At 65.1% G+C, this 110,687-nt stretch carries 108 protein-coding genes, 1 tRNA gene and 1 pseudogene (2 of these 110 running past the window's edge); 41 read left to right on the forward strand and 69 right to left on the reverse strand.

Translation table 11 applies throughout. The features are described from left to right. On the forward strand, positions 1–607 hold the 3' end of the coding sequence (locus LN047_RS16165) for a four-carbon acid sugar kinase family protein (protein ID WP_373979572.1). Its footprint begins 773 nt before the window's first position; the window shows 607 of its 1,380 coding nt (coding positions 774–1,380); the start codon falls outside the window, past its left edge; it ends in the stop codon at positions 605–607. A gap of 30 nt (positions 608–637) precedes the next feature. Here LN047_RS16165 and LN047_RS16170 read toward each other — a convergent pair whose 3' ends face one another. Both LN047_RS16170 and LN047_RS16175 read right to left on the reverse strand, forming a co-directional pair. Beyond that, positions 638–3,019, reverse strand: a complete 2,382-nt coding sequence (locus LN047_RS16170; protein ID WP_373979573.1) for a DNA internalization-related competence protein ComEC/Rec2 — start codon at positions 3,017–3,019, stop codon at positions 638–640. 217 nt (positions 3,020–3,236) lie between these two features. Continuing rightward, positions 3,237–4,022 carry an SDR family NAD(P)-dependent oxidoreductase gene (locus LN047_RS16175; RefSeq protein ID WP_373979575.1) on the reverse strand — a complete coding sequence of 262 codons (786 nt, stop codon included), beginning with the start codon at positions 4,020–4,022 and terminating at the stop codon, positions 3,237–3,239. A gap of 227 nt (positions 4,023–4,249) precedes the next feature. On the opposite strand from LN047_RS16175, the gene LN047_RS16180 reads away from it, so the two are divergent. Further along, positions 4,250–5,209 carry a GlxA family transcriptional regulator gene (locus LN047_RS16180; protein WP_373979576.1) on the forward strand — a complete coding sequence of 320 codons (960 nt, stop codon included), beginning with the start codon at positions 4,250–4,252 and terminating at the stop codon, positions 5,207–5,209. Between the two features lie 49 nt (positions 5,210–5,258). Here LN047_RS16180 and LN047_RS16185 read toward each other — a convergent pair whose 3' ends face one another. Further along, positions 5,259–5,789, reverse strand: coding sequence for a carboxymuconolactone decarboxylase family protein (locus tag LN047_RS16185; protein WP_373979577.1), 531 nt, complete (start codon positions 5,787–5,789; stop codon positions 5,259–5,261). A gap of 128 nt (positions 5,790–5,917) precedes the next feature. On the opposite strand from LN047_RS16185, the gene LN047_RS16190 reads away from it, so the two are divergent. From LN047_RS16190 to LN047_RS16210, 5 genes are all read left to right on the forward strand, one after another. Beyond that, positions 5,918–6,862: a cupin domain-containing protein gene (locus LN047_RS16190; RefSeq protein ID WP_373979578.1), complete on the forward strand. Its 945-nt coding sequence runs from the start codon at positions 5,918–5,920 to the stop codon at positions 6,860–6,862. Positions 6,863–6,934: 72 nt separating this feature from the next. Next, positions 6,935–7,858 (forward strand): LysR substrate-binding domain-containing protein, encoded by a 924-nt coding sequence (locus LN047_RS16195; protein WP_373979579.1) that lies wholly within the window; start codon positions 6,935–6,937, stop codon positions 7,856–7,858. A 119-nt stretch (positions 7,859–7,977) separates the two neighbouring features. Further along, on the forward strand, positions 7,978–8,973 hold the full coding sequence (locus LN047_RS16200) for a Bug family tripartite tricarboxylate transporter substrate binding protein (protein WP_373979580.1): 996 nt from the start codon (positions 7,978–7,980) through the stop codon (positions 8,971–8,973). Positions 8,974–9,019: 46 nt separating this feature from the next. Beyond that, complete coding sequence (locus tag LN047_RS16205) at positions 9,020–10,309, forward strand: M28 family peptidase (RefSeq protein ID WP_373979581.1); 1,290 nt, start codon at positions 9,020–9,022, stop codon at positions 10,307–10,309. A 119-nt stretch (positions 10,310–10,428) separates the two neighbouring features. Continuing rightward, entirely contained in the window at positions 10,429–10,878 is a 450-nt protein-coding gene (locus LN047_RS16210) for a PA2169 family four-helix-bundle protein (RefSeq protein WP_142054773.1), read from the forward strand. An 84-nt stretch (positions 10,879–10,962) separates the two neighbouring features. On the opposite strand, the gene LN047_RS16215 is transcribed toward LN047_RS16210, so the two are convergent. Further along, entirely contained in the window at positions 10,963–11,598 is a 636-nt protein-coding gene (locus LN047_RS16215; RefSeq protein ID WP_373979582.1) for a glycoside hydrolase family 19 protein, read from the reverse strand. A gap of 238 nt (positions 11,599–11,836) precedes the next feature. Between LN047_RS16215 and thiM the strand changes: the two genes are divergently transcribed. Beyond that, positions 11,837–12,652, forward strand: a complete 816-nt coding sequence (gene thiM / locus LN047_RS16220; protein ID WP_338615593.1) for a hydroxyethylthiazole kinase — start codon at positions 11,837–11,839, stop codon at positions 12,650–12,652. Between the two features lie 74 nt (positions 12,653–12,726). After that, complete coding sequence (locus LN047_RS16225) at positions 12,727–14,844, forward strand: 5'-nucleotidase C-terminal domain-containing protein (RefSeq protein ID WP_373979584.1); 2,118 nt, start codon at positions 12,727–12,729, stop codon at positions 14,842–14,844. Positions 14,845–14,857: 13 nt separating this feature from the next. On the opposite strand, the gene LN047_RS16230 is transcribed toward LN047_RS16225, so the two are convergent. The 5 genes from LN047_RS16230 to LN047_RS16250 form a co-directional block, all read right to left on the reverse strand. Further along, positions 14,858–15,616 carry an ABC transporter ATP-binding protein gene (locus LN047_RS16230; protein WP_373979585.1) on the reverse strand — a complete coding sequence of 253 codons (759 nt, stop codon included), beginning with the start codon at positions 15,614–15,616 and terminating at the stop codon, positions 14,858–14,860. Next, positions 15,613–16,497 (reverse strand): iron chelate uptake ABC transporter family permease subunit, encoded by an 885-nt coding sequence (locus LN047_RS16235; RefSeq protein ID WP_373982140.1) that lies wholly within the window; start codon positions 16,495–16,497, stop codon positions 15,613–15,615. Before LN047_RS16235 ends, LN047_RS16230 begins: the two co-directional genes overlap by 4 nt. A gap of 91 nt (positions 16,498–16,588) precedes the next feature. Then, positions 16,589–17,581 (reverse strand): ABC transporter permease, encoded by a 993-nt coding sequence (locus LN047_RS16240; protein WP_280019660.1) that lies wholly within the window; start codon positions 17,579–17,581, stop codon positions 16,589–16,591. Between the two features lie 28 nt (positions 17,582–17,609). Continuing rightward, positions 17,610–18,560: a siderophore ABC transporter substrate-binding protein gene (locus tag LN047_RS16245; protein ID WP_373979586.1), complete on the reverse strand. Its 951-nt coding sequence runs from the start codon at positions 18,558–18,560 to the stop codon at positions 17,610–17,612. Between the two features lie 43 nt (positions 18,561–18,603). Continuing rightward, positions 18,604–20,625 carry a ligand-gated channel protein gene (locus LN047_RS16250; RefSeq protein ID WP_373979587.1) on the reverse strand — a complete coding sequence of 674 codons (2,022 nt, stop codon included), beginning with the start codon at positions 20,623–20,625 and terminating at the stop codon, positions 18,604–18,606. Positions 20,626–20,836: 211 nt separating this feature from the next. On the opposite strand from LN047_RS16250, the gene LN047_RS16255 reads away from it, so the two are divergent. Together LN047_RS16255 and LN047_RS16260 are read left to right on the forward strand one after the other, a co-directional pair. After that, complete coding sequence (locus LN047_RS16255) at positions 20,837–21,550, forward strand: response regulator (protein WP_373979588.1); 714 nt, start codon at positions 20,837–20,839, stop codon at positions 21,548–21,550. Continuing rightward, a complete protein-coding gene (locus LN047_RS16260; protein ID WP_373979589.1) occupies positions 21,550–22,953 on the forward strand; it encodes an ATP-binding protein in 1,404 nt (467 codons plus the stop codon). Before LN047_RS16255 ends, LN047_RS16260 begins: the two co-directional genes overlap by 1 nt. A gap of 37 nt (positions 22,954–22,990) precedes the next feature. On the opposite strand, the gene LN047_RS16265 is transcribed toward LN047_RS16260, so the two are convergent. The 3 genes from LN047_RS16265 to LN047_RS16275 form a co-directional block, all read right to left on the reverse strand. Continuing rightward, the gene (locus LN047_RS16265) at positions 22,991–23,809 is read right to left on the reverse strand and encodes a TatD family hydrolase (protein WP_373979590.1); all 819 of its coding nucleotides are present in this window, start codon (positions 23,807–23,809) and stop codon (positions 22,991–22,993) included. 80 nt (positions 23,810–23,889) lie between these two features. Beyond that, positions 23,890–24,603 carry an ABC transporter ATP-binding protein gene (locus LN047_RS16270; RefSeq protein WP_056318936.1) on the reverse strand — a complete coding sequence of 238 codons (714 nt, stop codon included), beginning with the start codon at positions 24,601–24,603 and terminating at the stop codon, positions 23,890–23,892. Continuing rightward, on the reverse strand, positions 24,596–25,876 hold the full coding sequence (locus LN047_RS16275; RefSeq protein WP_056318935.1) for a lipoprotein-releasing ABC transporter permease subunit: 1,281 nt from the start codon (positions 25,874–25,876) through the stop codon (positions 24,596–24,598). The genes LN047_RS16270 and LN047_RS16275 overlap by 8 nt, the downstream gene beginning before the upstream one ends. A gap of 130 nt (positions 25,877–26,006) precedes the next feature. Between LN047_RS16275 and LN047_RS16280 the strand changes: the two genes are divergently transcribed. Together LN047_RS16280 and recJ are read left to right on the forward strand one after the other, a co-directional pair. Then, positions 26,007–26,957 carry a hypothetical protein gene (locus LN047_RS16280; protein ID WP_373982141.1) on the forward strand — a complete coding sequence of 317 codons (951 nt, stop codon included), beginning with the start codon at positions 26,007–26,009 and terminating at the stop codon, positions 26,955–26,957. Further along, entirely contained in the window at positions 26,939–28,639 is a 1,701-nt protein-coding gene (gene recJ / locus LN047_RS16285) for a single-stranded-DNA-specific exonuclease RecJ (protein ID WP_373979591.1), read from the forward strand. Before LN047_RS16280 ends, recJ begins: the two co-directional genes overlap by 19 nt. A 171-nt stretch (positions 28,640–28,810) precedes the next feature. Here recJ and LN047_RS16290 read toward each other — a convergent pair whose 3' ends face one another. Beyond that, positions 28,811–30,121, reverse strand: a complete 1,311-nt coding sequence (locus LN047_RS16290; protein ID WP_373979593.1) for an MFS transporter — start codon at positions 30,119–30,121, stop codon at positions 28,811–28,813. Positions 30,122–30,376: 255 nt separating this feature from the next. Here LN047_RS16290 and prfB point away from each other — a divergent pair. The 4 genes from prfB (at position 30,377) to LN047_RS16310 (ending at position 34,150) form a co-directional block, all read left to right on the forward strand. Continuing rightward, a protein-coding gene (gene prfB / locus LN047_RS16295; protein WP_108696343.1) for a peptide chain release factor 2 occupies positions 30,377–31,481 on the forward strand; the annotation gives its coding sequence in 2 pieces (ribosomal slippage) (positions 30,377–30,457 and positions 30,459–31,481; 1,104 coding nt in all). Positions 31,482–31,524: 43 nt separating this feature from the next. Next, entirely contained in the window at positions 31,525–32,280 is a 756-nt protein-coding gene (locus tag LN047_RS16300) for an SDR family oxidoreductase (RefSeq protein WP_128828489.1), read from the forward strand. Between the two features lie 10 nt (positions 32,281–32,290). Continuing rightward, complete coding sequence (lysS, locus tag LN047_RS16305) at positions 32,291–33,814, forward strand: lysine--tRNA ligase (protein ID WP_056318923.1); 1,524 nt, start codon at positions 32,291–32,293, stop codon at positions 33,812–33,814. A 15-nt stretch (positions 33,815–33,829) separates the two neighbouring features. Further along, the gene (locus LN047_RS16310) at positions 33,830–34,150 is read left to right on the forward strand and encodes a preprotein translocase subunit TatB (protein ID WP_175155759.1); all 321 of its coding nucleotides are present in this window, start codon (positions 33,830–33,832) and stop codon (positions 34,148–34,150) included. On the opposite strand, the gene LN047_RS16315 is transcribed toward LN047_RS16310, so the two are convergent. The 8 genes from LN047_RS16315 to LN047_RS16350 are packed head-to-tail and all read right to left on the reverse strand — an operon-like array spanning position 34,134 to position 42,633. After that, entirely contained in the window at positions 34,134–34,784 is a 651-nt protein-coding gene (locus LN047_RS16315) for a TetR/AcrR family transcriptional regulator (RefSeq protein ID WP_152384749.1), read from the reverse strand. The genes LN047_RS16310 and LN047_RS16315 overlap by 17 nt on opposite strands. A 5-nt stretch (positions 34,785–34,789) precedes the next feature. Beyond that, positions 34,790–35,944 carry an acetyl-CoA C-acyltransferase gene (locus LN047_RS16320; RefSeq protein ID WP_373979594.1) on the reverse strand — a complete coding sequence of 385 codons (1,155 nt, stop codon included), beginning with the start codon at positions 35,942–35,944 and terminating at the stop codon, positions 34,790–34,792. Next, a complete protein-coding gene (locus tag LN047_RS16325) occupies positions 35,941–37,785 on the reverse strand; it encodes a long-chain fatty acid--CoA ligase (RefSeq protein ID WP_373979596.1) in 1,845 nt (614 codons plus the stop codon). Before LN047_RS16325 ends, LN047_RS16320 begins: the two co-directional genes overlap by 4 nt. Further along, entirely contained in the window at positions 37,782–38,603 is an 822-nt protein-coding gene (locus tag LN047_RS16330) for an ABC transporter ATP-binding protein (RefSeq protein ID WP_056318911.1), read from the reverse strand. Before LN047_RS16330 ends, LN047_RS16325 begins: the two co-directional genes overlap by 4 nt. Positions 38,604–38,655: 52 nt before the next feature. Next, positions 38,656–39,837: an ABC transporter substrate-binding protein gene (locus tag LN047_RS16335; RefSeq protein ID WP_056318909.1), complete on the reverse strand. Its 1,182-nt coding sequence runs from the start codon at positions 39,835–39,837 to the stop codon at positions 38,656–38,658. Between the two features lie 52 nt (positions 39,838–39,889). Beyond that, positions 39,890–40,927: a branched-chain amino acid ABC transporter permease gene (locus LN047_RS16340; RefSeq protein WP_142054751.1), complete on the reverse strand. Its 1,038-nt coding sequence runs from the start codon at positions 40,925–40,927 to the stop codon at positions 39,890–39,892. A 3-nt stretch (positions 40,928–40,930) separates the two neighbouring features. Beyond that, positions 40,931–41,809 (reverse strand): branched-chain amino acid ABC transporter permease, encoded by an 879-nt coding sequence (locus LN047_RS16345; RefSeq protein WP_373979597.1) that lies wholly within the window; start codon positions 41,807–41,809, stop codon positions 40,931–40,933. Beyond that, complete coding sequence (locus LN047_RS16350; protein ID WP_056318900.1) at positions 41,809–42,633, reverse strand: ABC transporter ATP-binding protein; 825 nt, start codon at positions 42,631–42,633, stop codon at positions 41,809–41,811. Before LN047_RS16350 ends, LN047_RS16345 begins: the two co-directional genes overlap by 1 nt. 253 nt (positions 42,634–42,886) lie before the next feature. Here LN047_RS16350 and LN047_RS16355 point away from each other — a divergent pair, with 253 nt between their 5' ends. Continuing rightward, entirely contained in the window at positions 42,887–43,690 is an 804-nt protein-coding gene (locus LN047_RS16355) for an enoyl-CoA hydratase-related protein (protein WP_313695837.1), read from the forward strand. Positions 43,691–43,692: 2 nt separating this feature from the next. Here LN047_RS16355 and LN047_RS16360 read toward each other — a convergent pair whose 3' ends face one another. The 3 genes from LN047_RS16360 to LN047_RS16370 are packed head-to-tail and all read right to left on the reverse strand — an operon-like array spanning position 43,693 to position 46,681. Further along, the gene (locus tag LN047_RS16360; RefSeq protein WP_373979598.1) at positions 43,693–44,478 is read right to left on the reverse strand and encodes an enoyl-CoA hydratase/isomerase family protein; all 786 of its coding nucleotides are present in this window, start codon (positions 44,476–44,478) and stop codon (positions 43,693–43,695) included. Next, entirely contained in the window at positions 44,475–45,686 is a 1,212-nt protein-coding gene (locus tag LN047_RS16365) for a CaiB/BaiF CoA-transferase family protein (RefSeq protein WP_180098820.1), read from the reverse strand. The genes LN047_RS16360 and LN047_RS16365 overlap by 4 nt, the downstream gene beginning before the upstream one ends. A 20-nt stretch (positions 45,687–45,706) precedes the next feature. Further along, entirely contained in the window at positions 45,707–46,681 is a 975-nt protein-coding gene (locus tag LN047_RS16370) for a Bug family tripartite tricarboxylate transporter substrate binding protein (RefSeq protein WP_373979600.1), read from the reverse strand. A gap of 125 nt (positions 46,682–46,806) precedes the next feature. Here LN047_RS16370 and LN047_RS16375 point away from each other — a divergent pair, with 125 nt between their 5' ends. Continuing rightward, a complete protein-coding gene (locus tag LN047_RS16375) occupies positions 46,807–47,748 on the forward strand; it encodes a LysR family transcriptional regulator (protein ID WP_373979601.1) in 942 nt (313 codons plus the stop codon). 3 nt (positions 47,749–47,751) lie between these two features. Here the strand turns inward: LN047_RS16375 and LN047_RS16380 are convergent, their stop codons facing one another. The 11 genes from LN047_RS16380 to uvrB all read right to left on the reverse strand — a co-directional run bounded on the left by LN047_RS16380 (position 47,752) and on the right by uvrB (position 57,336). Further along, a complete protein-coding gene (locus tag LN047_RS16380; protein WP_056318885.1) occupies positions 47,752–48,636 on the reverse strand; it encodes a methylglyoxal synthase in 885 nt (294 codons plus the stop codon). A gap of 166 nt (positions 48,637–48,802) precedes the next feature. Continuing rightward, entirely contained in the window at positions 48,803–48,997 is a 195-nt protein-coding gene (gene iscX, locus LN047_RS16385) for a Fe-S cluster assembly protein IscX (RefSeq protein ID WP_175234282.1), read from the reverse strand. Beyond that, on the reverse strand, positions 48,997–49,338 hold the full coding sequence (gene fdx / locus LN047_RS16390) for an ISC system 2Fe-2S type ferredoxin (protein WP_175234281.1): 342 nt from the start codon (positions 49,336–49,338) through the stop codon (positions 48,997–48,999). Before fdx ends, iscX begins: the two co-directional genes overlap by 1 nt. Before the next feature lie 9 nt (positions 49,339–49,347). Further along, a complete protein-coding gene (gene hscA, locus LN047_RS16395) occupies positions 49,348–51,210 on the reverse strand; it encodes a Fe-S protein assembly chaperone HscA (protein ID WP_280022907.1) in 1,863 nt (620 codons plus the stop codon). 71 nt (positions 51,211–51,281) lie between these two features. Beyond that, on the reverse strand, positions 51,282–51,794 hold the full coding sequence (gene hscB / locus LN047_RS16400; RefSeq protein ID WP_373979604.1) for a Fe-S protein assembly co-chaperone HscB: 513 nt from the start codon (positions 51,792–51,794) through the stop codon (positions 51,282–51,284). Positions 51,795–51,797: 3 nt separating this feature from the next. Beyond that, on the reverse strand, positions 51,798–52,121 hold the full coding sequence (gene iscA, locus LN047_RS16405; RefSeq protein WP_056318874.1) for an iron-sulfur cluster assembly protein IscA: 324 nt from the start codon (positions 52,119–52,121) through the stop codon (positions 51,798–51,800). A 2-nt stretch (positions 52,122–52,123) separates the two neighbouring features. Next, entirely contained in the window at positions 52,124–52,528 is a 405-nt protein-coding gene (iscU, locus tag LN047_RS16410) for a Fe-S cluster assembly scaffold IscU (protein ID WP_056318871.1), read from the reverse strand. Positions 52,529–52,561: 33 nt separating this feature from the next. Continuing rightward, entirely contained in the window at positions 52,562–53,773 is a 1,212-nt protein-coding gene (locus LN047_RS16415; RefSeq protein WP_180098478.1) for an IscS subfamily cysteine desulfurase, read from the reverse strand. Between the two features lie 21 nt (positions 53,774–53,794). Continuing rightward, positions 53,795–54,334 carry a Fe-S cluster assembly transcriptional regulator IscR gene (gene iscR, locus LN047_RS16420; RefSeq protein ID WP_056318865.1) on the reverse strand — a complete coding sequence of 180 codons (540 nt, stop codon included), beginning with the start codon at positions 54,332–54,334 and terminating at the stop codon, positions 53,795–53,797. A 192-nt stretch (positions 54,335–54,526) separates the two neighbouring features. Continuing rightward, the gene (locus tag LN047_RS16425; protein ID WP_006386176.1) at positions 54,527–55,018 is read right to left on the reverse strand and encodes a low molecular weight protein-tyrosine-phosphatase; all 492 of its coding nucleotides are present in this window, start codon (positions 55,016–55,018) and stop codon (positions 54,527–54,529) included. A 251-nt stretch (positions 55,019–55,269) separates the two neighbouring features. After that, positions 55,270–57,336, reverse strand: a complete 2,067-nt coding sequence (gene uvrB / locus LN047_RS16430) for an excinuclease ABC subunit UvrB (RefSeq protein WP_373979608.1) — start codon at positions 57,334–57,336, stop codon at positions 55,270–55,272. Between the two features lie 75 nt (positions 57,337–57,411). Between uvrB and LN047_RS16435 the strand changes: the two genes are divergently transcribed. Next, the gene (locus LN047_RS16435) at positions 57,412–58,611 is read left to right on the forward strand and encodes an amino acid aminotransferase (RefSeq protein WP_056318860.1); all 1,200 of its coding nucleotides are present in this window, start codon (positions 57,412–57,414) and stop codon (positions 58,609–58,611) included. Between the two features lie 146 nt (positions 58,612–58,757). Next, entirely contained in the window at positions 58,758–59,408 is a 651-nt protein-coding gene (gene lexA, locus LN047_RS16440; RefSeq protein ID WP_062840730.1) for a transcriptional repressor LexA, read from the forward strand. Between the two features lie 179 nt (positions 59,409–59,587). On the opposite strand, the gene lon is transcribed toward lexA, so the two are convergent. The 5 genes from lon to LN047_RS16465 form a co-directional block, all read right to left on the reverse strand. After that, positions 59,588–62,038, reverse strand: a complete 2,451-nt coding sequence (gene lon, locus LN047_RS16445) for an endopeptidase La (protein WP_056318855.1) — start codon at positions 62,036–62,038, stop codon at positions 59,588–59,590. Positions 62,039–62,296: 258 nt separating this feature from the next. After that, positions 62,297–63,595 (reverse strand): ATP-dependent Clp protease ATP-binding subunit ClpX, encoded by a 1,299-nt coding sequence (gene clpX / locus LN047_RS16450; RefSeq protein WP_056318854.1) that lies wholly within the window; start codon positions 63,593–63,595, stop codon positions 62,297–62,299. Between the two features lie 102 nt (positions 63,596–63,697). Next, positions 63,698–64,351 (reverse strand): ATP-dependent Clp endopeptidase proteolytic subunit ClpP, encoded by a 654-nt coding sequence (gene clpP / locus LN047_RS16455; RefSeq protein WP_056318852.1) that lies wholly within the window; start codon positions 64,349–64,351, stop codon positions 63,698–63,700. A 4-nt stretch (positions 64,352–64,355) separates the two neighbouring features. Continuing rightward, positions 64,356–65,666: a trigger factor gene (gene tig, locus LN047_RS16460; RefSeq protein WP_056318847.1), complete on the reverse strand. Its 1,311-nt coding sequence runs from the start codon at positions 65,664–65,666 to the stop codon at positions 64,356–64,358. 164 nt (positions 65,667–65,830) lie between these two features. After that, the gene (locus LN047_RS16465; protein ID WP_056318844.1) at positions 65,831–66,586 is read right to left on the reverse strand and encodes a M48 family metallopeptidase; all 756 of its coding nucleotides are present in this window, start codon (positions 66,584–66,586) and stop codon (positions 65,831–65,833) included. A 259-nt stretch (positions 66,587–66,845) separates the two neighbouring features. Between LN047_RS16465 and LN047_RS16470 the strand changes: the two genes are divergently transcribed. After that, positions 66,846–67,391: a TIGR00645 family protein gene (locus tag LN047_RS16470; RefSeq protein WP_062840725.1), complete on the forward strand. Its 546-nt coding sequence runs from the start codon at positions 66,846–66,848 to the stop codon at positions 67,389–67,391. Between the two features lie 93 nt (positions 67,392–67,484). Here LN047_RS16470 and LN047_RS16475 read toward each other — a convergent pair whose 3' ends face one another. From LN047_RS16475 to LN047_RS16495, 5 genes are all read right to left on the reverse strand, one after another. Continuing rightward, a complete protein-coding gene (locus tag LN047_RS16475; protein ID WP_042794090.1) occupies positions 67,485–67,691 on the reverse strand; it encodes a cold-shock protein in 207 nt (68 codons plus the stop codon). A gap of 321 nt (positions 67,692–68,012) precedes the next feature. Beyond that, positions 68,013–68,576, reverse strand: a complete 564-nt coding sequence (locus LN047_RS16480; protein ID WP_056324481.1) for a DUF924 family protein — start codon at positions 68,574–68,576, stop codon at positions 68,013–68,015. Positions 68,577–68,713: 137 nt separating this feature from the next. After that, positions 68,714–68,917, reverse strand: coding sequence for a cold-shock protein (locus LN047_RS16485; protein ID WP_006220190.1), 204 nt, complete (start codon positions 68,915–68,917; stop codon positions 68,714–68,716). Positions 68,918–69,288: 371 nt separating this feature from the next. Then, the gene (locus LN047_RS16490) at positions 69,289–69,609 is read right to left on the reverse strand and encodes a hypothetical protein (protein WP_373979610.1); all 321 of its coding nucleotides are present in this window, start codon (positions 69,607–69,609) and stop codon (positions 69,289–69,291) included. A gap of 92 nt (positions 69,610–69,701) precedes the next feature. Beyond that, on the reverse strand, positions 69,702–70,100 hold the full coding sequence (locus LN047_RS16495) for a hypothetical protein (protein ID WP_128828502.1): 399 nt from the start codon (positions 70,098–70,100) through the stop codon (positions 69,702–69,704). 123 nt (positions 70,101–70,223) lie between these two features. Between LN047_RS16495 and LN047_RS16500 the strand changes: the two genes are divergently transcribed. Continuing rightward, positions 70,224–70,529 carry a DUF2513 domain-containing protein gene (locus tag LN047_RS16500; protein WP_128828503.1) on the forward strand — a complete coding sequence of 102 codons (306 nt, stop codon included), beginning with the start codon at positions 70,224–70,226 and terminating at the stop codon, positions 70,527–70,529. Positions 70,530–70,569: 40 nt separating this feature from the next. Here the strand turns inward: LN047_RS16500 and LN047_RS16505 are convergent, their stop codons facing one another. The 3 genes from LN047_RS16505 to LN047_RS16515 all read right to left on the reverse strand — a co-directional run bounded on the left by LN047_RS16505 (position 70,570) and on the right by LN047_RS16515 (position 72,538). Continuing rightward, on the reverse strand, positions 70,570–70,863 hold the full coding sequence (locus LN047_RS16505) for a hypothetical protein (protein ID WP_373979612.1): 294 nt from the start codon (positions 70,861–70,863) through the stop codon (positions 70,570–70,572). Between the two features lie 93 nt (positions 70,864–70,956). Continuing rightward, the gene (locus LN047_RS16510) at positions 70,957–71,355 is read right to left on the reverse strand and encodes a RidA family protein (RefSeq protein WP_373979613.1); all 399 of its coding nucleotides are present in this window, start codon (positions 71,353–71,355) and stop codon (positions 70,957–70,959) included. Positions 71,356–71,380: 25 nt separating this feature from the next. Then, complete coding sequence (locus tag LN047_RS16515) at positions 71,381–72,538, reverse strand: DSD1 family PLP-dependent enzyme (RefSeq protein ID WP_373979614.1); 1,158 nt, start codon at positions 72,536–72,538, stop codon at positions 71,381–71,383. A gap of 119 nt (positions 72,539–72,657) precedes the next feature. Here LN047_RS16515 and LN047_RS16520 point away from each other — a divergent pair, with 119 nt between their 5' ends. Beyond that, complete coding sequence (locus LN047_RS16520) at positions 72,658–73,572, forward strand: LysR family transcriptional regulator (RefSeq protein WP_217617529.1); 915 nt, start codon at positions 72,658–72,660, stop codon at positions 73,570–73,572. Between the two features lie 13 nt (positions 73,573–73,585). Here the strand turns inward: LN047_RS16520 and LN047_RS16525 are convergent. Further along, positions 73,586–73,984: pseudogene (locus LN047_RS16525) on the reverse strand (RidA family protein). Between the two features lie 166 nt (positions 73,985–74,150). Between LN047_RS16525 and LN047_RS16530 the strand changes: the two are divergent. After that, complete coding sequence (locus LN047_RS16530) at positions 74,151–74,459, forward strand: hypothetical protein (protein ID WP_062840797.1); 309 nt, start codon at positions 74,151–74,153, stop codon at positions 74,457–74,459. Between the two features lie 25 nt (positions 74,460–74,484). On the opposite strand, the gene LN047_RS16535 is transcribed toward LN047_RS16530, so the two are convergent. Next, positions 74,485–74,742, reverse strand: a complete 258-nt coding sequence (locus LN047_RS16535) for a hypothetical protein (RefSeq protein WP_373979616.1) — start codon at positions 74,740–74,742, stop codon at positions 74,485–74,487. 100 nt (positions 74,743–74,842) lie between these two features. Then, a complete protein-coding gene (locus LN047_RS16540) occupies positions 74,843–76,492 on the reverse strand; it encodes an intermembrane transport protein PqiB (RefSeq protein ID WP_373979617.1) in 1,650 nt (549 codons plus the stop codon). Between the two features lie 161 nt (positions 76,493–76,653). Here LN047_RS16540 and LN047_RS16545 point away from each other — a divergent pair, with 161 nt between their 5' ends. Continuing rightward, positions 76,654–77,139, forward strand: coding sequence for a GNAT family N-acetyltransferase (locus tag LN047_RS16545; RefSeq protein ID WP_056324451.1), 486 nt, complete (start codon positions 76,654–76,656; stop codon positions 77,137–77,139). A gap of 38 nt (positions 77,140–77,177) precedes the next feature. Here LN047_RS16545 and LN047_RS16550 read toward each other — a convergent pair whose 3' ends face one another. The 3 genes from LN047_RS16550 to aqpZ all read right to left on the reverse strand — a co-directional run bounded on the left by LN047_RS16550 (position 77,178) and on the right by aqpZ (position 79,259). Continuing rightward, positions 77,178–77,486: a hypothetical protein gene (locus LN047_RS16550; RefSeq protein ID WP_056324448.1), complete on the reverse strand. Its 309-nt coding sequence runs from the start codon at positions 77,484–77,486 to the stop codon at positions 77,178–77,180. 68 nt (positions 77,487–77,554) lie between these two features. After that, on the reverse strand, positions 77,555–78,412 hold the full coding sequence (kdsA, locus tag LN047_RS16555) for a 3-deoxy-8-phosphooctulonate synthase (protein WP_128828510.1): 858 nt from the start codon (positions 78,410–78,412) through the stop codon (positions 77,555–77,557). A gap of 133 nt (positions 78,413–78,545) precedes the next feature. After that, positions 78,546–79,259, reverse strand: coding sequence for an aquaporin Z (aqpZ, locus tag LN047_RS16560; protein WP_373979619.1), 714 nt, complete (start codon positions 79,257–79,259; stop codon positions 78,546–78,548). A 203-nt stretch (positions 79,260–79,462) separates the two neighbouring features. Here aqpZ and LN047_RS16565 point away from each other — a divergent pair, with 203 nt between their 5' ends. Next, positions 79,463–80,002, forward strand: coding sequence for a hypothetical protein (locus LN047_RS16565; RefSeq protein WP_373979620.1), 540 nt, complete (start codon positions 79,463–79,465; stop codon positions 80,000–80,002). Positions 80,003–80,039: 37 nt separating this feature from the next. Here LN047_RS16565 and LN047_RS16570 read toward each other — a convergent pair whose 3' ends face one another. Then, positions 80,040–81,260 carry a diguanylate phosphodiesterase gene (locus tag LN047_RS16570; RefSeq protein WP_373979621.1) on the reverse strand — a complete coding sequence of 407 codons (1,221 nt, stop codon included), beginning with the start codon at positions 81,258–81,260 and terminating at the stop codon, positions 80,040–80,042. A 286-nt stretch (positions 81,261–81,546) separates the two neighbouring features. Further along, positions 81,547–81,633 (reverse strand) — tRNA-Leu (locus tag LN047_RS16575). Positions 81,634–81,680: 47 nt separating this feature from the next. Between LN047_RS16575 and dapC the strand changes: the two genes are divergently transcribed. The 5 genes from dapC (at position 81,681) to LN047_RS16600 (ending at position 87,794) form a co-directional block, all read left to right on the forward strand. After that, complete coding sequence (dapC, locus tag LN047_RS16580; RefSeq protein WP_373979623.1) at positions 81,681–82,877, forward strand: succinyldiaminopimelate transaminase; 1,197 nt, start codon at positions 81,681–81,683, stop codon at positions 82,875–82,877. A 24-nt stretch (positions 82,878–82,901) separates the two neighbouring features. Beyond that, on the forward strand, positions 82,902–83,723 hold the full coding sequence (gene dapD / locus LN047_RS16585) for a 2,3,4,5-tetrahydropyridine-2,6-dicarboxylate N-succinyltransferase (RefSeq protein WP_062840712.1): 822 nt from the start codon (positions 82,902–82,904) through the stop codon (positions 83,721–83,723). Further along, the gene (dapE, locus tag LN047_RS16590; protein WP_373979624.1) at positions 83,723–84,862 is read left to right on the forward strand and encodes a succinyl-diaminopimelate desuccinylase; all 1,140 of its coding nucleotides are present in this window, start codon (positions 83,723–83,725) and stop codon (positions 84,860–84,862) included. The genes dapD and dapE overlap by 1 nt, the downstream gene beginning before the upstream one ends. A 95-nt stretch (positions 84,863–84,957) precedes the next feature. Further along, the gene (gene prmB, locus LN047_RS16595) at positions 84,958–85,863 is read left to right on the forward strand and encodes a 50S ribosomal protein L3 N(5)-glutamine methyltransferase (protein WP_373979625.1); all 906 of its coding nucleotides are present in this window, start codon (positions 84,958–84,960) and stop codon (positions 85,861–85,863) included. Further along, positions 85,860–87,794 (forward strand): ABC-F family ATP-binding cassette domain-containing protein, encoded by a 1,935-nt coding sequence (locus LN047_RS16600; RefSeq protein WP_373979626.1) that lies wholly within the window; start codon positions 85,860–85,862, stop codon positions 87,792–87,794. The genes prmB and LN047_RS16600 overlap by 4 nt, the downstream gene beginning before the upstream one ends. A gap of 140 nt (positions 87,795–87,934) precedes the next feature. On the opposite strand, the gene LN047_RS16605 is transcribed toward LN047_RS16600, so the two are convergent. Genes LN047_RS16605 through LN047_RS16615 form a run of 3 tightly spaced genes read right to left on the reverse strand, consistent with a single transcriptional unit; the run spans position 87,935 to position 91,673 of the window. Further along, on the reverse strand, positions 87,935–88,240 hold the full coding sequence (locus LN047_RS16605; protein ID WP_056324424.1) for a chorismate mutase: 306 nt from the start codon (positions 88,238–88,240) through the stop codon (positions 87,935–87,937). A gap of 5 nt (positions 88,241–88,245) precedes the next feature. Continuing rightward, positions 88,246–90,540: a UvrD-helicase domain-containing protein gene (locus LN047_RS16610; RefSeq protein ID WP_056324422.1), complete on the reverse strand. Its 2,295-nt coding sequence runs from the start codon at positions 90,538–90,540 to the stop codon at positions 88,246–88,248. Continuing rightward, positions 90,537–91,673, reverse strand: coding sequence for a fatty acid desaturase (locus LN047_RS16615; protein WP_373982142.1), 1,137 nt, complete (start codon positions 91,671–91,673; stop codon positions 90,537–90,539). The genes LN047_RS16610 and LN047_RS16615 overlap by 4 nt, the downstream gene beginning before the upstream one ends. On the opposite strand from LN047_RS16615, the gene LN047_RS16620 reads away from it, so the two are divergent. Together LN047_RS16620 and LN047_RS16625 are read left to right on the forward strand one after the other, a co-directional pair. Further along, positions 91,593–91,769, forward strand: a complete 177-nt coding sequence (locus LN047_RS16620) for a hypothetical protein (RefSeq protein WP_369818562.1) — start codon at positions 91,593–91,595, stop codon at positions 91,767–91,769. The genes LN047_RS16615 and LN047_RS16620 overlap by 81 nt on opposite strands. A gap of 328 nt (positions 91,770–92,097) precedes the next feature. Next, positions 92,098–92,493, forward strand: a complete 396-nt coding sequence (locus LN047_RS16625) for a hypothetical protein (RefSeq protein ID WP_373979627.1) — start codon at positions 92,098–92,100, stop codon at positions 92,491–92,493. On the opposite strand, the gene LN047_RS16630 is transcribed toward LN047_RS16625, so the two are convergent. Further along, the gene (locus LN047_RS16630; RefSeq protein ID WP_373982143.1) at positions 92,477–93,838 is read right to left on the reverse strand and encodes an RsmB/NOP family class I SAM-dependent RNA methyltransferase; all 1,362 of its coding nucleotides are present in this window, start codon (positions 93,836–93,838) and stop codon (positions 92,477–92,479) included. The two genes, LN047_RS16625 and LN047_RS16630, sit on opposite strands and share 17 nt — an antisense overlap. 787 nt (positions 93,839–94,625) lie before the next feature. Continuing rightward, positions 94,626–95,282, reverse strand: a complete 657-nt coding sequence (gene purN, locus LN047_RS16635; RefSeq protein WP_172802195.1) for a phosphoribosylglycinamide formyltransferase — start codon at positions 95,280–95,282, stop codon at positions 94,626–94,628. A 157-nt stretch (positions 95,283–95,439) separates the two neighbouring features. Between purN and LN047_RS16640 the strand changes: the two genes are divergently transcribed. From LN047_RS16640 to coaBC, 4 genes are all read left to right on the forward strand, one after another. Beyond that, positions 95,440–96,405: a bifunctional riboflavin kinase/FAD synthetase gene (locus LN047_RS16640; RefSeq protein ID WP_062840706.1), complete on the forward strand. Its 966-nt coding sequence runs from the start codon at positions 95,440–95,442 to the stop codon at positions 96,403–96,405. Further along, entirely contained in the window at positions 96,395–99,262 is a 2,868-nt protein-coding gene (gene ileS, locus LN047_RS16645) for an isoleucine--tRNA ligase (RefSeq protein ID WP_373979628.1), read from the forward strand. Before LN047_RS16640 ends, ileS begins: the two co-directional genes overlap by 11 nt. 2 nt (positions 99,263–99,264) lie before the next feature. Next, a complete protein-coding gene (lspA, locus tag LN047_RS16650; protein WP_062840705.1) occupies positions 99,265–99,795 on the forward strand; it encodes a signal peptidase II in 531 nt (176 codons plus the stop codon). Between the two features lie 156 nt (positions 99,796–99,951). Then, the gene (gene coaBC, locus LN047_RS16655) at positions 99,952–101,148 is read left to right on the forward strand and encodes a bifunctional phosphopantothenoylcysteine decarboxylase/phosphopantothenate--cysteine ligase CoaBC (RefSeq protein ID WP_056324402.1); all 1,197 of its coding nucleotides are present in this window, start codon (positions 99,952–99,954) and stop codon (positions 101,146–101,148) included. A gap of 167 nt (positions 101,149–101,315) precedes the next feature. On the opposite strand, the gene LN047_RS16660 is transcribed toward coaBC, so the two are convergent. The 6 genes from LN047_RS16660 to LN047_RS16685 all read right to left on the reverse strand — a co-directional run bounded on the left by LN047_RS16660 (position 101,316) and on the right by LN047_RS16685 (position 106,762). Next, positions 101,316–102,305, reverse strand: coding sequence for a tripartite tricarboxylate transporter substrate binding protein (locus LN047_RS16660; protein ID WP_062840704.1), 990 nt, complete (start codon positions 102,303–102,305; stop codon positions 101,316–101,318). Positions 102,306–102,419: 114 nt separating this feature from the next. Then, complete coding sequence (locus tag LN047_RS16665) at positions 102,420–103,109, reverse strand: AroM family protein (RefSeq protein ID WP_373979629.1); 690 nt, start codon at positions 103,107–103,109, stop codon at positions 102,420–102,422. Further along, entirely contained in the window at positions 103,106–104,035 is a 930-nt protein-coding gene (locus LN047_RS16670; protein ID WP_373979631.1) for a DUF1177 domain-containing protein, read from the reverse strand. Before LN047_RS16670 ends, LN047_RS16665 begins: the two co-directional genes overlap by 4 nt. Beyond that, on the reverse strand, positions 104,032–104,736 hold the full coding sequence (gene pepE, locus LN047_RS16675; protein ID WP_373979632.1) for a dipeptidase PepE: 705 nt from the start codon (positions 104,734–104,736) through the stop codon (positions 104,032–104,034). Before pepE ends, LN047_RS16670 begins: the two co-directional genes overlap by 4 nt. A 72-nt stretch (positions 104,737–104,808) precedes the next feature. Further along, the gene (locus LN047_RS16680; protein ID WP_063955475.1) at positions 104,809–105,576 is read right to left on the reverse strand and encodes an IclR family transcriptional regulator; all 768 of its coding nucleotides are present in this window, start codon (positions 105,574–105,576) and stop codon (positions 104,809–104,811) included. 145 nt (positions 105,577–105,721) lie between these two features. Beyond that, positions 105,722–106,762, reverse strand: coding sequence for a metal-dependent hydrolase (locus LN047_RS16685; protein WP_373979633.1), 1,041 nt, complete (start codon positions 106,760–106,762; stop codon positions 105,722–105,724). A gap of 107 nt (positions 106,763–106,869) precedes the next feature. Here LN047_RS16685 and LN047_RS16690 point away from each other — a divergent pair, with 107 nt between their 5' ends. The 3 genes from LN047_RS16690 to LN047_RS16700 all read left to right on the forward strand — a co-directional run bounded on the left by LN047_RS16690 (position 106,870) and on the right by LN047_RS16700 (position 108,817). Continuing rightward, positions 106,870–107,508, forward strand: a complete 639-nt coding sequence (locus tag LN047_RS16690; protein WP_128828525.1) for a DedA family protein — start codon at positions 106,870–106,872, stop codon at positions 107,506–107,508. Between the two features lie 13 nt (positions 107,509–107,521). Beyond that, complete coding sequence (locus LN047_RS16695; protein ID WP_223576055.1) at positions 107,522–108,073, forward strand: hypothetical protein; 552 nt, start codon at positions 107,522–107,524, stop codon at positions 108,071–108,073. Between the two features lie 117 nt (positions 108,074–108,190). Beyond that, complete coding sequence (locus LN047_RS16700) at positions 108,191–108,817, forward strand: dUTPase (protein ID WP_200952210.1); 627 nt, start codon at positions 108,191–108,193, stop codon at positions 108,815–108,817. A 69-nt stretch (positions 108,818–108,886) separates the two neighbouring features. Here the strand turns inward: LN047_RS16700 and LN047_RS16705 are convergent, their stop codons facing one another. Both LN047_RS16705 and ehuA read right to left on the reverse strand, forming a co-directional pair. Then, entirely contained in the window at positions 108,887–109,999 is a 1,113-nt protein-coding gene (locus LN047_RS16705; RefSeq protein ID WP_063955467.1) for an NADH:flavin oxidoreductase/NADH oxidase, read from the reverse strand. Between the two features lie 95 nt (positions 110,000–110,094). Next, on the reverse strand, positions 110,095–110,687 hold the 3' portion of the coding sequence (ehuA, locus tag LN047_RS16710) for an ectoine/hydroxyectoine ABC transporter ATP-binding protein EhuA (RefSeq protein WP_056324344.1). The gene runs 178 nt beyond the window's last position; only the last 593 of its 771 coding nucleotides appear in the window; its start codon lies off the right edge, out of view — the gene reads right to left on this strand; it ends in the stop codon at positions 110,095–110,097.

The following is a 110,687-nucleotide window of genomic DNA, read 5'->3' on the forward strand; positions in this document are numbered from 1 at the left end:
CGTCGGCCCCAGCAGCGTGCAACAAGCGCTGGCCCGCGCTCGGCCCGCGGGACTTTCGGGGGCCGCACCTGCGACGCCACTGAGCCCTGCCAATGGCCCGGTGCTGGTCGTCGCGGGCAGCCTGTCGCCCGTCACTGCCCGGCAGATCGCCGCGTGCGAAACCTATACGCGCCAAGCGCTGCAAGTCGAACGGCTGCTGGCGGATGACGACTACGCCGCGCAACAGGTCGCATTGGCCGCCGCCACACTGGCCCAGGGCCGCAACGTGCTGGTGCATACCGACAAACCTGCTGGCGCCGTCAACGCAGACCAGACCGCCGCCACCGCCCGCGCCACGGCGCGCCTGGTCGCGGACATCGTGCGCGCCAGCGCCCAGGCCGGTCACCGGCTGAACCGCATTGGGATTGCCGGTGGCGACACGTCCAGCCAGGCAACGCTTGCCTTGGGACTGTGGGGATTGGCGTTTCGCTGCGTGCTGGCGCCCGGCGTGACCGTCAGCGTTGCGCGCAGCGACGATCCGGTGACGGATGGCGCTGAGCTGATGCTCAAGGGCGGGCAGATGGGTGGGGATCGGCTGTTTGACGAGTTGGCGGCCGGCAAGGTCTGACCCCCGGCCCACGCGTTCTGACGTGGGGGGCTAACGACCATGCCAATACCGTCTCGCACGCTCGCGCTGTCCCCACACTTCCAACACATCCGGCAGCGACGCCGCCATCACGGCGCCGTCCCGGTCGCTACGCCAGAAGCTGGCGCCCGCCCGGCTCCAACGCAGCTCCACCGCCCGTGCCGGGTGGCGGAACCGGTTCAGGTGCCCAGCCTGCGCAATGGCATGGACGGCCTGCGTCGCGTTCACCAGGTCATGCCCCGACGACGATCCTGACCCGTGATGCGGCGCCAGCACCACATCGGCACTGGCAAGCCCCTGCGCCACCATGTCCCGCTCCTGCGCCACGCCTACGTCCCCTGTCAGCAACAGAGAATGGCTTTCCCCCTCCACGCGCAGCACGCAACTGTCGGCATTGCGGTCCTCCACCTTCGCGCTGCGTTCTGACGGCCCCGGATGCAGGAAGGTGAACACCACCCCGTCCGCTTCCCACCCCAGTCCACGTTCGCACCGCGCCATCGTATCGGGCAACACCGGTTCGGCATTGCCTACGTCGGGCCACAACCTTGCGTCGCGCCGTAGATAAGCGGGCAAATCGAAGGATGTATAACTTCGCCCCACCGGCACCGCCCCCAGCACCGCGCGCGTGCCGCCCACATGATCCATGTCGGCATGCGACAGCACCAGCACATCCAGCCGCCCGATCCCCCGCGCTTGCAGAAATGGCGCGACGACCCGTTCGCCCGCATCGCTGCCGCCGTAGCTGCGCGGGCCCGCGTCAAACAGCAACGACTGAGTCGCCGTTTCCACCAGGATGGCGCTGCCCTGCCCCACGTCCATCGCGCTCATGCGCCAATGGCCCGGCTCAGGCTTGTCGGGCCGCCAGAACAGCAACGGCAGCATGCAGAACCACCCAAGGTGCCGACCAGGCCAACCCTTCGCCTGCAGCGCCCAGATCATGCCCGCCACCGCCAGCAGCAGCCATGGCCAGCCGGCCGCGGCAACCGGCACGCTCGACCAGCTTGCATTGCCGACCCACGCAACCGGCGTCATGGTCAGGTCGAACGCGGCCAGCCCGGCTTGCCCGGCCAACGCCGCCAGCGCCTCGGCGCCGGGCACGGACGACAGCGCCGCGCACAGCAACGCCAGCGGCGTCACGATGAACGTCACCGACGGAATGGCGACGGCATTGGCAAACGGCGACCCCAGCGACACCTGATGCACCAGAAAGGCCAAGAGCGGCATCAGTCCTACCGTGACCATCAGCTGCACGTGCGCGGCCTGCCGCAGCCGGGCCGCGCATCGCGCGCGCCAACTGGCGTCCACATCGATCGGCGCGGCCACGATGCGCAACAGCACCGCCACCGCGCCGAACGACAACCAGAAGCCCGCAGACATCGGGGCCCACGGGTCCAGCGCCACCACCGCCGCCGCCGCGCAGGCCAGGACCCGATCGCCCGACAAAGGCAGCCGCGACAACGCCGCCCCCAACACCACCAGCAGCATGAAAAACGTGCGGCGTGCGGGTACGCCCCAGCCCGCCAGCAGGCAATACAGCAACGCAACCACCGCCGCGACCGTCCCGCCGGCCACGCGCGCAGGCATCCGCTCGGCAAGGCCCACACCCCGCCACCGCACACGCCGCCAAAGCGACGACGCCAGCAAGCCCGAGATACCGGCAATCGATGTCACGTGCATGCCGCTGATCGACACCAGATGCGTGATGCCGCTGCGGTTGAAGATCCGCCAGTCGTCGCGCGCCACGCCAGCCTGATCCCCAATCGCCAACGCAATCAGCACCGGCGCGTAGCGATGCTCGCCCAACGCCGCGCGCATGCCCTCGCGCACGAGATGCCGGGCACGTTCGATGGCAATGCCGGGCGTGGCCCACGGCCGATCGTCCAGCAGGACGGGCTGCCCGCGCACGGTTCCCGTGGCGCGAATGCCGTTGGCAAACATGCGCCCCTCCACATCCGGCCCCGCGGGATTAAGCAATCCGTGCGGCCGCCGCAGCACCAGCGCCATCCGCCACACTTGCCCGGGCAGCACCTGCGGCACGGCTTGGTTGGACCCCGCGCCAGCCTGCCAGGTGACCTGGACGTGCGAGGGAATGCCGGGACGAGCGGGCGGCATCACCTCAGCCAGGAAGCGCTGACGCTTCGCGTCGCCATCGGGCAATGCGGCCACGCGCAGCACCAGCCGCGACACCTGATCCTGATGCGCGTCGGCAAGCCCATCGTCCAACCGTTGCTGCGCTTGCAGCGTCGCATTGATCAGGCCGGCCGAAAGCCCTAGCCCGAGGGCCGCAAGTACACGGCAGGAACGGTTGCCCGCGCGCGCCCATGCGGCGCATGAAGCGGCGCCCCCCGCGGCCACGAGCCATAGCACGAAAGTATCGGGCAGGGACGGCAGCATCTGCACCAGTGCCGAGCCCGCGACAAACGCAATACAGATCGAGCGGCCCGTAATGGTCTTCTCCCAGAAACCGAAGAGAGTAGGTCACGGCGAGACCGGGATGGGCGGCTAGTGAACGAATCGATCCCCCTCGGCCAGCCGCCACCATCTGGCGGTCAGTCCGTGCGCCAGACGAAGAAATGGGAGCGCGCGCACCGGGTTCTGCAGCGAGGCGGAATCACTTGACCAAGTAACGTGCGCCCGGCGACGAGTGGCCAAAGCGGTTGGAAAGTTGCTTGCGAGCGGCTTCGAAGTTGTCCCAATCCGCGCCGTCTTGCAGTGGGGGAATGGTCACGACCTCCCCGATATCAAGGCCGGCCAGAGCGGCGTCGACCATGTCCTCCGTGCGCATGACGATCTCGCCCGGAAGGTTGCTGTGCGGCAGTCCTGCCACGTCCCAGAATTCAGTCGCGGTGGCGCCTGGCAATACGGCCTGAATGCGCAAGCCCTTGGCTGCCAATTCATGATGCAGGGATTGTGTAAGCGCCAGGACATACGCCTTGGTGCCGCCGTACACGCCGTTCAGGATTTCCGGGCCGATGGCTGCGATGGAAGCGATGTTGATGATGGTGCCGCCACCTTGCTTGATGAAGACGGGCGCGGCGGCATAGGTCAGGCGAGTAAGGGCTGTGACGTTGAGGTCGATCATCTTGACCATCTCGCCAATATCGCTCTGCGCAAGCGGCGTCACCGCGCCGAAGCCGGCGTTGTTGAGCAGCAGGTCGATGCCGCCATTGGCCAGAATGGTTTCGACTCGCGCCACTCCCTCGTTGCTGCCCAGATCAGCGTTGACGGTTTGCACGTTGCGCCCGGTGGCGGTCGAGATCCGTTCTGCGACCGCGCTCAGGCGATCCTGGTTGCGGGCCACCAGGATCAGGTCGAAGCCCCGACGAGCCAGTCGATCGGCATAGACGGCGCCGATTCCGGAAGACGCGCCAGTGATAAGTGCGGTTTTGTCAGTCATGGTCAAGCTCCTTGGTTGATGTGCTGCGTTGCGTTGTTGATGCGATGGAGCCATTGTGCTTCCAGCGGAAAAGACATTTCAGACAACAAACACGCAATTTCTGCCATCACTGACGACGAGACATAAAAGACACGACCTTAAGTGACTGTTTAATAAGCAACAATTGACAATGCAGAGCTTTGGTGGCAATGTCTCCAACAATCAAAAAAACGCATTTAAGGACTTCCATGATCAAGCGCATCGGCCTGGTCGTCTATCCGGGCTTCCAAGCTCTGGATTTGGCTGCCCTCACCGTTTTCGAATTTGCAAACGGCTTGCAGAAAGACGTGGTGTACGAATTCGCTGCCTTATCGGTCTCGGGTGGACTCATTGAAAGTTCGACCGGCGTCGTTGTCGGCACCGAGGCGATAGGTTGGGGAAGCTATGACACGCTACTCATCGCAGGTGCGACTAGCATTCCCAATGCGACACCTGACCTGACCGATAAAATTCGGCAGGCAGCCGGAGCGACCCGGCGCGTGGCAAGCATCTGTACAGGTGCCTTCATCCTCGCCAAGACTGGCCTGCTGAACGGTAAGCGGGCTACTACGCACTGGTACTTCGGAAGACTTCTGCAGGAGCAAAATCCCGAAATTCAGGTTGATGAGGACAAGATCTTCGTCAAGGATGGCGACATGTGGTCATCGGCCGGTGTGACAGCGTGCATCGACTTGTCGTTGGCGCTGGTCGAGGCTGACCTGGGCGTGGAAATCGCCAAGACCATATCGCGCCTCATGGTCGTCTACCACCGCCGTACGGGTGGCCAGTCGCAGTTCTCAGCGATGGCGGAAATGGAACCTAGCTCTGATCGAGTCAAGGAAGCCCTAAGATTTGCGAAGGAGAACCTGAGCAAAGACCTGAGCGTCGAGGATCTGGCGGAACACGTGCATTGGAGTCCCCGTCATTTCAGCCGGATTTTTCAAATGCAAACAGGCATGGCTCCCGCGAAGGCGATTGAAAAGCTAAGAATCGAGGCTGCCGAGACGCTCATTGATCAGGGCCATGCATCAGTAAGCCGTATTGCCTCGCTGACGGGATTTGGCGATGAAGAGCGCATGCGTCGCGCATTCATGCGGTCGCATGGCGTCACGCCGAAGGCTTTGGTCTTGCGGGCCCGCGGCAAGCGCGACAACGTTTATATCAACTGATTCCAACACGCCGGAAAAGTGTTCCCGGCGTGTTTTCCGCGCGCCGCGATTACGGAATTTCTGGAAAATCGATTGCCGTATCGTTCACGCGATTGAAGATATTGGTGAATGTGATCACAGAGACGACCAGGCCAATTTCAACGATTTCGGCATCGCTGAATCCGGCGGACTTGGTATCGGTAAAGGCCTCTTCGGGAAGCGTGCCAGGGTTGCTTGCGAGCTTGCGAACAAAGCGGGTAAGCGCATCGAAACGCACGTTTCCGGTAGATTGATCTGCAATGACCTGCTTCAACGTCGCTTGCGGAACGCCTGCCAGCTTGCCAACCAGAAAATGCGCGGCTTGGCAGTAATCGCAACCCGATGCCGAGCTGACGGCCAGCTTGATGACTTCCTTTTCCTGTCTGCTCAACGTGCCGGGCACATTGTCCGCCTGCAGGATGGCTTTCAGGGCGGCAGGGTTGTGTGCGCCGATGGCCGCGTAGGCATTCGGGACGCGACCAGCCGCCTTGCTGATCTGGGAAAAGAGTTCTGCAGTGGCTCCAGAGGCAGACTCAACCGGAGGGGTAACGATTCGGGACATGACTAACTCCTTTGAGAGCGAAGATGGGAGTAGTCACTGTATTTCTCTAAACCACGTTGCTGAAGACGAGCGATGCTCAACAATATGCTCATTCGTCTCACACACCTGAAAGCGCTGAATTCGCGAACATGACCAATACCGACTGGCTCAGCAACCTGCTGGATATCGTGACAGTGAGAGGACGCCTGGAGGTGCGCTGCTTGTTTGGTGCCCCGTGGCGCGAGACGTTTGAACAGGCGCCTGCCGACGAGATTCCCTATCACGTGATACTGAGCGGCAGTGCCGTGCTTGAACTTCCAGATCAGCCGCCGCAGCTTCTTGAGGCAGGGACGATCTTCATGGCGGTTGACGGTGGCCCGCATGTCCTGCATGACGGAAGTGGCAAGGCGCCGCTGCCGATCAAAAAGCGCAGTCTCGCCAACATCACGATCGGCGAAAATCATGGGCCGGGTGCCAAGATGGACATGTTGTGTGGACGCTTCATGCTGAAGCAACCCTATGACAGACTCATGCGCAAGCATCTGCCTCCTGCTCTGATCGTCAACACCAATCCGGATAAGCAGGCCGACCGGAGCACCGAGCTCAATAACCTGATCGGTCTAATCCGCAATGAGTCAATGAATGAGCAGCTAGGCGGTCTCGCCATCCTTAACGCCTTGTCCACTGCGCTGATGGCAGTCGCATTGAGACATGCGGCAAAAGCCGAACAAGCCGCATCTGGATTGCTTGCTTTAACCAACAACCCGCGCTTGGCGCCGGCCTTGAATCAGATGTTTCAAGCGCCGGGACAAGCCTGGACACTCCCTGACCTGGCTGCCCTTTGCAATATGTCCCGCGCCACTTTTGTCAGGCATTTCCAGGAAGCGCTGGATTGTTCAGCAACGGAGTATCTGACGGACATACGCATGTCAAAGGCTGCACAACTCTTGCGCGAAAGTGGCGAATCCATCGGCGGCATCGCCGAGCGCGTGGGTTATCAGTCGGACGCGGCGTTTCAACGCGTGTTCAAGCAGCATCTTGGCGTGACTCCCGCGCAATGGAGAAAATCACCTCGAGCTGGTCTGGCGAATTGATTACCCCTGACTATGGTGTGAAGTGCGCACGCAGTACAGTAGCGCCACCCTACCATCACGCCCCGCTTCCCCATGAAAGGCTCCCGCAACTCCCTGTCTTCGCTGCGCATCTTCCTCACCGCCGCCGAAACGCTGAACTTCAGCCGCGCGGCCGAGGCGCTTAGCCTGACGCAAAGCGCGGTCAGCAAACACGTGGCGGCGTTGGAGGGCCGATTGGGCACCGCGCTCTTCAAGCGTATGCCTGCGGGGCTGCGGCTGACGTACGCGGGCGCCCTTTACCTGGAGCGCATCAGCGCGGCGGTGCGGCTCATCGACGAGGCTGACGCGCTGGTCGCCAACCCCGCGTCGCGCGTCGCACTGAACGTGGCGGTCTCGCCGTCGTTTGCGCAGTTTTTCCTGCTGCCCAGGCTGGCCGAGTTCTTTGAATTGCACCCTGAGATCCGCGTCAATATCCGCCCTCGCCTGCTGCATGGCCGCGACCGCTCTGAACGATTCGACGCGGAGATCCAGCTTCACACGGGATATGTGTCGGGCATGAGCGCGCAGTATCTGTGCGGCCGCGAAATGGCGTTGGTGGCCGCACCTTCGGTGATCAAGCGCCATCCGGTCAAGTGCGTGGACGACATCGCGCGATTGCCGTTGCTCAAGCGCGCCCAGCGCGGCTATGGCTGGGACGAGTGGCGGGCCGACGTCGCTCCGTTGTGGTCCGGCCCCCCCGCCACCGCGGCGGAATACGAAGGCTTTTCGATCCTGCTGCCGGCGGTGCTCAATGGTTTGGGCGCGGGCATCATGCCGCTGTGCATGGTGCTGGAGCATCTGGAGTCGGGACGCCTGGTGCGGCCCTTTGGCGAGGCCGTCGAAGGCCGCTACGGCTATCACCTGATGCAGCCTCGTCCCAACGTGGGCGGCCCTTACTGTGAAGCGTTTTGCGAGTGGGTCATCGCCCAAGGCCAGGCGCTGAACATACAGACGCGGCAATACGCAGGCATCACCTAGAACCTGGCTGCTTTCAAGCCGCTGACCGCGCAACAGCACCTATTCCAGTTTGGAATATCCTATGCGCATACTTCCTTTGCGGGGGGCCAGCGCGCGCACCACAATGACGTGAATAATTCATGGATCACCATAAAATCATGTTCAAGTGGAAAAAACTGCTGGCCGCCATGGCCGTTCCCGCGTGCTTGGCAAGCGTGCAATCCGCCTCGGCCGCCTATCCCGATAAACCCGTCAAGATCGTCGTGCCGTATTCGGCGGGCGGCAGCTCGGACGTGGTGGCCCGGGCGATCAGCGATCAATTGAGCGCCGAACTTGGGCAATCCGTCGTGGTGGAAAACCGCGCGGGCGCCGGATCGATGCTGGGCACCGCCTACGTCGCCACCGAAGCGCCCGATGGCTACACGCTGTTGCTGGCTGACGTGCCGTTCACCATCGTGCCGGCGCTGTACAAGGACCGGGTGAAATACGACGCGAAAAAGGATTTCGCGCCGATCACGCTGCTGGGCTTGTCGCCCATGTACCTGTTCGTGAATCCCGGGTTCGAGGCGCAGGACGTGCCGTCGCTGGTCAAGATCGCTTCGGCCAAGCCGGACACCGTCTCCATCGGTTCGGGCGGCAACGGCTCGCTGACCCATCTGATGGCCGAATTGTTCATGCAGAACACCGGCACCAAGCTCGCGCATATCCCCTATAAGGGCGCGTCGGCATCGGTCAATGACCTGGCCGGCCGCCAGATCGACGCCAGCTTTACGACGATGGCCTCGGCCGTTGCCCTGTTCCAGAGCGGCAAGATCAAGCCGATTGGCGTGTCCTCGCCCGCCCGTCAGGCCGGCACGCCGGACGTGCCGACTTTCCAGGAACTGGGCTACCCGGGCCTGACCGTGCAGAGCTGGTGGGGACTGGTCGCGCCGGCCGGCACGCCTGAGCCCGTCCAGAAAAAACTGTCGGAAGCGATGGCCAAGGTCATGCAGTCCGAGCCCGTCAAGCAGCGGCTCGCCAGCGTGGGCATGAACCTGCCGCCCGACACCAGCGCCGCAGCCCTCAAGGCGTTGCTGACGCAGGACTTCGCCCGCTGGGCCGATCTGGTCCAGCGCGCCAATATCACCTTCGAATAACACGCACGCAGCGCCGCGCGGCATGCGCGCGGCGCCGGAGACATTGATGACGACAAGCTGGCAACAGCAGGCCGCCGACGACGCGGCCTTGATGCACGATTTTCAAACCCTTTGCAGTTTTGGCGGACGCCTGTCCGGCACCGGGCAGGACGATGCGGCCATGGACTGGGCACTGGACCGGCTCCGGGAAATCGGACCCGACGTGCGGCGCGTGCCGGTGCCCTACGATGGCTGGCGCTGCCTGTCCAGCCGCCTGACGCTGCTGGGCGACGCGCCCGAGGATCTGGAGTGCGTGCCACTGCTGCGCTCGGCCTCCACCCCCGCGCAAGGCCTGGAAGGCGAAATCCTGGATGTCGGCGCGGGCCGCCCAGAGGACTTCGAGCGTGCCGGCGATGCCGTGCGCGGCCGGATCGTGCTGGTGCGCCATGAATATCCGTTCTCGCAAACGCACGTGCACCGCCGCCGCAAATACGACATGGCGCTCGCTCAGGCCGCCGCCGCTTTCCTCATTGCCAACACGCTGCCCGGCGCGGGCCCCTTGTCCGGCTCCTCCGGCCGCCCCCGCGACGGCGCGGGCATTCCCGCGGCCTATATTGGCCACGAAGCCGCATCCGCATTGACCGCCCGGCCCGGCGCCCGTGTCCGCTTGCAGATCCAGGGCGAAGAGTTGCGCGATTCGATGGCCTGCGCGGGCGTTCTGGATCTGCCCGGCGGCCGGGACAGCCGGATCGTGATCAGCGCCCACATGGACGGCCACGACCTCGGCCAGAGCGCACTGGACAATGCCACGGGCGTTGCCGTCGCGCTGGCTGCCGCGCGGCTGCTGGCAGAACGTCTGGGGCCCGGCACGCCCGGCCTGCGCATTTGCTTCTTCACCGCTGAAGAATGGGCGCTGGCCGGGTCTGCCCGCTACCTGGCCGACATGCCTGCGGCCGAGCGTCAACGGCTGAAGTTCGACATCAACCTGGACACCGTTGCGGGCGACGACACGCTCTGCGCGCTGATCAGCGACTATCCGGCGCTGGCGGACGTGGTCCAGGACACCGCCGCGCGCGCCGGGGTGCCCGTGTCGCACTGGCTGCCTTTCATGCCGAACTCCGACCACGCCAATTTTGCCAAGCAAGGCATTCCCGCCCTGCGTCTGGTTGCGGGCTTCGAGAAGCCCGAATCCCGCGTGCGCCACATCCTGTCTCGCGGCGATTTGCCGGACATCATCCGGGAAGACGAACTGCGCAACGCCTTGGCCGTTACCTGCGCGATGGCGTCGCTGGCGCTGGAGATGACCGATCCGGAACTGGATGCGCTGAAAGCCGGTTCCACGTGCCCGCGCGTCTAGCGCAACCTCGGCGACCTCGATTGCCCGGCCGCGATGCGGGCCGGGCACGCCGCTTGCTGAATATCGGGTTCCACAGGCAGCGCCCCGCTGCCTGATCCTTCCAAACCAAGGAGACCGATATGGCCGATCATGTGATCAAGGTGCTGAACAACCTCATCGAAACGTCGAAGAACGGCGAGAAGGGCTTCGCTTCGGCGGCCGAGGACGCGAAGGCTCCCGAGTTGCAGGAACTCTTTCGCAACCGCTCCCGCGATTGCGCCGCCGGCGCCGCGGAATTGCAAGCGCTCGTGGCGCAAATGGGCGGCGAGCCCGAAGACAGCGGCACGGTGGCTGGCGCCATGCACCGTGGCTGGACCAACATCAAGGCAGCGGTTTCCAGCCGCACCGACCTGACGCTCCTCGAGGAATGCGAGAAAGGCGAGGACGTGGCCAAGGCGGACTACGACAAGGCGCTGAAGGAAACGCTGCCGGAAAATGTGCGTGCCATCGTCGAACGCCAATACCAGGGCGTGCTGCACAACCACGACCAGATCCGCGACCTGCGTAACCGCTACCGCGCCACGACGTAAGCGTCGCGCTGCGAACCATGCAGCACGTGAAACGCCGCCTGCCCGATGCAACATGCGCCGGGCAGGCGGCGCGTCCTTGCCGGGCTATCGCATCAGTTCGGCATAGACGCGCTTGAACAAGGCAAAGCGCTCCTTCAGCCCTGCCAGTCCTCCGTTGATGCGCCGCGTAATCCGGGCAAAGTCTTCCAGATCGTCGTCATGGGTACGGTCGTCGGCCAACTCATTCAACCCACGCGACTGCCAATACCAACCCGCGCTCAGCGCCGCCCATTTCGGGTCGGCCAGCAACTCGGGCATGGTGACCAGGTCCACGCCCATCGCATCGCCTGCCGAATCGTAATTGCTGCGTCCCGTCAGCTGGATGATGCCTCGTCCGCGATATCGGTAACCATCGTTGCTTAACTCATCGCCATTGCCCATCCGGTTTGCATAAACCAGATTCGCGAGTCCCTGCGGATTATTCACGTAGGGCATCGCGGACGCTTCATCCGGAAAACGTTTGGGCCACACCTTGGTCAACCGCGCGGCGGTTGAGTAATTAAGGTTTTCCTCGATCCGGTTGTATTGGCTGGATTCATAGCCCGTCTGCGCCAGAAAACTCGCCATGCGGTCAGGGGTTTCAATTTCGTACTTCTGAAACGCGGGCGCCAACGCTTGCGCCCACTCGGCGGGGGCTCTGCAGTTGGGAAACACGCGTTGAAGTTGTTCGGAACTCAGCATGGCGGTTCCTCTGCTTGCTTAAAGGTTCGTGCCACCCGGGCGATAACGTCGCGTGCCCGATTCTCACGACGATCCGGGGCCGGTCAATGATTGTGAGCCTGCCGGGAAACCCGTCCATACCTCAAATTGGGTATGGCCGGCGTGCTGTTCCGCAACGCGAGCTTGACACCTCCCGGGTTCCCCCGGGAACATACGCCATTCACCCGGGGAGCGCGTCCCCGCGCAACATCCGCCCGGCATGCCGCATTCCCATCTGACTCCCCTCGCCCAACACGCCCAGGACCTGCTTTCCGCCGTCCGCCGCGACGCGCCGCTGGTGCAGTGCCTGACCAACTTCGTTTCCATGAATTACGCGGCCAACGCCGTGCTGGCGATCGGGGCGTCGCCCGCCATGGTTCATGCCGAAGAAGAGGCCCCCGAGTTCGCCGGATTCGCCGGCGCGGTCGTCATCAATATCGGCACGCTTTCCTCGCCGTGGCTGCAAAGCATGCTGCTGACCGCCAAGGCCGCCGCGCACGCGGGTACGCCCTGGGTGCTTGATCCGGTCGCACACCACGCCACCGCCTTTCGCCGTGACGCCATCCAGCGGCTGCTGGACCTCAAGCCCGCCATCATCCGCGGCAACGCATCCGAGATCATTGCGCTGGCCGGCGGCCTCAGCTCGGGCAAAGGCGTGGACGCGCGCGACGCCGTGGCGCATGCCGAGCAGTCTGCCCGGGACATCGCCACGCAGCGCCAGACGGTGGTGGCGGTGACGGGCGAAACGGATTACGTGACGGACGGCGCACGCGCCGTACACATCACGGGCGGCTCGCCGCTGATGCCGCGCGTGACCGCCACCGGGTGCGCGCTTAGCGCGGTGGTCGGGGCGTTTGCCGCGGTATCGCGCAACGATGCGTTTGCCGCGGCCGTGGCCGCGCTGTCGTGCTTTGGCATTGCGGGCCAGCGCGCCGCTTTGCATGCCGACGGACCAGGATCGTTCGCATGGCGGTTCCTGGATGCGCTGGCCGCGCTGGAAGCGGATTGCCTGACGCGCGAATCTCCCCTGCGTTGATTTGGCCCCGTGCATGTCACGGGTAGGTCACACACCGTCCCCAAAATTCTTTCCTTCAACACGGAGGAAAGACGGTGAAGCCACACCTACGCAAGATCTATGCAGTCACCGCCAGCTTTGCGCTGGTAGCCGGTCTGTCCGCCTGCGGCGGCGACGACGATGACGACACCACCGCCCCCGAGACGCCGCCGCAGGCCAGCGTGCCGCAAGGCGCCACGCTGGACGTCGCGATTCTGGGCACCACGGACCTGCATGCGAACGTGCTCGGGTATGACTATTACAAGCTTGCCGAAGACAAGAGCTACGGCATGGACCGCACGGCCACGCTGATCGCCAATGCGCGCAAGCAGCACCCGAACACGCTGCTGTTCGACAACGGCGACACCGTGCAGGGCACGGCGCTGTCGGACTATCAGGCGCTGGTGTCGCCGGTGCAGTGTTCAGACATGATCGCGATCTACAAGCAGATGAAGCTGCTGTCGTACGACGCGGCCACGATGGGCAACCACGAGTTCAACTATGGTCTGCCCTATCTGTCGCAGATCACCAATGTGGACTTCGGGCTGGCCGGCATCGGCAAGGGCACGGCGCAGACGAACCCGGCGGGCGCCAAGGATTGCGCCGCCCCGGCATTCCCGTTCGTGTCGGCCAACGTTGTCTCGGCCGCCTCCAAGCAGCCGATCTTCAAGCCGTACGTGCTGCTGGAAAAGACATTCAAGGCGACCGACACCACCGGCAAGTCTATCGACGTGCCGCTCAAGGTGGGCGTGATCGGCTTTGCGCCGCCGCCCATCATGCAATGGGACAAGGCCAATCTGGAAGGCCACGTGGAAGTCACGGGCTGGAAGGAGACCGCGGCGCGCTACGTGCCGGAGATGAAGGCCGCGGGCGCGGACCTGGTGGTGGCGCTGGCGCATGGCGGCATCGACCTGGCCACGGCCTACAGCCCCGACATGGAAAACGGCGCGGGCTATCTCAGTCAGGTTGCGGGCATCGATGCGCTCATCACGGGCCACCAGCATCTGCTCTTTCCCGACACGAACGCCAAGTCGCAGTTTGCCGGGCAGCCGGGCGTCGAACTGGAAAAGGGCTTGATCAACGGCGTGCCCACCGTGCAGGCCGGCCAATGGGGCAACAACCTGGGCCAGATCACGCTCAAGCTGGCGTATGACCAGGGCTGGAAGGTGCAGAAGGACGCCACGCAGGTGCAACGCATCTCGACAAGGCTGACCGCGCAAAGCGGATCCACGCCCGCGACCTACGTCGCGCCGGACTCGGCCGCGCAGCAGCTGGTGCAGGCCGAGCACGACGCGACCATCGGCTACGTAAAGACGCCGATCGGCCAAAGCCAGTTCGACATGGCCACGTACTACGCGCTGGCAGGCGACGTGTCCGCGCTGCAGATCGTGAACATGGCGCAGATCGACTACCTGTCCGACTACATCGCCAAGAACAGTCCGTCGTACGCGGGCCTGCCGATCCTGTCGGCTGCAGCGCCGTTCAAGGGCGGCCGCAACGGTCCCGGCGACTTCACGTATGTGAAGCAAGGCAACGTCGCCATCAACAACGCGGCCGACCTGTACCTGTACCCGAACACGCTGCAAGTGGTGCGAGTCAGCGGCGACATCGTGCGCCAGTGGCTGGAGAAGACGGCCGAGCAGTTCAAGCAGATCGACCCCGCACAGGTCGCGCCGCAGGACCTGATCGACACCGGCTTTCCCACGTTCAACTTCGACGTGCTGTATGCGGCGGGCAACGCGCTGCGGTATGAAATCGACGTGACGCAGCCGAAGGGCTCGCGCATCACGGCGCTGACGTACAACGGCGCGCCGCTGGACCTGACCGCGCAGTTCCTGGTGGTGACCAACAATTACCGCGCCAGCGGTGGCGGCGATTTCCCCGGTTTGGCCGGCGGCAAGGGCGACATCGTGCTGCAAGCGCCGGATGCCAGCCGCGACGTGCTGATCGCCTACATCAAGAAGAACCCGACGCTCGACCTGGCCACCTTCGGCCTGGATCGCAGCTGGCGCTTCACGCAGGTGAGCGGGCTTGCCGGACCGGTGGTGTTTTCGTCGGTGCCGGGCACGTTGGCGATGGCCACGGCGCACGGCGTGACCAACGTCTCGGTGTACGACGCGACGCCGGACCCGGTGACGCAGCTGTCGCGTTATGCGCTTGATCTGACCCAGTAAGCGGCCCGCCGCCTTACTGGTAATACACGCAGATGCGCTTGCCGCCGATTTCGTGCACGTCAATCGGCAGCTCGTACAGATCGCTCAGCACGTCAGGCCGGATCAGCTCGGCCGGCGTGCCGTGCCGGGCGATCCGCCCCTGACGCATCGCCACGATGCGGTCCGCGTAGCTGGATGCGAAATTGATGTCGTGCAGCACCAGCACAACCGTCTTGCCCAGTTCATCGGCTGCCCGGCGCAGCGTGCCCATCATGGCGACGGCGTGCTTCATGTCCAGGCTGTTCAGCGGCTCGTCCAGCAACACGTAGCGCGTGTCCTGGCACAGCACCATGGCCACGAACGCGCGCTGGCGCTGGCCGCCGGACATCTCGTCCAGGTAGCGGCCGGCCAGCGGCTCCAGATTCAGATACGCGATGGCCTGGTCGATATGGACCTTGTCATCCATCGTCAGCCGCCCGCCCGTGTGCGGGTACCGGCCAAACGCCACCAGATCCCTGACCGTCAACCGCAGCGGCAGATGGTTGTCCTGACGCAGGATGGCCAGGCGCCGGGCCAGCTCGCGGCTGTCGGCGCGCGTCACGTCCAGGCCTTCGACCAGCACCCGCCCCGCGCTCATCGGCAACAGCCGGCTTACCATGGACAGCAAGGTGGACTTGCCCGCGCCGTTCGGCCCGATGATGGCGGTGACGCCGCCTGCCGGCAGATCCAGGCTGACATCGTCGATGACGACGGTGTCGCCGTATTGCTTGCTGACCTTCTGGATTTCTATCATCGGCGCCCCCTGCGCAGGATCAGGACGAGGAACATCACGCCGCCCACGAATTCAATCACCACGCTGACGGTGGTGTTCAGCCCCAGCACGCGCTCCAGCAGCGTCTGACCGCCGACCAGGAATATGACGCTCAGCAGCATCGCGGCCGGCACGGTGTGGCGGTGCCGGTCCGACCCCATGGCGTGATACGCAAGGTTGCTGACCAGCAGGCCGAAGAACGTGACGGGCCCGACCAGCGCCGTCGACACGGACACCAGCACCGCAATGGCCGCCAAAGTCAGCATGAGCGTGCGGCGATAGTCCACGCCCAGGTTCAACGCAATATCGCGCCCCAGCGCCAGCACGTCGTAGCGCCGGCGCATGCGCCAGATAAGGAGCGAAGCCGCGCAGACGGCCGCCAGCGCGATCGGCAGCAATTCGATGCGCACCGAATTGAAGCTGGCGAACATGCGGTCCTGCAGCACCAGGAATTCATTCGGATCGATCAGCCGGATGACGAAACTGGACAGGCTGCGAAACAGCAGTCCGAAGACGATGCCAACCAGCATCATCAGATGCAGGCTGCGCACGGCATCGGAGAACAGCCAGCGGAACAGCAGGCACGCGAACGCCGTCATCGCGCACACTTCCAGGAGAAAGGCCGCGACCGGATGACTGGCGGTGGCCGCCGCCTGCCCGAAGCCGAACACCACAACCGCCTGGATCAGCAGGTACATCGCATCGAAGCCCATGATGGCGGGCGTCAGGATGCGGTTGTGGGTGATCGTCTGGAACAGCACCGAAGACACGGCCACCGCATAGGCCACCAGCAACATCGCCAGCAGCTTGCCGCCGCGAAACGGAATGACGAATGACCACTGGCCATTGGCGCCCAGCGTCATGAAGGCCACAATGCACAGCAGCGCAAAAGCGCCCAGCGCCGCAAGGCGCCACGTCTGCGGCGCGCGCGCGGCAAAGGGCGGTATCGAGATATCAGCCAACGCGATTCCTCCGCGTGCGCAGCAGCCACAAGAACAGAATGCTGCCCAGCACGCCCACCACCGTCCCGATCGGGATTTCGTAGGGATGGATGACCAGGCGGCCAATGATGTCGCAGGCCAGCACGAACACGCCGCCCAGCAGCGCCACCCAAGGAATGGCGCGGCGCATGTTGTCGCCCAGCACCAGACTGACGGCATTGGGCACGATGAGGCCCAGGAATGGGATGCTGCCGGCCGTCACGACCACCACCGCTGAAATGGCGGAAACGATCAACAGGCCCACCAGCGTCAGCCTTGCATGATTCAGTCCCAGGTTGGACGCGAACTCGCGGCCCATACCGGCAACCGTGTAGCGGTCGGCGGCGGCATAGGCCGCGCAGGCCAGCGCAAAGCCGATCCACAACAGTTCGTAGCGGCCGCGCAGCACGCCAGAGAAGTCGCCGGTCGTCCACGCATGCAGGGATTGCAGCAGATCGAAGCGGTACGCCACGAAGGTTGTGACCGCCTGGATCACGCCGCCCAGGATCAGCCCGATCAGCGGCACGATGAATGGCGTGCGCAGCGGCACGCGTCGCAAGAGGGCCAAGAACAGCAAGGTGCCCGCCAGCGCGAAGCCCGTGGCCGTCAGCATCTTGCCGATGACAGGGGTATTGGGCGCCAGCAGCGTGATGGCCAGTATGCCGAGGGTGGCGGACTCGACGGTGCCGGCCGTCGTGGGCTCGACGAAGCGGTTGCGCACGAGCATCTGCATGATAAGGCCGGCCACGGCCAGCGCCATGCCCGCCAGCAGCAGCGCAAGCGTGCGCGGAATGCGGCTGACCATCAGCAGGCGCCACGCGCGCTCGCCCGCCTCGCCGCCGTCCCACAGCGCGGTCCACGGCATCTGGCCCGCGCCCACGCTGACGCTGGCCACGCACAACAGCAGCAATACCACCACCACGGCGGCCAGGCCGCCCCACCCGCCGATTGCGCGCCGCCAGTTCACCAGCCGCCCTTCCCGTCTTGCATGCTGCTTACTTTCCCTGTGCCAACGCCGCCGCGATCTGGTCCACGTTCTGCTGCATCGCGGTCAGACCCGCGCTGCCCAGCAGGTACCAGTTAAAGCCGTTCAGGTACACCACGCGCTGGTTCTTCCAGGCCTTGGTCGGACGCACCAGTTCGTTGTCCAGCATGCGCTCGGCCGACACGCCCTCGCGGCCGATGGCGGCGTCGCGGTCGATGACGAACAGCCAGTCCGGATCGGTCTGAGCGATGAACTCGAACGAGATCGCCTGACCATGGTTCGACACGTTCAGATCCGCCGCGGCGGGCTTGACGCCGAACGCGTCGTGGATCACGCCAAACCGCGAACCCGGGCCGTAGGCGCTCATCTTGCCGCCGGTGGTCAGCACGATCAGCGCCGTGCCGGCGTTGGCCGCCTTGCCCTTCAGCGATGCAATGGCCGCGTCCAGCGCCGCCAGCTTCGTCTTCGCCTCGTCTTGTTTGCCGTACAGCGCGGCCAGCATTTCGGTGTTGCGCTTGACGCTGCCGACCAGATCCTTGGCGTCAACCGTCAGGTCGACCGTGGGCGCAATCCTGGAGAGCTCGTCGTACTTGGGCGCCGAGCGGCCCGCCACGAAGATGACCTGCGGCGCGGCGGCGTGGATGACCTCGTAGTTGGGCTCGAACATCGTGCCCGCCTTGAGGTAACGCTTGTCCGCAAACTGGCTCAGGTGCGGCGGCAGCTTGGCGGCGCTGGGCACGCCCACGGGGTCTACGCCCAACGTGTGCAGGGTATCGAGCACGGCCAGATCCAGCACGATGGCCTTGGTTGGGTTCGACGGCACCGCAGTCTCGCCACGCGCGTGCTTGACCTGCGTGGTGGACTGCGCGGCGCAAACTGCTGCCGCGGCGCTCAGCGCCAAGGCCATGCCGGTGCGCGTTGCCCAGCGGCGGGCAGCGCCCGCCTGTTTTCCATTGTTCATGCAAACCTCTCTGTGGCGGGGCGCAATTGCGCCCCCATAACACTCAGAACTTCACGCCCACGCCCAGCCAGTAGCGGCGGCCGTCCTCGACATAGCCGAAGTCGTCGTAGGCGACCTGTTTGTCGAACAGGTTGTAGATGCCGGCGTACACCGACACGGTCTTGTTCACGGCGTACGAACCGCCCAGGTCCACGAAGGTGTAGGACGGGGCCACCAGCGCGTCCGACGACGGGCCTGTGGTCGGCTGGCTTTCGCGGCCGCGGAAGTTCACGCGCGCCCAGGCCTGCAGCGCGTCGGACGGCTGCCAGTTCACCGTGGTGGTGAACAGGTGCTTGGGCAACTGGTTCAGCGGCTCGCCCTTGTATTGGCCCGACTTCTGCTCGGACTTCGTGAAGGTGTAGCTGCTGGTCATCGACCAGTCGGCCGCCAGCGGCAACTTGAGGCTGGCTTCGACGCCGCGCGACACGGCCTTGTCCACGTTCATGTAGGTGGTGGGATTCGAGCCGAACTGGTTGGGGCCGTCCGTGCACTGCGTCAAGGGGCAAGCCACCCGGGTGATCTTGTCCTTGAAGTCGTTGTTGAACAGCGTGACGCCGGCGCTCACGCCTTGGCCGTCGTCATACAGCAGGCCGATTTCCTGGGTCACGGACTTTTCAGGCGTCAGGTCCGGATTGCCGTACATGTTGCCGCCACGGCTCGTCTGGCCCCAGCCGGCCACGGTCTGGCGCAGGTCGGGCGCGCGAAAGCCCGTGGAGACGCCGCCCTTCAGGGTCCAGCGTTCGGCCATGTGCCACACACCGTACAGACGCGGGCTGAAATGGCTGCCGAAGTTCTCGTCCTGGTCCATGCGCAGGCCGGTCGTGACGGCGAAGCTTTCGGTCAGGCGCCATTCGTCTTCGGCGAACAATGCCCATTGATACCGTTCGACCTTGCTCGGGCCGCCGGCAAGCTGGTTGCCCGTCTGATCGTTCAGGCGCTGGTTCAGGTAACTGCCGCCCAGCGTCAGCATGTGCGAACCCAGCGGCAGCGACCAGCTGGTCTGCAGGTCCAGGTTCTTGATCTTCATCTGGCGCGAGCGGTTGTCGAACTCTTCCTGCTGCACGTAGCTGTCGGACACGCCCCAGCCCCAGCGGCCAGTGTGCGACAGCGCCCACTTGCTGCTGCGGTAATCGGTTTCCGAGGATGCCGGGCAGCCCGTGCGCGGGCACGCGGTGCCGGGCGGCAGCGGCTCGACCGTCTTGCCCAGGGTGTCCTGGAACTTCTGGCGCATCGTGGTCGCTTCCAGCACGATGTCGTGATCGCGGTTGGGCGTGAGCGCCAGTTTGGCCGTCACGCTTTCGGCATTGCGCTTGCGAAAGCCGTTGTAGATGTCGTCTTCGTCGCGCTGGGTGGCCTGGCCGTAGATCTGCAGGCCCAGCAGGTCGTTCTTGATCGGGCCGGCCAGGTAGAAGTTGCCTTGGTAGATGTCGCCCGATTTGCTGCTTTCCTGGATGGTCGTATCCATGCGGATTTCGCCATGCCATTGGTCCGGTACCTTGCGCGTGATGATGTTGATCACCCCGCCCATCGCGTCCGAGCCGTACAGCGACGACATCGGCCCGCGCACGACTTCAATGCGCTCGATGGCCGACAGCGGCGGCGTCCAGCCGCCTTCGACGCCCGTCGAATCCGAATTGGTGCGGGTTTCGCGCGAGTTCTGGCGCTTGCCGTCAATCAGGATCAGCGTGTACTTCGGTCCCATGCCGCGCAGGCTGATGTCCTGGCGGTCGCCGCCGCCCGTGACGATGACGCCGGGCACTTCCACCAGCGCGTCGTTCAGGTCGCGGTAGAACTTCTTGTCCAGGTCTTCGCGCGTGATGACGCTGATCGAGGCGGGCGCATCCTGGATGCGCTGCTCGAATCCGCTGGCGGTCACGACCACCGTGTCCATCGTCGTGGTGGCGTCCGCGGCCTGGGCCCAGACCGCTTGCGGCGCAATGCCGAAACCCGCGGCGCACAAGGCGGCGGCCAGTTGCGTGCGCGACGCGGCGATGCGCTGGCCCGTGGCCACTTCTTTCCTGCTCATGATTCCAACTTCTCCCGTCCCCGGTTTGCACCGCACCCCACGCGCGGCGTTACGCCGGCTCCCACTTATTAATGAAAACCATTCTCATATTAGAATTGGGGCTTGCAGCACGCGGCAACACGCTTTCCGCAACTTTTATCTTCTTTGCACTTCTTGACACTGCGCCGTGCACCCTTCGGCCAAACTGCCGGATGCACGACGCCCAACACGCATGCTCTTGAATCATTCAGCGGTGGCGCGCCGCATCCTGCTCATCGACGACGACGTCGAGCTGGCGCAGATGCTGCGTGAATACCTGGAACCGAATCAGTGCCAGCTCACGCTGGCGCACACCCGCTCGCAAGGCCAGACCCTGCTGGCGCAGGACGACTTTGACCTCGTGCTGCTGGACCTCATGCTGCCCGACGGCAATGGTCTGGACCTGCTCAAGCACTACCGCCAGCGCTCACGCCGCCCCGTCATCATGTTCACGGCGCACGGCGGCGAGACCGACCGCGTATTGGGGCTGGAATTCGGCGCCGACGATTACCTGGCCAAGCCGTTCAGCCCACGCGAACTGAAGGCCCGCATCACGGCCGTGCTGCGCCGCTTCGAGCACGCCCCCGCCCCCGCCAGCCCGTCCCTCAGCCTGGGCGCGCTCTCGCTGGACCCGGCGACGGGCCGCGCGCGCCTGGGCGGGGACGAGGTCATGCTGACAGGCGCCGAACAGCGCATCCTGGAAATCCTCATGCGCGCGCCCGGCCAGGTGATCGCACGCGACCAGATCGGCCTGTATGCGCTGGGCCGCACCCCAGACCGGTACGACCGCAGCATCGACACGCACATCAGCAGCCTGCGCAAGAAGCTGCGCCTGGATCAACACGCCGACATGCTGTCCATCCGGAATCTGCGCGGGCTGGGCTACGTGCTGGCGGGCGCCGCGTGATGACGCTGCTGCCCGCCCGCTCGCTCTTCTGGCGCGCATTCCTGACGTTCTGGGGCGCCATGGCGGTCATCCTGGTCTGCGGCATGGTGCTGACCGCCAGCGTGGCCTGGTACCGCTTCAATTCGCTGGATGGCCTGAACCCGGGCAACCTCACGCGTGACGCCGCCCAGGTGGCGCGCACACAGGGCGAAGGAGGCCTGGCGCGCTGGGTCCGCGCCATGGACGACAACTACTCGGCGCTGAAGATCTACATCATGGATGCAGAGGACCGGGACATCCTGGGCAGGCGCCTGCCCACGCGGCTGCATGACTGGCTGGTCGCGTACCGCGCGGGGCCCGACCGGGCGACGCAGTCCGACTACGCGCCGGCCGATCCCGCAGGCGAGCGCGTCTCCTGGTGGGAACCCCAGACGCTGATGCTGCCGGACGGCTCGGAAATGCTGATGCTGTTCCTGCCCTTTGACTCGTCGCGCTGGGAGGTGCTGGCGTTGTCGCCCGTCGCGCTCGCGCTGCTGCTGTTCGCGCTGGCGGTCACCGCGCCCTTTTGCTGGGCGCTGACCCGCCACATCACCGCGCCGCTCGCGCAACTGCGCCAGGCCACGCATGCCCTGGCCGCGGGACGCCTGGACACGCACACCCCGGCCAAGCTCGCCACGCGCAAGGACGAACTCGGCCTCTTGGCGCGTGACTTCGACGCGATGGCCGTGCGCCTGAAGGCGCTGGTCGATACACGCGAGCAGCTCCTGCACAACGTCGCGCACGAACTGCGGTCGCCGCTTGCGCGCCTGCGCCTGGCCTCGGAACTGGCGCGGCGCAACGACGAACGGCGCGATCTGCAGCTGGACCGCATCGAACGCGAATGCGAACGCCTGGACGCGCTGGTGGGCAACACGTTGCGGCTTGCCCGCGTGGGCGCGCTGCCCGTGCCCACCGAACCGCTGGATCTGTCGGAAGTCGTATCGGGCGTGGTGGACGACGCGCGCTACGAGGCGGAGGGCCGGCGCCTGCGAATCGATTGGGAAACGCCGGCGCCCATCCTGATCGCCGGCGACCGCGCCAGCCTGGCCAGCGCGATCGAGAACGTGCTGCGCAACGCCCTGCGCTTCGCGCCCGCCGAAAGCGTCATCCGCGTGCGCTTGCTGACCAGCGCCACCGAGGCCAGCCTTGAAATCGAAGACCGCGGTCCGGGCGTCGCCACGCAGGAACTCGCGTCGTTGTTCGAGCCCTTCTATCGCGCGGGATCGGCCGCCGCCGCCCACACGCCAGGCGGCGGGGCGGGGCTGGGCCTGTCGATTGCGCAAGCCGCGATCGCCGCGCACAAGGGAACGATATCGGCCCGTAACGTGGCGCCGCAGGGCCTGAGCGTGCGCATGGACCTGCCGCTGCTGACATCGCCATCGTAAGACGGCGGGCACGGCGCCCGGGTCGAGGACGTGGCGGTCAGTCCGCGTCGGCCAGGATGGCTGCGGGCAGCCTGGGCAGCACCCGCATGGCATTGGCGGTCGTCGCGTGCGCCACCTGCCCCGGCGTGATGCCGCGCAGGTCCGCCAGCACCTCGGCAATACGTGCCAGTTCGCCGGGACGATTGCGGCGGTTGGGCTCGTGCAGCCAGGCGGGCGGAATGTCGGGCGCGTCGGTCTCAAGCACCAGATGCTCCAGCCCGACGTCCACCGCGTGCCGGCGAATCTGCAGCGCCCGCTCGAACGTCATCGCGCCGCCCATTCCCAGGGCGAATCCATGATCGATGAAGGCCTGCGCCTGCTGGGCGCTGCCATTGAACGCGTGCGCAATGCCGCCGATACGCGGATGGCGGCGCAGGTATTTCAGCAGGATGTCCTGGGATTTGCGCACGTGAAGCAGCACCGGCAGGCCAAATTCGACGGCCATGTCCAGCTGCGCGGCGTAGAAGCGCTCCTGGCGCTCGCGCGGCGCGCCGGACGCAATCTCCGGCACGAAGAAATCCAGCCCGATTTCGCCAATGGCGACAAAGCGCGGATCGCCAAGCGATGCCTTGATCGCCTCGCGCAACGCGTCCAGATCGGCGTCGTCGGCGCGTTGGACGTACAAGGGATGAATGCCCAGCGCGTAGGCGCCGCCGGCGATGCTGCCGGCCAAGTCACGCACGATGGCGAAGTTGGCCCGTTCGATGGCCGGGATCACGATGGCCTGGACGTCGGCGCGGGCGGCGTGATCCGCGACCTCGGTGCGGTCGGCATCGAATTCAGCGGCGTCCAGGTGGCAATGGGTGTCGATGAGCATGGGCGTGTCCTCCGAATGCGGATTATCCGCCCGCGGCCGCCGCGCGGACCAGCGCCCGGCGGCTTTCGCTGCGGACCGGGCTAGCCGGACACCAGGCGGCCGTTTTCCATCAGCAACTGACGGTCGGCGCGGGCGGCAAGCTCGGGATCGTGCGTCACGATCGCAAATGCCGTGCCCGACTCCTGGTTCACCCGGGTCAGCAATTCGAACATATTGTGGGCGGTGTGCCGGTCGAGGTTGCCCGTGGGCTCGTCGGCCAGGACGCACACCGGTCGCGTCACCAGGGCACGCGCCAGCGCCACGCGCTGGCGTTCGCCGCCCGACAACTGCCCCGGAAAGTGGCCTTCTCGGGCCGACAGGCCCACCAGACCCAGGACTTCGCGCGCGGCCTCGCGCGCCTTGTCGCGGTTCTCGCGGCGCACGATCAGCGGCATCGCCACGTTGTCCAGCGCGGAAAACTCCGCCAGCAGATGGTGGAATTGGTAGACAAAGCCCAGGCTGCGGTTGCGCACCGCGCTTTTCCGCGATTCGGACAGCCCGATGCCCAACTGGCCATCAACGGTGATCGAACCGCTGGTGGGCACGTCGAGCAGTCCAAGGATATGCAGCAAGGTGCTCTTGCCGGATCCCGAGGCGCCCACGATGGCGACCATCTCGCCGCGCGCGACGGACAGGCTGACGTTGCTGAGCACTTCGATGCGGGCGGGGCCTTCGTCGTAGACCTTGACGATATTCTCGGCCTGCAGCGCCGGGGTGGCGCCGGCCTGGGGCGTGTGCGTCGGGGAATCAATCATGGCGCAGCACCTGTGCGGGTTGCAGGCGCGAGGCGCGCCAGCTCGGATACAAGGTCGCCAGCAGGGACAGCACCAGCGAGGTCACGCCGATAGTGACGATGTCGCCCACCTGGGGATCGGACGGCAGCGCGCTGATGAAATAGATCTCGCGCGGCAGGAAATGCACGCCCAGCATGCGCTCGATGAACGGCACGATCACATCGACGTTGTAGGCGATGGCAATGCCGCCGGCCACGCCCAGCAAGGTGCCGATCACGCCGATCAGCGCGCCTTGCACCAGGAAGATGCGGGCCACTTCGCCCGGCCCCGCGCCCAGCGTGCGCAGGATGGCGATGTCCGATTGCTTGTCCTTGACGGCCATGACCAGCGAGGACAGCAGGTTGAACGCGGCCACGGCCACGATCAGCGCCAGGATCAGGAACATCATCCGTTTTTCGGTCTGGACCGCGGCAAACCAGGTGCGGTTGTTGCGCGACCAGTCGCTGGCCATGACATAAGGCGGCAGGACGTTGCGCAGCTCGGCCGCCACCTCGGGCGCCTTCTGCATGTCGGCGATGCGCAGGCGCACGCCGGCGGTGCCGCTTTCGCGGAAAACGCGCGCGGCGTCTTCGTTGTCGACGAAAGCCAGCGAGGAATCGTATTCATAGTGGCCGGACGAGAACACGCCCACCACGGTGAATTGGCGCATGCGCGGCGCGAAGCCGGCCGGGCTGATCGAGCCCTGGGGCGCCATCATCAGCAGCGTGTCGCCCACCTTGACGCCCATGCCGTCGGCCAGTTCATTGCCCAGCACCACACCGAAGCCGCCGGGTTTCAGGTCTGTCAGCTTGCCCGACACCATTTGCCGGGGCAGGTCCGACACATTGCCCTCGGTGGCCGGATCGATGCCGCGCACCTGAACGCCGCGTAGCGCCTGGCCCCTGACCAGCATGCCCTGCGCCGCGACGAAGGGCGCGCCCGCCTTGACCTCGGGGTTGCGCTCGGCGGCGGTGGCAAACTGTTGCCACTGCTCCAGCACCCGTTCGGGCGACGCGCCGGGAAGGTAGAGTTCGATGTGCGGCAGCACCGACAGCATGCGATCGCGCACTTCTTTCTGAAAGCCGTTCATCACGGACAGCACCACGATCAGGGCGGCGACGCCCAGCGCGATGCCCGCCATGGAGCTGGCGGCGATGAAGGAGATGAAGCGATCGCGGCGGCCGCGTCGCTGGCGGATACGGGCAAGACCCGCATAGCGGGCGCCGATCCAGAGTTCGTAGGGTATTTTCAGCACGTGCGCATTATTGCATTAACCGTCCGCAAATCGCCGCGCGGATGTGCGGATCCTAGACCAGCCGTGACAACGTATGGCAGTTCCGGACGGCGTGAAGTTCCCCATGCCGCCGCGGACTACAATCGCGCCCATGCTGATCGTCATTCCGGGCGCGTTGCCCGCCCTTCCCGTCGCCGCCGAACTGGCCAAGCTCCTGCCCGAGCGCGCGCCCACCCTGCACGGCTGGCTGCAGGCCGCGGCCGCCCGTCCGCAGGCTTACGACCTGCGCGCCCACGGCTGCACGGCCTTCGAATCCTGGCAACTTGCACGGGCGGGGTACGCCGCCGAGCCCGGCCTGCTGCAAAGCGCGGGCCTCGGCCCGCTGCTGGCCGCAGAACAGTCCAGTGCCTCGCCGCAAGAGCCCGTCTGGCTCTGCGAACTGGTTCATCTTGCCCTGGGCGCGGACCAGGCCTCGTTGCTGGATCCCGCCTTGATGGACCTGACGGAATCGGAAACGGCCGCCCTGCTGGAAACCGCCCGCCCCCTCTTTGACGGCACCGGCTTCTCGGTCGAGCCGCTTTCGCCCCAGCGGTGGCGCCTGCGCCTGCCGGCGGACCTGCGCCCCCAGACGGCCAGCCCGGCAGCAGTGGCGGGAAAGCGCCTGAATGACTGGTGGCGCCAGGATGCAGAAGCGCGTCCGTGGCGGCGCCTGCTCAATGAGATCCAGATGGCGTGGCACGAACACCCCGTCAACGATGACCGGGCCGCGCGCGGCCTGCCGCCCGTGAACGCCCTGTGGCTGTATGGCGGCGGCACGCCCTGGACGGCGGCGCCCGCCAGCCCGGCCCAGGTGCTGACGGAACTGGACGCGCCGCAACGCGCCGGCGACTGGGCCGCCTGGCTCGACGCGCTGGCTGAATTGGACGCGCGCCACCTGCGCCCGCTGGCGGCCGCCAAAGGCCTGCCCGCCACGCCCATCGAACTGCTGCTGCTGGGCGATGACCGCCAGGCCGCCCTTGACCTGAAACCGCGCGGGGGCCTGCTTGGCTTGCTGCCCGCGCCCAAGAAGAACTGGAGCGCCTGGTGGTCTCACCCCGCTTAACGATCCGTCCGGCCGACCTGGCCGCCTGTCAAATCCTCGAATCCTCCGGCATCCATCCGCTGCTGGCCCGCCTGTGGGCCGCGCGCGGCGTGACCCACCCCGACCAGACCCGCCTCGCCTGGCCGTCCCTGCTGCCGCCGGCGGGTCTGACGCACTCGGCGCACGCCGCCGCCGTCCTGGCCGATGCCATCCAGGCAGGCAAGAAGCTGCTGATCGTGGCCGACTACGACTGCGACGGCGCCACCGCCTGCGCGGTCGGCCTGCGCGCGCTGTCGGCCATGGGCGCGGATGTCGACTTCCTGGTGCCCAACCGGTTCGAAACCGGCTACGGCTTGTCGCCCGCCGTGGTCGAGCTGGCCTGCCGCCACCGCGCCGGCAAGCCCGACATCATCATCACCGTGGACAATGGCATCGCCAGCGTCGACGGCGTGGCCGCCGCCAATGCCGCCGGCATCGGCGTCGTCATCACCGATCACCACCTGCCGGGCGACACCCTGCCCGAGGCGCTGGCGATCGTGAATCCCAACCAGCCGGGCTGCGGCTTTCCGTCCAAGAACCTGGCCGGCGTGGGCGTCATCTTCTACATGATGCTGGCGCTGCGCGCCGAACTGCGCCGCCGCGGCGTGTACGCCCCCGACGGCGGCCCGCGCCTGGATGCGCTGTCCGACCTGGTTGCGCTGGGCACCGTGGCCGACGTGGTCAAGCTCGATGCCAACAACCGCCTGCTGGTCACGCAAGGCCTGCAGCGCATGCGCAGCGGCCGCCTGCAGCCGGGGCTGCGCGCGCTCTTCGCCGTTGCCGGCCGCGAACCGCGCAGCGCCAACGGCTTCGACCTGGGTTTCGCGCTGGGTCCGCGCATCAACGCCGCGGGCCGCCTGGCCGACATGAGCCTGGGCATCGCCTGCCTGACCACCGCCGACGAGGCGCAGGCGCTGGAAATGGCGCGGGAATTGGACAACATCAACCGCGAACGCCGCACGATCGAAGCCGAGATGCGCGAGCAGGCGCTGGCCGCCATGGAAGCGCCCGACGCCGCCGCAGGCGCGAGCGTCTGCGTGTTCGACCCGGGTTGGCACCAGGGCGTCGTGGGGCTGGTCGCCTCGCGCCTGAAGGAAAAATTCTGGCGTCCCACCCTGGCCTTCGCGCCCGCGGGCGACGACGAGATCCGCGGCTCCGGCCGGTCGATCCCCGACGTCCACCTGCGCGACGCGCTGGACCTGGTGTCCAAGCGCCATCCCAACCTGATCCGCAAGTTCGGCGGCCACGCGATGGCAGCCGGATTAACGCTGGGCAAAGCCGATTTCCCGGCCTTCGCCCCCGCCTTCGACGCCGCGGTGCGCGAACTCACCGGACGCGACACCTTCGAACCCATCATCGAAACCGACGGCTCGCTGGAAACCGGCTACGCCAACGCCGACGTGGCCGGCATGCTGCAACAGCAGGTGTGGGGTGCCGGCTTTGCCGCCCCCCTGTTCCTGGACGAATTCACCGTGCGCAACCAGCGGCTGGTCGGCGAAAAGCACCTGAAACTGTCCCTGGAACGCGGCCACCAACGCTTTGACGCCATCTGGTTCGGCCACGACCAATCGCTGCCGGAACATATCCAGGCGGCGTACCGCCTGGAACAGAACGTGTGGAATGGGATGGTGTCGGTGCAACTGGTGATCGAACACGCCGGGTAGTACGCGGCGGTGTCTCGCACCACGTGAGGCACCGTCGGCGCACGCAGGTGTCTGACACCCATTGAGACGCCGGCGCACGCAGGCGTCTGACACCCTCTGAGACGCCGGCCCAAGCCGACGCGCCTCTCCCCAGGGTGTCAGACACCTATGAGACACCGCCGCTCGGCAGCGCTACTTGTTCACCAGCATCGCCGGCTGCGCCAGCGCCACCAGCGCGCCCACCACCAGGCAGCCGGCCAGCATGTACAGCCCCGTATTCGTGGTGCCGGTCATGTCCTTTAACCAGCCCACCAGATACGGGCTGACAAAGCCGGCCAAGTTCCCCACCGAATTGATCAGCGCAATGCCCGCAGCGGCCGCCGTTCCGCCGAGCAGCGCTGTCGGCAGGCTCCAGAACAGCGGCAGCACCGTGCAAATGCCGATGTTGGCCACCGTCAGCGCCAGAATCGCCAGCGCCGTATTGCCGCTCCACACCGCCGACAGGAACAGCCCCACCGCGCCAAACAGCGCCGGCAACGCCACGTGCCAGCGGCGCTCGCGCTGCCGGTCAGAATTGCGCGAAATCAGGATCATGCCGATCACGGCGAACAGGTTGGGCACCGCCGTCAGCAGACCGATCGCCAGCGGGCTCTGCACGCCGGTGTTCTTGATGAGACTCGGCATCCAGAACCCCACCCCATACAGCCCCATCACGAACGAAAAGTAGATCAGCGCCATCGCCCACACCCGCGGCTTGGTCAGCGCGGCGCGGATCGGCGGATCTTCCTTTTGCTGTTCCTCGGCCGCAATGTTGCGGATCAGCACGGCCTTTTCATTGGCCGTCAGCCACTTGGCCTTGTTGATGCGGTCATCCAGATAGATCAGCACCAGCACGCCGATCACCACAGACGGAATCCCTTCCAGCAGGAACAGCCACTGCCAGCCCGACAGGCCGTGGTCGCCGTGGAACGTCGCCATGATCCACCCGGAAATCGGGCCGCCGATGAGGCCGGACATGGGCACGGCGGTCATGAAGAACGTGGTGATGCGTCCGCGCCGGGCGGCCGGGTACCAATAGGTCAGGTACAGGATGATGCCCGGAAAGAAGCCGGCCTCGGCCGCGCCCAGCAGGAATCGCAGCAGGTAGAACATATGCTCGCTGGTCACGAACATCATGCACGCCGAGATGATGCCCCACGTGATCATGATCCGGGCGATCCAGATCCGCGCCCCCACCTTGTGCAGGATGATGTTGCTGGGAATCTCGAAGAGAAAGTAGCCGATGAAGAAAATACCGGCGCCCAGTCCATACACCGTCTCGCTGAACTGCAGTTCCTGCAGCATCTGCAGCTTGGCGAACCCCACGTTCACGCGGTCCAGGTACGCCACCACATAGCAGACCACCAGCAGCGGCACCAGCCGCCAGCCCACCTTGCGGTAGATCCGGTCCTCTTCGCTGGCGCCGAGCGCCGGCGAGACCCCGGGGGGCATCGTGTTTTCCATCACTGTCTCCATTCCTCTGGCGGGATAGGCCGGCGCGGGGCCGGCGTTGTCGCGGTCCGCGTCCCAAACGGGGACATCGCGGCCACCAGGCAAGGCTAGAGCCGTCGGGTTGACAAAAGACTGAACAACTGGATTTACCCCCGCGCGACCCGGGAAATGGCACCCGCCGCCCGTGCCCGCGACGCACGCCCGCGAACAGGCTCCATCCACGGTAAAATGCCAGGTTTCGCACAAAGTCATCAGGACAGGATCATCATGGAAGCCGAACGTCAGAACCAGCTCGCAGCCCGCCTCGCCGACTACGCGGAGCGCGAACAGGCTCTACGGAGGTATCTTTGACTACGATGCCAAAGCTGAACGCCTCCAAGTCGTAAACGCCGAACTCGAAGACCCGGCCGTCTGGAACGACCCCAAGCACGCCCAGGATCTGGGCCGTGAAAAGAAATCGCTCGAGGACGTGGTGGAAACGCTCACGAGCCTGGGCGCCGGCGTGGCCGATTCCCAGGAACTCTTCGAAATGGCCGCCGCCGACGATGACGGCGACACGCTCGAAGCGATCGAACAGGACGCCGACGCCTTCCAGGAAAAGCTCGAAGCCCTGGAATTCCGCCGCATGTTCTCCAACCCGGCCGATCCCCTGAACTGCTTCCTGGACATCCAGGCGGGCGCGGGCGGCACGGAAGCGCAGGACTGGGCGTCGATGCTGCTGCGCCAGTACCTCAAGTACGCCGAACGCAAGGGCTTCAAGGCCGAGATCCTTGAAGAATCCGACGGCGAAGTCGCGGGCATCAAGTCGGCCACGATCAAGATCGAGGGCGACTACGCCTTCGGCTACCTGCGCACCGAAACCGGCGTGCACCGCCTGGTCCGCAAAAGCCCCTTCGACTCATCGGGCGGCCGTCACACGTCGTTTGCCAGCGTCTTCGTGTATCCGGAAGTCGACGATTCCTTCGAGGTGGAAGTGAACCCCGCCGACTTGCGCGTGGACACCTACCGTGCCTCGGGCGCGGGCGGTCAGCACATCAACAAGACCGACTCGGCCGTGCGCCTGACGCACATCCCGACGGGCATCGTCGTGCAGTGCCAGAACGACCGTTCGCAGCACCGCAACCGCGCCGAAGCCATGCAGATGCTGAAGTCCAAGCTCTACGAACTGGAAATGCGCAACCGCATGGCCGAGCAGCAGAAGCTGGAAGACTCCAAGACCGACGTGGGCTGGGGCCACCAGATCCGTTCGTACGTGCTGGACCAGAGCCGCATCAAGGACCTGCGCACGAACGTCGAAATCTCCAACACGCAGAAAGTGCTGGACGGCGACCTGGATCCCTTCATCCAGGCCAGCCTGAAGCAAAACGTCTAAGTTCCGCGATTCTTCCCGCTTACACGCACCCAGAGGTCCACGAATGTCCGACACCATTGCTATTCTCACCGGCGCTTCGCGCGGCATCGGCGCCGCCATGGCGCGCGGCCTGGTCAAACCCGGCACCCGCCTGATTACCCTGGCGCGCCGCGAAGACCCCGAGCTCGCCGCCCACGCGCGCTCGCAGGATGTGCAGCTGGAACAACTGTCCGTGGACCTCTCGGACCTGAAAGCAGCCGAATCCGCGGCCGAACGCATCTGCGCCGCGCTGCCGCGCGATGCCAAACGCTATCTGCTGATCAACAACGCGGGCACGGTGCATCCGGTGGCACGCACCGACGAACTCACCGACGGCGCGGCCATCACCGCCGCCTTCAACCTGAACGTCACGGCCGTCATGCTGCTCACGGCTCGGTTCCTCGCCGCCGTCGCTGACATCAAGGCCGACCGCCGCATCCTGAACATCTCCTCCGGCGCGGGCCGCAATCCCAACGCCGGCTGGGGCGTGTACTGCGCCACGAAGGCCGCGCTCGACATGCACGCCCGCGTCGTCAAGCAGGAACAAGGCGCTGACGGCGCCCGCATCGTCGCGCTGGCCCCCGGCATCGTCGACACCGACATGCAAGCCGCCATCCGCGCAAGCGACCCCGAAAGCTTCCCCGCGCTGGCCAAGTTCCAGGACTTCCATGCCACCGGCAAGCTGTCCTCGCCCGCCAACGTAGCCTCCCGCATCCTCGCCTACCTGGATCGCGAAGATTTCGGCACGACCGAAATCGACGACATCCGCAATTACGACTGATCCCCCGACCATGACCGACCACTCGACCACTCCGGCACCCGCCCAGGATGAAAACCGCTTGATCGCCGAACGGCGCGCCAAGCTGGCCAAACTGCGCGAAGCCGGGGTCGCGTACCCCAACGATTTCGTCCCGGACGCCCGCGCCGCGGCCCTGCATGACAAGTACGACGGCCAGGAGCAGGAAGCCCTGGCCGCCGCCGCGGTCAACGTCAAGGTCGCCGGCCGCATGATGCTCAAGCGCGTCATGGGCAAGGCCAGCTTCGCCACGCTGCAGGACAGCACCGGCCGCATCCAGATCTACCTGGATCGCGGCACGCTCGGCGAAGATGTCTACGCCGCGTTCAAGCAGTGGGACATCGGCGACATCATCGCGATCGAAGGGTCGGTCTTCAAGACCAACAAGGGCGAACTGTCGGTGCACGCCGCCTCGGCGCGCCTCTTGTCCAAGTCGCTGCGCCCCCTGCCCGACAAGTTCCACGGCGTCGCCGACCAGGAACTGCGCTACCGCCAGCGCTATGTCGACCTCATCATGACCGACGCCACGCGCCGCACCTTCGAGGCGCGCAGCAAGGCCGTGGGCAGCATCCGCCAGTTCATGCTGAACGCGGGCTTCCTTGAAGTCGAAACGCCCATGCTGCACCCGATCCCGGGCGGCGCGGCGGCCAAGCCCTTCGTCACGCACCACAACGCGCTGGACATGGAAATGTTCCTGCGCATCGCGCCCGAGCTCTACCTCAAGCGCCTGATCGTCGGCGGCTTCGAACGCGTGTTCGAAGTCAACCGCAACTTCCGCAACGAAGGCGTGAGCCCGCGGCACAACCCCGAATTCACGATGATGGAGTTCTACGCAGCCTTCGCGGACTACCGCTGGCTCATGGACTTCACCGAAGAGCTGATCCGCCAGGCCGCCATCTCGGCCACCGGCAGCGCTGTCCTGACCTACCAGGAACGCGAGCTGGACCTGTCCAAGCCCTTCGACCGCCTGACCATCTGCGAAGCCATCCTCAAGTACACCGACGGCTACACCCAGGCCCAGCTCGACGATCCGGCCTTCGTGCGCGCCGAATTGAAAAAGCTGGGCGCCGACGCCGACGGCCCTGTGCTGTCGCGCGCCGGCCTGGGCGCGCTGCAACTGGCGCTCTTCGAAGAGACCGCCGAAGCCAAGCTCTGGAACCCCACCTACATCATCGACTACCCGGTCGAAGTCTCGCCGCTGGCGCGCGCCTCCGATACCCGAGAAGGCATCACCGAGCGGTTCGAGCTCTTCATGACCGGCCGCGAAATCGCCAACGGCTTCTCCGAGCTGAACGACCCCGAAGATCAGGCCGAGCGCTTCCGCTCGCAGGTCGAGGCCAAGGACGCCGGCGACGAGGAAGCCATGTTCTACGACGCGGACTACATCCGCGCCCTGGAATACGGCATGCCCCCGACGGGCGGCTGCGGCATCGGCATCGACCGCCTGGTCATGCTGCTGACCGACAGCCCCAGCATCCGCGACGTCATCCTCTTCCCGCACCTGCGCCGTGAAGACTGATCGTCGGCGCGCGTCATGATCTTCAAGATCCTGATGCTGCTGCTGGTCGTGGCGGGGCTGGTCTACTGGATCAAGCAACCCCGCCGCGTCCAGCCGGGCGCGCCCTACCGGTCCGCCCCCGTGCGGCGGCCGGCATTCATTGCCTTGTGCGTGGCCACCGCCATCTCGCTCATCGCCGCGATCCTGACCGCCCTGCTCTGGATGGGCGGCGTGGCTGGCGGCGTCACGGGCGGCGGTTATCACGGCGAAGCCGATTTCCTCTTGCCCGTCGCGGCCTCGCTGCTGGCGCTGTCGGTCGCCTGCGCCGTCGGCGCGTTCATCAAGCGGCGCGGCTAGGCTCCACGGGCCACCTGCCCGCCCCCGCGGGCAGCGCCGGCAACGCCGCCTGCAACATGGCGTCGATGAAGGCGGCGGGGGCCAGTCGCCCGCCCGGCTTGTACCATTGCACCGTCAAGTTCATCGCGCCCAGCACGCATCGCTTGATGACGCGCGCATCGCCCCGCAGCAAACCCGCCTGTACCGCCCCCGCCACCACGGACTGCCACATCGCCTCGTAGCGGTCGCTCAGCACCTTGACCGACGCCTGGCTGGGCGCCGACAGGCTGCGCCATTCGTACACCAGCGCGTTCATCGCATCCCCGCCCGCGCCGTGCAGCATGCTCCACATATGCACGCGAAACAGCGCCGCCAGCCGGTCTGCCGGCACGGCATAGCAGTCCAGCGCCTTCTCGCCCAGGTCGATCACCTCCTGGATACCGTTGTTCATCACGGCGACCAGAATCTCTTCCTTGCTACGGAAATGGTGGAACAGGCTGCCCGACTGCAACCCCACCGCCTTGGCCAGCTCACGCACCGTCGTGCGCTCATACCCGCGCTTGCTGAAGAGCCGGCCGGCCGCCAGGACCAATTCCTGGCGCCGCTGCGTCTCCGCGCCCTCGTCCCGCGACACAGCGGTCCCGGTCTTGTCCATGCAGGTCAAACCCTCTGGATGATGGTCGCGGTCGCCATGCCGTGCCCGATGCACATGAGCTGCATGCCCAGCTCGCCTTCGGTCGCCTCCAGCCCCGCCAGCATCTTGGCCATCAGGCCCGCTCCCGTGGCGCCCAGCGGATGGCCGTGCGCAATCGCGCCGCCCCACGGATTCACGCGCGTCAGGTCCGCGCCCAGTTCGCGCTGCCAGGCCAGCACCACGCTTGCAAAGGCCTCGTTGATCTCGATCCAGTCGATGTCCTCCAGCACCAGGCCCGCGCGCGCCAACGCCTGCTGCGCCGCGGGGATCACGCCCGTCAGCTGCATCACGGGGTCCGAACCCACCACCACACGCGCCAGGAAGCGCGCCCGGGGCCGCAAGCCATCGGCCAGCGCCGCGTCCTTGTCGCCCAGCAGCACCGCCGCCGCGCCATCGGCGAGCTGGCTGGCGTTGGCCGCCGTCACACCGCCCTCGCCCGGCGCGCGCATTGCGGGCGCCATAGCCGCCATCCGGGCGGCGTCCGTCGTTTCGCGGATGCCTTCGTCGCGGCGCGCGGCTTGCGCCGGGCCCGGCAGCAGCTCGGCATGCAGCCCCGCGCTGGCTGCCGCCCACGCGCGCGCGTGACTCTCGCGCGCCCACGCGTCCATGTCGGCCTGCGACAGCCCCCATTGGCTGGCGATGCGCTCGGCGCTCTCGATCTGGTGAATCAGCGGATAACGCGCCAGCAACGCCGGGTTCAGCGATTCGAATCCCCGGAATTCGCTTTGGCCCAGCGTCACGTCCAGGAACATCGGCACGCGGCTCATGCTCTCGACGCCGCCGGCGACCACATAACGCATGTCGCCTGCGGCGATGGCCTGCGCGCCAAAATGCACGGCCTGCTGGCTGGACCCGCACATGCGGTTCAGCGCCACCCCCGGCACACTCTCGGGCAGCCCGGCCAGCATCGCGGCCAGCCTGCCGATGTTGGCGCCCTGCTCGCCCGCCTGGCTGACGCAGCCGGCGATCAGGTCCTCAACCTTGTCGCCCGGCAGGCCCGCGCGCGCCAGCAGCGCGTGCACGGTGTCCGCCAGCAGCGTGTCGGGCCGGGTCTCGGCCCACCATCCGCCGCGACGCCCGAACGGCGTGCGCACGGCTTCCAGGATCACGGCTTGGTTCATGCCGTCGTCTCCTCAACATAGAGCGATTCGATTTCGTTGGCGTAGGCGCGGTAGATGCTGGCGCGCCGCACCTTCATCGTTGCAGTCACTTCGCCATCGTCGTGGTCCAGTTCCTTGGTCAGCAGATGGAAACGCTTGATCTGCGAGACGGGCGCCAGCCCGGCGTTGGCGCGCGTGACCTCCTGCTGGACCAGTTCGCGCACCTGCGGGCATTCCGCCAGCGACCGGAAATGCGTGAACGCGATGCGCCGCGATTCGGCCCATTTGCCCACGGTGTCGAATTCCAGCTGGATCAACGCCGTCACGTACTTCCTGCCGTCGGCAATGACAATGCATTCTTTCACGTACGGACTGCCCTTGACCGCGTTCTCGATCTCGGACGGCGTCAGGTTCTTGCCCCCCGCCGTGATCATGATGTCCTTGAGCCGGTCCACGATGCGCACGCGCCCGTCTTCCTGCGCCACGACGTCGCCCGTGTGCAGCCAGCCGTCACGCACGGTGTCCGCGGTCGCCTCCGGGTTCTTGTAGTAACCCTGGAACACCATGTCGCCACGCACCAGCAGTTCGCCGGAGTCGCCGATGCGCCACTCCACACCCAGGATCGGCTCGCCCACCGTGCCCACCTTCACGCGGTCCGGATGCTGTCCGAAGATCATGCCCGCCGACTCCGTCAGGCCATACACCTCGATCTGCGGCACGCCCAGCGTGCGAAAGTAGCGCACCACGTCCGGCGGAATCGGCGCGGCGCCTGTCATTGCCACCCGCACACGACGCAGGCCAACGAAATTCTGCAGCGCGCGCAGCACCAGCCAATACCACAGCCAATGCGTCAGCCGCTCGCCCACGCGATACTGCGCGGGGGACTTCTCCAGAAACGGCGCGCACTGTGCCAGCGCCTTTCGGTACAGCCACTGCTGCAACCGGCCGGCCTCCTGCATCTTGATCGAGATCGCGGCGTGCAGTTTTTCCCAGATGCGGGGCACGCCCAGGAAAATCGTCGGCGCGACTTCGCGCAGGTCCTCCTGCACCGTGCGCAGCGACTCGCCAAAATTCACCTGCGTGCCCAGGTAGATGGGCACGAACGTGGACAGCATCTGCTCGGCAACGTGACACAGCGGCAGGTACGACAGGTGCACGCTGGATTCATCCATCGACAGGCGATCGGCGATGCCCGGCGCCACGCCGCGCATGTTGCGGTAGCTCAGCATCGCGCCCTTGGGCTTGCCGGTGGAACCCGACGTGTAGATCATCAGCCCGGTGTCGTCCAGGCGCTGCCCGTCCAGCATCGTATTCAGCGCGGCCAGCTCCACGGCTTCGCGCCGGCCGCCATCGGCCTCGACTTCGGCAAAGGTCACGATGCGCGCCCGATCCGCCGCGCCATACGCGCGCAGACCCTTCGTTTCAATGACCACGATGCGGCGCAAATTCGGCAGCCGATCCGCCACGTGCAGCACCTTGTCGGTCTGCTCCTGGTCTTCGCAGACCACCAGTTCGACGTCCGCGTGCGCCAGCACGTAGCCCATTTCTTCGGCCGGGCTTGTGGAATAGACGCCCACCGCCACGCCGCCGGCCGCGCACGCCCCCATCTGCGTCAGCAGCCACTCCACCCGGTTGTCCGAGACGATCGCGACCCGGCCGCCCGCGCTGAGCCCCAGCGCGCGCAGTCCCAGCCCCACGCGGCATGCGCGCTGCCAGTACTGGTCCCAGGTCAGCGGCTTCCAGATGCCAAAGTCCTTTTGCCGGATGGCAACCGCCGACGGCTGGCGGCGCGCCTGCTCGCGCAGCATCTGCGGCAGCGTCAGTTCAGGCCAGGCGCCCGGATCCCTGTGCGCGTCCATCATGACAGCCAGCGCTTGCGGCGCTTGTAGTGCTTGATGTCGCGAAAGCCCCTGGCCTCGCCCGTTCCGCCCACACCCAGATAGAACTCGCGCACGTCGGGGTCCGCCGCCAGCTTGTCGGCCGAACCGTCGATCACCACCTTGCCGGTCTCCATGATGTAGCCGTAATGCGCCACCGCCAGCGCAACCGAAGCGTTCTGCTCCACCAGCAGCATCGACACCCCCTGTTCGATATTGATGCGCGCGATGATCGAAAAAATGCTCTCGACCAGCATGGGCGACAGGCCCAGCGATGGCTCGTCCAGCAGCATCAGCGTGGGCTGCGCAATCAGCGCGCGACCGATGGCCAGCATCTGCTGTTCCCCGCCGGACAGATAACCGGCCAGTCCGCGCCGCCGCTCGAAAAGCCGCGGAAAGTAGCCGTAGACCAGATCGAAGTCCGCGCGCGCGGCGGGCCTTCCGGTCAGCGCATAGGTTGCCGCCACCAGGTTTTCTTCGACGGTCAGGTCTTCGAACACGCGGCGCCCTTCCATCACGTGCGCCAGGCCCGACCGCACCAGGTTCTGCGGCTTGATGCCCGCCGTGTCGCCGCCAGCGAACACGATCTGGCCGCGCACCAGTTCCCCGTCCTCCAGGTCCAGCAGACCGGATACCGCCTTGAGCGTGGTGGATTTGCCAGCCCCGTTGCTGCCCAGCAGCGCGACGATGCTGCCGGCCGGCACCGACAGGGACAAGCCGCGCAGCACCTGCACCGCCTTGTTGTAGACGACCTCGATGTTGTTGATGTCGAGCACCGCCTTGGGCGGCGCGGCGGCGTTCATGCCTGAACGAACGCCCTGTCCTGCCACGTCCTGTCCCTGGTTCACGGCAGCCTCACTTGAGCACGATCCAGTCGGACGCCGGCACCATCTGCTTTTGCTTGACGTCCGCGCGATAGATCCGGCCCACCGGAATGGAGTTGCCCTTGATGGTGATCGGCACGCCGATCAGCCCGCCCGTATCGAAATCCTTGATGCCATCCAACGAGGCTTTCATGTTGGCGGCGGTCAGCTCCTTGCCCGCGTCCAGCGTACGCTTGGCGACTTCCGAGAACAGCATGGCGGCCAGGAATCCCTGCATGTAGCCCGTGCTCTGGTACTGCGGCCGCATTTCGCGGATCTTCTTGAGCATCGGCGCGTCGGCGGCCTGATCGTAGTAGTAGCGGTACGGCATCACGCCCATGAAGCCCTCGGCGTCCTCGCCCATCTGCATCACGGTCGAGTTGTCCATCGTCCAGAACGTGCCCATGTAGCGCGTCTTCAGGCCCATGCGCTTGCCCTGCCCCACAAACTCGGGAATCGGCGCCAGCACGTAGCCATGGAAGATGGTGAAGTCAGGGTCGGCGCGGCGCAGCTTGATGACCTCGGTCGACACGTCCACGCTGCCCGGCGGCGTCATGATCTCGGTAGCCACCTTCAGGCCCAGCTTCTCAGCCACCGCACGCGAACTGGCGATCGGATCGCGTCCGAACTCCGTGTCCGAATACACGAACGCCACCTTGGCGCCCGGCTGTTCCTTGGCGATATAGCGCAGCAGGATGCCGAACATCTCGGTGTAGTCGGGCCCCAGCATGAACTGGGCGGGATACTTCGCCGGATCGTTCAGCTCGGTCGCGAAGGACGCGCCCGTCATCAGGATGTCGCCCGTGCGGTTCAGCTCGGCATTGATGGTCTTGGAAAAGCCGGTCGAATCGCCGTAGTAGAAGTTGACCTTGTTCTGGCTGGTGATCTTCTTGAACGCCGCCACCGACGCATCCACCTTGTAGGCCGTGTCCTCGGGCACGTAGCGCAGCTTGCGGCCCTTGATGCCGCCCTGGTCGTTGATGATCTTCACGTAGTCCGTGATCCCGGCGTGGATGCCCTGCCCGGCAAAGGCAAACACGCCGCTCAAGGGAATCGAGCCGCCCAGCACCAGGTCCTCGGCCGCCTGCGCCGCGGGCGCCGCCGCCAATGCCGCCGCCAGGCCCAACGGGGCCAACAACCTCGATAAACCGCTGCCTATCCGGATGCGCTTCATGGTTTGTCTCCTGGGTCTTATGGGTGGCCGCCGTCACGCCGCACGCATCGCGCTACGTACGGAAAGGCCAGAGGTGAAAGAATCGGCGCACGCGCCGCCAGATTTCCGCGAGCCCGTGCGGCTCGAAGATCAGAAAGCCCACGATCAGCAGGCCGAAAACGATGGTGCGCACCGGTGAGATCAGCCGCAGCGCATCGCCGCCCACGGGCAGCCAGCCGACAACAAGCTTCAGAAACTCCGGCACCATCGTCATGAAAAGCGCGCCCAGGATGGATCCCAGGATCGAGCCCATGCCGCCCACGATGATCGCCGCCAGAAAGAAGATCGACATGATGAGCGGAAAGCTCTCGGGCGTGACCACCCGGAAAAAATACGCCCACAGACCGCCCGCCACGCCGGCATAGAACGAGGACAGCCCGAACGAGAGCAGCTTGTAGCGCAGCAGGCGGATACCCAGCACCTCGGCGGAAATGTCGCGGTCGCGGATCGCGATGAACGCGCGGCCGATGCGCGTGCGAAAAAGATTCGCCGCGCCCAGCACCATCAGCACGGTCACGGGCACGATCAGCCAATAGATCTTGAAGGACGTATCCAGGTCCAGCCCCAGGATGCGCGCCGGCGGCACCTGCAACCCTGAGGTACCGCCCGTGAACTGCCAGTTCGCGAAGATGAAGTGCGCGATGAACGACGCGGCAATCGTCGAGATCGCCAGGTACAGTCCCTTCACCCGCAGCGAGGGAATACCCACCAGCAGCCCACCCAACATCGCCACCACGCCGCCCGCCAGCAGATTCACCAGGACCGGCGTGCCCAGGTGCAGCTCCATGACTGCGACCGTGTACGCGCCAAGGCCCATGAACGCCGCCTGCCCCAGGCTGACCAATCCGGTGTAGCCGGTCAGGATGTTCAGCCCCGTCGCGCTGGCGATGTTGATCGCGACCAGGCACGCAAGATAAAGCCAATAGGCATTCGCCACGAAGGGAAACAGCACCAGCGAGGCCGCCAGCAGCGCCAGCCACACGTGCTGCGTGCGCGTGTCGAATAGCGCCTCGTCGGCCAGGTAGGTCTGTTTGGCGGTCGCGATACGCATGGATCAGAGCCTCTCGATTTCACGGGTGCCGAACAGGCCGTAGGGCCTGGCCATCAGCACGACGACCAGCACGACGAACGTGGCCAGCAGCTTGTACTCGCCGCCCAGATAGGCGCCCGCCCAGGCCTCCAGCAGGCCGATGAAGATGCCGCCGACCAGCGCGCCCGCGACGCTGTCCAGACCGCCGACGATCACCACCACCAGCACCGACAGCCCGAACACGCCCATCGACGACGAGATCCCGCCGATCGCGCCCACGATCACGCCGGACACCGCGGCGATGGCGCCCGCCGTCACCCACGCCAGCGAAAACACGCGCGGCACATTGATGCCCATTGCATAGGCCGCGCCCTGGTCCGACGCCGTCGCACGCAGCGCCACGCCGCCGCGCCAATAGCGAAACACCACCAGCACCAAAAGCGCCAGCACCACCGCCACCCAGAAGCCGTAGAACACCTTGGGCGCCACGAACGCCTCGCCCACCATGACTGGCGCGCGCGGCATGAATTCCGGCAGGCGCCGCTGGTCCGCCGTCCAGATAAGCTCGACTGCGCCGACCAGTATCGACGCCAGACCCACGGTAATCATGAAGACAGAGATCGGCGATTCGCCCAGCATCGGACGTATGGTCAGCCGCTCGACGACGGCGCCCAGCGCGCCCGACACCACGACCGCGCCCCCGATGGCCAGCCAGATCGGCCACTCCATCCCCGACGCGAACGCATAGAACACGTATGCGCCCAGCATCAGGAATTCGCCAATGGCGATGTTCACCACGCGGGTCGCCTTGTAGACGATCACGAACGCCAGCGCGGCCAACGCATACAGGCCGCCGCTGCCCAGTCCCGCCAGCGACACCTCCAGGAAGAACAGCCAGTCCATCAGGCCGCCTCCCGCAGCCGCCGCCGCAAATCTCCTACGTCGCCCGCGCCCAGATACGCCTTGATGACTTCCGGATTGGACTGCACCTGCGCCGGCGTGCCGTGGGCAATCACCTGCCCGAAGTTCAGCACCACGACGTGATCGGACAGGTCCATCACCATGCCCATGTCGTGCTCCACCATCAGCACCGTCACGCCCCACTCGGCACGCGCATCCAGGATGAAGCGCGCCATGTCGTCGGTCTCTTCGCGGTTCATGCCCGCCACGGGCTCGTCCAGCATCAGCACCTTGGGCTGCATCGCCAGCGCCCGCGCCAGCTCAACCCGCTTTTGCAGCCCATACGACAGCGCCGCGACCGGCGCGTGGCGGATGTGATCGATCTCCAGGAAATCGATGATGCGTTCTTCGATGTCCGCCCGCAGCGCCATCTCCTCGCGGCGCGCGCGGCCCAGGTAAAAAAGCGCATCCAGCACATTGGTGCGCAGGTGCGCGTGGCGGCCCAGCTTGATGTTGTCCAGCACCGTCATGCCGCGAAACAGCGCGATGTTCTGGAAGCTGCGCGCCAGACCCAGCTTGGCGCGATCGGGCGCGTGCATGCGTGTGATGTCGCGGCCCTCGAAGTGGATCCGTCCCGCCGCAGGCTTGTAGAAACCGGAGATCGTGTTGAACAGCGAGGTCTTGCCGGCGCCATTAGGGCCGATGACCGTGGTGATGGAGCCCTGCTCCACGCGAAAGCCCACGTCGGTAAGCGCCTTGACGCCGCCAAACGCCAGCGTCACCCCATCGGCCTGCAACAAGGCAGGCCTGTCGGACTGATCCACCATTTGTCTCCCCGCTTTGATGCGAAGTTATTTTGCCGCCTGGGGCGGACATTTTTTACGACGGTGAACCTGGCGGCCCTGCGAGGCAGGAGATGCAACGAACCTGTCTTTACCTTCGCCAGTACAGCGCCGGAAAATCGTTCTATGCGTTACGCTAAGCGTGCTCAAAACCCAACCAAGCAAGCGCTTGGTTCAAAACATAGCATCGCGGTTTTTTGATCGACAGTTGGTATTTACCCGACAACGGAGACTCGCCATGACCCAGGAACCACCGAAGTTCCAGACGCTGTTGCTCGAGACCGACGGCCCCGTCGCCACGCTCACCCTCAATCGCGCGGACGCGCTCAACGCCATCGACGTGGCCATGGCGTGCGACCTGTTGCGCGCCGCGCAGTGGATCGAAACGTGCGACGCGGTGCGCGTCGTGCTGCTGCGCGGCACGGGCAAGGCATTCTGCGCGGGGGGAGACATCGGCATGTTCACCGGAGAGCCCGACAAGGTACGCGCCACGCTGTCGGAACTGTTCACGCCGCTCAATGCATTCGTTGCGCGCATCCCTCGCATGGACAAAGTCTGGCTCGCGCAGGTCCACGGCGTGGCGGCGGGCGCGGGCCTGTCGCTCGTCCTGGCCTGCGACCTCGCAATCGCCGATGCGGGCGCGCGCTTCATGACGGCCTACCTGAAGCTCGGCGCGACGCCCGATGCCGGCATGACGCATGGCCTCATGCGCGCCGCCGGCCCCAAGCGCGCACTGGATCTCCTCTTGCGTCATGACGCCTTCACGGCCGACGAGGCGCAGGCCTGGGGCATCATCACGCGCACCGCGCCTGCCAGCGAACTTGCTGCCGCGGGGCAAGCTTATGCCCAAGACATCGCCCGCCACGCGCCGCACGGCATTGCGGGCGCCAAGGCATTGCTGCGCAGCGCCGCGCACGCGCCGCTGGAAGCCCAGTTGGCCGAGGAAACGTCGCGCTTCCTGCAGTCGGCCGCACGCGCCGATTTCGCCGAAGGCGTGGCGGCGTTCCGCGAAAAGCGGCCGCCCCGCTTTACCGGCCAATAGCGTTAGCGCGTCTCGCCGACGCTTGCCCAGTCGGGCGCCCGCTTCTGCACGAAGGCGCTCAAGCCTTCGCGCGCCTCTGGCGTGGCCGCGGCGTTGCAGAACACTTCCACCGCCGTGGCCACCCGGCGCCGATACTCGTTGTCGTTGCTGTACACGAACGCGCGCCGGCCCATCGCCAGGACCTCCGGCGGCTTCTGCGCCAGCGACCGAGCCAGCGTGCGCGCCTCGTCCAGCAGTTCGGCTTCGGCGGCGACACGCGACACCAGCCCCATCGCCTGCGCCTCGCCGGCACTGAACGTGCGGCCGGTAAAGAGCAGATCGAACGCCCGATGCTTGCCCACCACTGCCGGCAGATGCACGTAATGAATGGCGGGCAGCACGCCCACGTCGATCTCCGGGTAGCCAAACGTCGCGCTGTCGGCGGCCACGATCATGTCGCTGGAAATCGCCACCGTCATGCCGCCGCCGCGCACGGCCCCAGACACCACCGAAATGGATGGTTTGGTCAGGTTGAACTGCGCGTCATACAGCTTGATGTAGAGCCGGGTCAGCAACTCCCGCACACGCGCGGGCGTGCTTTGCAGCAGCTGCTTCATGTCCAGCCCGGCGCAGAATCGCCCGGGCAGGCTGCTGGCCAGCAGCACTGCCCGCACGCCCGCATCCGCATTCGCATTTTCCAGCGCACCAATCAGCGCGTCCAGCACCCCCACGTCCAGCGCGTTGACGGGCGGATGGCATAGGTGGATTTCCGCAATGCCATCGCGGACTTCGTAACGCACCGGATTCATGCCGTTCCTTTATCGAAGGGGTGCTGCTGCACGCTGCCACTGACCAGCATCGCGGCAATCTCGCTTGCCTCAAAGCCCAGCTCCGCCAGGATTTCACGGCTGTGCTCGCCCAACATCGGCGCGGGCCGCGCGGCCTTGCGCGGCTGCCGCCCAAAACGCACGGGCAGGCCTATATTGCGCACTTCGCCTAGCGCCGGATGCTCGGTCGTCACGATCAGTTCGCGCGCCGCGACCTGCGGATGCGCCAACGCCTGGTCCAGCGTATGGATCGCCGAACACGCGATTCCCTTTGGTTTTAGCAATGCCAGCCATTGCGCCACCGACCGCGTTTCGATGCGCGACTGCACCAGGGCGACGGTCGCATCAAAGTTGCGGACTCGCTCGGCATTGGTCGCAAACGCCGGATCGTTCACATATTCCTGCAACCCCGCCGCCGCGCAGAAGCGCTGCCACTGCGCGTCATTGCCCACACCCAGCATGAGGTCGCCATCGGACGCGCGAAACGCCTGATACGGACACATGGCGGGATGGCCCGTGCCCATCCGGCGCGGCACCTTCCCCGTGCGCCAATAATTCTGCGCCATGTAAGACATCAGCCCCAGCGACGTATCCAGCAGCGACACATCCAGGTATTGCCCCTTGCCCGTCTGCCCGCGCTCGAGCAGCGCCGCCAGAATGCCGCTCAGCGCAAACGATCCCGTGCCCAGATCCACCGGCGAAAAGCTGGCGCGCGCAAAATTGCCATCCGGCTCGCCCATCGTGCTGATCATGCCGCTGAAGGCCTGCAGCATGACGTCGTAGCCCGGCTCGTCGCCCATCGGCCCTTCACGGCCGTAGCCCGAGATCTCGCAGTACACGAGACGCGGATTGAGGCGGCTCAGCGTCTCGTAATCGACACCCAGGCGCGCCGCGGTCTTGCCGCCAAAGCCCTGCAGCACGACATCGGCCTGGCCGGCCAGTCGATGGACCACCGCCCGCCCCGCTTCGGTCTTCAGGTCCACCGCGAGGCTGCGCTTGTTGTGATTGACCGCCAGGAACGTCGCGGATTCGCCGGCCTCCTGCGGCAGCCACGCGCGCGTGTCGTCGCCCGTGCCCACCGGCTCGACCTTGATCACGCGCGCCCCCAGTTCGCCCAGATACTGCCCGCACAACGGTCCGGCCAGCACCTTGCTCAGATCCAGGACCGTGATGTTCTTCAATGGCGTCATGCGATGCCTGCCTTCCATGTTCACTGCTCCGCCTTCAGCCCGATCGTCTTCGCCGCCTGCGTCCATTGCGCGGTTTCCTGCTTGAAGAACTCGTCAAGCTTGGCCGGCGCCACCTGAAAGGCCTCCGCGCCCCGCTCCTGCATGGCCTGGCGGTAAGCGTCGCTGGCCACCACCTTCGCGACCGCGGCACGCAGTTTCTGCACCACGTCATCCGGCGTGCCGGCAGGCGTCTGCAGCGCGAACCAGAATTTCAGATCCAGGGCGGGATAGCCCGCCTCCTTCAGCGTCGGCACATCCGGCAACAGCGGCGAACGCGCCGCCGACGTGATCGCCAACGCCTTGAGCCGGCCGCCTTGCACCTGGCCGATGCTGGTGGACATGCTGTCGAACAGAAAGTCGACCTGACCGCCGATCACGTCCGTCACGGCGTTGGCGCTGCCTTTGTAAGCCACGCCCACGGCCTGAAAATTGGCCAGTTTCTGCAGCGAGGCGCCATACACGTGCGGCGAGCTGCCCGGACCAAACGTGGCGTAGCTCAAGCCCTGCGGCGCGCTGCGCCCGCGCTCCACCAGTTCAGCCAGCGTCTTGACGGGCGTGCGCTCGGGGTTGACGACCAGCAGGTTCGGCATGGCGCCTGTCGTGCCAACGGGCACGAAATCCTTGGCCGGATGCATCTTTGCGCTGGGGTACATCAACGGATTGATGGCCTGCATGGCCACCGTGTTGTGCATGAGCGTGTAGCCGTCGGCCGGGCCATTGAGCACGCTCTGATAGCCCACGTTCCCGCTCGCGCCCGGCTTGTTCTGCACGATGACCTGCTGGCCCAGTTCGCGCGCCAGCGGCTCGGCCACCAGGCGCGCGATGAAATCGGTCGGCCCGCCCGCGGAAAACGGCACGACCAGCGTGATGGGCTTGGCGGGCCAGGCATCTGCAAACGCGGGGGCCGACACCGCCGCCGAAGCAAGGCAGGCAGCGAATAGTTTGTTGAGCGTCATGTTGTCTCCTGTGATTTTTCTTGGATGACGCTCATTATGGAAAGCGGATTGATATATTAGAAATACCGTTTAAATATGCAGGCCATAACAAAAACATGATGGTCCGCACCGTCCGGAGCCCTCTCATGTCCATGTCCATCCGTGCGATGCAGTGCTTTGTCGCCGTGGTTTCAACGGGTTCGATCAGCCGTGCGGCCGCCGCCTTGCACGTAGCCCAACCGGCGCTCAGCCTGCTGATCCGCAACCTCGAGGAAGATCTGGGCGTCGTGCTGCTGCATCGCAGCGCGCGTGGCGTCACGCCCACCGCCGCCGGTTCACGGCTGCTGGCGCATGCGCGCGAGATCCTTGGCCGCATCGACGCGGCGCGCGCGGACGTGCGCGAAGACATCAACGCCCCGCGCGGAACGGTATCGCTGGCAATGTCGATGTCGATGGCCAAGCTGCTGACCGTGCCGCTCCTGCGCTTTTCCCTCGCCCAATGGCCGGGCGTCTATCTGAAGATCATCGAGTCCAGCACCGGCTACATTCCCGGCTTTGTCAGCTCGGGGCACGCCGACCTGGGGCTCACGTTCAGCGACGAGGCGTCGGTCGACCTTCGATTTCAGCATCTGATCGACGAAGAGCTGGTCGTGGTGTCGCCGCCCGCGGCAAAGCCCAGCAAGCGCGCGGCATCGGATCTCGCTGGGCTACCGTCCATCAGCCTGCGCGCGTTGTCGGCGCTGCCGCTGGTGTTGCCAGGCAATCCGCATAGCCTGCGCCGGCTGCTAGACCAATACCAGCAGCGCGAACAGGTGCAATTCCGCATCATTGCCGAGGCCAACGCCATTCCGCAGCTCATCGAGCTGGCGCAGGCCGGCGTCGCCAGTACGATCCTGTCTTACGAGGCCGTCCGCCAGGAAGCCGCCCGCGGCCTGGTCGTGCTGCGCCGGATCGCCAGGCCCAGGCTGACGCGTCCGGTCTTTCTGTGCCGCTCGGATGTCTTGCCGCTATCGATGGCGGCAGCGGCCGTCGCGGACCGCGTCGCTCGCATCATCACCGGCGCTGGCCCGGCCGCGACGCGCGCGTAGCGGTCAGATGCCGCGTTTTTCGACGGCTTGCGCCCAACGGCGCGCGACGGTGGGAGACGTGGCGCAGGTGGCGGACTCGGTCACCACGCGCACCGCGCGTTCCAGCAACTGGATGTCGGCCTCGTGCTGGCGCGCGACGTGGGGGTCTTCGAAGAAGATGACGCGCTGGCATTGGTGCTCCAGCACCAATTCGGCAATCTGCGCATCGCCGCCCAGCGGGCCGCTGAGGTAACGGTGAACCCACGGCGTATCCTTGGGCCAACCGCGCGACCAGGCCAGCTCGTTCAGGCGGCCGCCCGTCGTGCCCGTGGCCACGCGCCGCGCAAACCGGGACAGCACATCGAAGTGCTCGCTGGCAAAGGCCACCATTTCGTCCTTGAGCGCATCGTGGGCGATCATCGCCAGCGTCTGGCCCGAGAAATTGAAATGGCGCGACACAGACGCGTCCGGCGCCAGACCCGCATGGATGCGTTCGACCTCCATCCATTCGATGGCGCCGGCCAGCGTCGAAATGAAAGGCCGGCCATGCGTGATGCACTGCCGCTTGAGCGCAAGCGCTTCCGGAAAAATCGAGGACGGATCCACGGGATCAATCAGGTAGATCGCGCCGTCGAACGGCGCCTGGCCATCGCGGCCTTCGGTCACGCGCGCCACCAGCTTCATCAGACCGCCCTCGCGGCCGTACGGATAGCGAATCAGGCCGGAGTAACCCTGCAACATGCCCTCGCGCACGATCGCATCATGGGTGCGCCCCACCGTGTGCAACTGCACGCCCAGCTCGCGGATGGTGGACGAGCACGAACGCAGCCAGGTGAACAAGGCAGCGTCGGGGGTTTCGTGGTGCAAACGATTGGCGGCCAGGCCAAAACGCAGTTGGGCAGCGGGCATCGGTAGACTCGGCTGGAAAGGACAACAAACGGATCCCCGATGATACCGTGGCCTGCGCGACGCCGGCATGTCAAACACGGCGGCAGACCATCGCCGGCCAACGGCGCGGCGCGGCCGCGCCCAAAAAAAACGCTCCCGGAAAGGGAGCGCTCTAGGCAAATCACGTTCAGTCGGCTTCGTCGATCCAGGCCATCTGGATGGCCTCCAGGATCTTCTCGCCACAGTGCGCGGGATCGTCGGAAAAGCCCGGCAAAGCCATGACCCAGTCGCGCAACTGCGTGAAGCGCAGCGCCTTGGGGTCGACGTCAGGATGCGCGTCGTACAGCGCGGTGGCAATCTCGTAGGTGTCGGTCCACTTCATCAATGACCCTCTTTGGCGTGATTGATCGTGTACTTCGGAATCTCGACCGTCAGGTCGGTGTCGCTTACCAGCGCCTGGCACGACAGCCGCGAGGTCGGGGTCAGGCCCCAGGCCTTGTCCAGCAGGTCTTCCTCGTCGTCCGTTGCGTCTTCCAGCGACGAATACCCTTGCTTGACCACCACATGACAGGTCGTGCAGGCGCACGACAGTTCGCACGCGTGCTCGATATCGATGTGGTTATCCAGCAGCACACGGCAGATCGACACCCCCTTGGGCGCGTCTTCGATCACCGCGCCTTCGGGACAGTAGTCGGGATGAGGCAATACAGTCAGTTTCGGCATAACTTCTTATCAGGCGATTTCGTCAAGTTTGCGGCCGGCAAGCGCGGCGCGGATACTGCGGTCCATGCGGCGCGCGGCGAACTCATCCGTCGCGGCCGACAGGGCCTGCACGGCTTGGGTCACGGTGTCCACGTCCTGCGCCTGCTGCGCAGCAATGGCCCCTTGCAGGCATTCATCCACGCGCTTGCGTTCATCCGGGTCCAGCAGGTCGCCGTCGACGGCCAGCGCGGCCTGCACCGATTCCACCAGCTGACGCGCATCCACCTGCTGCTCGCGCAACATACGCGCCTTCGCATCGGTGTCGGCCTGCGCCACGCTGTCGGCCAGCATCTTGGCGATCTCGTCATCGGACAAGCCGTACGACGGTTTGACCGACACCATCGCCTCGACGCCCTGGCTTTGCTCGCGCGCGGTGACGCTCAGCAGGCCGTCCGCGTCCACCTGGAAGGTCACACGGATACGCGCCGCACCGGCCACCATGGGCGGAATGCCGCGCAGTTCAAAGCGCGCCAACGAACGGGAATCCGACACCAGATCGCGCTCGCCCTGCACCACGTGGATGCTCATGGCCGTCTGGCCATCCTTGAAGGTCGTGAATTCCTGCGCGCGCGCGACCGGAATGGTGCTGTTGCGCGGGATGATGCGTTCGACCAGGCCGCCCATCGTTTCCAGACCCAGCGACAGCGGGATCACGTCCAGCAGCAGCCAGTCCTCGCCCGGCGCACGGTTGCCCGCCAGCAGATTGGCCTGCAGCGCGGCGCCCAGCGCCACCACCTGGTCGGGATCCAGATCGGTCAGCGGCTCCGTGCCAAACACCTTGGCCACGGCAGCGCGCACGACGGGCATGCGCGTGGCGCCGCCCACCATCACCACGCCGCGCACGTCGGCCGGCTTGAGCGCCGCATCGCGCAGCGCGCGGCGCGCCGTGTCCAGCGTGCGCTCGATCAGCGGCTGAGCCAGGGATTCGAATTCGTCACGGGTCAGCGTCAGCGCGACATCGCGTCCGCCCGACAGCGTCAGCTTCAGGCTCGTCACGTCGGAATCCGACAGCGTTTCACGAGCGGCGCGCGCGGCCATCAGCAAGCCCCGGCGCTCGGCGGGCGACAGCTCGCCCAAGCCCAGTTTCGCCACGGCGTGGTCCGCGATCAGGACATCGAAGTCGTCGCCGCCAAGCGCCGTATCGCCGCCCGTGGAGATCACCTCAAACACACCCTGCGTCAGGCGCAGGATGGAGATATCGAATGTGCCGCCGCCCAGGTCATAAACCGCGTAAACACCCTCGGCAGCATTGTCCAGGCCGTAGGCAATCGCGGCCGCGGTCGGCTCATTCAAGAGGCGCAGAACGTTCAGGCCCGCCAAGCGCGCGGCGTCGCGCGTGGCCTGACGCTGTGCGTCATCAAAATACGCGGGCACGGTAATGACCGCACCCACCAGTTCGTCGCCGAGCACGTCTTCGGCGCGCTGGCGCAGCACCGCCAGGATCTGCGCGGACACTTCAACCGGGCTCAGATCGCCCTGCGCCGTGCGGATCCGCACCATGCCGGGGGCATCCACGAATTCATACGGCGCACGCGTCGCGCGCGCCTCTTCCAGCGACCGGCCCATGAAACGCTTCACGGAGACGACCGTGTTCAGCGGATCCTCGGCTTGCTGGGCCAGGGGCTCACGGCCGGTCGTGACCTTGCCGCCAGGGAAATAACGCACTGCCGACGGCAGCAAGGCATGGCCTTGCGCGTCAGGCAGCACTTCGGCAACGCTGCTGCGCACGGCAGCAACCAGCGAATTGGTGGTGCCCAGGTCAATCCCGACCGCCAGCTTGCGCTGGTGCGGCGCGGGCGATTCGCCGGGCTCGGATATCTGCAATAAGGCCATGATTCTTTCTTCTGGTCAGTAGGCCACGCCGTGCAGGCGCCCGTGTCGGGCACGCCCCAGCGCGCCGTTGGCTATCCCGCGGGCTGCACGTTGGCCAGCTCCTGCGCCAGCTTTTCCACGAACATCCATTCCCGCACCTTGCGCCCGGCAGCCGCGTAATCGCGTTCCTCATCCAGGAGGCGCGTCAGCGTGGCTCGCATTTCGGCGCGCGCCGCGTCCAGCTCGGCTTGCAGCGTGTCCAGCACGCCGGCGTCATCACGCGCATCGTCCAGCATCTCGCGCCAGGTCATCTGCTGCATCAGAAAGGCCGCGTCCATCGACGTGTTGCTTTCCGTCTGAAGGTCCACGCCCGCCTGCTCGCACAGGTAGCGCGCCCGCAGCAGCGGGTCCTTCAATTCGCGATATGCCTCGTTGGCGCGGGCGGCCCACTGCATCGCCACGCGGCGCTCCGCAGGGCTGGCCGTCGCGAACCGGTCGGGGTGAACCTTCGCGGCGACGCTGCGCCAGGCGTGTTCAAGCGTCTGGCCGTCCAGGTCGAAACGTGCCGGCAAGCCAAACAGGCTGAAGTGATCGTCACCAGCCAAGACTTACACCGTGAACGACTCGCCGCAGCCGCAGGTCGCCTTCTCGTTGGGGTTGCGGAACTTGAAGCCTTCGTTCAGGCCCTCGCGGGCATAGTCCAGCTCCGTGCCATCGAGATACGAAAGGCTCTTGGGGTCAATGAAGACCTTCACGCCAAAACTCTCGAAGACGACATCTTCCGCCTCAACCTCGTCGACATACTCCAACTTGTAGGCCATGCCGGAACAGCCCGTCGTCCTAACGCCGAGCCGCAAGCCGATACCCTTTCCGCGCTTCTGCAAGTAGCGGCCGATATGGGTGGCAGCCTGTTGGGTCAGGGTAACGGACATGATCAGCCCGCCACAGCTTCGGCAGTGGCCGAATGCTTTTCTTTGTAGTTCTGCACCGCGGCCTTGATCGCGTCTTCGGCCAGGATGGAACAGTGCACCTTCACCGGCGGCAGGGCCAGCTCTTCGGCGATCTGCGTGTTGCGGATGCTCATCGCTTGATCCAGCGTCTTGCCCTTGACCCACTCGGTGACGAGCGAGCTGGAAGCGATGGCCGAGCCACAGCCGTAGGTCTTGAAGCGCGCGTCTTCGATCACGCCGGCTTCGTTCACCTTGATCTGCAACTTCATGACGTCGCCACAGGCCGGCGCGCCGACCATGCCGGTGCCCACCGACTCGTCCGACTTGTCGAACGAACCGACGTTGCGGGGATTTTCGTAGTGATCCAGAACTTTGGTGCTGTAAGACATGTTAATTCTCCACGTATTTCGAGGCGCGGGCGCTTAGTGCGCGGCCCACTGCACGGTGTTCAAGTCGATGCCTTCCTTGGCCATTTCCCACAGCGGCGACATATCGCGCAGCTTGCCAACCCGGCTCTTGAGCAGCTCGACCGCAAAGTCCACTTCCTTCTCGGTCGTGAAACGACCCAGCGTGAAGCGGATCGAGCTGTGCGCCAACTCATCGTTGCGGCCCAGGGCGCGCAGCACGTACGAGGGCTCCAGGCTGGCCGACGTGCAGGCCGAACCGCTGGACACCGCCAATTCCTTGATCGCCATGATCAGGGACTCGCCTTCGACGTAATTGAAGCTGACGTTCAGGTTGTGCGGCACGCGCTGGTCCATGTCGCCGTTGAGGTAGACCTCTTCGATTTCCGACAGGCCCTTCCAGAGGCGGTCGCGCAGCATGCGGATGCGCTCGTTCTCGGTGCCCATTTCTTCGCGGGCCAGGCGGAATGCCTCGCCCATGCCGACGATCTGGTGCGTGGCCAGCGTGCCCGAGCGGAAACCGCGCTCATGGCCACCGCCGTGCATCTGCGCTTCGATGCGGATACGCGGCTTGCGGCGCACATACAGCGCACCGATGCCCTTCGGGCCGTACGTCTTGTGGGCCGAGAACGACATCAGGTCGACCTTCAGCTTTTGCAGATCGATTTCCACCTTGCCGGTCGCCTGAGCGGCGTCCACGTGGAAGATGATGCCCTTTTCGCGGCAGATTTCGCCCAGCGTTTCCACGTCCTGGATCACGCCGATTTCGTTGTTCACCATCATCACCGACACCAGCACGGTGTCGGGACGCAGCGCAGCCTTGAAGACATCCAGGTCGATCAGGCCGTTGTCCTTGACGTTCAGGTACGTGACTTCGAAGCCTTGGCGTTCCAGTTCACGACAGGTGTCAAGCACAGCCTTGTGCTCGGTCTTGACCGTGATGATGTGCTTGCCGCGTTCGGCGTAAAAGTTGGCTGCGCCCTTGATGGCCAGGTTGTCGGATTCGGTGGCGCCGGAGGTCCAGACGATTTCGCGCGGGTCGGCATTGACCAGCTTGGCGACTTCTTCGCGGGCGCGTTCGACGGCCTCTTCGGACTCCCAGCCAAACGCGTGGCTGCGCGAGGCCGGGTTGCCAAAGTTTTCGTACAGCCAGGGCACCATGGCGTCGACGACACGGGGGTCGACAGGCGTCGTGGCCGAATAATCCAGATAGATCGGACGGGTGGTCATTTCTACAACTCCTGATGCTTCTTATACGGTGGCGTTGGCAGCCACAGTCGTGGTTGGGGCGTTGGCGGCGGTCGCGCCTCCCACCCGGTTCACACGCACTGCGCAGGCCTGCGCTTGATTGGTGGCTTCCTGCAGTTGGCGCACACGCTGCTGATCAACGAGATCCTGCAGGGACACCGAATCCAGGTAATCCACCATCTTGCGATTCAACGTCGCCCAGAGTTCGTGCGTCATGCACTTGCCCGGCTTGCCGTCGTTGCCGCTCGTACAGTCCCGCTTGCCACCACAGCTGGTCGCATCCAGCGGTTCGTCGACGGCGAAGATGATGTCCGCGACCGTCACGTTGCGCGCCAGACGCGCAAGCGAATAACCGCCGCCCGGGCCGCGGACACTGTCCACGAGCTCGTGACGGCGGAGCTTGCCGAAAAGCTGTTCAAGATACGAAAGCGAAATATTCTGACGCTGGCTGATGGCCGCAAGAGTGACCGGACCGCTATGCTGCCGCATAGCCAGGTCGATCATGGCAGTCACGGCGAAACGCCCTTTGGTAGTTAGCCGCATGGTGAATTCCCTGTGATTCCGGCAGTGGCCGCCAGCGAATCCAGCGGTCAATACCCGAGTAATTGGCTCAAGTATAGCCTATTCCCGACTAATTTGGTATGGCTCCGGGCTATAAAAAACCGCGCATCTGCGCGGTTTTTCACTGCCTTATACCTGAAGAGCCGCTCTGCCAGCGGCTCCACGACCAAGCAATCAGGCAGCCTGGTACTGGGTAGCGCGCTTGCGGACCAATTCGAGGACGCCCTGACAGGCATCTTCCAGGTAATCCAGAACCTTGCCGAAGCCGTCGGCGCCGCCGTAGTAAGGATCGGGCACGGTGGCTTCTTCGAATTCATTGGCGAAGCGCATCAGCAGCATCAGCTTGTGCTGGTATGCCTTGGGGCATTGCTGCTGCATGGCGGACAGATTGTCCCAGTCCATGGCGAGGATAAGATCGAAGTCACGGAAATCTTCCGCGGTGACCTGACGCGCCTCGCAGTGAGTGATCTCGTAGCCGCGCTTGCGAGCTGCAGCCTGCGCCCGGGCATCAGGCGCCTCGCCAATATGAAACGCGTGCGTGCCCGCGGAGTCGATGCGAACGACATCGCCCAAACCCGCGTCATTCACCAAATGGCGAAACACGCCCTCTGCGCTCGGCGAGCGACAGATATTGCCCATGCAAACGAAAAGTACCTTGGTCATCATGGAAGCAAGTGTGAGGGAAAACCCGAGATAAGGCAAGCTTTTTTTGCGTCCGCGCAATTGACGCAGCGCAAATCAGAGGCCGGCATAACCACAACAAAATCATGGGCTTGCAAGCTTATATTCAGGTAACCATTGAGATGCAAACCGCGCAAAATTCCCGAATGGTTACACCATGATTGCAACGCACCACTTTTTGCGGCTATTCAGGAATCAGTAAGCGTCTGGACATGAATTGAAACATCCATATCCCACTACACCGCCCCATCGAGCAGCACCCGCTGCTTGAGCGCATTGAGAGAATCCCGAGCTGCGGCCGCCTGCTCGAATTCGAGGTTGCGCGCGTGATCCATCATCAGCTTTTCCAGACGCTTGATCTCGCGGGCCAGCGCCTTTTCGTCCTTCAGCAGTTCGGCGGGCACTGCGGCCTCCAGCGTGTCATGCTGGGCGGGCGCCACGATACCGTCGATCAACTCGCGCACGGCCTTCTGCACACCGCGAGCGGTGATGCCGTTGTCGAGGTTGAATTGCAGCTGTTTGGTGCGCCGGCGGGCAGTTTCATCCATGGCGCGCTTCATCGAGTCCGTGATCCGGTCGGCATAGAGGATCGCGTGACCATTGAGGTTGCGCGCCGCGCGGCCGATGGTCTGGATGAGGCTGCGCTCCGAACGCAGGAAGCCTTCCTTGTCGGCGTCCAGAATGGCCACGAGCGACACTTCGGGAATGTCCAGCCCTTCGCGCAGCAGGTTGATGCCCACCAGCACGTCGAACGTGCCCAGGCGCAAGTCGCGCAGGATTTCGACGCGCTCGACAGTATCGATGTCCGAGTGCAGGTAGCGCACCTTCACGCCATGCTCGCTCAGGAAGTCGGTCAGGTCTTCGGCCATGCGCTTGGTGAGCGTCGTGACCAGCACGCGATCTCCTTGCGTGACACGCGCCTTGATCTGCCCGAGCAGATCGTCCACCTGCGTGCGGGCGGGCAACACCTGCACGAGCGGATCGACCAGCCCCGTGGGGCGCACCACCTGCTCCACGACGTTGTCCGCATGTTCTTGTTCGTACGCGGCCGGTGTTGCCGATACGAACACACATTGGCGCATCCGCGTTTCGAACTCTTCGAGCTTGAGCGGGCGGTTGTCCAACGCGGACGGCAGACGAAAACCGTACTGCACCAACGTCTCCTTGCGCGACCGGTCTCCGCGATACATGGCGCTGAGCTGGCCGATGGTCACGTGGCTTTCGTCGATGAACATCAGCGCATCGGATGGCAGGTAGTCGATCAGGGTCGGCGGCGGCTCGCCCGGCGCGGCGCCGGACAGATGGCGCGAGTAGTTCTCGATGCCCTTGCAGAATCCCAGCTCCTGCAGCATTTCCAGATCGAAGCGGGTACGCTGCTCCAGACGCTGCGCCTCGACCAGATGGCCGTCGTCAACGAAGCGCTTGACGCGTTCGCGCAGTTCTTCCTTGATGGTTTCGATGGCGCGCAGCACGGTGTCGCGCGGCGTCACATAGTGCGAACCGGGATAGACGGTGAAGCGCGGCAGCTTCTGGCGGATACGGCCAGTCAGCGGGTCAAACAATTCCAGGCTTTCGATTTCGTCGTCGAACAGCGTCACGCGCAACGCGAGCTCGGCGCTTTCCGCCGGGAAGATATCGATGGTTTCGCCCCGCACGCGAAACACCCCGCGCGTGAACTCCGCGTCGTTGCGGGTGTATTGCATGGCGACCAGGCGCGCGAGGATCTCGCGCCGGGCGATCTGGTCCCCCGCACGCAGGATCAGCACCATCGCGTGATAGTCGCCGGGGTTGCCGATACCGTAAATGCACGACACGGTGCCCACGATGATCGTGTCGCGGCGCTCGAGCAGGCTCTTGGTGGCCGACAGCCGCATCTGCTCGATGTGTTCGTTGATGGACGAATCCTTCTCAATGAACAAGTCGCGCGTCGGCACGTAGGCCTCGGGCTGATAGTAGTCGTAGTAAGAAACGAAGTACTCGACAGCGTTCTTCGGGAAGAACTCGCGCATTTCGGCGTAGAGCTGCGCGGCCAGCGTCTTGTTGGGCGCAAGCACCAGCGCCGGGCGGCCCATGCGCGCAATGACGTTGGCCATGGTGTAGGTCTTGCCCGACCCGGTCACCCCCAGAAGCGTCTGGTACATGAGGCCGTCTTCGACACCCTGGGTCAGCCCTGCGATGGCCGTGGGCTGGTCTCCCGCCGGCGGATAGGGTTGGTAGAGATGAAACGGGCTGTCTGGGAAATCGACGAATCCCGGACCTGCGGCGGGAGCCCCCGCGCTCGGGTCTATTGCGCTCTTAGGCATGCTAGACTGTTCCAGGGTAAACCCCCCATTATCCACAGCACCTCGTACTGCGTCCACCCACCTCATCAGAGTCCCATGAGCACCCTTTTCGATTCCGTCGAGCTCGCGCCGCGCGACCCCATTCTTGGTCTGAACGAACAATACAACGCGGATACCCGCCCCGGTAAAGTGAACCTGGGCGTGGGCGTGTATTACGATGATCAGGGACGGATCCCGCTCCTGGGCGCAGTGCGCAAGGCTGAAACCGCCCGCATCGAAGCCGCTGCCGCCCGCGGCTATCTGCCGATCGAAGGCATTGCCGGCTACAACGCCGGTGCGCAGGCCCTGCTCCTGGGCAAGGACTCCGCGCTGGCCGCCGCCGGCCGCGTGCTGACCACGCAAGCCCTGGGCGGCACCGGCGCCCTGAAGATCGGCGCCGACTTCCTGCGCCAGCTGTTGCCGGGCTCGAAGGTGCTGATCAGCGATCCCAGCTGGGAAAACCACCGCGCGCTGTTCGAACGCGCCGGCTTTGAAGTCGGTACGTACGCCTACTACGACGCCGCCACCCGTGGCCTGAACTTCGAAGCCATGCTGGCCGACCTGAAGGCCGCGCCCGCCAAGACCATCGTTGTGCTGCACGCATGCTGCCACAACCCCACCGGCGCTGACCCCACCGCCGACCAGTGGAAGCAGATCGCCGCCGTCGTGAAGGAAAACAACCTGGTCCCGTTCCTGGACATCGCCTACCAAGGCTTCGGCGACGGCCTCAAGGAAGACGCCGCGGTCGTGCGCCTGTTCGCCGACATGGACATGACCATGTTCATCAGCTCGTCGTTCTCGAAGTCGTTTTCGCTGTACGGCGAGCGCGTCGGCGCGCTGACTGTGGTCGCCGGCAGCAAGGACGAAGCCACGCGCGTGCTGAGCCAGCTCAAGCGCGTCATCCGCACCAACTACTCGAACCCGCCCACGCACGGCGGCACGGTCGTCTCGACGGTGCTGAACACGCCCGAGCTGTTTGCCCTGTGGGAAGAAGAACTGGCCGGCATGCGTGATCGCATCCGCCTGATGCGTGCTCAACTGGTCGACAAGATCAAGGAACACGGCGGCAAGCAGGACTTCAGCTTCGTGCTCAAGCAACGCGGCATGTTCTCGTACTCGGGCCTGTCCGCCGCCCAAGTGGACCGCCTGCGCGAAGAACACGGCGTCTACGCCGTGTCCAGCGGCCGCATCTGCGTGGCCGCGCTGAACAGCGGCAACATCGACAAGGTGGCAGCCGGCATCGCAGCCGTGCTGTAAATCACGTCGGCAGTGCGCCGTCAGCAGTCGAAACGGGACCTTCGGGTCCCGTTTTTGTTGGCCTCGTGCCCCGCTTGCTTTTTTGCGCTACGTCCCCCAGAATGGCGCTGTATATATGTACAGTCCGCTCACACCGGATCATCGCCATGGCCAGCAAACTCACGGATCGCCAACAACAAATCCTGGACCTCATCAGGCAAACGGTCGCGCGCACCGGCTTTCCGCCGACCCGCGCCGAAATTGCCCAGGCCTTGGGTTTTCGCTCTCCCAACGCCGCAGAAGACCACCTCAAGGCATTGGCACGCAAGGGCGCCATCGAACTCACGGCTGGCGCCTCACGCGGCATCCGGCTCAAAGATGCCGCCGCCGCGCCGGTGCAATCGTCGCTTCCCATCCCCGCCCTCGCCCAGCTTCTCTTGCCGCTGGTCGGCCGCGTGGCTGCTGGCAGCCCCATCCTTGCAGCCGAGCACGTCGAGCGCGAAGTTGGCGTGGATCCCAGCCTTTTCGCACAAGCCCCCGACTACCTGCTCAAGGTGCGCGGCATGAGCATGCGCGACGCGGGCATCCTCGAAGGCGATCTCCTGGCCGTCAAGAAGGCCTCTGAAGCGCGCAACGGCCAGATCGTGGTGGCCCGCCTGGGTGACGACGTCACGGTCAAGCGGCTCCAACGCCAGAACGGTCATATCGAACTGCTGCCTGAAAATCCCGACTTCGAAACGATCGTGGTCAAGGCCGATCAGGAATTTGCGCTGGAAGGCATTGCGGTGGGTCTCATCCGCACTCAAGCGCTGCACTAGGCTGCAGTTCTCTGGCGGGCGCTCCCACCCCACCCGGCCAAACTGGCAGGCAAGCCCACCAAAAAGAAATCCCCGCTCATGAGAGCGGGGTTTTTTGCTTTCGGGCGTCAACAAGATCTGGTGACGCCTTTCGGCTTCGGGCACCCTCTTTCGAGGGCGCCCCGGCGTTCAAGACGCCATCAGTGCTTCATCACCGGGTCGGTCGAGCCAGGTTCCGCAGGTTTGGCAACCAGCGGCTCCTTGACGGCTTCTTCCTCGGCCAGGGGCTCCGGCAGACGCTCCAAGGCCAGTTCCAGCACCTTGTCGATCCAGCGGACCGGCACGATCTCAAGGTGGTTCTTGACGTTATCCGGGATCTCCGCCAAGTCCTTGACGTTTTCTTCCGGGATCAGAACCGTCTTGATACCGCCGCGGTGGGCCGCCAGCAGCTTTTCCTTCAGACCGCCGATCGGCAGGACTTCACCACGCAGCGTGATCTCGCCCGTCATGGCGACATCGGCGCGCACCGGGATGCGCGACAGCGCCGAGACCATGGCGGTGGTGATCGCAATACCCGCGGACGGACCGTCCTTGGGCGTCGCGCCTTCCGGCACGTGCACGTGCATATCGTGCTTTTCGAAGACGCTATCGGCAAAGCCCAGACGGCGAGCCCGCGAACGCACAACCGTGCGCGCCGCCTCGACCGACTCTTTCATCACATCGCCGAGCGAACCCGTGCGCTGGATGACGCCCTTGCCGGGCATGTCCGCGACTTCGATCGTCAGCAGGTCGCCGCCGACTTCTGTCCACGCCAGGCCGGTCACCTGGCCGATCTGGTTTTCCTTTTCGGCCATGCCGAACGCGTAGCGGCGCACGCCCAGGTAGTCGCTGAGGTTGTCGGCCGTGACGTTGACCGCCTTGACCTCCGGCGTCTTGCCCTCGGCCTTGGCGCGATCGCTTTGGGTCAGCAATTGCTTGATGACCTTGCGGCAGATCTTGCCGACTTCGCGCTCGAGCGCACGGACACCGGCTTCGCGGGTGTAGTAGCGCACGATATCGCGCAGCGCGCTGTCGTCCACGGTCAGCTCGGTATCCTTCACGCCGTTGTTCTTCATCAGCTTGGGCAGCAGATGGTCGCGGGCGATGTGGATCTTTTCTTCCTCGGTGTAACCCGACAGGCGGATCACTTCCATGCGGTCCAGCAGCGCCGGCGGAATATTCAGCGTGTTGCTGGTCGCCACGAACATGACATCCGACAGATCGAAGTCGACCTCGATGTAGTGGTCCTGGAACGTATGGTTCTGTTCCGGATCCAGCACTTCGAGCAAGGCCGACGAGGGATCACCGCGGAAATCCATGCCCAGCTTGTCGATTTCATCAAGCAGGAACAGGGGATTGCGCACGCCGACCTTCGACATGTTCTGCACGATCTTGCCGGGCATGGAACCGATATACGTACGGCGGTGGCCGCGGATCTCGGCCTCGTCGCGTACGCCGCCCAGGGCCATGCGCACGAACTTGCGGTTCGTGGCCTTGGCGATCGACTGACCCAGCGAGGTCTTGCCGACGCCCGGAGGGCCGACCAGGCACAGGATCGGCGCCTTCACCTTGTCCACGCGCTGTTGCACGGCAAGATACTCGAGGATCCGTTCCTTGACCTTTTCGAGACCGTAGTGGTCGTTGTCCAGCACCGTTTCGGCGTTGCTGATCGAGTTGTTGATCTTGCTCTTCTTTCTCCAGGGGAGATTGATGAGCGTGTCGATGTAGTTGCGCACCACCGTGGCTTCGGCCGACATGGGCGACATGAGCTTGAGCTTCTTGAGCTCGGCATCGGCTTTCTTGCGCGCCTCTTTGGGCATGTGGGCAGCGATGATCTTCTTTTCAAGCTCTTCGATGTCCGCGCCCTCTTCGCCTTCGCCCAGCTCTTTCTGAATGGCCTTGACCTGCTCATTCAGGTAGTAGTCGCGCTGGCTCTTTTCCATCTGCTTCTTCACGCGGCCGCGAATCCGCTTCTCGACCTGGAGGATGTCGATTTCGGTTTCGAGTTGCGTGAGCAGACCTTCGAGGCGTTCGGAGGTGCCGGTGATCTCGAGCATCTTCTGCTTCTGCTCGAGCTTCAGGGGAAGATGCGCGGCGATCGTGTCAGCCAGGCGGCCAGCATCGTCGATGCCAGCCAGCGAGGTGAGGATCTCGGGCGGGATCTTCTTGTTGAGTTTTACGTACTGCTCGAACTGCGCAACGATGGCGCGGCGCAAGGCTTCGGTTTCGGAGCCCTGCATGGCGTCCGGTTCGATGGGCGACACCTGGCAGGTGAAGTGCGAATCGGCGTCTTCGATGGAGTTGATGCGGGCGCGCTGCGTACCCTCGACCAGCACCTTTACGGTGCCGTCAGGCAGCTTGAGCATCTGCAGGATGCCGGCGACGCAGCCGATCTCGTATACGTCTTCAGGCGTGGGGTCATCTTTGCCGGCGGACTTTTGGGCCACCAGCATGATGCTTTTGCCCGCTTCCATCGCGACCTCGAGCGCGCGGATGGAGCGCGGTCGGCCGACGAACAGCGGGATGACCATGTGCGGGAACACTACGACATCGCGCAGCGGCAGCAGGGGAAGGTCGATCGGGTCGGAAGGCAGGGTCTGGCTGGCAGACATATGAGGTTCCTCGGTATGACTCGGCGTATGGGGACGGGACACCCGGGTAATACCCGAGCAAACTCGTCAATTACGTCTGTTATGGGAACAATAGCCGAAAATTCAAGATCTCGGCCGCCTGGATCACCAAAAGGCCCCAAAAAGGCCCTGGAACCGCCTTCAGTATGCGGCCATGACGGGCGGCTGAAAAGTGCGATCGGGGATGTAGGCGCGCCCTAGGTAAAAAAACCCGTTACTAGAACGGGCTTTTTTGAAATATCAGGCGGCGGCGTCGCGGACTTCCCCGCGCTCCGGCTTCTCTGGCGCGGCATTTTCATCCGCGTAGATCAGCAGGGGCTTGCCCTCGCCTTCGATGGCGTTTTCGTCGAGGACCACGCGCTTGACGTTGCCCTGCGAAGGCAGGTCATACATGGTGTCGAGCAGTGCCTGTTCGATGATGGAACGCAGACCGCGGGCCCCCGTCTTGCGGCGCAGCGCCTTGCGGGCGATGGCCTTGAGCGCAGCCGGACGCACGTCGAGCTCGGCGCCTTCCATGGCGAACAGCTTTTGGAACTGCTTGAGCAAGGCGTTCTTGGGTTCGGTCAGGATCTGGACGAGTGCGGCTTCGTCCAGCTCGTCCAGCGTCGCGACCACGGGCAGACGACCGACCAGTTCGGGAATCAGACCGAACTTGATGAGGTCTTCGGGTTCCACTTCGGAGAAGAGTTCGCCCACGCCGCGTTCGGACTTGGCACGTACCGACGCCGAAAAGCCGATACCCGACTTTTCAGTACGGTCACGGATGACCTTTTCCAGCCCGTCGAAGGCGCCGCCGACGATGAACAGGATGTTGGTGGTGTCGACCTGGACGAAGTCCTGGTTCGGATGCTTGCGGCCACCCTGCGGGGGAACCGATGCCACCGTGCCTTCGATCAGCTTGAGCAGGGCCTGTTGCACGCCCTCGCCCGACACGTCGCGCGTGATGGACGGGTTGTCGGACTTGCGCGAGATCTTGTCGATCTCGTCAATGTAGATGATGGCGCGCTGAGCCTTTTCGACTTCATAGTTGCAGTTCTGCAGCAACTTCTGAATGATGTTTTCGACGTCTTCGCCCACGTAGCCCGCTTCGGTCAGCGTGGTGGCGTCGGCCATGACAAAAGGCACGTTCAGCATGCGAGCCAGCGTCTGGGCCAGGAGCGTCTTGCCGGAGCCGGTGGGCCCGATCAGCATGATGTTGCTCTTGGAGAGCTCGACTTCGTCGCCCTTGATCTCGCCGTGGCGAATGCGCTTGTAGTGGTTGTAGACGGCCACGGCCAGCATGCGCTTGGGCGACGTTTGCCCAATGACGTACTGGTCGAGGAAAGTCTTGATTTCAGCCGGAGTGGGCAGCTCGGAACGAATCGCCGCGCGCGCGGTGGCCTGCGCCTCTTCGCGGATGATGTCGTTGCACAAGTCAATGCATTCATCGCAGATGAATACCGACGGACCCGCGATCAGCTTGCGGACTTCGTGCTGGCTTTTATTGCAAAACGAGCAATGCAGCACCTTAGCGTCTGCCGATCCCTTTTTTTCAGGCATATTTCTTTCGTATCTCAGGTAAAGATGCGCCAGGCCGGGTACATGGCCTAGCGCATGCGCTTACTCAAACATGATGGCAGCGGGTCTGGATCAACCGGGAAGTCAGCCTTCGGACCGGGAGGCCATGACCTTGTCCACCAGTCCATACGATACCGCATCTTCGGCCGACATGAAGTTGTCACGTTCCGTATCCAGCTCGATGCGCTCCATGCTCTGCCCGGTGTTGTGGGCCAGGATGCGGTTCAAGCGCTCGCGCAGGTCCAGGATTTCGCGAGCCTGGATCTGGATGTCGGAGGCCTGCCCTTGGGCGCCGCCCGAGGGCTGGTGGATCATGATGCGCGAGTTGGGCAGGGTGAAACGCTTGCCCTTCTTGCCAGCCGCCAAGAGGAACGCGCCCATGCTGGCCGCAAGGCCGGTGCACAGGGTGGACACGTCCGGCTTGACGAACTGCATGGTGTCAAAAATGGCCATTCCCGCGTACACCGACCCGCCAGGCGAGTTGATGTACAGGGAAATGTCCTTGTCAGGATTCTCCGATTCCAGGAACAGCAACTGAGCCACGACCAGGTTGGCCGTGGCGTCGTTCACCGGCCCCACCAGGAAAATGAGCCGTTCGCGGAGCAGACGCGAATAGATGTCGTAGGCGCGCTCGCCGCGCCCCGACTGCTCGATCACCATGGGAATGTAGCCCAGGCCGGTGGGGGTCACCGAAGACCCGCCATTCATTGCCGCATAGAAATCGGTGAATCTCTGCATAGTGTTACGCCATCCCCATCAACTGATCGAAAGGCACCTTTTCGTCGGTGACCTTGGCCTTTTCCAACACGTGCGCGACGACGTTGTCTTCCAGCACGATAGCCTCGATTTCAGCACGACGCTGGCGGTCTGCCAGGTAATAGCTGACAACCTGGGCGGGTTGTTCGTAGTTCTGGGCGAATTCTTCGATGCGCGCGCGGACCTGTTCCGGCTTGGCTTGCAGCTGAGCTTGCTTGACCAGTTCGGAGACCAGCAGGCCCAGGCGGACACGGCGCTCGGATTCGGTCGAGAATGCTTCGGCCGGGATCGGCACGGATTCGGCATTGGGCACGCCGCGCTGCTTCAGTTCTTCGCGGGCAGCGGAAATACGGCCTTGCACGTCGTTGTCGACCAGGGCCTTCGGCACGTCGAACTTGCCGGCTTCGACCAGGGCGTCCATGACGCTGGACTTGGTGCGGCCTTGCGAACGGACCTTCACTTCGCGCTCGATGTTGCTGCGGATGTCGGCCTTGAGCTTTTCGACGTCGCCTTCGGCTTGGCCGAGCGACTTGGCGAATTCGCTGTTCAGTTCGGGCAGGACGCCTTCAGCCACTTCCTTGATGGTGATGGTGAATTCGGCGGTCTTGCCGGCAACTTCCACGCCTTGGTAGTCATCGGGGAACTTGAGCTGGAAAACCTTGGTTTCGCCAGCCTTCAGGCCACGCGCGGCTTCTTCGAATTCCGGCAGCATGCGGCCTTGGCCGAGCACGAACGGGAAGTCTTCGGCCTTGCCGCCTTCGAACGGCACGCCGTCGATGGTGCCGGCAAAGTCCAGCGTCACACGGTCGCCGTCGGCGCTGGCGCGGCCTTCACGCGCTTCGAACGTGGCGCGTTGCTTGCGCAGCACGTCCAGCGTCTGCTGAACTTCAGCATCGGTGACGGCGGTTTCGTAGCGGGTGACGGCCAGGGCGGACAGGTCCGGCACGGCGACTTCCGGGTAGACCTCGAACGTGGCGGTGAACGCCAGCGTGTCGTCGGAAACGCCTTCCGTCTTGGGCTCGAGGTTCGGGGCGCCGGCGACGCGCAGCTTGGCGCCGTCGATGGCTTGTTCAAAGGCACGGCCAACTTGGCTATTGATCACGTCGTAGCGGATGCTGGGACCATGGCTGCGCTCGAGCATGGCGAGCGGCGCCTTGCCCGGACGGAAGCCGGGGACCTTGGCGGTCCGAGCCACGCGCTTCAATTGCGCCTGGACTTCCTTTTCGACGTCGGCCACCGAGACGGCCAGATCAACACGGCGCTCCAGGCCGGAGAGGGTTTCAACCACAGGCTGCATTAAAAGACCTATTTTCCGAGAGATGAGATTACGGGCGGATAAACGCGGCATTTTACCGGAAACTTCCGGAACCCTGACGCAAAGGGGCGCGAGCCCCGGATTTGCCCGGATGCTCGCGCCCCGTTTATCGCCCAAAAAGCGAGGATCGACGCCTGGCTCAGAGGTTACTTGGCCTTAGCGATGCGGTCTTCGATGTGCTGCGCGCGCTTGGTCGAGGACGGGTGGGAGCTCATCATATCGCTCTTGCCGCCATCCAGCTCGGCCAGCTTCTGGAACGCGGTCACAAGGCCACGCGTATTCTGCTTCTTGGACTGCAGCAGGTCGAACGAATAATCGTCCGCCGCGCTTTCCTGCGATTGCGAGAACTGCGCATTGATGAACTTCTCGGTCAGGTCGCCCAGTTGCGAGGAGCTCAGTTGGGACACGGTCGCGCCGCCCGCCGCGCCAGCCGCGTCACGCGCAGCCGAAACCGTGTAGGCGGTCTGCATCGCCTTCTTGGTGTGGCCCAGCGCCACGTGACCGATTTCGTGGCCGACCACGCCCATCACTTCGTCGTCCGTCATCATGTCCATGAGGCCGCTATAGACGCGGATGCAGCCGTTGGCCATTGCCCAGGCGTTCACGTCCTTGGTGACATAGACCTTGTAGCTGGCTTTCTGGCCATTGACCGTGCTGCCCAGCGACTTGGCGATCTTCTGCAGACGAGCGTCGTATTTGCTGCCCGGCGCGGCGATCTTTTCCTGCGAATCGCTCTGCGCGCATGCCTTGTCCGACAGGGTCTTGATCTCGGCATCGCTCAGCGTGGCCGCCTGGACGACCTTGGCGCCGGCGCCGACGAGCCCACCGATATCCAACGCATGTGCGGCCGAGTAAGGGGCGAGCGCAATGGCCAACGCGGCGACGGTGTAGCGGATCTTCATGGGAACAAACTCCTATTGACTTGTTCTATGCAAACGAGGCGGCAATTCTATATACGCCTCCAGCTTTCGACGTATTTCGGCACAGAGTTTCGCAAATGCGAATTTCGCTTACCAAAAAGCCGAGCGCTTCGAAGGGCGCCATGCTAAGCATCCGGCCCAGCGGCAAGCCGCCGGTTGAAAGAGATGTCCGCTGTCTCATGGCGTTGATAGAATTGCCGCCGCGCATTTTTTCGCAAAACCACAACGGCTCGCACCCATCATGATCCCGAATTCCCCTCCTCGCCTCGGGCTGCTGCCCAATCTCATCTTCAGTTCGCGCTGGCTGCAGCTTCCGCTTTACCTGGGGCTTATCGTCGCGCAGGGCGTCTACGTCATGCTGTTCCTCAAGGAACTGTGGCACCTCGTCACCCACGCCACCAGCTTCGGCGAAATGGAGATCATGCTGATCGTGCTGGGCCTGATCGACGTGGTCATGATCTCCAACCTGCTGGTGATGGTGATCGTTGGCGGCTACGAGACGTTCGTGTCGCGCCTGCGCCTTCAGAACCATCCCGATCAACCGGAATGGCTGAGCCACGTCAACGCCAGCGTGCTGAAAGTGAAGCTGGCCATGGCCATCATCGGCATCTCCTCGATCCACCTGCTGCGCACCTTCATCGAAGCAGGCACGATCGGCACGCCGAATGCGCGCTTCACCGAAGCCGGCGTGATGTGGCAGACCATCATCCACGCCATCTTCATTCTTTCGGCACTGGGGATCGCACTGGTGGACAAGCTCTCGACCGGCAGCAACGCCAAGCACTGAGCGTCCGCGCAAAAAAAAGCCCCCACGCGACAAACGTGGGGGCTTTTTTATGGATAGAACACCGGGCGCACCCGGCGCGCTACCCGAGAGGTCTCAGGCTGCTACCTTGATGTTCTTGGCGCTGGGGCCCTTGGGGCCGGTTCCAACGTCGAAAGTGACCCGCTGGTTTTCCTGCAGCGACTTATAGCCCTCGCTGCGGATTTCGGAGTAGTGAGCGAAAAGATCCTTGCTGCCGTCGTCGGGCATGATGAAGCCATAACCCTTTTCGGCGTTGAACCACTTGACGATGCCGGTTGCCATGGGATGTCCTTGACCTAAAAAGCGATTGCTCGCGGGACGCCAGATCTTCAAGGATGGGAGAGGATAGCAACCGCGGCACCACTGACGGCGACCAAGGAGAACGCAGACCGCGTCGCTTGAGAATCTCGCTGAAACCAGTTTATTGGCGAACCCAGAAAAACGTCAAATGTCCGAAAGGCCTGTTTTTGATCCCGAAAACGGGCTCTACACCCGCTAAAAAGCGCAAGCTAGGCCGCTGGGCGGGGTGAACATTTTCAACTTGCCACGCACCGATACACGTGGAAACCGACACACCCGGCCTGCTTCGCGAGGCTGCGCGTCCTACCCGGCAAATCCGCCGGATTCCAGAAACTCGCGTTCGGCCTGGCTTGTCTGCCGGCCCAGCGCCGCGTTGCGGTGCGGAAAGCGTCCGAAGCGCTTGATGATGTCGCGATGCAGGACGGCCCACTTCACGGCTTCCGCACCCAGCGGTTCCATCAGGGCGACAGCGCGGTTCTGCGCAGCCAGGCTCTCGGCGTGCTCGAACGGCATGTAGAAGAACTGGCGCAGCGACGCATCGACTTCCAGATCATGGCCCGCGGCGATCGCGCGTTCCGCGAAATGCAGCGCCAGCGCGTCGGTGGCGAACATGTGCGCGGTGTCCCGGTAGGCATTGCGGGGAAATTGGTCCAGCAGGATCATGAGCGCGATCGCGCCCGAGGGGTCATCCAGCCAGGCATCGAGCCGGCGCGCGGCTGCTGCCATATGCGCCGCTTCGAAGCGCTGGCGAAAGCTGGCGTCGAACTGTGCGTTCTTGCTGAACCATTGGGGTGGCCCGGCTTGCAGCCAGAAGGCGACCACATCCTGAGGTTGCGTGACAAACGGCGTGGGGGTGGTTGCGGTCATGGCGATGCGTGCATAAGGGTGAGTGCGCTGCCATTCCCAAAAGAATCGATAGCGCGACGGAAAATCAGCCGCCCAGCATAACGCGCAGAAAACAAAAAAGGCCCCGCTAGGGGGCCTTCTTGCGAAAATTCAGAGCCTTACAGGACCTGGATCTTCGTGGCTTGCGGGCCCTTGGGGCCATTGGCCGTCACAAAGCTGACGCGCTGGTTCTCTTCCAGAGACTTGAAGCCCGAGCCCTGAATTTCGGAGAAGTGAGCGAACAGATCCTTGCCACCCGCTTCCGGGGTGATGAAGCCATAACCCTTTTCCGAATTGAACCACTTAACGACGCCGGTTTCCATACTGTATTTCCTAGAGATAATGGGCAAATGCCCGGAGGTCACGAATCAATCAAGGAGGGGACAGTAGAACAATAACGCTGAGCCGGAAAAGGCACCGCACTGATCGAAAATCGCAACGCTTGTGATCGTGTGCCGACACTATCGTTATATTCCCCTCACAAGTCAACATAATCCTAAAAAACACGTGCCAATAATGCAACAAAGAGAAACTGCGCGGTTATTCTGCACGTTTTTAAAGGGTAAACGAGTCCCTGCATAGGTGTTAACACCCATACATCATAAAAAAACAAACAAGGCTTATATAAATGCCATCAAAAGCGCGTACGACCTGCAATACGCCGTTCGGATGACACTATGGTTTGCCGCCAGGCTTACTCGTCGATAGGTAAACCCAACAAGTCGAGCGCCGCGCCAAAAGCATCGGGGCCCGAGCAAAGGAAAACCGCCACGTCGCCGGGGTTCATATTTTCCAGCACTTGGTCGATCTGTTCTTGAGCATTATCAACATTGTCGACATTGGCGGCGTGTATATCCGCTCCGGCATCGACTTTTTCGCGAGGCACGATGTCTGCGATTGCATTGAGATCATCCACGCCCATGACGACATAAGCGCTGATGCTCTCGCCGTCCAGGGTGGTGTGCAGCTCGACGCCGTCCGCTACGTCGGCAACGTGCCGACTGAGTATTTCCATTTCCATCTTCCTTGATTTGCGGGCTGAGCCCGCCTGGGCACGCACCTCACAGGTGCACACGCACGCCCAGGCGCGACTATAACAGCCTTAGGCTAACGTTTCTTGACGCTGGGGCCAAGCGACTGGCGAGCAGCCCCGGAAGTGGCCGCCACGGTACGGCAACGCACCCCGGCTTCGGCCAGCACCCGTGCCAGCGGCTTCTGGGCGGCGAGGAACGCCGTCTTTTCGTCGGCGGCCAGCTTGCAGATGAACAACTGAGCCTGGAGTTGCGTGCGGCGCGCCTTGCGGTTGTCCGCTTCCTTGGCGAGCCATTCGCCCACCCAGGCCGCGGCAGCCTCGGCATCGCCCTGCTGCTTGACGTGCCCGAGCAGGTCGTAGACGGTCACGCCGTCGATGCGCTCATCCTCGCCGCGGGAGAGGAACAGCTTGGCGGACTGGCCCGTGTAGCCTGGGACGACCGCCAGACAATCCCGTTCTGCGGGTTTTTTCATGGTGTTTTCGAATGTGGTTTAGCAAGAACCCCGGACTGTAACGCAGGCGCGCCCGCCGTCCTATTGCCGTCGTGGAAGTCTGCTATCGTCAACGTGTTCTTTCATCCCAACATGGTGGACATCATGCAACGCGATTTCGATCTGGTCGTCACGATTCTGGGCGCCCTGCGCGACGCCCCCGGCCCCAACCTGAGCACGCACGACATCAAGAACGCCGCCCTGGCGCCGCACCCCGAAGAGCAAGGCCTGCAGCTCATCGCGCATCATCTGGACCTGCTGGAAGATGCCGGCCTGGTCAAGCAGATCAGCGAGACTGCGGCGACCGCTGGCGCCACGCGCTGGCGCATCACGTGGAAGGGCTACGACGCCCTGGAGCAGGATGAGGACGACGAAGACGAAGACGACGAAGACTTCGACGCCGAAGAATGAGACGCTGCGCCGAAAGGCGCAGCCTGACGTTCCGCTCGGCTTAGCGCAATGATTGCGCCGTTTGCCGGCGTTGCCGGATGCGCCGCGTCAACAGCGCCGCAGCGGCGCCGATCACGAGGCTGAACATGAAGGCGGCGATCGACAGCATCGCCGCCAGTTCATCGAATCCCCCCTGCCGCGACAACACCAGCACGGCCACGAATATCGCCGCCGACCACGCGACAAGGCCGATCAGCAGCTGCTTGAACGTCCGCAGGCGGCCGCACAAGGCGCCGCCGGCAAGCGCGGCGGCCACCATGGCAGCCATGGACCAGAACAAATACTCGTAGTGCATGGGGACGGTCTCCGCCAGGGGCATTGAGGCGCACGCATTATAGGCGGCGCCTGCGTGCCGCCGTTTGCTCCCCTGCCCGGCCGCGAACCCCGGTCAGGCCAACGCCACCACGCTGATTTCCACCAGCGCGCCGTAGTGCAGTTCTCGGGTGGGCACGATGGCGCGGGCTGGCCGGTGGCTGCCAAAGCATTCCTCGTACACCGCGTTGACCTCATCCCACAAGCTGACGTCCGGGATGTACACGGTCACGTTGACCACCGACGACAGCGAGGAACCGGCAGCCTCCAGGATTGCGCGCACGCTGCGCAGCGCCTGCCGCGTCTGGCCTGCCGCATCCGCCGCCAGAACGGGGCGCATGCCCGGTGCGGCTGGCGGCAAAAAGCCTAACTGCCCCGAGACGAAGACGAACCCGTTGGCGCGAATCGCCTGAGAATAATGGCCCGCGGGCGGGGTGGCGTCGGGCGTCTGGATGAGGTCCATGCGAGCGTCCATGTGAGCGTCCATGTTGATGCGCGGCTTACCAGCCACGGAAGCGTTCCCAGTGCGCCACCACGCCCGGCTCTCCGGTGCGCACGACCTCGTAGGCGTCGTGCTGAGCGCACGTCGCGCAAGCGTGGTTCGGCACGATACGCACTTTGGCGCCGATCGGCAGGTCGGGCAACACCGCGTTGCTGCCGGGGCGTACCTTGATGATGCCTTGCTCCTGGTTGGTTTCGGCAAGCAGCACGTCCGGGTAGACCGCGCCGTCCACGTCGCACACCAGGCCGTACAACTGGTCCACCGGCTGTTTTGCCGTGCCACGATCCCGCGACATGGCCATCCACCCAGCGTCCACCAGGATCCAGCCCTTATCGGGCTGATGGCCGATAACTGTGGTCAGCACCGTGGCGGCGATGTCGTCCACGCTGCACACCCCCAGGCCGGCCATCACGAGATCAAAGAAGACGTACACGCCGGCACGGACTTCCGTGACGCCTTCGAGGTTGCGGGCAAAGTGCGCGGTGGGCGTTGAGCCGACGCTGACCACCGGGCACGGCAACCCCGCGTCGCGAATCGCCTGAGCGCAACTGACGGCGGCCCACCGCTCCTGTTCGGCCATATCCGCGATCGCCTCGACGCTACGGCAGCCATACGATTCGCCCGCGTGCGTCATGACGCCGCGCAGGCAGGCGCCCTCTTCGTGCAGCACGCGCGCAATGGCCAGCAACTGGGCGGTGTCCTTGCGCTGCACGCCGGCGCGGTGGCCGTCGCAATCAATTTCGATCAGCGCCGGGATGGCATCGCCGGCAGCCTTGGAACGCCCCGACACCGCGCGCGCGGCCTCGATGCTGTCGACCACCACCGTCAGATCGATGCCGCGCTGGCGCAAGGCCAGCACGCGGTCGAGCTTGGACGGAGACACGCCGACGGCATACAGCAGATCCGTGACGCCGGCGGCCGCGAATTGCTCGGCCTCCTGCAGCGTCGAGACGGCGGCTGGCCCTTGCGGGGTCGTCATGAGACGGCGCGCGACCTCGATGGATTTGGGCGTTTTCAGATGGGGACGCAACCTGACGCCGTGGCCGGCCATCAGGGCGTTCAGCCGGTTTATGTTTCGCGTCATGCGCGTTTCGTCCAGCAGCAGGCAGGGCGTTTCCAGGGAATCCAGGGTGGGCGCGGGGCTGTCCAGGGGCATGGGAATCTCTTGAGGGATGAGGCGGGCACGGCTGGCCCGTGGGGATCAGGACGAAGTATGGCGCGCTCGCCACTTCCCATGTTTAATTCGAAATTAATATCCCATTAAGACCAGCCTGAATGATTACGACCGACGACCTGCGCTTTTTCCTGAGTCTTTCCACTGCCGGCTCGCTGGCGCAGGCGGCGCGCTCGCTGGACGTGACGCCCCCAGCCGTCACGCAGCGGCTCAATGCGCTGGAAAAGCGGCTGGGCGTGAGACTGGTCAACCGATCGGCCCGCGGCATCGCACTGACCGACGAGGGCCGCCTGCTGGCCATGCGCGCGGGGCAGATAAGTCATGATCTGACGGTGCTGGCCGATGAACTTGCGGGCAGGCGCGGCGTTGTGGCGGGGCATCTGCGGGTGGTGGCGCCGCTGGGCTTTGGCCAGCGCTACATCGCCCCGCTGGTGGCCGACTTCCGATCGCGCAGCGAAAACGTAACGGCCAGCCTGACACTGTCGGACGGCCCTCCCCGCCTGGCGTCGGACAACTGGGACGTCATGGTGCACATTGGCGAACTGCGCGACTCCACCCTTGTCGCGCACCCGCTGGCGCCGAACCGGCGCATGCTGTGCGCGTCGCCTGCGTACCTGAAGCGGCGCGGCACGCCGGGCATGCCTGAAGACCTGCGCAACCATGACTGCATCGCCTTGCGCGAGAACGACGAAGACGTGACGCTGTGGCGGTTCAGGCGCGCCCGGGGCGCAGCAGTCGGGGTTCGCATCGCGCCCGTGTTGTCGTGCAACGCGGGGGCCACTGCGCTCGAGTGGGCGTTGGGCGGACACGGCATCGTCGCGCGTTCGGAATGGGACGTGGCCACGCACGTCCGTGCGGGCGCGCTGGTCCCGTTGCTGGCCGGCTGGAGCCTGCCCGATGCGAATGTGGTGGCGCTGGTGAAATCGCGGCAGGAACTGTCCGCGCGCACGGCAGGGTTTCTGGCGGCGCTGCGCGCGGCGTTCGCCGCGCCGCCCTGGCGCGGCGGGGCGTCCTAGGCGGAAGGACGGCTCAATCGAGCATCGCTTCCGCTTCGATCTCGATCAGCCATTCGGGCAACGACAACCCGCTGACGATGATCCACGACGACGGCGGCGGATCGACCTTGAAACGGTCGCGAAGGGCCTGCGCCACGACCTCCTGTTCGGTGCTGACCGTATCGCAAATGTAGATCCGCAGCATGATGACCTGCGACAGATTGCCGCCCGCGGCCGCCAGGACACGTTCCACGTTGTCCAGCGCCGCTTCGGTCTGCACTTGCAGCCCGGGCCCGACCGTGCGCTCATTGGCATCAACGCCGACCTGGCCGGACAGCAGCATGCGGCGTTGTCCGGTAACGATCACCGCCTGGCTGAAACCTTACTGCACGGAATTGAACACCGTATCGGGATTGACGACGACTCGGGACATGGGCTTCTCCTGTGCAGTCCGGCGTGGGACGGCTGATCATTCTAGCAATCGCACTGCGGACGACGAAGCGCCAGCGGCACCGCGCGTCGAGTCGACCAAACGCGGTATGGAGCCGCGGCACGGCGTTTGCTACGCTGGACTGGTCTGTTCAGCCAGGGTCACGGCCATGAGCGAGAAGATCCGAGTTCTATGCATCCAGCCCGCCACGACGTCCGCGCGTTTCGCGTTCCTGGTGATTGCCCTGAAATGGTCATTGGGCGCCACGCCCCGGCCGTCGCGCCTGCAGATCGGACCGCATGATCTGGCGCCCGAAGGATCGGAAGGCGCTTTCTGGCAGTTTGCGCTGCGGCACGCGTTTTCCAGCCAGTCCATCCTGGTCACGCGTGGCGAGCATTGGGATGTGTCGGCGTCGGTGGACGGCGACGAAGTCCGCGCCTTCGGGCGGACTTTTGCGCTGAGGCAGTGTCTTTTCTGACCCTGCGGTGCGCTAGGCCTGCGTCTCAGGCGTCGACTGGCGCCTTACGGTGATAGCCCGCAAGCTCTTCGGCCGTCCAGCGCTGACGCGCCTCGTCCTGACAGCAGGTGCGATACACCAGCGCCCCGACGTCCAGAAAACGCTTCACGTCGGCGTCCGACAGCTTTCCCTGCACCTGCAACAGGCAGTCGGCCAAGGTGGAAAGCACGCCGTCCCAGCCGTCAAACCTGCCAGGCGCCACCGGCAACGTGATCATGCGCGCCATCATTTCACTATGGTCCATGCTGAGTCTCCCCTCTGTCGCGGCGCCGCTCGATCCGCTCTCGCCTGGCGCCCCCGGGATGGCTTGCAGCAAGTGGCGTTCCCGATGGGAAACGTAGGGTTCAACGCGCTGGCGCCCGCCCAGTCACCGGATCCGGCGCGCGCCCCCGCAACAGCGACCCCGGATGGGCTTGCAGGTAGTCGGCCAATTCGCGCAACGACCGCGCGGTGCGGGCCAGTTCCTGCAGCAGCGTGCTCGTGTTGACCGGCAGGCCCGCATCGGAACTCAGCAAGCCGCCCACCGCGCCCAGCGATCGGCTGGCTTGGCGCAGCATCGCGGACGCTTCGGGCGCAAGCTGCGTGTCCAGCCGCTTTACCAGCCTGGACGTGCCCTGCAGCAGGTTGCCCAGTTCCGCGCCCAGGCCCTCCAGCGGGATCTTCTCGATCTTGGTCAGAATGGAGTTCAGTTGCAGTTGCAGCTGATCGAGGTTGTTTGGCACCGTGGGGATGAAAGGCGCCTCTTCCATCTTGAATGTGACGGGCTTGGCATCAGGAAACACCGCCATCGCAATGTACAGCTGGCCCGTCAGCAGGTTGCCGATGCGCAATTGCGCACGCAGGCCCTGTTCGATCATGGCCGCCATCAGCTTGCCGCTGGGATGCTCCAGCGACGATCCGGAATACTCCCGGATCTCTTCGAACGTCTTCGCGCCCAGCCGCTCCGGGTACAGCGTGGCATCCACCAGCGCGTAGAACTGGTTGGTCGTGCGGTCCAATTCCAGCCCGATGGCGTCGACCTGGCCGACCGAGGCGCCGAACGCGTCGATCGGGGCACCGACCGAAAGGCCCCGCACCGACTGGTCAAACCGCATGCGGATATGCAACGGCATGCCATCCGGCTGCGCCCGCGCAGCGGTTTCCGAGGGGTAGATGACGAACGTGGCCTCCGGCTTGGCCGCGGCATGATGGCGGGTCTCTATCGAATCGAAGGCGACGCCCCCCACGATCACGGACAGCAGGGATTGCGAGCGCACTTCAAGCCCCCGCGCATCCACCGAGAAATCCACGCCGCTCGCATTCCAGAAGCGCGTGCCTTCGTTCACGTATGCATCGTTCGGCGCATCCACGAACACCTGGATGTCCACCCCCTTGCCGGTGCTGTCCAGGCGGTAGCTCACAACCTGTCCCACCGCGATGCGCCGGTAATAGACCGGCGAGCCGATATCCAGCGATCCCAGGTCGTGGCCCTTGAGCGTGAAGCGCTTGCCCGGCCGGTCCTGTGTCACTTCGGGCGGGACCTCCAGGCCGACGAACGCGAATTTGGTTGCCTTGCCGGGATCGACGCCGCCGCGCAGGCCAGCCGGATCCAGGCCGATGTAGGCGCCGGACAGCAAGGTGCTCAGGCCGGAGACGCCGCTAAGCGTGAGCCGGGGCCGCACCACCCAGAACAAGGTGCCCTCTTGCAAGAGGCCTGCCGCCTCCTTGTTGAGCCGCACCGTCGCGATCACGCCCGTTCTGTCTGCGTTGAGCGCCACGCGCTCCACAACGCCGACATTCACCTCCTTGTATCGGACCTGCGTCTTGCCCGCCTCCAGCCCTTCTGCCGTCTGGAAACTGATCGTGGCCTGCGGACCGGCGTCCATCCAGACCTTCAACACCAGCAGCAAGCCGCCCAGCGCCGCGACGATCGGCACCAGCCAGATCCAGGAAAACCGGCGGCCACGGCGGGCCGGCGGGCGCTTTTGAGCAGCAGCAGGAGCAGTCTCGGGCATTGAAGGCATCCTTCGTGAGCACGCGTCCGGACTCTGGGTGCAATCCCGGTAAAGCGTCGCGCCAGCGGGGCCGCCGCGCAACAAGGGTAATCCCGACGTTTGCGCATGCCCGCTGCGCAAAGAAAGAGTAGGATAGCCATCCCAGTAAACAGGAAACTTCCGTGAATATCGAAATCCGTCCTGCCGTGCCTTCGGACGCGGCCCAGATCCATGCCTTCATCACCGAACTGGCGGTCTACGAGCGCGCCGCCCATGAGGTGATCGCCAGCGCTGAAGATGTCGAGCGCACCTTGTTTGCGCAAGGCGCGCCGGCCCGCGCGTTGATGTGCCTGGTCGAGGGCAAGGCCATCGGCTACGCCGTCTATTTCTACAGCTACTCAACCTGGCTTGGAAAGAACGGCATCTACCTGGAGGATCTGTACGTCACGCCCGAACATCGAGGCATCGGCGCGGGACGCGATCTGCTGCGCCATCTGGCGCGCGAGGCGGTCGCAAACGATTGCGGGCGGCTTGAATGGAGCGTGCTGGACTGGAACCAGCCCGCGATCGATTTCTATCAATCCATTGGCGCCCTGCCTCAGGACGAATGGGTGCGCTATCGGATGGCCGGCGACGCATTGCGCAATTTCGCCGAAGGCCGCCGCTGAAGTGGCCACTTCGGCAGCCACTCAGGCAGCCAGACCGATCAGAACTCCGGCAGGTCGAACAGCGTGTGCAAGGTGGAGCTGGGCACCGGGACGGACGCGAGATGCTCGCGTCCCCGGGCATCCACCAGCACGCGCACCGCGCGCGATGCGACGGTCAGGCCGTCCACGCTGATTGCGGTCTCGACCTCGGCGCCTTCCTTGAGAAGTTCAATGACTTCGGAGGCTGCCGCCGTCGTGGGCTCCGAGATCCACCCGGGAACGCCGCGCACGGCCTGCCCCCAGCGCACGTAGGCGATATGGCCACTCATGGCCTCCTTGCGCACGGCGACGATCACATACAAAGACATCCAGGCCTCCCTAATGTGTGGCCTGGATCGTATAACAGCTTGACGTCCGCGGCGTGACCGCGCCAGCTTCAGGGCTCGATGTCGATGGGCGCAAAAGACTTCACCAGGTCGTCAAGCTGCTTGAGTTGCGTCAGGAAGGGCTCCAGCTTGTCCAGCGGCAAAGCGCTGGGACCGTCGCACTTTGCGTTCTTGGGATCGGGATGGGCTTCCAGGAAGAGGCCCGCCAGACCGACCGCCATGCCCGCGCGCGCCAGTTCGGCCACCTGTTCGCGGCGCCCGCCGGATGCGGCGTCCAGGGCCGATCGCTGCTGCAGCGCGTGGGTCACGTCAAAGATAAGCGGACGGTTGCCGGACACTTTTTTCATCACGCCAAAGCCCAGCATGTCGACGACCAGGTTGTCGTAGCCGAAGCTCGTGCCGCGATCGCAGAGAATCAGCTTGTCGTTGCCGGCCTCGGTGAACTTCTCGACGATGTTGAGCATTTGCGTGGGACTGAGGAACTGCGGCTTCTTGATGTTGACCACGCGTTGCGTCTTGGCCATCGCGACGACCAGGTCGGTCTGGCGGGCCAGGAATGCGGGCAGTTGCAGGATGTCGGCGACTTCGGCGACCGGCGCGGCCTGCCAAGGCTCGTGCACGTCGGTGATGACCGGAACGCCGAACTCCTTTTTCACGGCTTCGAAGATCTTCATGCCCTCCTCCAGTCCGGGACCGCGATACGAATGGATGGACGAGCGGTTGGCCTTGTCGAACGACGCCTTGAAGACGTAGGGGATGCCCAGTTTGCGCGTCACGCGCTGGTATTCCTCGCAAGCGCGCAGCGCCAATTCCTTGGATTCCAGGACATTGATGCCGCCGAACAGCACGAAAGGCCGATCGTTCGCGCAGGCGATCGAGGAGGAAATTACGACTTCTGGGGCGGTCATGATGGGAATCCTGTAAAGGTAAGGCAGGTGATAGTGCGTAATGTACAACCTGCCTCACCGCCACATCATCTGGCTGGCCCCATTTTCCTGCCCGCGGTAACCCTAAATCACGCACGCGTCGCGGATTGGCGCGTCATGCGCGCTCGAGCGCCGGATCGCTGACCAGCCGGTAGGCCACCGCGCCGATGATCGCGCCCACGATGGGAGCCACCCAGAACAGCCACAACTGCTCCAGCGCCCAGCCGCCTACAAAAAGTGCCGGCCCGGTCGACCGCGCCGGATTCACCGACGTGTTGGTGACCGGGATGCTGATGAGGTGGATGAGGGTCAGCGCGAAGCCGATGGGAATGGCGGCAAAGCCCGCCGGCGCGCGCCGGCTGGTCGCGCCAAGAATCACGAAGATAAAGCCGGCCGTCAGCACCAATTCGGTCACCAGCGCAGACAGCAATGTGTATTTGCCGGGTGAATACGCGCCATAGCCATTGGCGGCAAAATGGCTTGCCCGCAGGTCAAAGCCCAGCTTGCCGTTTGCGATGCATGCCAGGACCGCCGCCGCCGCAATCGCGCCCAGCACCTGCACGATGACGTAAGGCAGGATCTCCTTGGCGGGAAAGCGTCCGCCCGCCACCAGCCCCACCGTGACCGCAGGATTGAAGTGCCCGCCGGAGATGTGACCCACTGCGAAGACCATCGTCAGGACGGTCAGGCCAAAAGCCAGCGCCACGCCCAAAAATCCGATGCCAAACTGCGGAAATCCGGCGGCTAGCACCGCCGCGCCGCACCCGCCCAGTACCAGCCAGAACGTGCCGAAGAACTCCGCGCCGCAACGCTTGGGTAATGAATACATGACCACTCCTCGATATCGGAAGCCCTAAGGTCGCGGCGGGCGCGAAGGTAATGGTCAAAATAGCCGGATGGCGGGTGCTCTGGGATCGGACAGATGGGGGATGCGGGGGAACGACATTCAATGTCCAACTCACCCAGCTTCGTTGACGGCAAAAAACGGCGAGTGCTATGTTTTCAGCGGCCAGCCTTCACCGGAGGAACACCGTGAAACTGCTACTCGCATTTGCTCCCTTCATCGCCTTCGCGTTGCTGGAGCACCGAATCGGCACGCATGCGGCCCTGGTAGCGGCGACCGCCGTAGCCGCCCTGCTGGTGATACGGGACTGGTTCATTCTTCATGTTTCGCCCAAGACGCTGGAAGTGGGCTCGCTGATCCTGTTTGGCGCGCTCGCCTTCGCGACGCGCTTCGCGGGCTTCAGCCCGTCCCTGCTGAGCGTTCGGCTGCTGGTGGACGCGGGCCTCCTGGCAATCGTGCTGGGCTCGATCTTTGCCGGCCGGCCCTTCACGATTCAGTACGCGAAGGAACGCGTGTCGCCTGAAGTCGCCGCCCTGCCGGCGTTCCGGCGCACGGCCGAGCGGATCGCCTGGGCATGGGCGGCCGCCTTCATGGTCATCGTCGTCGCGGATCTGGCGATGATGACCGTGCCGGCGTTCACCGCCACCGCGGGTACGGTCGTCATCCTGGCGGCGCTGGCTGCCGCGGCCTGGTTTACCGCCTGGTTGCCGATGGCGGCCAAGCGGTGACGGCGGCTGAGAACGCCGTCCCGACGCCAGCAGAACGTCAATCCGCCTGAACGCGCTCGGGCCACCGCACGTCGGGCACTGCATTCAGGGCGGGCTTTGCGAACAGATAGCCCTGAAAGCGTTCGAAACCGGCGGCCTGGAGCCAGCACCATTCCTCGACCCGTTCCACGCCCTCCGCGACGGGCGTGATGCCCATGGCGCTGCAAGCGCGCGCAATGCCGCAAACGATCGCCTGGCGGGGGCCGTCCAGATGAATGTTCTGGATGAGTTGCCGGTCGATCTTGAGCTTGTCCGGCTGAAATTCGGCCAGCAACGACAGGCCCGCGAACCCTGCCCCGAAATCATCGATCGCGACACCGATGCCTGCCCGGCGCAGGCGTGCGATCGCGTCCCTGAAGGCGAACGGGCGCTCAATGGCTTCCTGTTCGGTGATTTCCACGATCACGTGCTGCGGCAAGAGGTCGCAGGCCGCAATCTGATCCACCAGGCGGCTGACCGCCGACGGGTCTTCGATCAGCGACATCGGCAGCAGGTTGACCGACAGCTTCACATTGTCCAGACCCAACCGCCGCGCCAGTTCGAATGCCGCGGCTTTCGATTCCAGATCGACGCGGTAACGCTGGGCGGGATCGAGACTGGCGAACATCTGCTCGGGGGATTCTCCGGATCTGCCGCGGATCAGGAACTCGAAGGATGTGACCTCGCGCCGCATGGGATCGACGATTGGTTGCAGCGCAAAGGGATACGCGCGGGCGGGCGCGGCGGGGTCTTCCTGGATCGCAGCCGCGCCGCTCGCCGCAAACCGCCAGTTGGCAGCATCCTCGCCCTCGACGATATGATCGGTCCCCCGCGCGGCGGCATACCAGCCCAGGATCTTCACGACCCGGTCGTCTCCACGCGCCAGCCGGGCGGAAACTGTCATTTTGGCAAGAATGCGTGAGGACACCTCTTGCGGGCTGAGCTCGCGCAGATCAAGCAAGGCCATCGCATCGCCACCGAACCGGCGGGCCGGCCCCTGGTCCTGCATCAGCAGCACGACGTTCTTGTGGGCGTCGTCGCGCCGTATCGAATCGAAAAGGCGCGATACCGCTTCATCGGGCCCTTCCAACAGCTGCACGAAGTGCACACCGTCAAAGAGCATGATGCCGGTCACGTCCAATGCGGCGTTGCGCGCCCGGGCGGGCGTCAACAGATCGCTCAGATCCTGCGCATTCATGGTGCCGACAGCACGGCTGCGGTATATCAGTGTGGAAATCATGTCGTGTTCTTTCACGAACGGGTCGGACGTGGGTGAGGCGCCGCGGCGGAGCCCTGAGGCGGCGGGCGGGGGTACGCGAAGCATGGAATGGACGCGAGGCAAGCAAGCCTGGCAGTCGGGCCAAGTTCAGCGGCGCGCAATAAACGTCAGTACCGGGTGCGGATTAGCGGACGGCCGCAAGACGGAGGACGGCTCGGGGGAACGTGGGTTGAGCCGGAAGATTTGGCCAAATATCCCTGAAATGATAGGTCCGAAACCTAAATCACTGAAAACGTGGGAAGTTTGATGGTGCGAAGGAGGGGACTCGAACCCCTACACCTGTTACGGCGTCAGGACCTAAACCTGGTGCGTCTACCAATTTCGCCACCTTCGCAATAGGCCAAGCCCGCTATTGTAGCTTGCTTGTTAAAATCTTGCGTCATGAATCCGCGCCTCGATGCCCTGCACCCCTACCCGTTCGAAAAATTGCGCGCGTTGCTGGCTTCTGCCAGCTCGCAGCCGGACGGCATTACGCCCATCAATCTGTCGATCGGCGAGCCCAAGCACGCCGCGCCGGAACGCGTGGCGCAAGCCATTCGCGACGGCATGGCCGGGCTTTCCGTCTACCCGTCCACGAAGGGCGATCCGGCCCTGCGCCGGGCAATTTCGGAGTGGCTGGCGCGCCGCTACAGCATTCCGGCGCCCGATGCCGAAACGCAAGTGCTGCCGGCCCTGGGGTCGCGCGAGGCGCTGTTTGCGTTCACGCAGACCGTGATCGATCCCGCGGCCGGTTCCGTGGTGATCTGCCCCAACCCGTTCTATCAGATCTACGAAGGCGCCACGCTGCTGGCGGGCGCGACGCCCTATTTCGTCAATGCCGATCCGGTACGCAATTTCGGCGGCGACTGGAACCAGGTCCCGGAAGACATCTGGAAGAAGACGCGCCTGGTGTTCGTGTGCTCGCCGGGCAACCCTGCCGGCAACGTGATGTCGCTGCAAGAATGGGAAACGCTGTTCAAGCTGTCGGACCGCCATGGTTTCGTGATTGCGTCGGATGAATGCTATTCCGAGATCTACCTGGACGAGGGCGATCCCCCGCTGGGCGGATTGCAGGCGGCGCGGCGTCTGGGGCGGGACGACTACCGCAACCTGGTGGTGTTCTCCAGCCTGTCCAAACGGTCCAATGTGCCGGGCCTGCGTTCGGGCTTCGTGGCGGGCGACGCGGCGCTGATCGGCCGGTTTCTGCTGTATCGCACGTATCATGGCAGTGCGATGAGCCCCATCGTGTCCGCGGCCAGCATTGCCGCGTGGACGGACGAGGCGCACGTTAAGGAAAACCGCCGCCAGTACCGCGAGAAATTCGACGCGATGCTGCCCATCCTGCAAAAGGTACTGGATGTCTCGCGGCCGCAGGCTTCGTTTTATTTGTGGGCGGCAACGCCCGGCTCCGATACCGCATTCGTGCGCGACCTTTATGGCCGTACCGGTGTTACCGTGCTGCCAGGCAGCTTCCTCGCGCGCGAGGCCCACGGCATGAATCCGGGCCAAGGACGCATCCGCATCGCCCTGGTGGCGCCCTTGGCCGACTGCGTGCAGGCGGCCGAGCGCATCGCCCATTTTGTACATACTTCTGTTTGACCAACCTTTAAAAGCTGAGCCGCTATGACTCTCGACCTGCAGACCACCATTGAACAAGCCTGGGAAAACCGGGCCAACCTGTCGCCTATCGACGCCAGCGCCGAAGTGCGCGAAGCCGTTGAACACACCATCGACGGGCTGGATCTGGGCCGCCTGCGCGTGGCCGAGAAGATCAATGACGACTGGGTCGTGCACCAGTGGATCAAGAAGGCAGTGCTGCTGTCCTTCCGCCTGAACGACAACGCCATCATGGGCCAGGCGCCGCTGCAGTTCTACGACAAGGTGCCGCTCAAGTTCTCGGAATTCGGCGACAACGCATTCAAGCAAGGCGGCTATCGCGTGGTGCCGCCGGCCGTGGCCCGCCGCGGCTCGTTCATCGCCCGCAACGTGGTGCTGATGCCCTCGTACGTGAACATCGGCGCCTACGTCGACGAAGGCACGATGGTCGACACCTGGGCCACCGTCGGCTCGTGCGCCCAGATCGGCAAGAACGTCCACCTATCGGGTGGCGTGGGCATTGGCGGCGTGCTCGAGCCGCTGCAGGCCAACCCCACCATCATCGAAGACAACTGCTTCATCGGCGCGCGCTCCGAAGTCGTGGAAGGCGTGGTGGTCGAAGAGAACTCGGTGCTGGCCATGGGCGTGTTCCTGTCGCAAAGCACCAAGATCTACGATCGCGCCACCGGCAAGATCACCTACGGCCGCGTGCCCTCGGGTTCGGTCGTGGTGCCGGGCTCGCTGCCTTCGGCCGACGGCACGCACAGCCTGGCCTGCGCCGTGATCGTCAAGCGTGTCGACGCGCAGACCCGCGCCAAGACCAGCATCAACGACCTGCTGAGGGCTTGATGAGCAATTCGGCCGTACTGGATCTGGTCACGGACCTGATCGCCCGTCCCTCCGTCACGCCCGCCGACGAAGACTGCCAGGCCGCGATTGCCGCCCGGCTCGAACGCATCGGCTTCACCTGCGAGACCATCGCGCAGGGCGGCGTCACCAATCTGTGGGCCCGGCGCGGCAGCGCCGCGCCGCTGACGGTCTTCGCCGGCCACACCGACGTGGTGCCCCCGGGCCCGCGCGAGAAGTGGAACAGCGATCCCTTCGTTCCCACGGAACGCGACGGCTGGCTGTACGGCCGCGGGGCGGCCGACATGAAGAGCTCGATCGCCGCCTTCGTGGTGGCGGCCGAGGAATTCGTGGCGGCCCACCCGCAGCATGACGGCTCGATTGCCCTGTTGATCACGTCCGACGAAGAAGGCCCGTCCATCGATGGCACCGCCATCGTGTGCGACGCGCTCAAGGCGCGCGGCGAGCAGCTGGATTACTGCATCGTGGGCGAGCCCACGTCGGGCGATGTGCTGGGCGACACCTGCAAGAACGGCCGCCGCGGCTCCTTGTCGGGCAAGCTCACGGTCAAGGGCATCCAGGGGCACGTGGCCTATCCGCATCTGGCGCGCAACCCCGTTCACCAGCTTGCGCCGGCGCTGGCCGAGATCGTCAGCATTGAATGGGACCAGGGCAACGAGTATTTCCCGCCCACGACGTTCCAGGTGTCCAACCTGAACTCGGGCACGGGCGCGACCAATGTCGTGCCCGGCGAGGCCGTGGCGTTGTTCAACTTCCGCTTTTCCACGGCCAGCACGCCTGAAGGCCTGAAGCAGCAGGTTCACGCCGTGCTGGACAAGCACGGCCTGGAGTACGAGCTGGATTGGGAATTGGGCGGCGAGCCCTTCCTGACCCCGCGCGGATCCTTGACCGACGCGCTGGTGCAGGCGATTCACGCGGAAACCGGCGTGACCGCCGAGCTGTCGACCACCGGCGGCACGTCGGACGGCCGCTTCATCGCCAAGATCTGCCCGCAAGTCATCGAGTTCGGCCCCGGCAACGCCACGATCCACAAGGTCAATGAGCGCATCGAGGTCGCCTCGCTGGAACCGCTCAAGAACATCTATCGGCGCACGCTGGAAAACCTGCTGCTGCCCGCATGATGCCCGCGCCGGCGGGACGCCAGTCCCGCCGCGCTCGCTTTCCAGCCCCCTTTCAGGGGGCGTTTTTCCGTTTTCCCCCTGGGACGGTGATTTGAATGCCTGATACGAACGCAACCTCCCGCGACGAACTGCAGACCGTGCGCGACCTGATCCGCTACGGCGTTTCGCGCCTGAACGGCGCCCAGGTGTCGCTGGGACATGGCAGCGACAATGCCTGGGACGAGGCGGTCTACCTGACCCTGCACGCGCTGCACCTGCCGCTGGACACGCTGGATCCGTTCCTGGATGCACGCGTCGTGCGCGAAGAGCGCGAGCGTGTGCTGGACCTGCTGGACCGTCGCGTGGCCGAGCGCGTGCCCGCCGCGTACCTGACGAACGAAGCCTGGCTTCGCGGCCACCGGTTCTATGTGGACAAGCGCGTGATCGTGCCGCGCTCGCCCATCGCCGAGCTGCTGGACGAGGGGCTGTCGCCGTGGGTGCAGGATGCGCTGGCCGTGGAAAACGTGCTGGACATGTGCACCGGCTCCGGCTGCCTGGCGATCCTGGCGGCGCTGGCCTTCCCGTACGCGCACGTGGACGCGGTGGACGTGTCCGCCGACGCCCTGGAAGTCGCGCGCCGCAACGTCGACGACTACGGGCTTGCCGACCGCCTGGACCTGCACGAAAGCAACCTCTTCGACGCCCTGCCCGCGCGCGAATACGACGTGATCGTCTGCAATCCGCCCTACGTGAACAGCGGCTCGATGCGCGCCCTGCCCCAGGAATACCTGCACGAACCGCAGCTGGCGCTTGCCGGCGGCGACGACGGCATGGACCTCGTGCGCCGCATTCTGCAAGCCGCTCCGCAATACCTGTCGGAGAACGGCGTGCTGGTGCTTGAAATCGGCCATGAGCGCGATTTCTTCGAGGCCGCCTTCCCGCAGTTGTCGCCCGTCTGGCTGGACACCGAGGAAGCCTCGGACCAGCTTCTGATGCTTACCCGCGAGCAACTGAGCCTGTGATACGCGCCAATGGATTGACCCTGCGCCGCGGCACGAAAGTGCTGCTGGACGGCGCCGAATTTGTCGTGAACCCGGGGGAGCGGGTAGGCATCGTGGGCAAGAACGGCGCGGGCAAGTCCTCGCTGTTTGCGCTGCTGACCGGCGCGCTGGACGCCGACGCGGGCACGTTGTTGCTGCCTGCCGGCTGGCGCATCGCCAGCGTCGAGCAGGAACTGCACGCGGACGACCGCCCTGCCCGCGAGTTCGTGATCGACGGCGACACGCATCTGCGCGCATTGCAGGCGCAGCGCGCGGCGCTGTCCGACGACCAGGGCACGCAGATCGCCGAAGTGGAAGCCGCGCTGGTGGAAGCCGGCGCCTGGAGCGCGGCCTCCCGTGCCGAGCAACTCCTGGCCGGCCTGGGCTTCAAGCCTGCCGAATGGACGCAACCGGTCGAGAGCTTTTCGGGCGGCTGGCGCATGCGCCTTGCGCTGGCCCGCGCGCTGATGGCCCCGTCCGAGCTGTTGCTGCTGGACGAACCCACCAACCACCTGGATCTGGACGCGATGCTGTGGCTGGAGAAATGGCTGGCCGCCTATGAAGGCACCGTCATGCTGATCTCCCACGACACCGAGTTCCTGGACGCGGTCGCGCGGTCGATCCTGCATTTCGACCATGCCAAGCTGACGCGGTATCGCGGCGGCTATGGCGACTTCCTGACGCAGCGCGCCGAGCGCCTGCGCCAGTCCAGCATCGCCTACGACCGCCAGACACGCGAGGCGGCCCGCCTGCAAGGCTTCATCGACCGCTTCAAGGCCAAGGCGTCCAAGGCCAAGCAGGCGCAGAGCCGCGTGAAGGCGTTGGCGCGCATGCAGGTGCTGGCGCCGCTGCAAGCGGAAGCCGGCATCGATATTCGCATCCCCTCCCCCGACCAGGTGCCGGATCCGCTGCTGACGCTTGAGCATCTGTCGGCGGGCTACACGGACGCCGAAGGCAATGCCGTGCCCATCCTGCGCGATGTGACGCTGATGGTGCGCGCGGGCAGCCGCGTGGGCGTGCTGGGCGCCAACGGCGCCGGCAAGAGCACGCTGATCAAGACCCTGGCCGAGGAACTGCCCGTGCAGGCCGGCGAGCGCCGCGCCTCGCGCGGTCTGGCGATCGGATACTTCCACCAGCACCAGCTCGACATGCTGGACGTGGACAGCACGCCAATCGCGCACCTGGCCCGCCTGGCGCCCGAGGCGCGCGAGCAGGAACTGCGCAATTACCTGGGCGGTTTCGGTTTCTCGGGCGATACCGTCACCAGCAAGGTCGGCCCGATGTCGGGCGGCGAAAAGGCGCGCCTGGCGCTGTCGCTCATCGTCTGGCAGAAGCCCAACCTGCTGCTGCTGGACGAGCCCAGCAACCACTTGGACGTCGAGACGCGCGAAGCCTTGGCCACCGCCCTGGCAGACTTCGGCGGCAGCATGCTGCTCGTGTCGCACGATCGCCATCTGCTGCGCACCACCGTGGACAGCTTCTGGATCGTGGCGGACGGCGCGGTGCGCGAGTTCGACGGCGACCTGGAGGACTACCGCGACTGGCTGGCCGCGCGCAATGCGGACGAACGCGCCGAGGCCCGGGAAAACGCCGAAACCGGCAGTGACTCAGTCGTCGATCGCAAGGCGCAGCGCCGCGCCGAAGCCGAACATCGGCAACGCCTGTCCGCCCTGCGCAAGCCGCTGGAGTCCAAGCTGGCCAAAGTGGAATCCGAAATGGAAAAGCTGCGGGGCAAGCTTGCGGCCCTGGACGCGGTGATTGCCGATCCGGACCTGTATTCCGACGCGCGTCGCGCCGAACGCCAGAAGGTCATGGCGGACCACGGCGAACACGGCAAGCGCATGGGGGAACTGGAAGAGCAGTGGCTGGAGCTGCAGGGCTCGCTGGAAGAGATCGACCAGAGCGAAGCCTGACCCAAAAGAAGCGGGCCCACCTACAAGCGGGCTTCAAATAGAAACCGGCCCCGAATTGGGGCCGGTTTTTTTGGGCTAGCTGTCTTCGGCTGGCCTATACCCGCGCCCTTGCCTGACGGGCCACGGATGCGCGCCTGCCGTTACGAGTAAGGACGCTCGCGCAGGCGGGTGTGGTTGTCGATCACGGTGTCGATCACTTCGCGCAGGATGGTCTCGGCCAGATCGGGCGGCACGCCGGCTTCCAGTGCCAGGCGCCGGATGCGCTCGACCTGCTGGGCCTCGCGCCTGGGGTCCACCAGATCCATCCCGTGGTTGGTTTTCAGTTCGCCGATCATGTCCGTGCAACGGAACCGCACACCCAGCAGCAGCATGATCTGCTGGTCGATCTCGTCGACTTCGGCGCGCAGGGACGCCAGCTCGGCTTTGGGGGAATCGTTGTTGGCCATATGTATCAACCCTGAACAATGTCGAGCTTGGCGATGCCGAGCGCCAAAGTCTTGGCGCCGACATCGCGGAAGTGGATTTCCGCCTGGGCGTCCTGTCCCGCGCCGCTCAGGCCGATGATCGTGCCGTCGCCGAAACGCGCGTGACGCACACCCTGCCCCACACGATACTGCTTGTCGCCCACCGTGACGCCGGTAGCGACACCGCGGGGTTGACGCGGCGCAATGGTGTTGGTCGGCTTGCGGCCAAAGGCATCGCCGCGGTTGCCGCCGCCCCACCCCGCACCCGTCGCGCTGACCGGGGCCAGCCCGGCCTTGGGGGTCAGCCACTTCAGGTGCTGCTCGGGAATTTCATCCAGAAAGCGCGAGCGCATGGCGTATCGCGTCTGGCCATGCAGCATCCGGCTTTGCGCCAAGCTGATGTACAGGCGCTGCCGCGCGCGCGTGATCGCCACGTACATGAGGCGGCGCTCTTCTTCCAGGCCGGCCGGCTCGAGGATGCTGTTCTCGTGCGGGAACAGCCCTTCCTCCAGGCCGGTGATGAACACGGCGTCGAATTCCAGGCCCTTGGCGGCATGCACCGTCATGAGCTGGACGGCATCCTGGCCTTGCTGGGCCTGGTTGTCGCCGGCCTCGAGCGCCGCATGCGACAGGAACGCGGCCAGGGGCGTCAGGTTGTCGCCTGCCACTGCAGGCGCGTCCACCACACCCGGCATGAGCGTGGAGGACGTGTCACCGTCAGGCACTTGGCCGGCGGGCATGCCGTCGTAGTTTTCCTCGGACGCAAACACCGCCGCGGCCGTGATGAGTTCGTTCAGGTTTTCCAGCCGTTCGGCGCCTTCGCGCTCGGCCTTGTAGTGGGCGTTCAGGCCGCTGGCCTCGAGCATGTGCTCGACCATTTCGGGCAGCGGCAGCTCGCGGGTTTCTTCGATGAGCCGATGAATCAGCTGCGCGAACTGGGCCAGATTGGATCCGCCCTTGCCCGCAACCCGCGCCACCGCGCCATACAGGCTGGTGTCGTGCTCGCGCGCGGCATCGGCCAGCTGTTCGAGCGTGCGTGCCCCGATCCCGCGCGTGGGGAAATTGACCACCCGCATCCACGACGTATCGTCGTGCGGATTGGCCATCAGGCGCAGGTAGGCCAACGCGTGCTTGATTTCCTGGCGTTCGAAAAAGCGCAGGCCGCCATACACCTTGTACGGGATGCCGGCCGAGAAAATGGCGTGCTCGATGACGCGCGACTGCGCGTTGCTGCGATACAGCACGGCGATTTCCCGGCGGTCGCTGCCTTCATGGATAAGGGAACGGATCTCGTCCACGATCCACTGCGCTTCCATGCCATCGGACGGCTGCTCGATGACGCGCACCGGTTCGCCCTCGCCCTGGTCGGTCCAGAGATTCTTGCCCAGGCGTCCCGAGTTGTGACCGATGAGCGCATTGGCCGAATCCAGGATATGACCGTACGAGCGGTAGTTCTGCTCCAGGCGGATCACGGTGCCATGCGCATAGTCGCGCTCGAAGTCAGCCATGTTGCCGACGTTGGCGCCGCGGAAGGCGTAGATGGATTGGTCGTCGTCGCCCACGGCGAAGATGGCCGCGCCACCGCCCGCCAGCAGGCGAAGCCACTTGTATTGCAGCGTGTTGGTGTCCTGGAACTCGTCGACGAGGATGTGGCGGAACCGGCGCTGGTAGTGCTCGCGCACGGGCGCGTTACGCGACAGCAGCTCATAGGCGCGCAGCAGCAGCTCGGCAAAGTCCACCACGCCTTCGCGTTGGCACTGCGCTTCGTAGAGCTGGTAGATCTCGATCAGGCGGCGGCGGTGCGCGTCGTAGGCTTCGACGTCGGCGGGGCGCAGGCCCTCTTCCTTGGCGCCGTTGATGAAGCGCTGCACATCGCGGGGCGGGTACTTTTCGTCGTCCACGCCGTTGGCCTTCATGAGGCGCTTGATGGCCGCAAGCTGGTCCGTGACGTCCAGGATCTGAAAGCTCTGCGGCAGGCCAGCGTCGCGGTGATGCGCGCGCAGCATGCGGTTGCAAAGGCCGTGGAACGTGCCGATCCAGAGGCCGCGCGTATCGATCGGCAGGATGGCAGACATACGCGCCAGCATCTCGCGGGCTGCCTTGTTGGTGAACGTGACCGCCAGAAGCCCAAAAGGCGAAGCCTGGCCGGTTTGAATCAGCCAGGCCATGCGGGTGGTGAGCACCCGGGTCTTGCCGCTGCCCGCCCCGGCCAAGACCAGGGCGTGCTGCGGTTCTAACGTTACTGCGGCGCGTTGTTCAGGATTGAGCTTCTCTAGCATCATGCCGCGTAGCGGCGCAGATGTTGAGCGAACTGCTCAAGCCCAGCGATGCCGCTTTGCTGGGCGCGCTGGCACCAGGCCTGCAGGTCATGAAGAAGTTGTTCGCTGCTGGCGCTGGAGCTTTCCCAGATGCGGCCGAGTTCACGGCGCATCTGCACCAGCGTCGACAGCGACTTGTTCTGGGCAATGGCCTTGTCCACGGCAGCCAGTTGCTCGGGCTGCAGGATTTCTTCGTTGCGGTGGATGGCACGGCGCACGCTGTGCAGCTTGGTGTAGCCGCATTCGGCGTTGCCTTCCTGGCGCGAGGACTTCAGCTTGGCCAGTTCTTCGCGGGCGGCGCTCTTGATCACGTCCGCATAGCGGGCCATGACTTCGTAGCGGTGCGTGATCACGCCTTGCAGCGTGCGCAGGTCGATGCCCGTGCGGGAGTCGTCCAGCTTGAGCTTGGGCGCAACCTTCTTGATCTTGGCCAGGCCGAAGAACTTCAGGATGTTGATGTAGCACCAGCCGATGTCGAACTCATACCACTTGGCCGAGAACTTGGCGGACGTGCCGTGGGCATGGTGGTTGTTGTGCAGCTCTTCGCCGCCGATCACGATGCCCCACGGGAACACGTTGGTGCTGGTGTCCGGGCTGTTGTAGTTGCGGTAGCCCCAGAAGTGGCCGATGCCGTTGACGACGCCGGCGGCCCAGAAGGGAATCCAGGCCATCTGGACAGCCCAGACGGTGACGCCGATGGCGCCGAACAGGGCGATGTCGATGGCGAGCATGGTCAGCACGCCCCACAGGCTGTGCTTGCTGTAGACGTTGCGCTCGAGCCAGTCGTCAGGCGTGCCGTGGCCGAACTTGGCCATGGTTTCCTTGTTGTTTGACTCTTCGCGATACAGCTCCGCGCCGCGGAACAGGACCTTCCAGATGCCGAACAGCATGGGCGAGTGCGGATCACCTTCTTTTTCGCATTTGGCGTGATGCTTGCGGTGAATGGCCACCCATTCCTTGGTGACCATGCCGGTCGTCATCCAGAGCCAGAAGCGGAAGAAGTGCATGACAGCCGGATGAAGATCCAGACCGCGGTGCGCTTGGCTGCGATGGAGAAAAACCGTGACCGCAACAATCGTGATGTGCGTCACGACCAAAGTGAAAACGACGATCTGCCACCAAGAAGCTTGGGTCAGGCCGCCGGCAATGAAGGAGAGGATGTAATCCATAAAGCTGTTATGAGCCTCGCATGAGAAGTGGCTGAAAGTTTAGCTTACCTTAGCCGTCTGATGACAATCTAGTTTCAAAATAGTTATTGAGAGAAATCAAGGACTAAGCCGCGGTTTTGACCAAAAAAGCCGCGCTCGCGGCGCTTTGGGCGCACGCAGAGCCTTCAACGGCGCCATTCCGGTGTCCACGCCCCCCCGGGAGGGAGAGCTGCGACTTTCGCAACGGCACCGGGTTTTGGCTACATTTGGCGATTAAAGTTCCAGTCAGGCAAGCCCGCCGTCTTGAAGACGCCACGATAGCCGGGCACACTGCCCGCCGTCGCGCCCCAAAACTGTCTCTTTTGTCCCACTAATGTCCCTGAATCTAACGCGTCACCGTTTTTTCATCGCCCTCGCCACGCTTGGCGTGGGGTTTTCGGCCTCTGCCCAGGCGCAAACGCTGAAGTCCGGAGACGTTGCCGTCCTGGCCTCTTACTATGAGATTCGTGGTTCGGACTGCCTGGCGTTGCGGGCGCCGCGCGTCGCGATCACCCAGATGCCGACGCTGGGCAAGGCCAGCATCCTGCAGACGCGCGGACAATCCAACGATTCCGGGCGCTGCGCCTACAAGTCGGTGCCGGTGGCACAGGTGGTCTACCAGGCTGACCGGCCGGGCTCCGACACCCTGTCCTGGGAAGTGAAGTACCAGAACAAGACGATCGGAACCCGCCGCTACAGCGCGACGGTAGGGGTCACGCCGGGTCCTTGACGCCGGCTTCTTCCTGCAAGGCCGTTTCGGCGCCGGCTTCCTCGGCGGCCACCGGCTCGGCAAGCTTCGCATCCTTGGCGTCTTCGGCGCTTTCCGAAGCTTCAGCAGCACCGGTAGCCGCTGCCTTCTTCTTGCGCTCGAACACGGCGGCAAAGAACCCGTCGGTGCCGTGCACGTCCGGGCGCAACTGCACGTAAGGACCTTCCAGCTTCAAGGTCTCGCACCGGGCGCCCAGGATTTCGGCGGCGTCCACGCGTTCGAAATCCGGGTGGCTGGCGAGAAACCGGTCGGCCTGGACTTCGTTCTCTTCGGCCAGCAGGCTGCACGTGGCGTAGACCAGACGCCCGCCGGGCGCGACGCAGCGCGCCGCGCTGTTCAGGATGCGCTCTTGAAGCTGACCCAGTTCAGCCAGCGCCTCGGGGTGCTGACGCCATTTCAGGTCCGGATTGCGGCGCAGGGTGCCGATGCCGCTGCAGGGCGCATCGACCAGCACGCGCTGCGCCTTGCCTGCCAGGCGCTTCACGCGCGCATCGTTTTCATTGTCGATCACCACCGGCACGACATTCGACAGGCCGCTGCGCGCAAAACGGGGCTTGGCGCGCGCCAGCCGGGCCGCCGAGACATCAAAGGCGTACAGACGACCGGTCGAACGCATCAGCGCACCCAGAAGCAGCGTCTTGCCGCCCGCGCCCGCGCAGAAATCGATGATCATCTCACCGCGCCGGGGAGCGACCAGGAGCGCGAGCAACTGGCTGCCTTCGTCCTGGACTTCGATGCTGCCGTTCTCGAATTGGGGCCACCGGTTGATGGCGGGCCGCCCTTGCATGCGGATGCCCCACGGCGAAAAAGGCATCGCCGTCGGCTCATAGCGGCCCGCGCTTTGCTGCAGTTCGGCCAGCATGGCATCGCGCTCGGTCTTGAGCGGGTTCACGCGCAAGTCCAGGCTGGCCTGACGGTTCAAGGCCTCGACCAGCGTGTCCGGGCTTTCCATGGCGCTCAGGCGCTCGTCGAGCCAATCGGGAATGCTGCCACGCACGGCGCGGGGCAAGGTTGCCACGTCGATGCGCGACACACGCTGCAGCCATTCGGCTTCGGCCGCGTCCATGCCCTCTTGCAGAGGTTCTGCGCCCACCGTGGCATTCAGACCCAGGATGGCCAGGCGGCGCGAAGCGGGGCCGACGCCGCTTTCCGCGTATTGGCGGTAACGGCGAAGGTGACGCAGCACGTCATAGACGGCCTCTGCGACTTCGGAGCGGTCGCGCGCGCCCAGGTTCGGGTGGTGGCGCAGCCAATGCGACAGCGCAGCGTCGGCCGGATAGGTCCATTGCAGGATCTCGCCCAGCACGCGCTGCACCTGGTCGATGCGGATGGCGCCGTGCGAGAGGCGCGGGCGGTTGGATTGGGGCTTTTGCGGGGCGTGATCGCCGCTGCGGTGTTCGCCACGTTGACCGCTGGAGGCACGGGAATCGAACGAACGGGAATCCGGACGGCCTTGCCCTTCGCGGCGGTCCTGGCCATACGAATTGCGGTCACCGCCACGGGCTTCGCCGCGGTCCTGCCCATACGAACCGCGGTCGCCGCCGCGACCCTCGCCGCGCTGTCCGCCGAAGGACGAGCGCGAATCCGGGCGGCCCTGGCCTTCGCGGCGATCCTGGCCGTACGAATTGCGGTCGCCGCCGCGGCCTTCGCCACGCGGCCCGCCGAAGGACGAGCGCGAATCCGGGCGGCCCTGGCCTTCGCGGCGATCCTGGCCGTACGAATTGCGGTCGCCGCCGCGGCCTTCGCCACGCGGCCCGCCGAAGGACGAGCGCGAATCCGGGCGGCCCTGGCCTTCGCGGCGATCCTGGCCGTATGAATTGCGGTCGCCACCGCGGGCTTCGCCGCGGTCCTCGCCGTAGCCGCCGCGATCGCCACCGCGATCGTCACGGGCGCGGTCGCCGGATTCGGACCGGTCGCGGGGCGCCGGCTTGCGGGCGTCGCCCTTGGGGCGGGAGAAGAAGGATCGGCCGTCGCGGCCTTCCGTGGCGGCGCCGAAGGAGCCGGCCAGCCGGGAACGCGGGGATTGGGGTTTGGTCATGGTGTAGTCCAGTGGGGCGCAGGCGCTCGCGCCCGATAAATGCTTTTCAGGCCGTTCAGACGGCCGGCGTCCAGGAAAAAAGGCGCACGGGGTCGCCCTGGACGGCCACGCGGTGATCGTTTGTCAGGGTAACCCGGCCTTCGGCCAGCCAGCGAACGGCAGCCGGAAAAGCCTGGTGTTCGACGGCCAGCACGCGCTCGGCCAGCAACTCCGGAGTGTCGCCGGCCAGGACCGGCACGCAACCCTGGGCAATGATGGGGCCGTGGTCCAGGACCGGCGTGACGAAGTGCACGGTACAGCCATGCACGCGCACGCCCGTCGCCAGGGCCTGGGCGTGCGTATGCAGCCCCGGAAACGCGGGCAGCAAGGAAGGATGGATGTTGACCAGGCGCCCGGCGTAGTGATTCACGAAGCCGGGCGTGAGCACCCGCATGAATCCGGCCAGGATGACGTAGTCGGGCTCGTACCGGTCGATTTCGGCAGCCAGCGCGGTGTCGAAGGCTTCGCGGCTGGCATAGTCCTTGTGATACAGGGCGGCCGTGGGGATACCCTGGCCGGCAGCCCATTCGAGGCCAGCGGCGTCTGGACGGCTGGCGATGACAGCGGCAATTTCCGCCGGCCAGGATTCGTCGCGGCAGGCCTCGGCCAGCGCCTGCATGTTGCTGCCCCGTCCCGAGATCAGGATGACGAGGCGGCGCTTGATAGAAGATATTTCCGGCAAGATGAAGAATTCCAAGGGAACTCGGGCGGTCCGCCCCCGTGATCCGGATTCGGAAAAGGGCCCGCGCGCGCAGCGCGGAAGCGCCGGCGCGAGAGAACGCTGGCGGGATACGAACAAACCCGTAATCCAAAATTGTAAACTCTCGCTCGTGAAACCATCGCTGCGTATCTACCGATCCCTGCCCCCGCCCGACCGGCGCGCCCCTTGCGCGCTGACGATCGGCAATTTCGACGGCGTCCATCGCGGCCATCAGGCCATGCTTGCCCGCGTCTGCCAGGTGGCCCGCGAACGCGGTCTCACCCCGGCCGTGATGACCTTCGAGCCGCACCCGCGGGAGTATTTCGCCACCCTGAATCAGCGTCCGGAGCTGGCGCCGACCCGCATTTCCGGGCTGCGCGACAAGCTGGCCGCGCTGGCACGCTACGGCATCACGCAGGTCGTGGTCGAGCGCTTCAATGCCCGGCTGGCCGAAATGTCGGCCAATGCCTTCATCGAACACTTGCTGGTGCAGGGCTTGCAGACCAAATGGCTGCTGGTGGGCGAGGACTTCCGTTTCGGGCACAAGCGCAGCGGCGACATCGATCTGCTGCGCGAGGCCGGCATGGTGCATGGTTTCGAGGTCCAGACGCTGGCCGATGTCACGGACCGCCAAGGCCACCGCATTTCCAGCTCCGAGGTCCGCACCGCGCTGGCGGTGGGCGACCTGGAGCGCGCCCGTCATCTGCTGGGACACCCCTTCCATATCAGCGGCCACGTCATCCACGGCCAGAAGCTTGGCCGGACCCTGGGCTATCCCACGATGAACCTGCGCGTGGCCGAAAGATGCGCCGCGCGTTCGGGCATCTATGTGGTGCAGGTTCACGGGTTGGCGGACCGCGCGCTGCCTGCGGTTGCAAGCCTGGGCGTGCGGCCGACGGTCGAGGACCGCGGCAGAGTGCTGCTTGAGTCACACTTGCTCGATGAGACCGTCAACGCATACGGTAAACTCGTGCGCATCGAATTCCTGCAAAAGCTGCGGGACGAAGAAAAATTTCCTGATCTCCCTTCCCTGACTGCCGCCATCGCCGAAGACGCGCGAAACGCGCGCGCCTATTTTGCCGTTCATGGACTATAAAAAGACCCTCAACCTGCCCGATACTCCCTTCCCCATGCGGGGCGACCTCGCCAAGCGCGAGCCCGCCTGGATTGCGCAATGGGAGGAAAACCACGTCTACCAGGCGATCCGTGCGGCCAGCCGCGGCCGGCCCCGCTTCGTCCTGCATGACGGCCCGCCCTATGCGAACGGCGACATTCACATCGGCCACGCGGTCAACAAGATCCTGAAGGACATCATCGTCAAGAGCCGCAACATGGCCGGCTACGACGCGCACTACGTGCCGGGCTGGGATTGCCACGGCATGCCCATCGAGATCCAGATCGAAAAGAAGTACGGCAAGCACCTGCCCGTGGCAGAAGTGCAGTCCAAGGCACGGGCCTACGCGCTCGAGCAGATCGACCGCCAGCGCAAGGACTTCAAGCGGCTGGGCGTCCTGGGCGAATGGGATCGTCCGTACATGACGATGAACTACAGCAACGAGGCCGACGAGATCCGCGCCTTGGGCCGTATCCTGGACAAGGGCTACGTATTTCGCGGCCTGAAGCCCGTGAACTGGTGTTTCGACTGCGGCTCGGCGCTTGCCGAAGCCGAGGTGGAATACGCCGATCGCGTGGACCCGGCTGTCGACGTGGCCTTCCCGTTTGCCGAACCCGCCAAGCTGGCCAAGGCCTTCGGCCTGGAATCGGTCGAAGACGGCGCCATCGTGATCTGGACGACCACGCCCTGGACCATCCCGTCCAACCAGGCGCTGAATGTGCATCCGGAAATCGAATACGCGCTGGTGCGGGTCACGTCCGAAATCACGCCCAAGTTCGGCCCCCTGCTGCTCATCGCCAAGGAACGCGTCGAAGACTGCCTGAAGTCCTGGGCACTCGAAGGCGAAGTCATCGCCACGGCGCCCGGCCAGGCGCTGTCCGGCATTGAGTTCCGCCACCCGCTGGCGCAGTTCAACGCCGCCTACGACCGCAAGGCGCCCGTCTACCTGGGCGACTACGTCACGGCCGACTCCGGCACTGGCGTGGTGCATTCGGCGCCTGCCTACGGTATCGAGGACTTCATGTCGTGCAAGGAGCACGGCATGAAGGACACCGACTTCATCAGCCCGGTCATGGGCGACGGCAAGTACGTCGAGAGCCTGGCGCTCTTTGGCGGCCTGTCGATCTGGGACGCGAATCCCAAGATCGTCGAGGCCCTCAAGGAAGCCGGCGCGCTGATGCACGTCGAAAAGCACAAGCACAGCTACATGCACTGCTGGCGCCACAAGACGCCCATCATCTACCGCGCGACCAGCCAATGGTTCGCCGGCATGGACGTCGCGCCCAAGGATGGCAACCCGACCCTGCGCGAAACGGCGCTGGCCGGCATCGACGCCACGGCGTTCTACCCTGCCTGGGGCCGCGCCCGCCTGCATGCCATGATCGCCAACCGCCCGGACTGGACCCTGTCGCGTCAGCGCCAGTGGGGCGTGCCGATGGCGTTCTTCGTCCACAAGGAAACCGGCGAGCTGCATCCGCGCACGTCCGAGCTGCTTGAGCAGGTGGCGCAGCGCGTGGAACAAGGCGGCATCGAGGCCTGGCAGGCGCTTGATCCCCGCGAGCTTCTGGGCGACGAAGCCGATCAATACGAAAAGAACCGCGACACGCTCGACGTGTGGTTCGATTCGGGCAGCACGCACGCCACGGTGCTGGGCGGCAAGGACGGCGAATTCGCCGGCTCGCACGGCGCCGAACTCGGCTGGCCCGCCGATCTCTACCTGGAAGGCTCGGACCAGCATCGCGGCTGGTTCCATTCGTCGCTGCTCACCGGCTGCATGCTCTACGGCCAGCCGCCCTACAAAGCCCTGCTGACGCACGGCTTCGTCGTGGACGGCCAGGGCCGCAAGATGAGCAAGTCGGTCGGCAACGTGATTGCCCCGCAGAAGGTGTCCGACTCCCTGGGCGCCGAAATCCTGCGTCTGTGGGTCGCGTCCACCGATTATTCCGGCGAGCTCTCCATCTCGGACGAAATCCTCAAGCGCGTCGTGGAAGGCTATCGCCGCATCCGCAACACGCTGCGCTTCCTGCTGGCCAACCTGGCCGACTTCGACGCGGTGTCGCAATCGGTGCCCTACGGCGAGCTCTTCGAGATCGACCGCTACGCGCTCGCCATGACGGCGCAGATGCAGTCGGAAGTCCAGGCGAACTACGAGCGCTACGATTTCCATCCGGCCGTCTCGCGCCTGCAGACCTTCTGCTCCGAAGACCTGGGCGCGTTCTATCTGGACATCCTGAAGGACCGCCTGTACACGTCCGCGCCGGACAGCCGCGCGCGCCGCTCGGCGCAGACGGCCCTGCTGGATGTGACGCAGACGCTGCTCAAGCTGATGGCGCCCATCCTGTCGTTCACGGCCGAAGAGGCCTGGAAGGAACTGGCGGCCTCGGCCCTGAAGAACCAGGCCGATGCGGCCCGCACGACGATCTTCACCGAGGTCTATCACGTGCTGCCGCCGTTTGCCGACGCCGAGACGCTGATGGCCAAGTGGGCGCGCCTGCGCGCCATCCGCGCCGAGGTCCAGCGCAAGCTGGAAGAAGTGCGCACGGCGGGCGACATCGGTTCGTCGCTGCAAGCCGAGGTCGACCTGTACGCCAACGGCGAAGATCAGCAATTGCTGGCCAGCCTGGGCGACGACCTGCGTTTCGTGCTGATTGTCTCGCGCGCCACCGTGCACGCTGGCGAAGGCGAAACCCGCATCGAGGTCACGCCGTCGGCTCACAAGAAGTGCGAACGCTGCTGGCACTGGCGCCTTGACGTGGGCCAGGACGCCGATCATCCCGAGATCTGCGGCCGCTGCGTGTCCAACCTGTTCGGCTCGGGCGAAGCCCGCGACAAGGCTTGAACATGGCCCGCCCCTCCGAACACGGGGTGACGGACGCCGCCCCCGCCCGCGCCGCGCCGGCGCGCGTGGGCGGCTGGCTGGCGCTGGCCTTGCTGATCATCGTGCTGGACCAGTTGACCAAGATCTACTTCAACACGGCCTTCCAGTACGGCGAGCGCGTCAACATCCTGCCTTTCTTTGACTTCACGCTGGTGTTCAACCGCGGGGCAGCCTTCAGCTTCCTGGCCTCCGAAGAAGGCTGGCAGCGCTGGCTCTTCACCGGCCTGGGTTGCGTTGCGGCGGTGGTCATCGTCTGGATGCTGCGCCGCACGCACGGCCAGCCGCGCTTTTGCCTGGCGCTGACGCTGATCCTGGGCGGCGCCATCGGCAACGTCATCGACCGCGTGGTGTATGGCCACGTGGTGGACTTTCTGCTCTTCTACTGGAACGACTGGCAGTTCCCCGCCTTCAACCTCGCCGACGTCGGCATCACCTGCGGCGCGGTGCTGCTGGTGCTGGACGAACTGCTGCGCGCCCGCAAGCCGCAAGCATGACAAAAGGGGGGCATGTTGCCCCCCTTTCGTTTCCAGCGGTTTTCGTCTGCATTGATGCCCCCTCTAATCCATGACGAACGGCGCGTTGCGGCAATGCAGAATAAAATCCCTTTCAATTCCTCGTTTACACGGCGCTGAACCCGCCGCCCTGCCCTCATGCTCGATCTCGCCCGCAAACGCATCGTCCTCGGCCTGACCGGGGGCATCGCCTGCTACAAAATCGCCGAGCTGGTGCGGCGCCTGACCGAACAAGGCGCCACGGTGGACGTGGTGATGACCGAGGCGGCCACGCACTTCATCACGCCCGTCACCATGCAGGCGCTGTCGGGCCGCCCCGTGTTCGTGGACGCCTGGGACGCCCGGGTGCCCAACAACATGGCGCACATCGACCTGACGCGCGGCGCGGACGCCGTGCTGATCGCACCCGCCAGCGCCGACTTCATGGCAAAGGTGGCGCACGGACTGGCCGACGACCTGCTGTCCACGCTCTGTCTGGCGCGTGCCTGTCCGCTGCTGGTGGCGCCAGCCATGAATCGCGAGATGTGGGCCAACCCGGCCACGCAGCGCAACGTCGAAACCCTTCGCGGCGACGGCGTCACGGTGCTGGGACCCGCGGCGGGCGAACAGGCCTGCGGCGAGACCGGCGATGGCCGGATGCTGGAAGCGCATGAGCTCCTGACCGACCTGATCGCCTTCTTTCAGCCCAAGCTGCTTGCCGGCCGCCACGTGCTGCTGACCGCCGGCCCCACGTCCGAACCCGTGGACCCGGTGCGCGTGCTGAGCAACCGGTCATCCGGCAAGACGGGCTACGCGCTGGCGCGCGCCGCGCGCGAAGCCGGCGCCCGCGTCACGCTGATCACTGGCGCGACCTTCCTGCCCATTCCTCGCGGCGTGACCGCCCTGCCCGTCATGACCGCCCGCCAGATGCACGACGCCGTCATGGCCAGCGTGGGCGACGCGGACATCTTCATTGCCGTGGCCGCCGTGGCCGACTGGCGCGTGAAAAACGTCAGCACGCAAAAGCTCAAGAAAACCAGCGAAGGCGGCGGCGCGCCGGTCATGGAATTTGAACCCAATCCGGACATCCTGGCTGAAGTGGCCAAGCTTGAGAACGGCCCGTGGTGCGTCGGCTTTGCCGCCGAAACCGAAAAACTGGCCGAGCATGCTGAAGCCAAGCGCACGCGCAAGGGCATTCCGCTGCTGGTGGGCAATCTGGCGCACAAGGTGATGGACGCCGACACCACCGAGCTGGTGCTGTTCGATGCCCAAGGCACCCACCCGCTGCCGGCCGGCAACAAGCTGGACGCCGCGCGCCGTCTTATCGCCGAAATCGCGGCGCGCATGCCAGCCTGACCGAGGCATCTCGGATACCCCGGCTTGCATTAAGGCGCGCCGGCTTATCCGGCGCGACGCATCAAAAAAAACGCCAGTCCCGAAAGGGTCTGGCGTTTTGCTTTATGGCGACTTTCGCGACCATGGCGACCAAGGCGACCATGGCGACTGGAGCCGCCACCCGCGCGTTACTGCTCCAGGCTGATGTTCGCGGCCTTGACGATGTCCGCCCATTGCTTGCGGTCATTGTCCAGGAATGCGCTGAACTTCTCCGGCGTCATGCCGGTCACGGGCTCCGAACCCAGGCCAGCCATTTTCTCGACGAGTGCCGGTTGCTTCAGCACGTCCTGCAGCGCGGCGTAATAGGCGGCCAGCACGTCCGCGGGCAGACCGGCGGGCGCGAAGACACCTTGCCACGTCGGCATGTCAAAGCCCTTCAGGCCCTGCTCGTCAAGCGTCGGCACGTTGGGCAACTGGGCGGCGCGCTTGATCGAGGCGACGGCAATCGCCTTGACCTTGCCTTGCGAAGCCAGCGGCGCGGCGGTCGAGATGTTGTCCATCGTCATGGCGATGTGGCCGCCGAGCAGGTCGGTGATGACCGGCGCGGCGCCGCGGTAGGCGGCGTGCGGCACTTTCACGCCCAGCTTGTACAGCATGGTCTCGGCGATCAGGTGGTTCGAGATGCCCACGCCCGCGGTGCCGTAAGTGGCCGTCGGCGTCTTCTGGAAGTATTCCTTCAGTTCGGCCAGATTATTGGCGGGCACGTCCTTGTTGACGATGACCACATTGGGCTGCACGGCAGCCAGCGTGATGGGCGTGAAGTCGGTGGGCTTGTAGTTCGTGCCCTTGGGATTCAACACGTGGGTGATGGCCATGGAACCGGCGGCGGCAATGCCGATGGTGTAGCCGTCGGCGGGCGCTTGGCTCAGGCGGTACGCCATGATGTTGCCACCGGCGCCGGCCAGGTTTTCGACCACGACGGGTTGACCCAGGCGGGCCGACAGCGGCTCGGCCAGCAGGCGGGCCAGCGTGTCGGCCGAACCGCCCGGCGCAAAGCCCACGAGCAGGCGCACGGGTTTGGCAGGCTTCCAGGCGTCGGCGGCATGGGCCGGGGCAGCCGAGAGCGCGGCAACGGCGAACAGTGCGCCAGCGGCGCGGTGCAGGGTACGGCTGATCATGAAAAAAACTCCCAACAGTTGATTGACGAAGTCGGCTTCGTCTCCTCTCGCCGCTCGCCCGAAGCGGCCGAGCGAGTCCGTGCGGCCAGAGCTTCGGGATTACGTCCGGCGGCGTTATTCCAGTATTTGTGCCAGGGCCTGGGCCACCAGGCGGTTGGACAGCAGCACGGGGCGCCTCGACCCATGCGCCACGGCATCGCGCATGCGCTGCGCGTAGCCCATGCAATGCATGACGATCAGGTCGCAGGACGCCAGTTCGCGCCCGGCTGCCTCGAAGTTGCGGGCGGCCTGCTGCGCGTCGGCCTCGTAGGGCGTGGCGTGCACGACCTGCGTTTCGCATTCCAGCGGCACGGCCATGTGAAAGGCGTCGACCTGGGCCTCAAGCGGAACGACCAGCCCGACCTTGCGGCAGTGCTGCGCAAGGCCAGCAACAAGGTGGTCCACGACCTGCTGCGGCTCCACCACCAGCGTGCGCATGGGCGCGATGGCCGTGCCGGTGCACAGCGGCACCAGCACGTCGTACCCCTGCCCGTCGGCCTCTCGCATCACGTGCGCCAGCCGGGCCTCGGCGGCCGCGGCGTCCAGTTCGATCTGAGAACCGTCGCGCAGGCGCGTGGCAAAGCGGTATTCGCGGGGCCGCGGCGCCAGCGCGGCCAGCCCCGCAGCGTCCAGGCCGTCCAGCGCGCCGAACTCGTCGATGCGCACGTGGGCGCCCAGCACGGGCGCCATCTCGGGCACGACGTCGCTGCGCGGAGATTGACCTATCGTGAAGAACGCGACGCGGCGCGGTGTGCGGGCGCTCATTGCGCGGCTCCGTCTTCGCGGCCCACGGTCTGCAAGTGCGCCATCGAGCCATAGCGGGCCTGCAGCGCGTGCCACTCGGCGTCGTCGAAGAAGCTCATGGCGCGCTGGCCGTACAACTTGGCGATCTCGATGCAGAAGCGCATGGCGACGTCCGCGTCCACGGCGTTGGTCACGCCCGTGGCGCAACCGGGCACGGTGGTCTGCGCGGTCAACGCCACGCCGACGACCGGCGCGTCCGTGACGATAGCCGGCTGCATCAGCGAATTGACGTGCCACAAGCCGTTTTCGTAGGGCGTGATGTCCTGGGTGGTCAACGGCAGCGTGACCGGCAGCTCACCGCTGACCCAGCCCATGACGTCGAGCATGGTTTCGGGGATGCGCAGCAGGTAGCCCTGCTTGGCCACCGGGGTCAGCGCCACGCCGCGCTTGTTGACCAGGCGGTTGCCACGCGTGGTGTCCACCGACAGGATCGCGTCCATGCGCGGATCCACCTCGTGCGACATCATCTCGCGCATGGGGAACGGCGAGCGCATCATCGGCACTGGATGATGCGGCCGCGTGCCGGCGCGCGGGCAGATGTGCGTGCGGATGCGGACCGTGCCGGGCAGTACGTCGCCCTGCTGCGCCATCGCCATCAGCTTGAGCGCGGCGGCGATTGCGACGACGGCGCCGTCGCTGTCGGACACCAGGCCCGTCACCGCGGGGCGCGCGCCGATGCCGCCCAAGCGGCCCACGATGCCCAATTGCGGGGCCGAGGCATCCGCGCCGGGAATCACGATGGACAGGAAGTCGGTGGCAAGACCGTCACGCTCCAGGTGCGTGACCTGCACTTCGCAATGGCCGGCGTCGCGCAGCGCCTGCGCCACGGACTCGCCCGTGACGTGCGCGGACGACAGCAATTCAATGACGTCGATGACCTGCTTCATGCCGGGATTTCCACGGGGCCGGGACGGAACATGCGCGGTTCCTCGCGCCCCAGAAAGAGCGGCGCATCGTGCGGACCGACCAGCGCGATGTTTTGGCCGCGCACGCGCAGACCGGCGCCTTCGGGCAGGCCGAGCACCGGCATGGCCGGATTCAGCGTGCAGAACTCGGCCAGACGCTGGGCGCGCGTTTCGCCGCGGTGGCCCGGAGGGTGCGCGTTGGTGTAGTGCGGGTTGATCTGGAAGGACAACAGGCCCAGCGCATCAAAGCCTTGCGGGTCGGTGATGGGCATGTCGTTCGTCGTGCAGATGGTGGGACACGTCAGGTTGGAGCCCGCGCTCCAGCCCAGATAGGCCGCACCCGCGCGCACACGCCGCGTCACGACCTCGATCAGGCCCTGGCGGCGCAGTTGGCCCAGCAGATTGAACGTGTTGCCGCCGCCGACGATGATGACCGACGCGGCCTCCAGCGCGGCAACGGGATCTTCGGCCGTGTGCAGGCCCTGGATGGCGAGGCCCGTGTCGGCCAGCGCGGACGAGACCAGCGCCGTGTAGTCGTCCCAGTTGCGCGTGACCCCGGCGTACGGCACGAATACGGCCGGCGCGCCTTGCGGCAGGGATTCAATCAGTTCGCGGATGTCCGGCATGGCGTGCACCAGGTAGCCGGCGTCGCTGCTGGAATTGCTGAGGAGCAGAAGGTTCATGGAATTCAGAGTCCGAAGGGGTAAGGGTTCTGGGGCGCGGCGCATTGCGCCCGGCGCCGTGAATTCAGGCGGTCAGTTCAACCAGTAGGGATCGTTCAACTCGCGGCCCAGCGCGCCCACCTGCTGCAGGACCGATTCGCGCAGCACGGCCACGCGCGCCTCGTCGGCCTGGAAGGAGACGAACGACAGGCATAGCCCGCGCAGCTCGCCGGTGGCCGGGTCGCGCACGGCGGCGGCCACGGCGCCGATGCCGGGCATGGCCTGGTCGATGGCGACCCCGCAATGGTCGGCGCGCGTTTGCGCCACCAGGCGAGCCAGGTCGCCCACGGTGGCCGGGCAGTCGCGCCCTTCGACGGGCAGTGGCTGGGCCGGGTCGGCGCCGTAAAGCGCTTCAAATTCAGCATCGGTCAGGCGCGACAGCAACGCGCGCCCCATCGCGGTGCCGGACGCGGCACGGCGCGAGCCGGGCGGCGACAGCACCTGCACCGGGTGCGAGCCATTCAAGCGTTGCAGCACGACGGTTTCACGCTGGTTGAGCGTGGAGAGATAGGCGGTCAACCCGCTGTCGTCGGACAAGCGGGCCAGCACGCCGCGGCAGGCTTCGTCCAGCGGCGTGGCGGCCATGCCGGCGCGCACCGCCTGCGCCAGCAGCGCGCCGGGGCGGTAGCGGCGCGTGGCCGCGTCCTGGTCGAGCAGGCCGTAGTTCTGCATCTGGTTCAACAGGCGCGACGCCGTGCTTTTGGGCATGGACAGCCGCGCCGCGACCTCCGTGAAGCTCAATTCCGCCGCGCCTTCCGCGTAGAGCGAGAGCACGCGCTGGACGCCGTCAAGAATACTCATGCTTGTTCCATAAAACGGAACCTAAGTTCCTTATTAGAGAACAAGAATAATGCAAGCGATGGAAACAGGTCAATACGGCCCCGGAAAGTGAAAGGCCCCCGCATTCGCGGAGGCCTTCAAAATGCCGACGAGTATCCGGCGGGTCTTATTTCGTGGCCAGCTCGGACCATTGCGCCAACGGCAAGGGCGGGTGCGCATCCAGGATGCGGCCGAGCACCAGCTTCATTTCATCCCAGCCGCCGCGGTTGGTGGGCCAGACCGACGGTGTGATGGCGTTCCACGCGCCGTCCGGCGCACGCTCGGCCATCTTGAAGCGGAACGTGTAATGCCCTGCCATGCCCATGCGCAGATCCGACACCACCAGCGCATCGTCGATGACGTCGTAGCGTAGCCAGTCGTCCGTGAACCAGCGCAAGCGTTCATGCAGCGGCACACCGGCCAGGACGCGGCCCGCCTCCAGGTTGAGCGGCAGCCGCACCCATTCCGGCGGATGGCGATCAAAGATGCTGCTGACCGATTCGTAATAGCTGCCATCGCCACTCTTGGCGATCACCCGCCACACCAGCGTGTTGAACGGCATGGGGATGGCCCGCACCTGCGTAACTGCAATGCCCTGCGCCTGCATCACCTCGTGCACGCGCTGCTCGGCCGCCATCCTGCCTGCCAGCCCGAAGCCCAGATAAGCGGTGCTGAACACCAGCGCCCCCACCAGCACGCGCCGCGCGATGCGGGTCATGCCGGCGATGACCGCAAACACGACGCCTATGAGCAGCGGCACGGTGTACACCGGATCAATGATGAAGACGGACGACCAGCTCTCCGGCGTCAGCGCGAGCGGCCAGAACAACTGGGTGCCGTATACCGTGAAGGCATCCAGGATGGGATGCGTGATCAGCACCAGCCATATCGTCAGAAAGAGCCGCCGCCCGCCATAGGGCGCATTGGGCCAGAACCTGCGTATCAGCCACGCCAGCAACATCGCAAGGCCGGTCAGCACGAACACGGAATGCGAAAAGCCCCGGTGATACGTCATGAGCGACACCGGATCCGGATAGCGCATCAGGACGTCCAGATCCGGCAGGGTGGCCAGCGCCGCGCCATAGACAAGGGCGCGTCTGCCCTGCACGCGCCCCAGCATGGCGCCCTGGATGCCGGCGCCCAGCACCGCTTGTGTAACTGAATCCATGTTTCTCCAACGTCGAGCGTTCCACCAAAAGGCCTACCCGCGATCCGGCTGGCCCTGCAGGCGTTAACATACCCGATTGCGTTCAGCTAATTTTCAACTTTGCATTCATGGATGAATACATCACTCAGATCGGCCAGTTCATCGAGGCCAACCAGGCCTGGGCCGGACCGATCACATTCCTCCTCACGATGGGCGAGTCCATGGTGCTCCTGGGACTGTTCATTCCCGCCACCGCGCTGCTGCTGCTCACGGGCGGCCTCATCGGCTCCGGCACGCTCGCACCCTGGGGCGTGATCGCCTGGGGCATCGCGGGCGCCATCGTGGGCGACGCGCTGTCGTACTACTTGGGGCGCTGGGCGGGCCCGAGCGTGCTGCGGCGCTGGCCGCTCAAGCAGCAGCGCACCGGCGTGGCCCGGGCGCGCCTGTTCTTTTACCGCTACGGCTTTGCGTCCGTGCTGATCGGCCGGTTCCTGGGCCCCATCCGCTCCACGATACCCACCGTCGCGGGCGTGATGGGCATGGCGCACAGCCGCTTCCAGATCGCCAACGTGCTGTCGGCCATGCTCTGGATGCCGCTGATGCTGGCGCCCGGCTACATCACCGCGCGCAGCCTGGGCACAGCGGAAAACGCCCAACAGATCGCCATGATGATCGGCGCGGGGCTGTCGGTTTTGCTAGGATGCGGGCTTCTCCTCGCCATGGTGCGCAAGCGCCGCCAACCGGTGCGCGTGCGGCGAGGCAATTGATCCGGAGAGCTTCATGGCCATCGATGCCGAGCCCAAGAACGGCGATTTCGCGCGCTATATCGAAGAGTTGACCAGCGCCGGCGGCACCTCGCCCGGCCGCATCGCAAGCCGTCGCGACGCCCGCAGGCAGACGTCCCCGGTGACAGTGCCCATCCCGGTTGCGGCGCCGCCCTCTCCCACTTCGGGCTCGCTGTCTGAAGCGCCGTGGGGCAACACGGCGTCATCCACCCCGCAGTCGCGCTCCGCATCACAGGCGCCTCTGGCAACCATGCCGGGCCAGCCCGACGAAGCCAACGTCACGCTTGCCCGTCAGGCGGGACGGCGCAAGCTCGGCGTCGTATTGACCGTGGCCGGCATCATGGCGGGCTGGGCCGCCGCCAACATCGCCTTCCGTGCGCTGCACAGCCCCCAGTTCGAACTGGATGCGCTGATGCCCGCCCTATTCCTGGCGTTCTTTGCCTTCATGCTGTTCAAGGCAGCCCGCGGCGCCCGCAATCCCCGCAAGACGCCCCTGAACAAGTTGCCGCCCCTGACGCCTTCCTCGTATCGCAAGGACGGCGCCTGACGCGCCGGCGCGTGGCCGGCGGGCGTTGGTGCTAACATTTCCGGCCATTGAATCAGCCCCATCCCCGGAGTGAAAGTGAACAACGTAGTCGGATTGAACCAGGCCCAGGCGGCCACGATGCTGAAGCTGCAAGGCCACCTGAACAGCATGATCAATCCGGACTGGGTCAATGGCGGCGCCCGCTTCCTGCGCGCCGCCTTCGTCGAGTCGGCCGAAGCCCTGGAACACTACGGCTGGAAGTGGTGGAAGAAGCAAACCATCGACCTGCCCCAGGTCCAGATGGAATTGGTCGACATCCTGCACTTTTACCTGTCGCACACGATCGTTCAATCGGCGGGCGACGTCGAGGCCGCCGCGCGCGCGCTGGTCGCTGACCTGGCCTCGCCCGCCACCGTCACGCTCGACGGCAAGTCCCATGACCTCGCCGCCCTGAACGTGCCGGAATTGCTTGAGCTGATCGGCGGCCTGGCGGTATGCGGCCGTGCCAGCTTCAAGGTCCTGGAGCAGACCATGACGGCCTGCGACATGACCTGGAACGACGCCTACACGCAGTACGTGTCCAAGAACGTGCTGAACATCTTCCGCCAGCAGCACGGCTACAAGGAAGGCACTTACATCAAGATCTGGAACGGCGAGGAAGATAACGTCGTGCTCGCGCGCCTGCTGTCGCAGCAGGATCCGGCCAGCGCGGACTTTGCCGAGATCCTGCATCGCGAACTGGAAGCGGCCTACGCGCGGCTGTAAGCCCCCACGGATGCCCGCAATAAAACGCCGCAATCGCGGCGTTTTTTTATGGCCGGCAACCCGCCAGCGCTAGCGCTGGCCGAAGCGCGTCTCGCCAAACAACGCCTTCAACTCGCGCGGTTGCGACCGCCAGTATTGCTTTGGCGCGCTGACCTGGCCGCCCAGCTGGGCGGCCGCGTGCCACGGCCAGCGCGGGTCGTAGAGCATGCCGCGCGCCAGCGCGACCATGTCGGCCTGGCCCTGCGCAATGATGTCCTCGGCCTGCTGGGCCTCGGTGATGAGGCCCACCGTGATCGTAGGCATGCCGATCCGGCGCTTGATTTCCTCGGCGAAGGGAACCTGGTAGTTCGGCCCGACCGGGATCTTCTGCTGCGGCGACACGCCGCCGCTCGAGACGTCGATGAACTCACAGCCGCGCGCCTTCAGCGCTTCGGCGAAGGTCAACGTCTGTTCCAGGTCCCAGCCGCCCTCGACCCAGTCGGTCGCGGACACGCGCACACCCAGCGCCACCGATTGCGGCACGATCTCGCGCAGGGCCTGGAAGACTTCCAGCGGAAAGCGCATGCGGTTCTCCAGCGATCCGCCGTAGGCGTCGTCGCGCTGATTCGACAGCGGCGACAGGAACTGGTGCAGCAGATAGCCATGCGCGGCATGCACTTCGATGGCGTCAAAGCCCAGGCGTAGCGCGCGCCGGGCGCTGTCGACGAACGCATGGCGGATGCGCTCGAGGCCCGCCGCGTCCAGCGCATGCGGCGCGGGCTCATGTGCGTTGTGCGGCACGGCGGACGGCGCCCATCCCTGCCAACCGCCAGCGCTTTCCGGCACCAGCTGGCCGCCGTTCCAAGGCGCGTCGCTGGAAGCCTTGCGGCCGGCATGGCCCAGCTGGATGCCCAGTTTGATGGGCGAGTAACGGCGCACGGCGGCAACCACCTTGCCCAGTGCGGCTTCGGTCTCGTCGGACCACAGGCCCAGGTCTCCGGGAGAGATGCGGCCGTCGGCCTCGACCGCGGTGGCTTCGGTAAAAAGCAGCGCGGCGCCCGACAGCGCCAGGTGCCCCAGGTGAATCATGTGCCAATCCGTGGCGCAGCCCGCTTCGGCGGAATATTCGCACATGGGTGCGATGACGATGCGGTTGGCCAAGGCGACATTGCCGATTGACGTGGGGCTGAACAGATGGCTCATGCGGAAAGGCTCCGGGTGCGTTGGACGACACAGCATAGCGCCCGGCCGGGCAAACGCCGTCAATCCCAACGCCCCCGGCAGGGTTACCGCATCGCCTACTGCCCTTCGATCACCGAATCCAGGAACTGGCGCGTGCGCGCCTCCTTGGGCTGGCTGAACAGCACGGACGACTCGGCATCCTCAACGATGTTGCCCTGGTCGAAGAACAGCGTGCGGTCCGAACTGCGTTCGGCGAACTTCATCTGGTGCGTGACGATGATCATCGTCATGCTGCGTCGGGCGGACAGGTCGCGCAGGATCTGCAAAATTCCGCCGACCAGCTCGGGGTCGAGCGCAGACGTGACTTCATCGAACAGCATCACCTGCGGGCACATCGCCAGCGCGCGCGCGATGCCCACCCGCTGCTTCTGCCCGCCCGATAGCTGCGCGGGATAAACGTCGAGCTTGTCGCCCAAGCCCACCATTTCCAGATACTCGACGGCGCGATCGCGCGCCTGGTCGCGCGGCATGCCCAGCACGTGCAGGGGCGCTTCCATGGCGTTGCCCAGCGCCGTCATGTGCGGGAACAGGTTGAAGTGCTGAAACACCATGCCGATCTTGCCGCGCACCTGGCGCAGGTGCGCGGAGTTGACGCCGGCAGGCCGGCCCTGCGCATCGGTCCACATCGGCTCGCCATCGATCTCGATGT

Origin of the sequence: Achromobacter sp. JD417 (assembly GCF_041879325.1) — a bacterium.
In the GTDB taxonomy this organism is placed as follows: domain Bacteria; phylum Pseudomonadota; class Gammaproteobacteria; order Burkholderiales; family Burkholderiaceae_B; genus Achromobacter; species Achromobacter mucicolens.

What these genes read in the sequence shown, in the direction of transcription:
- tig (WP_056318847.1), bottom strand. Translation starts at nt 65,666, where the DNA reads ATGCAGCCTGTGGTTGAAACCCTCTCCGGCCTGGAGCGCCGTGTTGAT.
- LN047_RS16700 (WP_200952210.1), top strand. Translation starts at nt 108,191, where the DNA reads ATGCTGAAGCTGCAAGGCCACCTGAACAGCATGATCAATCCGGACTGG.
- dapE (WP_373979624.1), top strand. Translation starts at nt 83,723, where the DNA reads ATGAGCAATTCGGCCGTACTGGATCTGGTCACGGACCTGATCGCCCGT.
- LN047_RS16705 (WP_063955467.1), bottom strand. Translation starts at nt 109,999, where the DNA reads ATGAGCCATCTGTTCAGCCCCACGTCAATCGGCAATGTCGCCTTGGCC.
- LN047_RS16605 (WP_056324424.1), bottom strand. Translation starts at nt 88,240, where the DNA reads ATGGCCAACAACGATTCCCCCAAAGCCGAGCTGGCGTCCCTGCGCGCC.
- LN047_RS16270 (WP_056318936.1), bottom strand. Translation starts at nt 24,603, where the DNA reads ATGATTGATTCCCCGACGCACACGCCCCAGGCCGGCGCCACCCCGGCG.
- LN047_RS16490 (WP_373979610.1), bottom strand. Translation starts at nt 69,609, where the DNA reads ATGGAAATACTCAGTCGGCACGTTGCCGACGTAGCGGACGGCGTCGAG.
- iscU (WP_056318871.1), bottom strand. Translation starts at nt 52,528, where the DNA reads ATGTCTTACAGCACCAAAGTTCTGGATCACTACGAAAATCCCCGCAAC.
- LN047_RS16310 (WP_175155759.1), top strand. Translation starts at nt 33,830, where the DNA reads ATGATCTTCAAGATCCTGATGCTGCTGCTGGTCGTGGCGGGGCTGGTC.
- LN047_RS16300 (WP_128828489.1), top strand. Translation starts at nt 31,525, where the DNA reads ATGTCCGACACCATTGCTATTCTCACCGGCGCTTCGCGCGGCATCGGC.
- LN047_RS16325 (WP_373979596.1), bottom strand. Translation starts at nt 37,785, where the DNA reads ATGATGGACGCGCACAGGGATCCGGGCGCCTGGCCTGAACTGACGCTG.
- LN047_RS16170 (WP_373979573.1), bottom strand. Translation starts at nt 3,019, where the DNA reads ATGCTGCCGTCCCTGCCCGATACTTTCGTGCTATGGCTCGTGGCCGCG.
- LN047_RS16290 (WP_373979593.1), bottom strand. Translation starts at nt 30,121, where the DNA reads ATGGAAAACACGATGCCCCCCGGGGTCTCGCCGGCGCTCGGCGCCAGC.
- LN047_RS16695 (WP_223576055.1), top strand. Translation starts at nt 107,522, where the DNA reads ATGGCCATCGATGCCGAGCCCAAGAACGGCGATTTCGCGCGCTATATC.
- LN047_RS16625 (WP_373979627.1), top strand. Translation starts at nt 92,098, where the DNA reads ATGTCCCTGAATCTAACGCGTCACCGTTTTTTCATCGCCCTCGCCACG.
- LN047_RS16250 (WP_373979587.1), bottom strand. Translation starts at nt 20,625, where the DNA reads ATGAGCAGGAAAGAAGTGGCCACGGGCCAGCGCATCGCCGCGTCGCGC.
- LN047_RS16685 (WP_373979633.1), bottom strand. Translation starts at nt 106,762, where the DNA reads ATGGATTCAGTTACACAAGCGGTGCTGGGCGCCGGCATCCAGGGCGCC.
- LN047_RS16425 (WP_006386176.1), bottom strand. Translation starts at nt 55,018, where the DNA reads ATGATGACCAAGGTACTTTTCGTTTGCATGGGCAATATCTGTCGCTCG.
- LN047_RS16665 (WP_373979629.1), bottom strand. Translation starts at nt 103,109, where the DNA reads ATGAGCGCCCGCACACCGCGCCGCGTCGCGTTCTTCACGATAGGTCAA.
- lspA (WP_062840705.1), top strand. Translation starts at nt 99,265, where the DNA reads ATGGCCCGCCCCTCCGAACACGGGGTGACGGACGCCGCCCCCGCCCGC.
- LN047_RS16690 (WP_128828525.1), top strand. Translation starts at nt 106,870, where the DNA reads ATGGATGAATACATCACTCAGATCGGCCAGTTCATCGAGGCCAACCAG.
- LN047_RS16475 (WP_042794090.1), bottom strand. Translation starts at nt 67,691, where the DNA reads ATGGCAACCGGCATCGTCAAGTGGTTCAACGCCGAAAAGGGTTATGGC.
- LN047_RS16515 (WP_373979614.1), bottom strand. Translation starts at nt 72,538, where the DNA reads ATGCCCCTGGACAGCCCCGCGCCCACCCTGGATTCCCTGGAAACGCCC.
- pepE (WP_373979632.1), bottom strand. Translation starts at nt 104,736, where the DNA reads ATGAACCTTCTGCTCCTCAGCAATTCCAGCAGCGACGCCGGCTACCTG.
- iscR (WP_056318865.1), bottom strand. Translation starts at nt 54,334, where the DNA reads ATGCGGCTAACTACCAAAGGGCGTTTCGCCGTGACTGCCATGATCGAC.
- LN047_RS16185 (WP_373979577.1), bottom strand. Translation starts at nt 5,789, where the DNA reads ATGTCCCGAATCGTTACCCCTCCGGTTGAGTCTGCCTCTGGAGCCACT.
- LN047_RS16235 (WP_373982140.1), bottom strand. Translation starts at nt 16,497, where the DNA reads ATGACGCTGGGCGCCAATGGCCAGTGGTCATTCGTCATTCCGTTTCGC.
- LN047_RS16345 (WP_373979597.1), bottom strand. Translation starts at nt 41,809, where the DNA reads ATGGACTGGCTGTTCTTCCTGGAGGTGTCGCTGGCGGGACTGGGCAGC.
- LN047_RS16670 (WP_373979631.1), bottom strand. Translation starts at nt 104,035, where the DNA reads ATGAAGCAGGTCATCGACGTCATTGAATTGCTGTCGTCCGCGCACGTC.
- clpP (WP_056318852.1), bottom strand. Translation starts at nt 64,351, where the DNA reads ATGCAGAGATTCACCGATTTCTATGCGGCAATGAATGGCGGGTCTTCG.
- LN047_RS16480 (WP_056324481.1), bottom strand. Translation starts at nt 68,576, where the DNA reads ATGACCGCAACCACCCCCACGCCGTTTGTCACGCAACCTCAGGATGTG.
- LN047_RS16680 (WP_063955475.1), bottom strand. Translation starts at nt 105,576, where the DNA reads ATGAGTATTCTTGACGGCGTCCAGCGCGTGCTCTCGCTCTACGCGGAA.
- LN047_RS16245 (WP_373979586.1), bottom strand. Translation starts at nt 18,560, where the DNA reads ATGAACAATGGAAAACAGGCGGGCGCTGCCCGCCGCTGGGCAACGCGC.
- ileS (WP_373979628.1), top strand. Translation starts at nt 96,395, where the DNA reads ATGGACTATAAAAAGACCCTCAACCTGCCCGATACTCCCTTCCCCATG.
- LN047_RS16320 (WP_373979594.1), bottom strand. Translation starts at nt 35,944, where the DNA reads ATGAACCAAGCCGTGATCCTGGAAGCCGTGCGCACGCCGTTCGGGCGT.
- LN047_RS16360 (WP_373979598.1), bottom strand. Translation starts at nt 44,478, where the DNA reads ATGAATCCGGTGCGTTACGAAGTCCGCGATGGCATTGCGGAAATCCAC.
- LN047_RS16190 (WP_373979578.1), top strand. Translation starts at nt 5,918, where the DNA reads ATGACCAATACCGACTGGCTCAGCAACCTGCTGGATATCGTGACAGTG.
- LN047_RS16350 (WP_056318900.1), bottom strand. Translation starts at nt 42,633, where the DNA reads ATGGTGGATCAGTCCGACAGGCCTGCCTTGTTGCAGGCCGATGGGGTG.
- LN047_RS16380 (WP_056318885.1), bottom strand. Translation starts at nt 48,636, where the DNA reads ATGCCCGCTGCCCAACTGCGTTTTGGCCTGGCCGCCAATCGTTTGCAC.
- lon (WP_056318855.1), bottom strand. Translation starts at nt 62,038, where the DNA reads ATGTCTGCCAGCCAGACCCTGCCTTCCGACCCGATCGACCTTCCCCTG.
- LN047_RS16660 (WP_062840704.1), bottom strand. Translation starts at nt 102,305, where the DNA reads ATGATCAGCCGTACCCTGCACCGCGCCGCTGGCGCACTGTTCGCCGTT.
- LN047_RS16365 (WP_180098820.1), bottom strand. Translation starts at nt 45,686, where the DNA reads ATGACGCCATTGAAGAACATCACGGTCCTGGATCTGAGCAAGGTGCTG.
- LN047_RS16175 (WP_373979575.1), bottom strand. Translation starts at nt 4,022, where the DNA reads ATGACTGACAAAACCGCACTTATCACTGGCGCGTCTTCCGGAATCGGC.
- LN047_RS16570 (WP_373979621.1), bottom strand. Translation starts at nt 81,260, where the DNA reads ATGATTTCCACACTGATATACCGCAGCCGTGCTGTCGGCACCATGAAT.
- kdsA (WP_128828510.1), bottom strand. Translation starts at nt 78,412, where the DNA reads ATGACCGCCCCAGAAGTCGTAATTTCCTCCTCGATCGCCTGCGCGAAC.
- iscX (WP_175234282.1), bottom strand. Translation starts at nt 48,997, where the DNA reads ATGAAGTGGACCGACACCTACGAGATTGCCACCGCGCTGTACGACGCG.
- LN047_RS16415 (WP_180098478.1), bottom strand. Translation starts at nt 53,773, where the DNA reads ATGACCACCCGTCCGATCTATCTGGATTATTCGGCCACGACGCCTGTC.
- LN047_RS16470 (WP_062840725.1), top strand. Translation starts at nt 66,846, where the DNA reads ATGATCCCGAATTCCCCTCCTCGCCTCGGGCTGCTGCCCAATCTCATC.
- LN047_RS16375 (WP_373979601.1), top strand. Translation starts at nt 46,807, where the DNA reads ATGTCCATGTCCATCCGTGCGATGCAGTGCTTTGTCGCCGTGGTTTCA.
- LN047_RS16620 (WP_369818562.1), top strand. Translation starts at nt 91,593, where the DNA reads ATGAAGATCCAGACCGCGGTGCGCTTGGCTGCGATGGAGAAAAACCGT.
- LN047_RS16520 (WP_217617529.1), top strand. Translation starts at nt 72,658, where the DNA reads ATGATTACGACCGACGACCTGCGCTTTTTCCTGAGTCTTTCCACTGCC.
- LN047_RS16435 (WP_056318860.1), top strand. Translation starts at nt 57,412, where the DNA reads ATGAGCACCCTTTTCGATTCCGTCGAGCTCGCGCCGCGCGACCCCATT.
- lysS (WP_056318923.1), top strand. Translation starts at nt 32,291, where the DNA reads ATGACCGACCACTCGACCACTCCGGCACCCGCCCAGGATGAAAACCGC.
- LN047_RS16370 (WP_373979600.1), bottom strand. Translation starts at nt 46,681, where the DNA reads ATGACGCTCAACAAACTATTCGCTGCCTGCCTTGCTTCGGCGGCGGTG.
- hscA (WP_280022907.1), bottom strand. Translation starts at nt 51,210, where the DNA reads ATGGCCTTATTGCAGATATCCGAGCCCGGCGAATCGCCCGCGCCGCAC.
- LN047_RS16485 (WP_006220190.1), bottom strand. Translation starts at nt 68,917, where the DNA reads ATGGAAACCGGCGTCGTTAAGTGGTTCAATTCGGAAAAGGGTTATGGC.
- LN047_RS16500 (WP_128828503.1), top strand. Translation starts at nt 70,224, where the DNA reads ATGCAACGCGATTTCGATCTGGTCGTCACGATTCTGGGCGCCCTGCGC.
- uvrB (WP_373979608.1), bottom strand. Translation starts at nt 57,336, where the DNA reads ATGCCTAAGAGCGCAATAGACCCGAGCGCGGGGGCTCCCGCCGCAGGT.
- LN047_RS16265 (WP_373979590.1), bottom strand. Translation starts at nt 23,809, where the DNA reads ATGCTCATCGACACCCATTGCCACCTGGACGCCGCTGAATTCGATGCC.
- LN047_RS16540 (WP_373979617.1), bottom strand. Translation starts at nt 76,492, where the DNA reads ATGCCCGAGACTGCTCCTGCTGCTGCTCAAAAGCGCCCGCCGGCCCGC.
- LN047_RS16205 (WP_373979581.1), top strand. Translation starts at nt 9,020, where the DNA reads ATGACGACAAGCTGGCAACAGCAGGCCGCCGACGACGCGGCCTTGATG.
- dapD (WP_062840712.1), top strand. Translation starts at nt 82,902, where the DNA reads ATGACTCTCGACCTGCAGACCACCATTGAACAAGCCTGGGAAAACCGG.
- LN047_RS16330 (WP_056318911.1), bottom strand. Translation starts at nt 38,603, where the DNA reads ATGAACGCCGCCGCGCCGCCCAAGGCGGTGCTCGACATCAACAACATC.
- LN047_RS16255 (WP_373979588.1), top strand. Translation starts at nt 20,837, where the DNA reads ATGCTCTTGAATCATTCAGCGGTGGCGCGCCGCATCCTGCTCATCGAC.
- LN047_RS16280 (WP_373982141.1), top strand. Translation starts at nt 26,007, where the DNA reads ATGCTGATCGTCATTCCGGGCGCGTTGCCCGCCCTTCCCGTCGCCGCC.
- LN047_RS16535 (WP_373979616.1), bottom strand. Translation starts at nt 74,742, where the DNA reads ATGGACCATAGTGAAATGATGGCGCGCATGATCACGTTGCCGGTGGCG.
- LN047_RS16200 (WP_373979580.1), top strand. Translation starts at nt 7,978, where the DNA reads ATGGATCACCATAAAATCATGTTCAAGTGGAAAAAACTGCTGGCCGCC.
- LN047_RS16550 (WP_056324448.1), bottom strand. Translation starts at nt 77,486, where the DNA reads ATGTCTTTGTATGTGATCGTCGCCGTGCGCAAGGAGGCCATGAGTGGC.
- LN047_RS16230 (WP_373979585.1), bottom strand. Translation starts at nt 15,616, where the DNA reads ATGATAGAAATCCAGAAGGTCAGCAAGCAATACGGCGACACCGTCGTC.
- prmB (WP_373979625.1), top strand. Translation starts at nt 84,958, where the DNA reads ATGCCTGATACGAACGCAACCTCCCGCGACGAACTGCAGACCGTGCGC.
- LN047_RS16340 (WP_142054751.1), bottom strand. Translation starts at nt 40,927, where the DNA reads ATGCGTATCGCGACCGCCAAACAGACCTACCTGGCCGACGAGGCGCTA.
- LN047_RS16315 (WP_152384749.1), bottom strand. Translation starts at nt 34,784, where the DNA reads ATGGACAAGACCGGGACCGCTGTGTCGCGGGACGAGGGCGCGGAGACG.
- LN047_RS16610 (WP_056324422.1), bottom strand. Translation starts at nt 90,540, where the DNA reads ATGATGCTAGAGAAGCTCAATCCTGAACAACGCGCCGCAGTAACGTTA.
- lexA (WP_062840730.1), top strand. Translation starts at nt 58,758, where the DNA reads ATGGCCAGCAAACTCACGGATCGCCAACAACAAATCCTGGACCTCATC.
- LN047_RS16260 (WP_373979589.1), top strand. Translation starts at nt 21,550, where the DNA reads ATGACGCTGCTGCCCGCCCGCTCGCTCTTCTGGCGCGCATTCCTGACG.
- LN047_RS16510 (WP_373979613.1), bottom strand. Translation starts at nt 71,355, where the DNA reads ATGGACGCTCGCATGGACCTCATCCAGACGCCCGACGCCACCCCGCCC.
- LN047_RS16210 (WP_142054773.1), top strand. Translation starts at nt 10,429, where the DNA reads ATGGCCGATCATGTGATCAAGGTGCTGAACAACCTCATCGAAACGTCG.
- coaBC (WP_056324402.1), top strand. Translation starts at nt 99,952, where the DNA reads ATGCTCGATCTCGCCCGCAAACGCATCGTCCTCGGCCTGACCGGGGGC.
- LN047_RS16335 (WP_056318909.1), bottom strand. Translation starts at nt 39,837, where the DNA reads ATGAAGCGCATCCGGATAGGCAGCGGTTTATCGAGGTTGTTGGCCCCG.
- dapC (WP_373979623.1), top strand. Translation starts at nt 81,681, where the DNA reads ATGAATCCGCGCCTCGATGCCCTGCACCCCTACCCGTTCGAAAAATTG.
- LN047_RS16505 (WP_373979612.1), bottom strand. Translation starts at nt 70,863, where the DNA reads ATGCACTACGAGTATTTGTTCTGGTCCATGGCTGCCATGGTGGCCGCC.
- aqpZ (WP_373979619.1), bottom strand. Translation starts at nt 79,259, where the DNA reads ATGTATTCATTACCCAAGCGTTGCGGCGCGGAGTTCTTCGGCACGTTC.
- LN047_RS16495 (WP_128828502.1), bottom strand. Translation starts at nt 70,100, where the DNA reads ATGAAAAAACCCGCAGAACGGGATTGTCTGGCGGTCGTCCCAGGCTAC.
- fdx (WP_175234281.1), bottom strand. Translation starts at nt 49,338, where the DNA reads ATGCCGAAACTGACTGTATTGCCTCATCCCGACTACTGTCCCGAAGGC.
- LN047_RS16355 (WP_313695837.1), top strand. Translation starts at nt 42,887, where the DNA reads ATGACCCAGGAACCACCGAAGTTCCAGACGCTGTTGCTCGAGACCGAC.
- LN047_RS16530 (WP_062840797.1), top strand. Translation starts at nt 74,151, where the DNA reads ATGAGCGAGAAGATCCGAGTTCTATGCATCCAGCCCGCCACGACGTCC.
- LN047_RS16195 (WP_373979579.1), top strand. Translation starts at nt 6,935, where the DNA reads ATGAAAGGCTCCCGCAACTCCCTGTCTTCGCTGCGCATCTTCCTCACC.
- clpX (WP_056318854.1), bottom strand. Translation starts at nt 63,595, where the DNA reads ATGCCTGAAAAAAAGGGATCGGCAGACGCTAAGGTGCTGCATTGCTCG.
- LN047_RS16215 (WP_373979582.1), bottom strand. Translation starts at nt 11,598, where the DNA reads ATGCTGAGTTCCGAACAACTTCAACGCGTGTTTCCCAACTGCAGAGCC.
- thiM (WP_338615593.1), top strand. Translation starts at nt 11,837, where the DNA reads ATGCCGCATTCCCATCTGACTCCCCTCGCCCAACACGCCCAGGACCTG.
- LN047_RS16180 (WP_373979576.1), top strand. Translation starts at nt 4,250, where the DNA reads ATGATCAAGCGCATCGGCCTGGTCGTCTATCCGGGCTTCCAAGCTCTG.
- LN047_RS16465 (WP_056318844.1), bottom strand. Translation starts at nt 66,586, where the DNA reads ATGAAGATCCGCTACACCGTCGCCGCGTTGGCCATTGCGCTCGCCCCT.
- iscA (WP_056318874.1), bottom strand. Translation starts at nt 52,121, where the DNA reads ATGTCCGTTACCCTGACCCAACAGGCTGCCACCCATATCGGCCGCTAC.